Raw genomic sequence first — 112,883 nt, forward strand, 5'->3', positions numbered from 1 at the left:
GATCCTGGACTACGACTTTCCAGGATGACAACCGAAATCATAAACAAAGGCAATAATAATTCAAAACAACATCTATTTAAAATAAGGGGTCATTCTGAACTTGTTTCAGAATCTACCTTATGGGTTGTTTATTTAAAATAGCAATTCCCCATATTATAAAATAATTTCGTCATATAAGTCTCGCCACGTGGGATTGGAACCTGCAATTAAATTTTCCTTCCACGCCCGGTGCCAATTTTTAAGTTGCTTTTCTCGGGTAATCGCCGCTACAATATCGTTAAACTGTTCGTAATACACCAAACGATTTACCGAATAATCGCAAGTAAACCCTTTTAATAATTTATTTTTATGTTCATATATCCGGCGCACCAAATTATTAGTTACCCCAATATATAATACGCTATGGGTGGAATTGGTAAGAATGTAAATGTAAGCATTCATAAAATAGGGAACACAACCTGTATTAAAAACAACACAATCGGTAGATTCTGAAAACCCTGCGGGCCGCCAGTTCAGGATGACCTCTCTTTGTAATAACGACAGATCCCCGACTAAAACACTCGGGGATGACGAAGCAAAAAAACCTAGAATTTTAATTTTCCCCCGCGGGATTATCGCCTTATTTAATCAAACTTTTTTTAGCGCATTTGGGAGCCACGGGCATTATCCGCGCCGTCGCCCGTCTGTGCCACTTGGTCGGCTACTTCGCGATACACCGCAAAACTGCCGCGCCCGTTCTGCTTGACCACATACAGGGCTTTGTCGGCTTTTTCCAAAAGGGCTTCCGACGTTTCCCCGTCAAACGGAAAACAGGAAATGCCTTGGCTGATACTCAAATGGACGGCTTTTCCGTCTGTATAGCGGTCCGGCAGCGTGATAGCGCAAATGCGCTCTTTTAAGCGTTTGGCAATAATTTTGGCCTCTTCGCTATTTGTGCGCGGAAGCATAATAATCATTTCGTCCCCGCCGAAGCGGCAAGGCACGTCCGTTTGGCGCAGGCTGGTGCGAATCACGCGGCTGACCTCTTTTAAGGCCCAATCGCCGATTTGGTGTCCGTAGCCGTCGTTAATTTGCTTGAACCAGTCAATATCCATAATAATCAGGCACATCGTCAAATCAAAGCGTTTGGAGCGGTAAATTTCCTCGGCAAATTTTTCATTAAAATAACGGCGGACCGGCAGTTTGGTCAGTTCGTCGTAATTGGACAGTTCCTGCACGCGCTCAAACAAGCGGGCGTTGTCAATCGTCAACGCCATTTGGGTTGCAAACTGCTGTAAAGAAATAAAGTCCAAATACCCTACTTTGCGGCGCGATAAAATATTGTCAAACGCCAAAAAGCCCACCTTGGTACGCTGGACTTTAAGCGGAATATAAATAATACTGCGGGTGGAGCGGTAAGTGGCGGCAGAGTCAAAAACCTCTTTGAGCAAGTTTTGCTCGGCCGCCGGGAGAGAATCCCCCGCCTGTTGGGTTACCTGGCCGGAAATATCCACCCCCAAAACAGACTTTATTTTGTTACCTTCGCCGTCCGTTAAATACAACCGGACGCGGTCAAAACGAAAGTATTTTTGTACTCCCTTTAAAATCAGTTCCAAGCCGTCATTTAACCGCAGGGAGGACGCAAAAATGGTTGATAAATCGTTGAGCGCGGTGGAAACATTTAAACGCTGGTTTTTGGCTTGGTCAATTTCCGTATTGCGCAAATTGTGGGAAATTTCCTGCCCCAATGCTTTAATTAATTCCTTTTCCTCGGGTGTAAAACCGCGGTTCTTGCGGAAACGTTCCAAGCGCAACACCCCCACCTTTTCCTGCATAAAACTGTGCACTTCGCCCGATTTTAATTCCACGCTGGGGCGTTGCCATTTTACCAATACATAAATAGCGGGATAACTTAAATCGGTTGTTTCGGCCTCGCCATTTTGCAAAAGTTGCTTTAAAAAAACAGGCTCGTTCAAAACGGAAATATCCTCCTGCATATCCATACAGTATTCCTTTTTGCACATCATACGCAAGGATAACAGCGCGCGCTCTTGCTGCCAATCAAAAAAGTACACGCGGTCCAATTTAAACAAGTTGCGCAAAGCGGGCAAGGCACACTCCAACAGTTCCCGCTTGTTTTGGAAAGACTGGTTCAACTGTTTGTGAAATTTATAGAGCGTATAAGATTTTTTATCAAACATAGCGCTATGCCTCGTAAATGGACAACAAATATTCTATTTCTTTGGCGGTCAAGTCCAAGTCCCTATCCAAGGCGGCCTGGCTGAAACGGCCCTCTACAATCTGCGTGGCGCACACGGCCAGCACGCGCTTTAAAATTTCCATAACCGTACCCGTAATGGTGATATTGGGCAAGGTACGCGCAGAGGACAAAATATTGCTGTATGTGCTTAACCGCTGGGTGGAAGAAAAAATAAACTGCTCAAAGGCATCTTCAAACGCAGGGAAGGCATCTATCTTAGAAGCATATTGCAGTTGGACATCCGGCCGGGCGCAGAATTTAATAAATTTTAAGGCGTTCTTTTTTTCCTGCGATTGGGTGTTGATAAATAAGTTCATCCCGGATAAATAGGAAAAATACATATCGCCCGTCGTAGGCACCGGGAGCGTGCGCACGCGGATACCGCGCCGGGCATTAAAGGTGCTGACACCCTGTTTGCGGGAAATCATCATACTGGCCTTGCCGGAAACAACCGTACCTAAGGAGCCGCGCTCTCGCAAAATGGGCATATAGTTTTTAAGGGCTAAATTGATATAATCACGGATACCCTCTTTAAATGCTTTGGTACCTACTAATGTAGTGCCGCGGTCGGCGGATAGTATATCCGAACCGCGCCCCCACACGCACGGCAAGGCATTACGCATAGAAAGAGAACCGCGCCAATCGCTGTTTTGCATCGGGTAATAGCCGGGAACGTCTTTAAACTGCTCGCGCAAGGCTTCGCAGGTACGCAAAAGTCCGTCCCAAGTGGCCAGGTCTTGCTCCGGTTTAGAAGTTACCAATTTTAAATGGTCTGCCCGGTAGTGAAGTGCGCTCAAATCAAACCACCACGGATACGAATAAATATCCTTGGTGCCCGGTTGGTAACAATGCGCTTTGAGCGGAACCAGACAGTTAGCCAACGAAAGGCCGGGGTCCAATTCCGACAAGTTTTCCGCTACCCCTTCGCGCACCAAAAGGGCGGTCCAGTAATGCGGGATTTGAATCAAATCCGGGACTTCTTCCTCGTGGGTGGGATGCTTGATAGTAAACATACGCCGCCAAAGCACGTTGCGCGTGAATACGCGCATCGTAACATCTACGGACGGATTTTCTTTTTTAAAAAGAGAAATAAACGAAGCGTAAACGTCTTTGCTTTTATCGCCCGCATCGGGCATTACCCACAAAATCATTTGGACTCCTTACACTAATCCCAACTGCGCACCTTCATATTGGGATTAATGTCTATATTCTTTTTAACCGGTCTGCCGGTATTCTCGGCGTGTTCCAATTTTTTATAAGCGGCCAAGGCAATCATTGCGGCATTGTCCGAAGATAATTTGCGCTCCACAAAGTGAACCTCTATACCGGCCTTTTGCGCCTGCTCTTGCATCTTTTCGCGCAGGAGCGAGTTCGCCGCCACCCCGCCGCCGACAGCAATATGTTTTACCTTATATTTTTTGGCGGCTAAAAGTGTTTTGGTTACCAAAGTTTCCACCATTGCCTCTTCAAAACTGGCACACACATCGGGTATAGAAAAATCTTTATGGTCGCGCAGATAATAACTGACGGCCGTTTTGATACCGCTGAACGAAAACTCCCACGTTCCCGGCAACAGCGGCCGCGGGAAATGAATAGCATCCCGCTTGCCCGAAAGTGCCTGTTTGGATACTTGCGGGCCGCCCGGATAAGCAAGCCCTAACAACTTGGCTACTTTATCAAAGGCTTCGCCTGCGGCATCGTCGCGCGTTTTACCGAGCACTTTATAATCGCCGTAATTTTTAACGTACCATAATTCCGTATGCCCGCCGGAAACCACCAAGGCAATTAACGGAAATTGCAATTTATTTTTGGCTTCGCTTCCTTCAAAATCGCAAGCAAAAATATGCCCTTCCAGGTGGTTTACTCCTATTATAGGCACTTTTTTAAATTTTGCAAGCGTTTCCGCCGCCACGCGCCCCACCATTAAGCCGCCGGGCAGACCGGGGCCGCTGGCAAAGGCTACATAATCAATCGGGTGGTTTTGCAAGGCTTCACCGATAACGGTGGCAATTTTGGCGGCGTGGGCACGGCTGGCAAGTTCCGGCACGACCCCGTGGTATTTTTTATGCTCATCAATCTGGGAATAAATAACATTGGATAAAATCTCTTTCCCCCCTTTTAAAAGGGCGGCGGAGGTTTCATCACAAGTGGATTCAATACCTAAAATTGTAAAATCTTTCTTCATTTGGAGGCTTCCTTTTTCCCGGCTTTTTTATCGTCCGTTTTGGGGGACGCTTTTTTATCCGTTTTTTTGGCTTTACGTTCTTCGGCTGCCTTTTTAGAAGTTTCTTTGGCCTCTTCCAGGCTTACTTTGCCCGTCAAAATTTCCACCGCCTTATCCAGTACAGGGTCGGCTTCGGTAAATTTCATATCGGGCGTTTTTTGGCCGGGCGTATGCACAATATTATTATACTGCATAAATACCTTGGCTTCTTTATCCGCAGGAAAGACAACTTCCACATCCGGCACAATGCCGCCCTCGTCAGCCTTTGTTTTATCCCGGTAATCGCGCTGGATTAAGCGGCCCGAAGGAGTGTAATAATGCGCAATCGTTAAACGCAAACCCGCCCCGCCGGAAAGAGGCATCACCTGCTGGACACTAGCCTTACCGAAGGTGCGCTGCCCTACGATAAATGCCCGTCCGTTATCTTGCAATGCGCCCGAAACAATTTCGCTCGCGCTGGCAGAGCCTTGGTTTACCAACACCGCCAACGGGATATCCGGATAATCCGGGCGGGCAGAAGTTTTAAATTCCTGGTAATAATCAGGTTTGCGCCCTTGGGTATAAACAATCATTTCATCCTGTGCCAAAAAGAGTTTAGCAATATCCACCGCACCTGTTAATAAACCTCCGGGATTAAAACGCAGGTCCAATACCAAAGAGGTCATCCCCTGTTTTTGCAATTCTTTTAATGCTTTTTTAATAGCCTCGGTGCTGTGGCCCGAAAAATCTACCAAATACACATATCCCACCTTGCCCGGAAGCATACGGGAATACACCACTTCGGGCACGATTTTTTCACGCTTAAATTTAAAGTCCGGCAAATTTGTATATTCGCCCTTATCGTTTTTACGGCTAATGGTGATTTTTACTTTGCTGCCCACTGGCCCGCGCATCAATTCCACGGCTTCGTCCAAGGGCATATTTTTTACATCTTTATCATCCACCGCCACAATGCGGTCTCCCGGCATTACCCCGGCCTTAAAGGCGGGCGTGCCCGGCATAGGCGTCATTATCGTAATAAAGCCGTCCACTTTTTGCAAGCGGATACCCAAACCGCCGAAATCTCCGCGGGTATCATTTTTGAGTTCCTTATAATCTTTCGGGTCCAGATATTGCGAAAAATCGTCCAATTCTCCCACCACTCCCTTAATCGCGCCGGAGACCAGTTTGTCCGTATCGGTAACTTCTACATAGTTTTCCTTCACATATTCCAACACATCCACCAAGGTACGCAGTTGCTTTAAACTGTTATCCGCCGCAGCATATGCGTACGGAAACAGCGTTCCCATAAAAAACAACACGCCCCCCAAAACAGCGTAACGATTTAATTTTTTTGATTTCATATTTTCCTCTAAATAGTTATTTTAGCCACTCCTGCGGATTTACCGCGGTAGTGCCTTGGCGGATTTCAAAATACACCGCACTCTTGCCCGTGCCGGAGGAGGACTGAGTGTCCTGCCCCGCCGTGCCGATTACGCCCTGCACCGGGAGTTTATCCCCCACAGAGGCGCTGATTTCCTTCAAAAATCCGTAAATAGTAAAGAACCCTTTGTTGTGGTCCACAATAACCACATTGCCGTACGAGCGGAACGGCCCGGCATAAATTACGCTCCCCTCGGCGGCTGTGCGGACGGGTTCGCCCGCTTGGGCAGAAATTTTGATGCCGTCGCGGAAAATCCAAGTATTCAAATCGGCACGGTATTCTTTACCGAATTTGCTGATAACCGTACCTGCCACCGGCCAGGGCAAAGAGTGGCGCGAAGCATCTATGCGCGGCCTGGTTGACGATTTTTTAACCGGTGTTTTGGAAGCGGCGGCCTTTTTGGCGTCTGCCGCTTTACGCTTACGCTCAAACGAGGCAAGTAAATTATTGAGTTCCGCCGCGGATTTATTCAGTTCGTTTATTTCTTTGCGCACGGCATCAGCCTTGCGCCGGGTAACATCCAAATCCTTTTTCTTTTTATTAAACGATTGTGAAATAACGGCCTGTTCCTGCTTGATTTGGGAACTTTGCGCCATTAATTTTTTATTGCGCTCCTCAAACGAGTGCAACCGTTCCTTGGCTTCTTTATTTTCTTTTTTCAGTTCGGCGGCAAAGGCGGCCTTGTGCGTAACCATACGATCCACAAAAATATCCTGCTCCAAACTGTACCCGCCCGGGCAAGCCGCGCAAAGGGGTGTAAAATAATATTGGGTCAATTCCTCTTGCACCACGCCCTGCCACATAGGCATACTGCGCTCTAACGCGGCGCGCTTGTCCTCAATAGACAGCAAATTTTGCTCCACATAGGTAATATCGGACTCCACTTTATTTTTACGCTGTTCGGCGCGCGCTTTTTGGTTCTCCAAAGCAGAAATTTCCTGTGAAATTTGTTGGGCCTGCTTGCGGTACTTTTGCAATTCCCGTTCTTTCTCAGCCGCCGCATTTTTCAATTTTTCCAACTCCTGCTTACGCCGGGCAGCCTCGTCGCAATAAAGCGGCGAAGCAAACACCACAAGAGCCAATAAAACGCTTAAAATCTTTGCCATTTAGATAACGTCCACCCGAAAAGCCCGCAAAAGGCAAGTAGCAACAACTGCCGTCCAACCGAGGTAAACTGGCTGGCGGCTTCGTACAAAAAGCCCGTAGGATATACGAGCACCGCAAAAAACAGACAGGAAGCCAGCCCGGCCAAAACGCCGGAAACGGCTCCGCCCAAAAAGTGCGCACGCGGCCCGGCCGACGGATAGGCCTCCACCAAAAACATAAAGGCCAAAAATAATAAGAGCGCAAAAACCACAGCCAAATTTAACAATTTGGCGCACAAGCCCACATAAAAGAGCAACTGCGCGTGCTGTGAATTATAATGCGGTGTTAAAAACGGATATTCCGCCGATAAATTATCCGCAAACGGACGGATATTGTTAATAGCCTTGTAACTTAAACGCAATTCGTAATAAGCGGGCATTTTGTTTTTGCCCATTAAAAGCATCGCATCAGCCAGTTGCGGGTTTTGGCGGCGGACCTCCGCCAAGGCATCCTGCGGGGAAAACAATCGTACATCCGTGATATCCTCTTTTTGGTTTAAGGAGTCTCCCGTCTCCGCCAGTTTTGCATTATCCGGCGCGCCGTTGACGGTTAAAATCATTTTAAACGAGCGGTTTAATGCTTGGTAATAAGTATCCAACCGCATATTTATAAACACCGCCGTTTGCAACAAAACAGCCACCGCAAACACCAGCAAAAATAGTCTGCGGTGCAAGTGAAAAAGGTGCTTGGGAACTTTAACCGTTTTCGGCTCTTCCAAAAATTCTTCCATATTTTACCACCCCAAGGCCGCCTTCATACGCGGCAAAATTTCCGTATTGTGGTACAGGCCGGAAAACTCATCGGCATCCTCGCCATAGGCTACGCTTAACAACGGCAAAGACGAGTGGGACGGGGTGGCCCAAACAATGCCGCGCTCCTCGTCCAACTGTTTAAAAAGGCCGTCCAAATCCGTCGGATTTTTAAAGCCGGAAATATCCACCGGATAACCCAAAGCGGCAGTTAATTGCCCCTGCAAAAAGGCCGGGGTTAATGTGGCGGCTGGCAGTTTTTTCAACTCCTCTTTCAAATTATATAAACTGCGTTTTTGGAGCAGAAACTGATGATACGTTTTAAAGGAAGCATAGTCCACATCTCCGTCGTAAAGCACCTCGCCTTGGGCAGTCTTTTCCATCACCTTTTGTTGGCCCAAATGGCGGTAAGTAAAGGCCCCCACGCCAGTATCGTGATCGGCATTTAAGTACACCAAAGTATCGGGTGTTTTATCCGCATAGCCCAACACATAGCCTAGCAAAGTATCTAAATTTTGCATTTCCTTAAACCACGCGCCCGCATCGTTTCCGTGGGCGGCCCAGTCAATTTTTCCGGCTTCTACCATTAAAATAAAACCGTTGGGATTTTGGCTTAAAATTTCCACCGCCTTTTGGGTTTGCTCCGTAAGCGTGGGGATTTGCGGCTGCATATACATTTCTACCGTCATTGGCAACGCTTGCTCGGCAAACAACCCAAGGACCTTGCCTGATTTGATTTTGGCCAGTTCCTTTTTGTCCGTGGCAATATGGTAGCCTTTCTTTTTGGCCTGCTTTAAAAGTTTTTTATTTTCCCCTGTGGAAAAATATTTAAGTCCGCCGCCCATAATCACTTCCGGGCCGAACGCAATCATTTGGCGGGCAATATCCATTTTCTGGCGGCGGTTTTGCGTATGCGCCGTAAAGGCCGCGGGAGTAGCATCGGTAACATATGCATCCGTAACCACGCCGACGGACATTCCTTTTTCGCGCGCCATTTCCAACAAAGTTTTGGCGGTAGCACCGTTGTAATCCTCGCCAATGACGCCCGGGCGGGAGAATTTTCCCGTTGCCATTTGCGTAGCCGCGGCGGCGGAATCGGTTACCAAAGTATCATAGGTGTTATTAAAGAACATACCCCAGGTACCGCCGTTTAACATACGCTCCAAATGGGAGGTTTTTTCGGGGTAGTCCGGCAAGTTAGCATAGCGGACGCCTTGGGTAAAAAAACCGATGGCCTCCGGCCCCATACCGTCCCCAATCACCCAAATAAGGTTCTTTACGTCCCCGGCCCATGCAGGGCCCGCAAGTAAAACGAAAGCCAAAAGTACAAATAAAATACGGCGAATATTTTTCATTTTATCTCCTAAATCAATGTTTTGCGGTACAAATCCAAATAGGCTTGCGCCGATTTATCCCACGATAAATCCTGGCGCATCGCGTTGCGGACGAGTTTCGTCCACACCGGGCGGTTATGCTGGTAAAGGGCCAAAGCCTCTTCCAATGTAGCATAGATGCCATTTTCGGTAAAGTTGTTAATAAAAAAGCCCGTAGCCGTATCCTCTTTGCCAGGCTCGTACCCTTTCACGGTATCCACCAACCCGCCTACTTTTGACACAACAGGCAAGGTACCGTACTGCATTGAAATCAACTGCGAAAGGCCGCACGGCTCAAAGCGAGACGGCATTAAAAATATATCCGCGCCCGCATAAATGCGGTGAGCCAAATCTTCATCCAAGCGGCCGTTGTAACTAACGGACGTAGGATTATTACGCGCCAAACCCTGGTAAGCCTTCTCTAACATCGGGTCGCCCATACCAAGCACTACAAACTGCGCGCGGCCTTTTAAGCGTTCAATCAAATTGACGACCACATCCAAGCCCTTTTGATAGTCCAGGCGCGACACTATGCCAATAAGCGGCTTTTCTGCCTCTTGGGGCAGTTTGCATTGTTGCTGCAAAGCCAATTTAGCGGCTAATTTACCTTTTACCACTTCGCTTACGTCGTAGCCAATCGGCAAAACGGGGTCCAATTCCGGGTCCCACACGTCGGTATCAATTCCGTTTACAATGCCGCAGAAATTTTTACTGCGGTAGCGCAAAAGCCCCTCCAAGCCAAAGCCCATAGCGGGGTCCGTTTGAACTTCGCGCGCGTAGTTGGGGCTGACGGTATTTACGTTATCGGCAAACACGATGCCGCTTTTCAAGAAACTGATACCGCCGTAATATTCAAATTTATCAGGTGTGTAATCCACCGGGTGAAAACCCGCCTTGCGGAACGAGGAATACGAATAATGCCCCTGGTAGGCAATATTATGAATAGTGTATAAACTGCGGGTGCGGGTATAGAAGGCATCCAACTTATAGACCGTTTTTAAATAGGCGGGAATTAAGCCCGTCTGCCAATCGTGGCAATGGATAATATCCGGACGGAAACCGATAAATTTGCACCCTTCCAGCACCGCGCGGCTAAACAAAATAAAACGCTCGTCGTTATCGGGATATTCGCCCATTTTGGTACGGTAGAGTTCGGGGCGGTCAAAATATTTACGGTTGCCCACAAAAAATACAAGCACATTACCCCAATTAATATACGAAAGCGAAACCTGTTCAATTCTATCCCCAATCGGGATTAAATACACTCCGGGAACCACCTTTAAAGAGGACACCCGCACAATGTTGCGGTAGTGCGGCAGGAACAAAAGCACCTTGTTGCCTTTGCGCATAGAAAACTGCTGACAGAGTGCCCCCACCACATCGGCAAGTCCTCCGGTTTTACAAAACGGAAACGCCTCGCTGGCGGCCAAAACAATGTTCATAGTTATTTATCCTCCTGTTTTTCTTGCGCGGGCTGTGCCGCATCTGCGTCCTCACGATGAGCCTGCAAAGAGGCCAATGCGTTATCGGGCGCAGTTACCTGCTCGTTCATTTTTAAAGCAGGGTCCGTATCCTGCGCGGGTTCGTTTGACACCACGCTTACAGCCTCCACCGGGGCTTTTTCCTCGGCGGACAAGGCGGCTTGCTTTAAGAGTTCCGGGGCGGCGTCATTGGTAAAAATATCCCCGCGGTTGTAACTGTTGCGCGTAAAGAACGGGTCCGCAGAGGACGCATCCAAAGCCTGCAATTTTTCCTCGCCTTCCAATTCTTCCAACGGAATAATGGCCGGCTCTTTCAAGGGAGGCAACGGCTCGCCGAACGGCAATTCTTCTTGCTTTTCGCGCAAGGTTTTAGAAGCAAATTCCTGCAAATCGGGCAATTCGGAAATCTTGTTAAGCCCGAAAATTCGTAAAAATTCATCTGTTGTACCATAAACCATCGGGCGGCCGATAGTATCTTTTTTGCCCACCACCCGCACCAGCCCGCGCTCCAACAAGCGTTCCAACGGCCCGGCCACATCTACCCCGCGTATGGCTTCCATTTCCGCGCGGGTAAGCGGCTGCTTGTAGGCGATAATCGCCAATGTTTCCAAAGCGGCATTGGAAAGTTTGGTTGTCATTTTTTCGTTATACAAACGGCGCACCCAGCGGCCAAACTCCGGCTTGGTGGACATTTGAAATCCGCCGCCGATTTCCACCACGCGGATAGCGCTTTGGCGTTGGACGTAATCCTCTTGAATTTCCAAAATCATTTCGCGCACGCGCCGCGCATCCACGCCGTCAATTACGTCGGCAATGCGGGAGGGTTTTATCGGGCGGTCGGTAATAAACAATAAAGTTTCCACAATCTGCTTAAATTCACTCGTCGGCACCAGTTCAAAGGGCCGCTCGTCCGCAGGGTTGACGGTTTTGTCGGCTTGCACAGGCGTTGCTTGCGCCGTGGCTTGAACAGGGGTTATATTTTCTTCGGTTGGCATAAATCCTCCGGGCGGCTAATTAGCCTCGCCGTGCATAAGGGTTTTAAAATCTTTATCTTTATTTTCTGGATTTAAATAAATACGGATTTGCCCCTGCTGTGCATCTTGCCGGGCAATAATTTTTTTAATCTTCATCAGTTCCAATAAGGCCATAAAACAGGTAATCACGCCGCGTTTTTTGGTTTCCCCCACAAAGATATCGTCTAAAAGTACCCACTCGTGCTTTTTAAACATATCCACCACCTTTTGCATCTTCATTTCAATAGGGAATTCTTCCACATTTAAAAGTTCAATGCGTTTGCGCTCGTCTAACCGTTCAAAGGCACGCTTGACGGCGGATAATAAATCAAACAGTTGCAGGTTAATGATTTTTTCCCCGTCGTCAAAAATAGGGGCAGAGCGGTAAAAATTGTCTTTATTTTCCTCAAACTTTTGTTCCAAAAATTTGCTGGCTTCTTTGTATTTTTGGTACTCTACCAACTTGGCGATAAGTTCCTTTACAGGGTTGGGGCCTTCGTCCTCGGTCGTCGGGGCTTGCGAAGGCAAAAGCGTTTTGGCTTTGATTTGCATTAATGTACTGGCCATTACCAAAAATTCTCCCGCCACCTCCAAGTTCAGTTCCTTCATTACGTTTAAATAATCTAAATACTGCTTGGTGATTTCGGCAATGTTGATATCGCAAATATCCAAGTTGTCTTTTTTAATTAAGTGCAACAACAGGTCCATAGGACCCTCAAATACGTTGATATGCACATTAATCGGCGCAGGATTAATCATTTAAACGCTCCGCAATATTATTACAAAGTTAAAATTTTACTCAATAAACCGACAATTATCCGGGTAGGCGGCAATAAAAGAAACTGCACCGCACCCGTTAAAATAAGGGCAAAAACCACCCACATTCCAAAGCGGCTGAAAAATAATTCGTATTTAAAGGCGGTCCGCATTGGCAATAAAGCCGCCACCACGCGCCCGCCGTCCAAGGGCGGGATAGGAATTAAATTAAATACGGCTAAAAACACGTTAATAAACATACCATATTGCAGAAATACAAAAACCTGCTCCAACGTCTGCACGGTAAAATGGTTCTGCGTTAAGAGAAAAATCTTCATAACAAGCACGCAGATAAGTGCCAACAGCAAGTTGCACGCCGGACCCGCCGCCGCCACTTTGCCCATATCTTGGCGCGGGCGCGGAAAGCGCATGGGGTTTACAGGCACGGGCTTGGCCCAACCAAACAACGGAAAATGCAGAAAATAGCACACCGCCGGTACTACCAGCGTGCCTACCGGGTCAATGTGTTTAAGCGGGTTTAAGGTCAGGCGGCCAGCATAATAGGCGGTATCGTCGCCCATACGGTATGCCACCCAGCCGTGTGCAAATTCGTGCAGGATAATAGACAAAAATAAAATAGGTATAAAGATAATTACTTCCATATGTTGTATTTTACTAATTTATATCCCTTCCTGCACACCGCCAAGGCTAAAAATGCCCTGTAAAAAGCGTGGTAAAAAATATTATTTGCTGTTTTAGTTTAAATTAGTTATAATAAATTAACCTTAATTAATCATTAAGGCTTCAACTAAAACAAAGCAACCGAGGGCTGGACCTGTGCACAAAAGCAGCACACGGCAGAGCCGTAGGAACGCAAAACCCCCGGACTAAACCGGGGGTTTTAAATTTGTACATCTTTACTTTGAGCCAAATTTTACTTATTCAGCAACACAAGTTAAAATTTGCCCAGTTCCGCCCAAAAGGGGTTCATATTCCAAATTCCAGTGTTCACAAATATTACCGCAACTTTCTCCGGGAACATCAGGACAACCTAATACATTATAATGTCTCATTTGGCAGGCATAAGCCCCCTTCGTGGTAGGACAAGGGCAATAGCACTCCCTTTGTTCCAATTCAAGGCCACACCCTGTTAATTTGGCGGCTGTTTTTACACAAGCAAAAGAACAGGTGGAGGAAGCAGAATCGCAGTTATCCGCACAAATTTGGTCATTAGAAGAGGCAGTCGGGCACGCTTCCACCCCATTATACGGATTCGTATAAGAGGTTTTGGTCTTGCTTATGTCTCCGGACCACGGTTTAATTTTTATCATCCAACCACACTGACCGTACTCATTGCCACACCCTTGGCGTTGCACATTGGGTTCTTGCTTGATACTATCCGCGTAAACATAATGGGCACGTGATTCGCGATAATCCACATCCTTTTTCCCATAGCATTGGATCGCTGATATGCTACGGGTTCCACAGAGTTTGGCCGCTTGTACATTTTTAATTACCGCTTTAAACTTATAAGAATCGGGCGTAGTAGCCGTTTTACTCTTTAACAAAAACGAGGTATAAGTTTTGCCATTGGCCTTTTTGTTTCCGGAAGCGTCGTAATCACCTGCGTATTGGTTGTCCCACCACAGTTCTTCGCCCAAGTTTGCAGAATTTTGCGCACCCTTGGTAATTTTGGCGGTGGAGGCAATTTCCATATTGTCCGTTTTTCCACCCATTACGGCTACATCATTGGTGTAAATCGTGTTTGTTACGTTACTCTTATGGAAATTCGTATCTTTAAAAGTAACATCATTCGCCATAATGCGCCCTGCCGTTACCGTTCCGCCGTTTTCAATGCTCATATTTTCACCCAAACGGTATTCGGGCGTATTGGTGCTACCCAATGTTGTTCCGTTTTGGATATTTACTTGGTTTAAATACGCACCCGCACCTTTGATGATAATATCCCCCACGCTAGAACGCGTATTACAAAAGTTAAGTATTGGCGCAGTAGTTACGTGAGTAGAGTCTGCCGCATCCAAGTGGGCAAAGTTACCCACCGGGGCAGACATTGTGGTTACAAACTGCATTTGTTCTGCGTTGGCGGCTGTAAATAACAGCAAAGCGGCAGAAAAAAATATAAATTTCTTCATCTTTCCTCCTTTTTGGACACCTTTATATTTTAGTAAAAAAGCCTTTTATATTCCAAACTCATCCAATATACAGAGTTCTCATTAATAGAATTATAACAAAAAAGAAAAATAAAACAACCCCTTTATGAATAACTACTAAACAACAACGACAAAAACCCAAAAAGTAGATCCTGAAACAAGTTCAGGATGACCTCTTTTTTCGTAAAGTCGTCATTTCCGAGTGTCAGCCGGCGCGGAGCGTTCGGGAATCCATTGTTCGTCGTGTTTGTTCTCTTACAAAACAACAGATCCTGGACTACGACTTTCCAGGATGACGGCAACAACAATACAAAAACACTCCACAAAGAAACCCCCGGACTAAACCGGGGGCTTTTATATCCACCAAATAAAACCAATTTTTAATGCGCTTTGAGAAAGGCCTGCGCTTCCTCGCGAGTTTTAACCTCACCCGCCCATTGTGCCTGGCGTACGCGGTCTAGCGCGCCCGATATGCGCCGCCCGGCCAAGCCCAAATCTTTCAGTTCCCGCCCCCGCACAAAACACGGCTCCAAGGCCATTGGAGGAAGCCCGGGAACAACCGCCTTTAAAATTTCCTTTTGCAAAGGAGAAAGCGACCCCAACGGGCTCATTTTTTCGCGCGTTACCTTCCACGCGCCCAAAATTTCTTGCGTAAATTCCTTCGGCAAATGCAACGAACGCAAAAAATCTTCTCCGCTGGCTCCCAGCATACAAACCAATATGCCCACCCGCTCTTGCACATCTTGCGAGTTCAGCAAAGCATCGTGCCATTGAAGGCCCGGCCAGGCAAATTTGAGCATATCGTATTTTTCCATTAACAGAAAAATTTTTTTGATTTTTTCTTCTTTGAGCACTTTTAAAAATTCGCGGCTGAACCGCTCGCGCGTCAAGAGCAGAGGATATTCCCCTTTTACGGCCTCACGCAATAAGCGTTCCGTTTTAGGCGCCAACGTCCACCCAAAACGGCCCGCAAAGCGTGTCGCCCGCAACATACGCGTAGGGTCATCTAAAAAACTTTTATCGTGCAAAATGCGTATAATGCCGCCATCAATATCCTTTTGCGAACCAAACGCATCATAGGTTTGACCAAAGGTATCGGGCAAAATAGAAAAACACCAGGAATTTACGGTAAAATCGCGCCGGAAAAGGTCGTCCTTAATTTTGGGTGAAAATTCCACCTGCGGCAAGGAACCGGGATACGGATATTTTTCCTTGCGCATGCGGACCATATCAAATTTTAGCCCGTCCGCCATATTCACGCGGAACGTACCAAACTGCGAAAACTTCCTTTTTCCTCCCCCCCATTGTTTCACGCAAAACCCGGCAACAGATTCCTGGTTGCCGCTAAAAGCCAAGTCAATATCCAATGTAGGACGCTTTAAGTAAAAATCACGCACCGCACCGCCCGCCACCCAGGCCGACAGGCCCAGTTTTTTGGCATAGGCACCTACGGAATATAATTGTTCCCGGTATTTTTTAGGTATATCAGAGGAGAGGTTTATGTTCATAGCACTCTTGGCGGCTGTGCGCCGTCCTCGCTCATCCGGTCGGCGAAGTTGCGAAGCAGAGTGCTGTTAAGACCGCTCTTTAACACCTTGGCGGCGGCCACAGCATATTCGTTGGCCGAGTGATTCTTAGTCGGCGTGGGAACATAAAACGGAAAATGATGTTCCCGCGCATAAGACGGCTTCAACCGCGTTACCGCGAACCCTTGCGCGGCGGACGCAGCCGCCACGGCTTCGGATTCATAGGACGCTTTTTCGTCCGTCTGCAAAAGCAGTTTCAGTTCTTCCAACCCGAAAACGGATACGGGCGGATAGTCCATATTCATCTGCTTTAATAAAACGTGTTTAATAGTTTCGTAATCGTCCCGCATACGCTTGGCCAATTCCGGCTCGCGCTGGCGGTCTTTTTCGGAAAACACAAACACCAAAATCTCACTGGGAGCGTCAAAATAAATCAAATCGCCGTCGTGGTGAAAAAACTCGCCGCACTCCGGGCAGCGTACCAAATTTAATTCTCCGCCCATAGCAGCGGTTTTCAAATCGGGGTCCTGGTCGGCCCGAATGAGCGACCAGTATTCTACATCAAAAGGTTCACACTTGTGGGGACAATGCGCAGTCCCTTCGTTTTTAATAGATTTCATATGTATAATTTAGCATAAATTGGCGCAAGCGGTCATTTTTGCAGGGCAAAAAATTTAATTAGTTTTGTAATTTGCTAAAATATAAAAAATAAGCCCCGTTAGCTCAACTGGATAGAGTACCGGTCTTCGGAACCGGTGATACGAGTTCAAATCTCGTGCGGGGCAGTTTTCTTTCTAAAATGGTTTGCTTCGGTGTTGCTCGTTCGGTCGGACACCTCCGCGCTTCCGCGCGGCCCTGCACAGTGTACCTTCCTCCTCGCGCCTAGAATCAAAACCATTTTATTTTGAAAACACTTCTCAGTTGCCGCGGTATTTTTTCTTGGCTAGGGCGGGGCAGTTTTCCGCATAATCTGTTTTTCGGTTTTTCACTCAAAGATAGCCGCCCCAATTTTCCCCTTTGCGCCTAACGGCATATTTTTTATTTTCCACCTGTTATATCCCTATATATAAAAATTTGCTAAAATAGAAGTATCTAAATTTGCAGTAAGGAGCGCACCTATGGGTGGACATTCGCATTGGGCCGGCATTAAACATAAAAAGGCCCTCGTTGATGCCAAAAAAGGCAAAGTATTTACTAAAATTTTAAGAGAAATCACCATCGCCGCAAAAATGAGCGGCGGTAACCCGGACCAAAACCCCCGCTTGCGTAAAGCCGTGGACGACGCCCGCGCCGCCAATATGCCGTTTGATAACGTCAAACGCGCTATTATGAAAGGTACAGGCCAGTTGCCCGGTGTTTCATATGAAGAAATCACTTACGAAGGCTACGGTCCCGGTTCCGTGGCCGTCATTGTGGAATGCACCACGGACAATAAAAACCGCACTTTCTCGGAAATCCGCAAAATCTTTACCAGCCACGGCGGCAATACCGGCACCGCGGGGTGCGTATCCTATATGTTCAAAAGCAAAGGGATGATTGTCGTTAAAAAGGAAGATATTTCCGAAGATGATTTGATGAATTTGGCCTTGGAAGCCGGCGCGGAAGACGTCCGCACGGCAGGTGATGTGTATGAAGTTATCACCAACCCGGATATGAACGAGTTGGAAGCCGTCAAAAAGGCCATTGAAGCCAAGGGTATTACGCCTGAATCGGCTGATTTGACAATGATTCCCGATACGGAAGTTTCCATTACTGACGAACATACGGCTGAGACCTTGATGAATATGCTGGAAGCGTTGGACGATCACGACGACACCAAAAACGTCTATGATAACTCCAACATTGACGAAGCCGTTATGGCTAAGTTGGAAGCCAAATAAGAGGCCTCTTGCAAGAGCATACAACCACAGTTTTAGGTATAGACCCTGGTTTAGACAGAACGGGATGGGCAATCCTCACACGGAACGCCCGTTCCGTTTTGTCTTTACGCGCCTGCGGGCTTATCCACACCGGGGCCGACCAAGAACTGCCCAAACGCCTTTCCTATATTTTTGACGAACTGACTAAAATTTTGCGAACCTACGCCCCTGACCAAGTGGCTATGGAACAAAACTTTTTTTTAAAGCGTGCTACCACAATGGCTAATACGGTTATGACGCGCGGCGTGATTATCCTCGCGTGTGAACAAGCCAAAAAACCGATTACCTTTTATCCGCCAAAACGCGTAAAACTAATGATTTGCGGTACCGGCACCGCAGACAAGAAACAAGTCCAGCGTATGGTACAACTGACACTTAATTTGGATAAAGCCCCCTCGCCCGATGACACCGCTGATGCGGTGGCGATTGGAATATGCCACTTAAAAACAGCACCGCTCAACAATATGATTAACGTTAAGGCCGCCTTTTTAGCCAAATTAAAAGCCGCCAAAGAAGCCCAAATCACTAAGAAGCGCTAGTTTATGGAAAACGTCATTTTGGCGGGTGTAACCCTCAAAACCACCCCATACGACACTTCTTCGTTGGAAGAATTAAAACGTCTTGCCCACACGGCAGGCGGTACGGTTGTGCATACCTTTCAAATCCGCGTACAGGCCTTTAACTCGGCCACGCTTATCGGCAGCGGCAAAATGGAAGAAATCGCCGAAACAGTGCGACTGACAAATGCCCAAACGGTTATTTTTGATGACGAAATTTCCCCCGCCCAACAAAAAAATTTGGAAGAAATTATCCCCGCAAAAGTCATTGACCGGACCCGGTTAATTTTAGATATTTTCGCCCAACGCGCACGCACGCAAGAGGGTAAGTTGCAGGTAGAACTGGCGCAATTAAAATATTTGCTTCCGCGCTTAGGCGGGCAAGGCACCGCACTGATGCAACAAAAAGGCGGTATCGGCCTGCGCGGACCGGGGGAAACTAAACTGGAATATGACAAACGCCGGCTGCGCCTGCGTATCAGCAAATTGGAAAAGGAAATTGAACAAGTAAAAAAAGAGCGCGGCTTACGGCGGGAACGCCGCACGCAAATTCCTTTGCCGCAAATTGCCATTGTGGGTTATACCAATGCAGGAAAAAGCACCCTTTTAAATGTGCTGACGCGTCAAAACGCGGTTTATGCGGATGACAAACTTTTTGCCACATTGGACCCGACCACCCGCCGCGTGCATATGCCGGCCGGCGGAGAAATGCTGTTTACGGATACCGTGGGATTTATTCAAAAATTACCGCACAGTTTAGTAAGTTCCTTCCGCGCGACTTTGGAAGAAACCTCATTTGCAGACGTGATTTTACACGTCCACGATGCGTCGTCCCCCCACCGCAACGCCCAGGCAGAAACCGTGCGCCAAATTATTACCGATTTGGGCGCGCAGACGATTCCGGTTATTGATGTTTTTAATAAAATTGACTTGCTTTCCCCTGCACGGCTGGCCCTGTTGCAAGCGCAGAACCCGCAAGGTTCGTTTATCAGCGCAGGAAACAAACTGGGCCTTACGGAACTATTGGAACAAGTAGAAGAAAATGTGGCGCGCCGCTGGAAACTGCGCCGCCTTACCTTGGAGCCAAAGGCGCGCGGGCTTATCGGTTTTATCTACGGCAAAGCCCTGGTCAACGGGCAAAAAGAATTGCCGTCCGGTGCTTTGGAATTAACCCTTATGGCCACAGACGGCAACTACCACAGTATTCTAAAAAAACTCACTTCTTTTTAGCGTTTTTGGGGGCTGTCTTTTTGACGACTTCTTTTATCTGCCCGTAACTTTCCAACGGTTGCACATTGGGGGTGTCGCGGTATTCGGTTAGTACCCGCCGGATAAAGCCCAAAGTAGTGTTTTCGCTAAATCCGTTGAATAAAAATATTTCACTCCCGTACAAGGCATAGCGTTTGCGGGCCGCTTCGGGCAGTTGGTTTAACGATTTGGCAGACACAATTCCCACCAAGCCGGAGGCGCGCTTTTTCCCGCCGTTATACACGGGCAAAAATACCCCGCCGCCGGAATTGCCTTTTTCCACTCCAAACCCCGCCGAAAGCCACGGGGCGGCATTATCACCAAAGTATAAGATTTGTCTGGGAGAAGAAAGCATTTCAAATGCACCGCGTGTCCAGCGCGGCACTAAAATATTACTTAACAAAAATTTTTCGTCCTTATCGCTGTATGTAAGCAACGGCGCCAAACGCGGAGCCATTGCTCCGTTCCATTGTCTTTTGAGTAAAGGCGCGGCTTCGGCGGCGGCGCGGTATTCGTCCGCATCCTGCTCCAACGCCTGCGCTTGCTCGGTCAGTTGGCGGGCAATTTGCGCTTGTCCGTCTGCCGCATATTGGCGGCTCTGCTCATACAGCCGGGCTGACTCTTTTAAAGCCTCATCCGTCTTTTTTTCCCAAAAGCCCCTATCCAATGTGAGAAGGAAATCCTTTTCCTTAACCTTTCCGTAAGCATCGTAATATTCATAGCGCGCTTGGCGGGCATTAAAATAAATAAGCGCCATATCCCACGCAGGCAGTTCCCCGCGCCTAGGCTGCACACCGGGCGGAAGCGTGTATTCGTCTTGGTATTCCTCGGGGAGGAAAACATTTTTTTGCGAAAGCACCGCCGCCGCACGCGCCGGGCCGACAGCCAGCCACATCCGCATTTGGCACGAGTAATTTTTACACGGGCTTACACAATGCGCCGCCGTCAAAAACCAATTTTTATGAAACCGTACCGCCTGGCAAGACACGGTTTGCGTTTTGCCCCGCACGGTAAAAGTCAGTTCATATTCCTTTTGGGCATAGTCAAAGGCATCCTGCGCACACGCATAACCGGCCCCCAAAAGAAAGAGTGATAAAAGATAAAAACGGAGTTGTTTCATATTGTTAGTATATATAAAAAACCTTTAAAATACCAATGAAACCACAAATAAATGCCCTAAATTTAATATAATGAGATATATGATTACTACAATTACTATCCTCGTTTTGTTTAGTTACTTACTCGGGTCCGTCCCGACCGGCTATATGATTGCCAAACACGTTATGGGTATTGATATCCGTCAACACGGCTCCGGCAACCCCGGCGCGGCAAATGTGTACCGTACGGTGGGCAAATGGGCCGGCATCAGCACCTTTTTAATTGACGGCTTAAAAGGCTTTATCCCGGTGTGTCTGGCGCGCCATTTCTGCCCGGACAATTACTGGGTGGCTATTGCTTGCGGGGTAATTGCCATTTTGGGCCATATGTGGACGATTTATTTAAAATTCCGCGGAGGAAAAGGGGTAGCCACCTCTGCGGGTGTATTTGCCGCACTACTGCCTATTCCTACCGCAATTGCGTTTGCCTCGTTTGTGGTGTGCGTAGCGTTATGGGGCCGCATTTCCATTGGTTCTATTTGCGCCTGCGTGGTTTTGCCTGTATGCAGTTTTCTTATCGGCAATCATCCGCTGTCCGTTAATTTAATGGTAACTGCCGTCAGTGCGTTGGTTATTTATAAGCACGTTCCCAACATCAAACGGCTGCTCCAACAAAAGGAATTAAAATTTGAAGACGGCGCCAAAAAGAGAAAAGAAAATGAACATAAATAAAATTACCGTTTTCGGCGCAGGTATTTGGGGCAGTGTAATTGCCCAACACCTCGCGCGCAAAGGATACAATGTCAGCCTGTGGGAATACAACGAACAGTTGTTAAATGTTCTTAAAACGATGGGCAGACATCCCAATATCCCGAACTTTAAAATTCACGACAATATCCGCTTAACCGGCAACGTGGCCGAAGCGGTCAAAGATACGGATTTAATCATTTTTGTCATTTCGTCCAAGGCTATCCGCGCTTTCTGCCGCGAACAGTTAAAGCCTCTTTTAAATGGGCGTGTCGTACCTGTGGTAAGCGCGTCCAAGGGGATTGAGGACAAATCTTTTAAAACAATTTGCGAACTGATTGAAGAAGAATTACCGCAATTAAAGGATAAAGCATTAGCCTTTTCCGGCCCGAGTTTTGCGCTGGAAGTGGCGCAAGACGTGCCGACCAAAATTATGCTTGCTGGCAAGGACCCTGCATTGGTGGACGAAATCCGAGACATAATGAGCGGGGACCCGATTATTGTAGTGCCGTCCTCGGACAGGCGCGGAGTAGAATACGGCGGCGGTATTAAAAATGTATTGGCTATCGGCTGCGGTGTCATTGACGGCATTGGCGACGGAGCCAACGCAAAGGCCGCCCTCATCACGCAAGCCTTGCAGGAAATGAACGATATTATTGTCAGTCAAGGCGGGCAGTCCAATACCGTGTACAGTTTGGCAGGCTTTGGAGATGCCATTTTGACAGGTATGTCTGCTATTTCCCGCAACCGCCGTTTGGGCGAAAAACTAGGCTCCGGTCTCTCTTTGGAAGAAGCCAAAAAGGAAGTGGGAACCATTGCCGAAGGTGTAAATTCCGTGCAAAGCGTTTACGACATTGCACGCAAAAACAATTTAAAAACCCCTATCGTAGATGCTATTTGGAAAATTGTCTGCGAGGGTAAAAAACCGTGGGTGCTGTTGCACGCTATGGGCTTTACCAACCGGGGAAACAAATAATTTTACCGCTTGGGCTGTTAAAAAGCCCGGCACAAGACAGGATTGCAATATGAATAAGGACGACGTAATAAGACATCTCACCCGGCACGTTTTGGATAAAAAGCAAGCCAAAATGTCCGTAGATAAAGTATTTGAAATTATCAAGCACGGCTTAAAGCGCGACGGCAAAGTGGTTATCAGCAATTTTGGCTCCTTCCACTTAAAAACAGCCCGCCCTGTTACACGCCGCAACCCCAAAACAGGCGACAAAGTGCAAGTGCCCGCCAAGGAAAAAGTGCGCTTTAAACCCTCCGAAAACATTTTAAAGAAATAGTTTTCCTGATATAAAAAGTCCCCCGGTTTTATAGCCGGGGGTTATTTTTATACTACAAAGAAATTACTTAAAGCACTTGTTTGAGTTCTACGGGCAAGTTCCGTTTGGCTACGCGCACTACGCTGTGCGTATTGGTCTTTTTATCCATACCAAAAATGTTCACACGGTACAGCACTACCATTTTGCCGTTTTGCTCAACAACGTCTTGAATTTCAAACACCTTATCCGGCCAGTTCCCCGTAGATTCCAACGTAATAATATTATCCTTAGCAAAGTTGGCCTGCGGGTATTTGCCACGCGCCACGCGTTTAAAGGCTTTGTAGTCGTCCGCCGTTTTGATGACACGCACCTGCACGGGCACGCTAATCATAGAGATTTTACTTTCTTCCTCCGGCAGTTGCCGGGGCATTGTAGCATTGGGGACGATATGGTCCGCCGAGCCTAAATGAACGGGCGTTTTGGATGTTTTGGGGGCGGGTTCTTCCTCTTCCTGTTGGGTTGCTGATGGCAGAAAGGTAATCTTTTCCACCCCTTGCATTTTGATATTGGGCAAATGGCTGGGCACGGCAGAAGCGTCCTTGTAATCTTGCGGGGGCTCGTCCTCACCCGGCAGGTCAGCAGGCCCCGTGGGGTCAGCAAGATTAACCAGGAGCAGAGAACTGCTGCCCGGCACCTCGGCTACCACAGGCTCCGGCATACGGAAGCAATCCCACACGCGCATACACGCCACCCCGGCTAAAAACACCAGTACAAACGCGCACGCCAACCGGATATTGCGCTTATTTTTCATTTGTTTTCTCGTAATGGGCCGTAATTACAGAGCGCAAGCCGCCGCGGGGCGTAAACACGCCGGTAACAGTGGCTTTTTTGGGGTGGCAGGCTTTTACTACATCATCCAAAATTTTATTGGCGGTGTTTTCCATAAAAATACCCATATCGCGGTATTCCAACAAATAGTATTTCAGCGATTTGAGTTCCAGGCAAAGTTCATCGGGGATATACTCAATCGTAATGATGCCAAAGTCCGGCAAACCCGTCTTGGGGCAGACAGACGTAAATTCCGGCAATTCAATTTTAATATTATAATCGCGTTTGTACTGGTTGGGCCAGCATTGGATTTCCGGCAAAACAACATCCGCATTTTTGCGGGCGTGTGCAGTAGTATAACCAAAGTCAATATCGTTTGTATGTGTCATTTTATGTTAAGCATCCTTGTTGAATTTAAAAAGACAAGCCCGGCTACCGCCAATGCGCCGCCGACAATCCACGTCCACCCGGCCTGGGGCATAAACCATATCAGCCCCGCACAGCCAACAAACGTAACCAAAACTGCCAGCAACACATTAACCGTGATAATCCGGTGCAACTTCTTATTTATTTTAAATAAATCTGCCACCGGGTACAAGTCCCGGCTTTTAATTAGTACGTCCACCCAGTTATTATATACGTTCCGGCCGGAGGAATAAACCACCCCGGCATCAGCCCGCAACAAAGCAATAATATCGTTAAAACCGTCCCCCACCATTAATACGCGTTTGCCCAAAGCACGCAAGTTGGAAATAATTTCCGCCTTGGTTTTGGGCAGTACATTGGCATTTATTTTTGCAATGCCCGCCTCTTTGGCAATTGCCGACACGGAAGATTCGTTATCCCCGGAAATCAAAATAACTTCTTTTCCCAGTGATTTTAAGAAAGAAATCACTTCCTTTGCTCCCGGACGCAATTCGTCCGCCAGCGTTAAATAACCCAGATATTTCCCATTTTTGGCTACGCAAATGACGGCTTCGTCCGCGTGGACAATTTTGGCCGCCGTTTTAATGTTTTGCTCCTCTAACCATTGGGTCCGGCCCGCCAAAATTTTATCCTCGCCGCTGGTGGCTGATACTCCCAAACCGGGGAGCACATCAAAGCACAAAAGCGGTTTAGGCGATATTTTATGCTCCTTGGCGCACGCGGTTACGGCATCGGCAAACGGACCGTCCACCAGTTGTTCAGCGGTGGCAACCGTTTCCAATAATTGGCGTTGGGAAACTTTTTTGGCTGGATAAATGCCAGATACCCGCAATTCGCCATAAGTGAGCGTACCTGTTTTATCAAAAAACACCGTATCGGCGCGGACAATTTCGTCCAAGGCGTAAATATTTTGCAATTTAATTTTTTTTGTGTGCGCGCCACGGCGGGCAAAAAATGACGGGGATACCGCTGCAAACACCAAGGCCGCCGGGCAGGACACCGCCAACATAAATAAAAAAACCCCGGAATATAAAAACCACTCTTTACTGCCCGTTGCGTAAAGCAGTCCTGCATAAGCCCCCGCCGCAAACAAAACAGCCAGAGGCAGCACCCAACAGGCAAAACCGTCTAATGCACTTTTAAAACCACTGCGCGCCAATTCGCTTTTTTTTATGGCAGAAACCACACTCATCAAAGCGGATGCGGATAAAACCTCGGTAACTTCCACATACATCTCCGCCGATTTATTGAGCGTCCCCGCAAACACCCGGCTGCCGACATTTTTAGAGGTAGGCAACATATTGCCTGTAATTAACTGCTCATCAACAGAGGTTTTACCTTGCTTAACGGTCCCGTCTGCGGGCAAGCGTTCTCCGGGTTTTACAAAAATAAGGTCGCCTTTTTTTAATTCTCCGGCAAAGACTTTTCTAAAACTGCGCCCCACGCACAAACGGCCCGATTTAGGCAGAAAATCATCTAATTTTTTAACAAACACACGAGACCGCTCCTTTTCTTTTACCAAGCGGCGCTCCGCCCATAAAGAAAGCGTAATAAAAAGCGAGGTGTACAAATACAAATCCGGCACCGGGCCAAAAAGCGGCACCGTTAAAAACACATTTAAGGCCGAATATAACAACCCGGCCGTAGTAACCGATGCCGTCAACACCGCCCAAGAAATATTCCCGCTCCAAACATCTTTTAGCGCCGTGCGCAAAAACACGTCTGCACAAAACAAATAATTCATCAAACACAAAATAAAAATGCCCACGTCCGCGTGGCGGAACGTGAGCGAAAACAAAATAAGCACCAGAAAGCAAAAGGACAAGAAAAAACGGTATGTATAAGCCTTGGACGGCACCGAAAGCGCCGCCGAAACCGGGCGGAAAGACTTACGCAAGATTACCCCCATACTTTACCGCGGAAAAAACCGCGCCGCCAAGACCTTTTCGCGCCCTTGTTCAGTACGCATCATTTGAATCTTGGCATCATATTTAGCCGCGTGAGCCGGGTCCAACTTTTTAGCAACCATATAGTTGGCCGTTGCCGCCACGGGGTCCTCTACCGCCAACATATCGCCCATTAAATCATATGTCGGCACATACTGGCTGGCCAATTCCTTAGATTTGACAAGCAACCCGAGCGCATAATCTTTTTCCCCTTTGCGGTACATCAAATCACCCATATAATAATAGGCTAACGCATAGGTCGGCTTAATGGTTACGGCTTCTTCCAAATCGGCATACGCATTGGCAGGGTAACCCATTTTAATAAAGGCGCGGGCGCGCTCCAAATACGGGCGGGCATTATCAGGGTCCAAAGACATCATATAAGTATAATCATCAACCGCAGATTCGTACTGCCCCAAAGCAAAGTAAGTAAGCCCTCGGTTTAAGAACAAAAGGGGTTCGTCTTGGCGGAGTTTAAACGCACTGTTAAAATCAGCCAAGGCAGAAGATGTGCGGCCCAAGCGGTAATATGCCAAGGCGCGGTTCATATAAGCCGTAAAATAGCGCGGGTTGCGGGCCAAGGCTTCGGTTAAGTAGAAGGCTGCATCCATATTGCGCCCCGTATCTACATAAAGGGCACCCAAGTTGTTATACGTTTCGGGCAAATTGGGATTAGCCTCAATAGATTTTAAATAATCCTGCTCAGCATACGAGCGGTTCTTGGCACGCTCCTGCGCGTTTTTAACGGGCAAGCGTTCCCACAAAAGGCCTCTGTTCGCCAAAGCGGCGGCATTTTGGGGCTGTTGTTTCAGCAAGCGGGTATAGAGTTGGATAGCCTGCGTAAAATTTCCCTTAGAAGTTGCCATTTGGGCTTCTTTAAATAACCGAGTGTCGCTGCTGCAAGCCGCGGCCAATAACAAGGCCGCCAAAACGATACATACTTTCTTCATTTAGCCTCCCGTTTAGTAGCGTGAAAAAATAAAGACAATACAAATAAACACGCACCAATGGTAATGAACGAGTCCGCCACGTTAAACACGGGCCAAACCCGAAAATCTAAAAAGTCCACTACAAAGCCTAACGTTATTCTATCATAAAGATTGCCCAATGCACCCGCCAAAATGAAAACAGCCCCCCATTTGACGAGTTTCCCGTGCGACGTTAGGTCCTTCCAACTAAACACCATATATGCAATTACGGCAAGCATTACAAAAACAAGTGCAAAATTGCCGTTTTGCATCATACCAAAAGCCGCGCCCGTATTTTCCACATACCGCAGGTGGAAAAACGGGCACAGTTCCAAAGGATTTTCCGGCAACAGATACAAAGCCAATACTTTGGTTATGCGGTCCAAAAATAAAATTCCGGCAACGCCCCACAGCACCGCTTTGTTCTGCCCGCACCAAGCAAGGGCGGTTTTCAGCCCTTTAAGCATCGGCTTTTTCCTCGCCGTCCACTTGGATATGCTCTTTTTCAAGCACCTCGGCACAGCGGGCGCACAAGTCGGCATATTGCGTATTGGAACCGACATCTTCCTTCCATTGCCAACAGCGGGCGCATTTATGTCCGGCGGCGTGCTCGCAAGATACGGACAGTTCATCTGCTCCGTCCGCAATTTCCACCGCAGAGACAATGGCAATTTCCGGCCACAGGTCTTTGGTTTCCTGCAAAAATTCCTTCATTTCCGGTTTAGATGTTTTGAAAATGACCTTGGCTTCCAACGACGAGCCAATCACTCCTTTTTGACGGGCATCTTCCAACACTTTTTGTACGGTTTCACGCACGCGGCGGATTTTGTTCCATTTTTCTTCCAACTTCACATCCGGAATCAGCGAAGCATTTGCCGGCATATTGGAAAGGAAAATACTCTGCGGCAATTCACGCCCCAAGGCAGTTTTGCGCAGTTCCTGCCAGGCTTCTTCGGCCGTAAAGGAAAGCACCGGCGCCATTAATTGAAGCAAGGTTACCGCTATTTCCGCCAACACGGTTTGCGCACTGCGGCGCGCCGGAGACGAAGCACCGAGCGTATATAAGCGGTCTTTGGAAGCATCCAGCATAAAGGAGGATAAATCCAAAATACAGAAATCAGTAATAGCACGCATAGCACGGCGGAAATTAAATTCCTCATAGCCGGCGTGGACTTCTTGGATTAACGCATCCAAGCGGCCCAACATATAGCGGTCCATTTCGGCTAATTCTTTACCGGGGACCTGGTGCAAGGCCGGGTCGTAATCGGACAAGTTACCAAGCGCGTAGCGCACCGTGTTGCGGATTTTGCGGTAGGTATCAATCGGCCCGCCCAAAATCTCGTCCGAAATGCGCACGTCGCCTTGGTAGTCGGCAAAGGACACCCACAAGCGCAAAATATCCGCACCGTATTTATTAATTACATCTTCGGGATCAACGCTGTTGCCCAACGATTTGTGCATCGGGCGGCCTTGCTGGTCCAACACCATACCGTGCGTTAAAATGGTTTTAAACGGAGCGGTTCCCTCCAAGGTAAAAGACGGGATATACGAACTTTGGAACCAACCGCGGTGCTGGTCGGAGCCTTCGGAATATACATCCGCCGGAAAGTCCAAGCCGCGATCCTTCAACACCGCCGCCCAGGACACACCGGAATCCAACCAAACGTCTAAAATATCCGTTTCCTTTCTAAATTCGTGGCAACCGCAATCACAATGGTATCCTTCCGGCATTAATTTTTCCACCGGGTCGGTAAACCAGAAATCGGAGCCTTCGTCCATAGCACGCGTTTTAATGAAATCAAACAACTCGTGGTTGACCTGGGCTTTGCCGCATTTTTTGCAATACAAAATCGTTACGGGAGTACCCCAGAAGCGTTGGCGGGACAAGCACCAATCCGGGCGCAAACCAATCATAGAGCGCATACGTTCCGCGCCGCCGGCAGGATAGAATTTGACGTTGGAGAGGTTGTCCATTAATTTCTGGCGCAAGCCGTCTTTATCAATACTCATAAACCATTGTTCCGTCGCGCGGAAAATAATTGGGTTATGACAGCGCCAGCAATGCGGATAACTGTGCGTAATTTCCTGCTCTTTAATAAGGGCACCGGTTTCATCTAATTTTTTGACCATTAACGGGTTTGCTTCAAAAACGTGCATTCCCTCAAAAATACCGGCATCTTTGGTATAGCAACCCTTTTCGTCCACGGGACAGAATGTTTCCAAGCCCCATTGTTTGCCGGCGCGGAAATCGTCCTCGCCGTGGCCGGGAGCAATATGAACAATACCCGTACCCGTATCCATAGTTACAAAATCGGTCCAAATAATCGGGTTTTCCTTGTGGGTAAGCGGGTGAAAATACTTCATCCCCACCAAATTGGCGCCGGGCACTTTGCCCGCTTGGGTGCAATCCAAGCCGGATACTTTCAAAAATTCTTCCGCCAATTTTTCAGCCAAAATGTAATATTCCTGCGTGTTGGAATCTTGTAAAACAACGTAATCCTCGGTATTGGAAACGGCTGCCGCCATATTGGACGGAATCGTCCACGGCGTGGTAGTCCAAATAACAAGACTGATGGGTTTTGCGTAATCCAAATTTCCCAATACTTCTTTATTGGGATTAGCCAATTTAAAGCGCAAATAAATAGACGAAGATTTTACATCTTTATATTCGGTTTCCGCATCGGCAAGGGCCGTTTCGCAATGGGAACACCAGGTAATTGTTTTTTGGCCCTTATAAACGTATCCTTTTTCAATTAAATCTAAAAATACACCAATGGTAATGCCTTCGTAGCGCGGGGACATCGTCAAATACGGGTTATCCCAATCGCCCTGCACGCCCAAGCGCTTGAAACCTTGGCGTTGGATATCAATAAACTTTGCCGCAAAGGCGCGTGCTTTTTTGCGGAAAGCGGGCACATCCGTAATGTGCTTTTTATCTTGTTTTAATTCTTTTAAAAGCGCCTGCTCAATCGGCAGACCGTGGCAATCCCACCCCGGCACATACGGCGTATAACAGCCGGACATCGCGCGGCTTTTTAAAATAATATCTTTAATGGTTTTATCAAGTGCGTGTCCAATATGAATTTTTCCGTTGGCATAGGGCGGGCCGTCGTGCAAGACAAAGTGTCTGCCGGCCTCGTTCTTTTTGAGCATTGCTTCGTACAAATGGATAGATTTCCAAAAGTCTAAAATTTTAGGCTCTTTTTGCGCCAAACCGGCACGCATCGGGAAGTCCGTCTTGGGTAACAAAACGGTATGGGAATACTTATTTTTTGCCATTGAAAAATTCACTCCAAATATAAGGATAATTATATTATAGAAAATTTAAAGAAAATAAAACGCACCTAAACGCTAAAAACTCCACCCCTCCGATTCTTCCTGTCGCGCACCCATTGCTTTACAAAACCGGGCACCTTCTTTGGCTGCTTGGGCATCCACCTCCGCGGTAGTAAAAGAACATTCCCGGACAAAAAAACCTTTTCCATCCAAAAGCCACGGAATAAACGCAATACGAAAAGCGGCCGGAAGCGTATCATCAACTCCTAAAACAGTAAGGAAAGGCTCCTTTATAATGATAAGTGCTGTTTTATTTTTTCTATATGTAGAAATAATTTCCGGGTTTGGGGAAAAATTGTGAAATTCGCCATTTGAGCCGGACACTCCATTTTGAAAACCACTAAATGAAATATCCAAATCTTCCCAGTTTTGGGTAAATGTACCATTTGCCAAATAATACATCCGCTCCGCCTTGTAAATTTGCTCCACATAGGAACGCAAATTTCCATACTTTACCCGGGCAACAGCCTTTTGGTATTGGGGCACGGAAACCGACACCAAAATACCTAAAATCAAAACAACCACCAACATTTCTACAAGCGTAAAACCTTTCATATTATTTTTCCTCGCCCGTTTGCTTGTGCAAATAATCGTGCAGTTTTTCAAGTGTTTCGCGGCTAATGGTATGCTCCATTTTACAAGCATCAATATCAGCCGTTCTTGGCGTTACGCCCAACACTTGTATTAAAAAACGGCTCAAAATAGCGTGGCGCTTTTTAACATCCTCTGCGGCGCGGCGGCCTTTGGCAGTCAGTTCAATGCCCTTATAGGGTTGGTGAACCATATATCCGGCTTCCGTCAGCGCCTTTACCGCACCCGTAACGCTGGGGGTCTTTACGCCCAACATATCGCGGATATCGCTCACGCGGGCAATGCCTGCCTCGTTGGCACAAAGCGAAACGGCCTCTAAATAATCTTCCATATTAGACGTTAATTTCATACTTTTCCCCCGTAAGACATTTGTGTATATCTTAACATATTTTTATTCTCTTGCTTTTGCCCGGTAGATTTGCTTATATGGGAGTATCCCCCTCCAAGGAGCGTTTATGGACACGAATACTTACATCGCCGGTTTTATGGAAACACAAGTAAAAAAGGACCCCGCCCAAAAGGTTTTTCATCAGGCGGTGTTTGAAGTAGTCAGCACCTTAAAGCCCGTTTTGGAGCAAAAACCCCTGTACATAAAAGAACGCATTTTAGAGCGTATCGTAGAGCCGGAACGCACCATTATTTTCCGCGTGCCGTGGCAGGACGACAAAGGCGAAATTCACGTCAACCGCGGGTTCCGCGTGCAATACAACAGCGCCCTAGGCCCCTATAAAGGCGGGATGCGCTTTCACGCCACAGTTACGCAGGACGTACTTAAATTTTTAGGGTTTGAACAAGTCTTTAAAAACAGTTTAACCACTCTCCCGTTAGGCGGCGGAAAAGGCGGAAGTGATTTTGACACGCGCGGCAAGTCCGACAGCGAAGTAATGCGTTTTTGCCACTCCTTTATCAACGAACTTTACCACCATATTGGCTATCACACCGATATCCCGGCAGGCGACCTGGGCTGCGGGGCGCGCGAAATCGGTTATATGTTCGGGCAATACAAAAAATTAACCAACGATTTTACGGGTGCGTTTACCGGTAAAAAACCCAACTGGGGCGGCAGTCTTTTACGCCCGGAAGCCACCGGCTACGGCGTGGCGTATTTTGCCCAAGAAATGCTGGCAACACGCGGGGACAGTTTAAAAGGAAAAACGTGTATCGTTTCCGGCACAGGCAATGTGGGTATTTACGCCATAGAAAAATTAACGCAGTTGGGCGGAAAAGTTGTCGGGTTTATGGACTACGACGGGAGCATTTACGATAGCCACGGGGTAGAGGAGGAAAAACTGGCCTTCTTAAAAGATTTGGTATTTGTCCGCCGTGGAAGTTTAAAGGAATATGCCCAAAAATTTAAAGAGGCCCAATTCCGTCCGGCCCAAAAGACGTGGGATATCCCGTGTGAGGTGGCCTGCCCCACCGCGTGCGAAAACGAACTGAACGAAACAGATGCCAAAACACTCCTTAAAAATGGTTGCAAATGTGTCTGCGAAGGCTCCAATATGCCTTGTACGCCGGGCGCGATTGCGGCTTTTCAAGCGGCGGGTATTTTGTATTCCCCCGGCAAGGCTTCCAACGCGGGCGGTGTGGCGGTGTCCGGTTTAGAGATGACACAAAACAGTATGCGCGTGTATTGGACACGCGAGGAAGTGGATAAATACTTACAGCGCATTATGTCCAATATTCACGCCAGTTGTCTATCCTCTGCGGCGGAATACGGTTTGGCAGGCAATTATATGGCAGGTGCAAATATTGCGGGCTTTAAAAAAGTAGCCGACGCTATGATAGACCAAGGATTAGTGTAATCACTCTGCTGTCTTTTGATGACAAATAATGTAAAAATCCGGGTTCCCGCCTACAAGGAACCCGGATTAATCATTTTTACATCTTTCTTGCTAATTGGCAGGCGCACCCGGCGCAGGCTGTTGCGGGGCGCGGCGGGAATAAATCTTATTCACTATGACCGCAATAGACCCGTCCCCGGTTACGTTGCACGCCGTACCGAAAGAGTCCATCGCAATATAAAGCGCAATCATTAGGCCGAGTTCCGCTTCGCCAAAGCCAAGCATACTTTGCAAAATACCCAATGCCGCCATAATGGCCCCACCCGGCACACCGGGAGCCGCCACCATTGTTACCCCCAGCATACAAATAAACCCGGCAAACTGTTCAAAAGGCATATTCATCCCACTCATAAATACGATTGCCAAGGCACAGGCCACAATCTTCATTGTACTGCCGGAAAGGTGAATCGTAGCGCACAAGGGCACCACAAAGCCGGCCACCTCTTCGCGCACGCCTATTTTGACCGTTTGTTTAAGCGTTACGGGAATTGTAGCCGCAGAGGACTGCGTTCCCAAAGCCGTCATATAGGCAACCAACATTGTTTTGAGCATACTAAACGGATTCTTCCGCGCAATTACCCCCGCCAACACAAATTGCAACACAAGCATTACGGCCGTTATCGCAAAAATAAGTACGATAATTTTGGCAAATACGCCAAGTACAGAAACAACCTGCCCGGCGACCGTCATATTTAAAAAAATGCCAAAAATGTAATACGGAAGCAGCGGGATAATCACGCGCGCAATCACGCGGTCAATAATATCGCGCAAATCCAGCATTACCCCCTTTAAACGGCTCCCCTGGATAACCGCCATACCAAGCCCCAATGTAAAAGCCAGCACCAGGGCTGTCATTACGTCCATTAAAGGCGGCATTGCCACCGTAAAATAGGGCTTTAATTCCGCCCCTGCGGCAAACTGCGTCGTTTTAGCGGTGGTATCCAGCAAATAAGGGAAAGTTAATTCGGAAATGCCATAACTAAAAAACCCTGATGCCAGCGTAAACCCATATGCAAGCACAGCCGTAATAAAAAGGAGCCTGCCCGCACTGCGCCCCAATTCGGCAATTCCCGGGGCCACCAAGCCCACAATCAGCAACGGAATAATAAAACCCAAAAAGTTGCCAAACAAACCGTTAAAGGTTAACGACACGCGCACCAGCCACTCCGGAAAGAATAGGCCGCACACAATACCCGCCGCAATAGCGCAAATCACGCCCGGCAGTAAACCCCATTTTAATTTAAGGTGTAATTTTCTTTTTTTGAATTTAATCATATATACTCTTTTGGCACAACATTTCTATTATACGAATTTGAACTAAACAGCGGTACTATTTTATCTGCGTGCGCCCATTTGCTAAAATGTGGATATGCAAGTAAAAATTAATATTGACGGCGGCAGCCGCGGAAATCCCGGGCCGGGGGCCTCGGCCTATGTGATTTGCGCTATGGACGGAAAAATTTTAGCGCAAGAGGGGCATTTTATGCCCCATTGTACCAACAACCAGGCGGAATACACCGCGTTGAAACTCGCGCTTATCAAGGCTGCGGAACTGGGGGCTACGGAACTTTTTATTATTTCGGATTCTTTACTTTTAGTAAAACAATATTTGGGTGAATATAAGATTAAAAACCCCGATTTAGCCGCCCGTATGCTGGTTATCCGCCGTTTGGCCGCGCGGTTTACTGTGCATATCAAACACGTTTTGCGCCATTTGAATAAGGCGCCTGATGCGTTAGCCAATAAGGCAATGGACGCCAAACAATCGGTCGGGTATAACCCGATTAAACACTTGCCGGAAGATGACGAGATTTTTGATGCGCCGGCGGATAAAACGAATGTCGTAAACGGTGTAGAGATAGCCCCGGTCGTGCGGGAAGAAAAAAAGCCTGCCGCTAAAAAGGGAAAAAAGCAAGCCCCCGGGCAAATGGATTTGTTCGGCGGGTTTTAATTAATTTTGCTACAATATTTTGGGCAACCCAGATAACCGCTCCCGGCCAATTTCGGTTTGGGGGAGGAACTTCCGGACTCCACAGGGCAAGTGCGCCGCTTGAAAAGGCGGGACGGCGGGGCCATATCACCCCGCTGGACGGAAAGTACAACAGAAAACAAACCGCCCGCAAGGGTAAGGGTGAAATGGTGCGGTAAGAGCGCACCGCGCGTTTAGCAATAAACGCGGCACGGCAAACCCCGCACGGAGCAAGGCCAAACCGGTCCACACGCGGCCCGCGTTCGCGACCAAGTAGGCCGCCAAGAGTAATGGTTATCACAGCCTGAAAGGGCTGACAGAATCCGGGGTATCGGTTGCTTATCCGCGCTTTCAACCAGGGAGCGCGGATTTTTATATATAGGTCCCATATCAAATTTAGGTCTTTTGGCTCTGTTTTTTTGCTCAAAAAACTATTATACTGATAATATAAACGGAGAACTTATGCTAAATACCAAACAACTTCTTTCTTTTGTACTCATTGCAGCAGCCGCTTGGCCCGCGCAAAATGCCGTTGCGCAAGCAGTAAAGCCCGGGTCCGTAGTAAAAGCAAATTCCGCACTTGCCAAAGGGCTTGATAAGGCGGCAAACCAAGCGTTAAAAGCAACAGCAAAAGTAACTATTCCCGCCGTTGCCCCAAAGGTAGCGCACTCGGTTTATCCGTCCCAAGCGCTTAGTTTTATTCCTTCTAATAAAGCACCCAAAAACACGGTACTGAACCCCAAAATTCCAGTTACACCCAGGCTGGAAACGGTGTTAATTTACGGAACTGAGCGGGAGCGTTATGCGGCAGTACGCGAAGAATTACAAAATCTTTCTATCCAAATGCCCAAGGAACAATCGGCCAATATCGCTAATTATCTGCGCCATTCGGTTCCACCGGAAACTATGCGCTATATGCAAGAGCGTTACCAACAGGTTCTCAACCTTATTAATGACCACAAACAAGGAGTTACCGCTTTCTTTACCTATGCTTCTCTGCCTGGGGAAGGACGTGTACCGAATATGCAAGAAAAGAACTCTTTAAGTAGCGCAATGTATAATACGTTAATGGCTATCCGCAACTTAAAGGCAGACTTACCGGATGATCCGTTCCTCGCGATGCAGGATGAGTATTGGGCCACCGCATACGAAGGATTTAACCCGTTATTGTCCGGCTATATCCGCACGCAGGCCGTAATGCCCCGGGGAGATTTACGCAAATTTGACCATAAGGAATTTGACTTAATGAACCCGGACGGTACAGATTATGTATTGCCGCAGGCCGATACCTTGATTTTGGACCCGGATGATTTGGATGAGTTGGACTCTTATGCCTATGTGCGTATGCGCCAGAAAAATCCGCCCATTACGCCCGAAAATGCCGCTATTGAACGGACAGAACTGCTGAAACATATTCCGGCAGGTATGCACATTGCCGTTATCAACGATGATGCCCTGCCTCTTATTAACTTTAAAGCCTGGGGCGATAAGGGATATTTGGGCGAAGGCGCCGTCGTGGATACCTTTAAGGATGGCTTGCAATTCTTAAAGTCTATGAAATATGTCAAATATGATTTAATTCTCACCGATTTACTGGTACCAGACGGCGGCAAGAAAATGATGAAGGAATTACGCGCAAAAGACGGACGTGTCCCCGTAATTGCTATGAGCAAATATGACCGCGGGGAGGCCGGCGAGCAAGGTTTGTTTGACGTCGGTATGGATGGCTATTTGTGGTACAATAACAACGTAAATGAAGGAGCGTATGGATATATTGAGGTGCTGCGCGCTCTTAAAAACTACTATCACTACAAAGGTTTACATAATTGGATAAGATAATTTAATTCTTCCGCAAATAAAAAGGCTCCGCATAGGCGGGGCCTTTTTATTTAAAGGGGAAATAACCTTTTGCTATTTGGAGACCGAGGGCTGCTTATTATCCGCAGTTCGGGGAGATATTCCTTGCTTATGAGCCTCAGCCAAAGTTTGCGGAATGGTAAACCAAAAGACCGACCCTTGCCCCAAGCCCGCACTTTCCACGCCGATATCTCCACCGTGCGCGTTTATAATTTCCTGCGCAATGGAAAGCCCCAAGCCCCAACCTTGTTTTTTTAGCGTCCGGTCATTTTCGGACTGGTGGAACTTTTGAAAAACTTTGCTCTTTTCGCTATGCAAAACCCCAGGGCCGTTATCAATTACTTTAAAGGTCAGCCATCCGTTTGACACATAATACCGCGCTTCCACACGTCCGCCTTGGGGCGAAAATTTAAGCGCGTTGCCAATCAAGTTGTTAATCACTTGTGAAATACGGAAACGGTCTGCTTCTACGGTTACTTCGGCGGGATATTCACACTTTTGCAGAAAAATACCGCGCTTTTGGGCATTGACCAACTGCAAAGTGATGACGTCGTTTAAAAGTGCATTAAAATTAAACGGACGCATATCCATTTTAAACCGCCCGGACTCAATCATAGAAATATCCATTAAGTCCGCCATCAGCATATTCATATTGTCCGTGGCTTTTAAAATATTGTTTAAGGCGATTTGCTCGTTTGTGCCGCCTGTGCCCTGAGGATTATCCATCATCAATACGGAAGTAAATCCCTGAATAGAAGAAAGCGGTTGGCGCAAATCGTGCGCAACGATAGACATAAATTTGGCGCGGATTTCGTTTAACCGGTTGAGTTCCTGGTTGGACAGACGCAACTTTTCAACCATATGTTCCAGCACATTTACCTTGCCGGATAGTTGCATTTGCAAGGTAGCGATTTGCTGCTGGTAGTTGTGCTCGGCCTTCATAATGGTACGTTTCATTTTTTTAAGCACAAATTTGCGTGTCAGCCAATAAGTAAGTAACGACAGCAACGACGCCACCAACAACGAATAAGAAGCGATAATTTGCCAAAAGGTCATTTCGTTCTCCTATTTTACGGTTAAGGCTTGCCCTAACGTCTTTTCCAAATCAGCACGGGGAACGCCCCCCTCGCGCAAGAGCCGGGGTTCTTCCGTCAAATCCACCACGCTGGAAGCCGTGGGCGATAACTGCCCGCCCAAGAAAATATAATCCACTTTTCCGTCAAATGTCTTTAAAATGGTTTCTTCGTCCGTCAGTACGGGCTGTCCGTGCAGGTTGGCACTGGTGCAAGCCATCGGGTGCGACATTTGGGATAATAACTTCACCAAAAACGGATTGCCGGGCACACGCAACCCCAGCCCTTTAAAGCCGCGCGTTAAATTTTCCCCTTGGGGTGTAGGCGGCAAAATAATGGTAATCGCCCCGGGCCAATAGGTTTGCGCCAAGCGTTCTGCCCCGGCAGAAAATTGCGCCACAGCCTCGGCCTGCGCCACAGAACCCGTCAAAATTTGAAGCGGACTGGTGGCAGGACGCGCCTTGATTTGATAAATGCGCAAAACAGACTCTTCGCAAAAGGCTCCCGTGCCGATACCATACACCGTATCGGTGGGGACAACGGATACGGCCCCTTCGTCCAACGCGCGAGCGGCAGACAAAATATCGGTTTCCGTCATTTCGCTAACTTTAAAAATACGAGTCCGGCTCATCGGTCGCCTCCTCTGTCTGTGCCGGTCGGTCCAAAATCATTACAAACTCGCCCTGCACTTTGCTCTTTTTGGATAATTCCTCCGCCAAAGAAACCGCCGTTCCCCTAATCCACTCTTCATATACCTTGGAAAGTTCCCGAGCCAAAATAACCGGGGTTTCTCCCCCCAGCGTTTTAGCCACCAATTCCAGCATTTTTACCACACGATAGGGAGATTCATACAATACCACCGGGTGATTTTGGCTATATGCCGCCGAAAGTAATTTAGCGGCCTTACCCGGTTTGCGCGGCAAAAAGCCCAAAAAGGTAAACGCTCCGCCCGTAATCCCCGCACCGGCCAAGGCACACGCCACCGCACTAGGCCCCGGCAAAGACGAAACCTTAATGCCGTTTGCCACAGCCTCTTTGACGAGTTTCCACCCCGGGTCCGAAATACACGGTGTGCCGCAATCGGACACCAACGCACACTGTTTTCCGCTTTTCAACGCTTCCAAACAACGCAAAACGGAACGGTCGTCGTTTTCATTATAGCGGTAGAGCGGCTTGGAAATACCAAAATGGGAAAGTAAAATCTGGGTGCGGCGCGTATCCTCGCACAAAACGGCATCGGCGGTTTTGAGCGTTTCCAAAGCGCGCAGGGTAATATCTTGTAAATTGCCAATAGGCGTAGGAACAATATAAAGCATATAGTAAAAGTATATAAAAAAGAAAGGATAAACGGAAAATTACAAAAATAAATGTGCCATATACCAAGCGTATTTAGTAAAATATAACTTTGTTATTTAATTCACTTCAACAGAGGAAAAACAGAAGGAAATGTCTAAAATTCTGTCCAAAATCAAACTCAACACCTTCGCTATTATTTTATCTATCGTAGCGGTGGTAGCCGCACTGACTTGGATTGTGCCCAGCGGTGCTTATGACAAAATGGACGTGGACGGCCGCCAGGTCGTCGTAGCCGGAACGTATCACGCGGTGCCGGCCAACCCGCAAGGTTTATTTGATGTGTTAAAAGCCCCCATTAAAGGGTTTTCCAACACGGCCGAGGTAATTGTATTTCTGCTTGTTATCGGCGGAGTGCTTGCCGTGGTGGAAAAAACAGGCGCAATCGCCGCCGGTATTCAGGCCGCCAGCGGATTCTTCCAACGCAAACCGAAACTCCGATTTCTGTTTATCCCGCTTGGAATTATTGTATTTTCCCTGTGCGGCGCCACGTTTGGTATGTGCGAAGAAGCCCTTATCTTCATCCCTATTTTTATTCCCTTAGCACTCTCGCTGGGTTACGACTCCGCCCTCGGTACGGCTATTCCGTTTATCGGCGCGGGGGTGGGTTTTGCGGCTGCATTTACCAACCCTTTTACCGTCGGTATCGCGCAGGGTATCGCCCAGGTGCCGCTTTATTCCGGCATCGGCTACCGCTTTATCATTTGGATTATCTGCACCACTGTTGTTATCAGTTGGTTAAGCGTTTATGCGCGCAAAATCCGCAAAGACCCGACCAAAAGTTTAACCTATGAGTTTGATATTGAAAAACGCAAAGAATTAAAACTCAATAAAGAAGAAACCAAAATGACCCGCCGCCAAAAATGGGTGCTCCTGGCTTTCGGCCTGGGGATGGTGGGTTTGGTTATCGGTGTTTTAAAACCCCAAATTTGCGAAATGATTAAAGGGATGTGGGGCGTGGATTTAATGGAAATTCTGCACTTGGAAGCCGAAGGCTGGTACATTACCGAAATTGCCGCCTTGTTTCTGGGTGTAGGCTTTTTGTGCGGTTTCTTGGGCAAAATGAATATGCAGAAATTTACCGATGCGTTCTTTGACGGCGTGCGCGGTATGGCGGAAATTGCAATGCTTTTATGCTTTGCGCAGGCGATTGTGATTATCGCCAACAACGGGCATATTTTGGACACAATGCTTGACTGGATGTCTGCCGTTATCAAACACTTGCATCCGGTGTGTGCCTCGTGGGCGGCTATGATGCTGCAAACGGTAATTGACTTTTTTATCCCCTCGGGCAGCGGCAAGGCCGTACTGACAATGCCGATTTTGGCCCCGTTAGCCGACCTTATCGGTATTACGCGCCAAACAATGGTGCTCGCCTTCCAGTTGGGAGGCAGTTGGATGAATATGGTTATTCCGACCGACCCCGTAACCATTGCGGCTATCGGTTTTGCGCGTATTGCTTACCCGAAATGGCTGAAATGGATGCTGCCTTTATTAATTGTAATGTATTTGTTGTCGTTCTTGCTGTTAGTGCCGCCGTATTTTATGAAGTGGCAATAGTTTTTTACGTCCCGCCGCAATTTTTGGATTTTTATATTAAAATCCTTGTTTGAGCCGGCGGGGCGTTTTTTATTAAAAAAATGCCGTACCTAAAAAGAGGAAAACAAAAGTAAATGAAAAAAATGTTGTGCAACACCTATTTTTTGGTGTTCTCCATTATGCTGTTCGTGGCCGCGCTGACTTGGATTGTCCCCTCCGGCCAATATGACCGCTTGGAACAGGATGGCCGCACCTATGCGGTGGCCGGCTCCTACCACCAAGTGGACCGCAACCCCCAAAGCGTCGGCGACATATTAGCCGCCCCGGTGGAAGGGTTTACCCAATGCGCGGAAATCATCGCATTTATTTTAGTGGTGGGTGCGTTATTTACGATTATTGAACGCACGGGCGCTATCAATACGATGATTAAAAAGGTTAGTCTGTTCTTTTCCAACAAGCCCCGTTATAAAAAACTGTTCATACCTGTATGTATGTTTCTGTTTTCGCTATGCGGAGCCTTGTTTGGTATGGAAGAAGAAACGCTTATTTTTATCCCCATCTTTATTCCGCTTGCACTCTCTTTGGGGTATGACACCGTAGTCGGTATGTCTATCCCGTTTATCGGTGCGTTTACAGGGTTTTCGTCCGCATTTGTAAACCCGTTTACCGTCGGTATCGCGCAAACGATTGCCCAACTGCCGATGTATTCCGGCTGGCAATACCGTCTGCTGATTTGGTTTATCTTCACGTCCGTAGTGGCAGGTTTTTTTACCTGGTACGGCGAACGGGTGCGTAAAAACCCCACCAAGAGTTTAACCTATAAAATGGACTTGGAAAAACGCGCCGAACTGAAAATCATTAACGATATAGTCGTAGATGACTCCTTCCGCTTAACACGCGCGCACAAACTGGTAATTGCTTCTTTTATTATCGGTATGGGCATTTTGTTCTACGGGGTTATCCGCTACCAATGGTATATGATTGAAATCGCCGCAGTGTTTTTGGGTGTGTCTATTGCCAGCGCGTATTTTGGGAAACTAACATTAGACCAAGCAACCGATGCTATTATTGACGGTGCAAAATCAATGATGGGCGTATGTATTTTAATGGCCCTTGCGCGTTCTATTGTTATTGTTGCCACCAACGGACATATTTTAGATACATTTCTGCACGCAATGACCCAAAGCATCGGCAGTCTGCACCCGATTATAGCCTCCCAGGCAATGTTCGTTATCCAAACGGTGCTGAACTTCTTTATCGCTTCCGGCTCCGGCCAAGCGGTATTGACGATGCCGATTATGGTGCCGTTGGGTGACCTGGTAAATGTTTCGCGCCAAACGGTCATTTTGGCCTACCAGTTCGGGGAAGGCTGGGGCAACCCGATTATTCCCACCGCTCCCGTTACAATGGGAGCACTGGCCTTGGCCGGTATTTCTTATCCGGCGTGGGTAAAGTGGTTCTTAAAATTAGAGATTATTTTAGTGGTACTCTCTATGTTATTGCTGATACCCGCCTATTATATTTGGTAAAATGACAATAAGCCCCTTGGCCTGCCAAGGGGCTTTTTAAAATATGGTAAACGAATTAAAAACAATTTCTTATTTTCATTGGCTGGACTGGACGGTATTTTTTGCCGTACTGTCCGCCACGGTGGCTGCCGCTGTTTATGGGATGCGCCGGATAAACAAAAAGCGAGAAAACAAACCAGCCAAAGCATTGGACTATTTGTTAATGGGGCGCCAACTCACCCTCCCGCTGTTTGTGGCTACGCTGGTAGCCACTTGGTACGGAGGAATCTTCGGCGTGAACGAAATTACGTTTAACTACGGTATTTACAATTTTGTTACGCAAGGAGCCTTTTGGTATATTTCCTACTTAATTTTCGCCTTTTTTATTACCGATAAAATTGCCCGCTTTAAATCTGTTACCCTGCCCGACTTAACAGGCCAAATGTTCGGTCCGAAATCAGCCAAGGTGGCCGCCATATTTACCTTCTTTTATATTACCCCGGTGGCTTATGTACTCAGTTTGGGAATGTTTTTGCATATGGTATTTGGGGTTGGTGTCCTGCCCGGTATGGTATTAGGCACACTCTTTACAGGCTTATACAGCGCGTGGGGCGGATTCCGCTCGGTGGTATTTTCCGACTTGGTACAATTTTTTGTAATGTGCAGCGCGGTGCTTTTAGTAGTATTGTTTTCCGTAGGAACCTTTGGCGGGTTATCGTTTTTAAAGGCTAACCTGCCGGCCTCCCATTTTACCCTGACCGGAGGGAACTCGTGGCTCAATACGCTTATTTGGGGCTTTATCGCGCTATCCACACTTATTGACCCCAGTTTTTACCAACGCTGTTTTGCCGCAAAAAATCCCCGCATTGTCAAAAAAGGTATTTTAATTTCCACCTTTATTTGGTTCTGCTTTGATTTATGCACCACGGCAGGCTCGTTGTATGCGCGGGCGGTTTTACCGCAAGCCGAGCCGGGACAGGCGTATTTCTTTTACGCTATCCAATTACTTCCGGCGGGTTTAAAGGGATTTTTTGTTGCCGGAATTTTGTCTATTATTCTTTCCACCCTAAACTCTTTTCTGTTTATCGCATCCAATACATTAAGTTTTGACTTATTGCGCTTCCGTATTAAAAATATTGTACTTTCTAACCGCGTGTCTATTTTTCTGGTAGGAGCCTTGGCTATTTGTATGGCACATATGTTCCACGGCAGTTTTAAGGAAATTTGGCTCGTACTCGGCTCCTATTTTTCTGCCTGTTTATTGATGCCGATTTTAATGGGATACTTGTATCCGGGCCGGATAAGCGACCGCCTGTTTGTGGTTTCTTCGCTTACCAGTGCGGCGGCAATGACGGCTTGGCGCCTTGTTCCCAAAAATGAACTATTAGAAGCCTTAGACCCATTTTATGTTGGAATTTTGACAGGACTTGTTATCCTGCTGATTTTCCGCCAAAGAGGAGGAACCCCTGTTGCACGCATTACTTATCGGTAATGGGGAAACCCAAGAAGCCGCCTTTCTACAACATCTTGCCCGCCAGGCCGATTTGATTTTGGCCGCAGACGGCGGGGCTGACCGCGCTTTATCCGCCGGGGTCCGCCCGGACGTGATTATTGGGGATTTAGATTCCGTATCTCCCCAAGCCAAAAAAATATTGCCGGCAGAAAAATTTATTTTCGTCAATAACCAAAACAATACCGATTTAGAAAAGGCTCTTGACTATCTTATCGCGCACCAATGCACTCAATGCACCTTGACGGGCTTTGTCGGCGGACGGTGGGATTTTACGTTTGGGAATTTTTTATCTGTTTACCCCTATTTGGACAAAATGGATATTTGCGTGGCGGGAAAAGGGTGGAAGATTTGGCCGCTGACACACTCCGTAACAAAGAACGTCCGCCCCGGCGCCCGGGTAAGCCTTATTCCGGCGGCTGATTGCCAAAATGTTACCTTGCAGGGGCTTGTTTATCCGCTGGAACACGCAAATTTGTCCTTGGGACGCACAGGCCAAACATTAAGCAACGTGGCTAAACTTTCCGAGATAACCATATCATTTGATAAGGGCTTTTTATTACTTTACATAGAGGACTAAAAACGCGCCTGAAAGCGCGCGTTTTTTACTTTATTTTTTTGTATAACTTTTCTGCGGCTTTTATTTCACGGCGGGCCAGTTCCAAATATTTTTTTGCTTCGGTCTGTTGACCCAGAGCCACCAAAACGGCTCCGTAATGGTACGCAATTTCTGCGTTGGCAGAGAAAGTTTCTGTATCAAGAGAAGTAAATAAATCGCGCGCCAAATCGGGTTTATTTTGTTTAAAATAAATCCAAGCCATTGTGTCTATAAAAGAAGCATCTTGCGGACTTATGGCCAATGCTCGGGCCGCATACCCGGAGGCCTCGTTTAGACGCACACCGCGCTCCGCCAACGAATACGCATACAAATTTAAAGCCGCCGCATTTTGCGGATTTTCGCCTATCAACATTTCCAACTGTTCTTCTAGTGCCTTATACTTTTTAAGTCCGTCTAACGCATAAGCATACTGCATCCGGGCTTCGGTGTAAGAAGAATTTGTATCCAACACCTGCTCCAACACGCGCGCGGCTTTCTTATATTGTGCATTATCATTTAAAGCCACCCCATAAAAATACGCGACCTCTACATTACCCGGGAATTTTTGGTAAGCCTGCGCCAAAGTTTTTAAACTTTCTTGCGGCTGATTCAACCGCTGTAAATAAAAACTGACTTGCACCCATTTGGAAGCATTTTCGTTGTAGTCTGCCGCATCCCTTACATAGCCGGCAGCGCGGGCATAATCACCTTTTTGCTCCGCAATCAAAGCCAAAAAGTACGAGGTGGGAATATCGCCGTTATCGTCGGCCTTAGCCTTTAAAAAGTAGGTTTCGGCCTTGGGCAAATCTTTTACCAGCAAAAAGACAGAACCCATACGCGAATATGTAGCCGCCGAACCGTAGCCGATTTTTTCCAATTCTTCCAGTTCGTGCAGCATTAAAAAATATTGGGAAGTTTTTTCATATACTTCGGCGCGGCCCAACATCGCCGCCGGCTCTTTGGGGGACACGGCAAGAGCCTTGTCGTAATAGGCCAAAGCCTGTTGGTACTGCTTACTGCGCCCGTAAATATTTCCGGCCGCCGTGTAAATATCCGCCGCCAGAGCCGGGTATTTTTCTGCCAGTTCCAGCAGTTTAGCCGCCGCCTGCATACTCCCCAAAGAAGATAAAAGCGACGCATACTGATACAAAACCTGCGAATTTTCCGGCGCAAGAGTCAGGGCTTTTTCGTAGGCTTTTTCAGCCGCCTCCACCTGTCCCAATTTCCATTGGTACGCGCCGTAAACGGTCCAATCTTCGGGGTCCGTGGAGTCTGTGGGCACAAAATCAGCATACGGCTGAGCCAATTCAGGCTTGCCCTCAGCCAATGCCTGCGCCACTAAAAGCCGTTTGATATAGGCAGAATCCGGGGAAAGTTTTAAGGCTTGCTGTAATAAAGCAAAGGAAGCATTATCGTTAGCGCGTTGTGCATAGACCGCCTTTAAAAAAGCATTTATTTGGCGCGCTTCCCGCCGGCTTTCAGGCGTCAGCGGCAAGGCAAACGCAGGGGAACACACCGCACACAAGGCCCATATTAAAATTTTTTTCATAACTCTGCCCCCATAATCAGCGCATCGTCGGTATCGTTATAAAACTTTTCCCGGCGGCCCGTTTCTTTTAGTCCTGCTTTTTGGTAGAGAGAAATCGCCGGTATATTGCGCACATTTACTTCCAGCGTAACCGTCTGCCCTCCTCGGGCGCGGACTTCGGCAAAGGCCCTGGATAGCAGTAAAAACCCTATTCCCCGTCGGCAAGCCTGCGGGCATACGGCCAAGTTTAATATTTCACAAAATCCAGCCGCCAAACGCAAGGCCAAAAAGCCCAATATTTCGCCGTTTTCCTCTGCGCACCACACCTGCGCAAACGGATGGATAATTTCGCCCGCCAAGCCTTTTTCGCCCCAATGCGCACTCATCGGCTGGGCCGCTTCTATCTGCGCCAACCGGGGGGCATCTAACGCAACGGCCGGGCGCAACTTCATTTGGGTTGCACCAATTCAAAACGGGCAGGCTTTAAATAAAGCGGTTCCAACGAATTTTGGCTCCAAGAGTCCTCCTGCGCCATTTCAAGTAAAGTGGCCGGGCGGACAAAGCAATCCTTTTCACTAGCAAAGGCATACGAATGGCCCACCAATCCGGAAAGGGGATGAGCGTCTTTATCGCTACCCGCCAAGAAAAGCGGCTTGCCGTAGGCAGACAAGCGACTTAATAACTCCTCGCGGGACAGCCAAGCCGGGCCTTTCTTTTCCTCATCAAAAATTTGCAAAAAGTATTCTTCTCTAAACGCGTGCAAAACCACCGCCAATGCGCCCTGTGGATTTTGCTTTTTCCAGGCGGCAAAAGCACGGGAGGATTCGGCCTGACGGCAAAGGACCTCAAACATAGTCGCCCCGCGAACCTGTGTTTTATTCAAAAATTGCATCATAGAAGCAAACGTGAGCGAAATACGAATCCCGGTAAAACGCCCCGGGCCGCGGATGATAAAAATTTGTCCAATATCTTCCATTTGCGCCCCGGCTTTCGCAAGCAAGGATTCCAAGGCGGGAAAGAGTAGTTTTTCCTGTTTGACGCCTTTGCGGCGCACGGAAAAGATTTTGTCTCCCTTTTTTACAGTCAAAAGCAAAGGAGAGCCAGACGTATCCATCCCCAAAGTTAATTTTTCGCGGCTTTGCATAATGCCTCCAACAACGCATCCGACACGCGCCCAAAAGATTGCAATTTAATCTCGCGTTCGTCGCCTTCTTTTAAAATAAAATCCATTTCCAACCGGTCCGCCGGCAACATCTGGCGAATCGGGTCCGGCCACTCGGCCAAAATAATGGCATTGTCATCTTCCAACATTTCTTCAAAGCCGAGGTTAAACACTTCGCCTTCCTCCAAGCGGAACAAGTCAATATGAAACAGGCGATGCTTTTTATTTTTGTATTCCTTCATCAAACTGAAACTGGCACTGGTGGGCGAACTTTTCAGTCCCAAAGCCGCCGCTATGCCCTTTACAAACACTGTTTTGCCGGCACCGATAGGTCCGCGCAGGAAAACAATTTCCCCGCCTTTAAGCGCAGAAGAAAACCGCTCGGCAAGCGCCAAGGTTTGCGCGCGGGAGTGTGTTCTGATTTCCGCTGTTTTCATTATTTCACCGTTTTAATGCAAATTTCGCGGCCGTCCACTTCGCGGCGGTCCAGGTTTACGGGGTCCAACACATCACGCCCGTCCACCGAAAATACATACTTATATTCTCCCCCCGTCAGCGCGACAGAGGTTTCAAAATACCCCTTGCGGTACGGTTTTAGCACGATAGGGTCTTTTCCCCAACGGTTAAAATCCGCCAATAATTCCACCTTTTGCGCCCCGGGGGCCGTCAAATAAAATTTGCGGTATTTGACCTCTGTATCATACGGCTGGCGCACCGGTTTAGCACTTGCCAACAGGCTTTCTTTATTAAGCGGCGCCACGGAGGCGGAACTTTCAATCGTATCGGCGGCATAATCATAATAATCCTCCGACACGGCAAAAAACCAAGTCAGCACGAGTGCTATTAAAATCAAAAACAGCACAAAAAGGGCACCGGGCCTTTTAATCTTGGGCATCTAAAAAACTCCTTAAATAAAAGACAGCCCCGTCGGCCTCGGCCACTTTTTTGACGGCCTCGGCATCCGCACCCGTTTTGTCCACGCAACTGGCTACCAGACAGTCAAAATGCGCCGCAGCACACAGACGGATAAATTCGCGCACGGCCTCGTAGCCGTTCTCAAAGCCGGATACCGGACGGACGATTTTTCGCCAAACAGATTCGTTTTCGGCATTCAAACTGACATTTACAACATCTACCACGCGGCGCAAGTCAGGCACGATATTTTTATGGTTAATTAAATTGCCTAACCCGTTTGTATTCAGACGGATTTTAAAGGGTGGAAATTTGGCTTGGGCCATCCAGCCTTTGAGTGTTTGCGCCACAAACAAAAGTACGTCCAGGCGCATTGTCGGTTCACCATAACCGCAGAAAACCACCTCTTTAAATGGGGCGGCTTTGAGTTCCTGTTCCAAGGCACAGAGAACCTCATTAGACGACGGTTCGCCCGCTGATAAATTTAAATTGTTCCCGTGAAAATCCATATGCCACTTGGTTTTTATGCAAAAGGCACACAAGTTGGGGCAGCGGTTTGTTAAGTTGATATACACCCCGTTTCCAAAGCGGTAAACGATTTTAGGCGCAGATTGTTGTTCCATATAATACCTCTTGTATGTATTATACCAATTTGTCCGGAGCCCCGCCGGGCAGAAAACAGACTAGGCAAGGAACCGCGAAAATTAATAAAATAAAAGAATATGGAGAGGTGGCCGAGTGGTTTAAGGCACTAGTCTTGAAAACTGGCGTGGGGCAACCCACCGAGGGTTCGAATCCCTCCCTCTCCGTAGAAATTGAAAACCCTGCGCGAGCAGGATTTTTGATTTCTATGAAAATATGAGGTGCGGCATAAATGGCTTTATGCCGCAGGGATTTGAAGCCCGCAATGTGGTGTGAGTTTGAGGCCATTGGCCGAAAGGCGAACACAATGAGGGCGGGCCCGGGCAAAATTTCCGTCAGGAAATTTATGCAGGGCGAATCTCTCCCTCTCCGTTGTAAATTAAATCCCTCGCATATGCGAGGATTTTAATTTACAGGAGATTTGGAGCAACACCAACTGCTTGGTGTTGCGTAGGGATTCGAAAGGCGGAGCGATGTTTTTGTTTGTGCGCTTACGGTTCCGCGGCGCACAAGGCAAAAACCGCGAGCCCAGGCTGCATGATGACCGGAAACCGAAGCCCCCTTCGCGCCTAGAACAAACTAGTTTTAGTTTGAAAAAGGACCGTTATTTTGGAATTGGAAAACTAAAAAAATCAAATAAGTCTTTCATTTAAATAAAGGAGATTCTATGCTTGGAATTTTTTTATCAGCAATGATGTTATTCCCACAAACAGAAGCCTTTTCTATACAACCAATGGAGGCCAATGAAAATAAATGTACATATCAGTATATTCTGCCCACACCAGAGAAAAACTCACCAAAGGTTTTTTCCAAAATAATTACCGTCTATGAATCTCCTGCCAAGCAAGCCGTCCATGAATTAAAACAACGCATTAACAAAGAGGGACAATTCTTAAATTGGGCTTCTTTGCCTGAAATGCAGTTAAAAAGCAACAATGAAAAAACTCATTTGGACCGCGTTTATGCCCAAGCAAATGAACTTGCCAAACGCGCAGAAACACCAAACCGCCCGCTAGTTGTGCTAGGCATTGGGGGTTCTAAACATCCGTCCGAGTTTTTGTTGAATATGGCTGGCTACAAACGTAGCCGGCAAGTCTTTTTTTACTCAGATATTGACCCGGTAAGTTTTTCCAATTTTTTATTAGAAACGGGTAACAAAATTGAAAACTTAAATTTTTTAGTAGTTTCCAAATCAGGAACGACTTTTGAAACATTAGATGCCTTTAAAAAGTTTGAACAAGCCCTTTTTACTTTTTACAAATCTCAAAACTTATCCAATGAAGAAGCGTTAAAAAAGGCGCAGGCCCATTTCGCCATTTGTACTGATGTTAAAGCCACTTCTAAAAATTTAAGGGGGAAAATCGGTTTTACCAATGGAAAAGATAACCCTTATATTAAAGAGTTGTATATTCACGATGATGTAGGCGGACGTTTTAGTATGTTTGATGATGCTACACTATTTGTGGCAGCATACGCAGGAATAGAAAGAAACTTTATGCACCGAGTTTTACAAGGGGCTATCAACGCTAATGATTTAAACTTAAATGCTAAAAACATCCACAAGAACCCAGCAATCTTAGCTGCGATTTTTCAAATCTATGCCAAAGAAAAAGGGTATCACCTTACATACCAGCAATATTTCGGAAAACTGTTTGAAGGGGCGGGTGAAAATTGGGCAAAACAACTCTATCTTGAATCATTAAAAGATTTAAATTTTGAAGTTAGCAAAGCACCCGATAGCATGCATTATGCTGCCGAAGGCTTATTTAGTGCAGATAATCGTAAAAATTACAATGCTGTGCTTACTATAATGGACCCAACCATATCAGAAAATTACAAAAAATATACGGCAGCTATTGCACAAACCTACGCCGAGATATCCCCTGTAAAAATTGAAATTTTGCCTATCCAAGATTCTGCTATCCAGCCGGAAGCCATTGGGGAATATATTCAAACAAAATATTACGAAACTTTATATACGGGCATTTTGCGTAGATTAGTTCATAACAAAAAAATATTTTTAAAACAATTACCAGAAGTATTACAACCGGCAGTGGAAACATACAAAAACAAATTTAAACAGGGAAGCCCCTTTGAATTAAATCCAGGTAAGTAATTTATGAATACTAAAATTACTTTTTTAGGAACGGGTAACGCGCTCGTTACCAAATGTTATAATACTTGCTTTGCCCTACAATACGCAGGCGACACTTTCCTCACCGATGCAGGCGGCGGAAACACCATTTTGGCCCAGTTGGAAAAAGCCGATATTTCCGTTTCATCTATCCGCCATTTATTTTTAACTCACGGACACACCGACCATATTTTAGGTGTAATTTGGATTATCCGCTTGGCTGCATCACTCTACACCCGCGGCAAACACCCGGGGCTAACGATTTTCTGCCACGACGAGTGCGAACAAAAACTGCGCACCTTCTGCCAAATGACCTTAACTGCCAAGTTACAAGCGGTGCTGGATAACGGCATAAAATTTGTGCGGCTAACAAACGGCGAGGCCTTTCAGGCAGGCCCTTTTCACGCAACAGCCTTTGATATTTTATCCACCAAAACCAAACAATTTGGCTACCGGCTGATACTTCCTGACGGGAAAATTTTGGTTTGTTTGGGCGACGAGCCATATAACCCGGCTTGTTTGGCCTATGCCAAAGAGGCTGATTATTTACTGTCAGAAGCGTTCTGCCTGTATGGGGAGCGGGAAAAGTTTAAACCGTATGAAAAGCACCACTCTACCGCCTTGGATGCGGCGCGTGTAGCGCGGGAACTGTCCGCCAAGAACTTAATTTTGTACCACACGCAGGACAATAATCTTTCCGCACGCAAAGCCCTTTACACAGCCGAAGCCAAAAAGGAATTTTCCGGCGCCATTTATGTACCGGACGATTTAGAAAGTTTGGAAATTTAATTGCTTTTAAATGACAACGCCCCGTAAAAACGGGGCGTTCTTATATCTGATTTACCGGAAAACTAACTGCGATACGGGTCCTCTTGTTCGTCCTCCTCGTCAAAATCTTCTTCCTCGGCGCGGATGTCTTGCGCAAATTGTGCCCACGCCTTTCCGTCCGCTTCAAAGGTTATCGTCAGCCCCGTATTGGAGTAAGGCCCAAACACTTTGTTCTCGCCCGCAAAAATGTTTTGCTCCAATGTTACCTGCAAAATAAACGGGTCCGGGCGGTTAAAGGCCGAACAGCATCCCGCAGTCTGCCCCGGGTGCATATACAAGGACACCTTAGGCTCCAACATCGTCCAGTTGTTTTCTTTGCGTTCGGTGAGCGTTTCGGCAATAAAATCGGATAAATAAATATTTTCCTCGTCCTTTAATGCCACTAATTTATCGGTCCATTTTTCGCTGAAAATACTTTCTCCCCCGCAATACAACCCGATTTGATATTCCATAAATTCCCCTTCGCTGCCGGGGTTAGACCAAATAGTTAAAGGGGAAATTTCCAACTCCAAATGTCCTTGCTTGCCAAATTTAATTCTCGCCATAAAACGCTCCCTTAAAAAATATCTTTGTATTTTTATTATAGTAATATTTCGCCATTTTGATAAAATATATATAGGGATTTTTTATGCGCTATATTTTATATCTTTTTACAATGGCCCTTTTGTTCGTGGGCGGAATGCTGGTAGGAAATATGTTCCTGCCGGAGCGTGCAGCCACGCTGTCGGCCACGGTTTCCGTCCCTCCGCTAACGCAAGATAATCCCGCCTTACAAACCTCCACGCGCGAGGCGGCCACCCGCAATTTACTTATTTTAAATGATGCCCTAAAAGCCTGCCCAGCGGTGGTAAATGAAGAAAAGAACCGCTTGGTTAACCAAATCCGCCTGCGCCTGGCAGTAGAAGATTTTGAATTAAAAAAAGCGCGGCTTGAACTGGAAATCGCTAAAAACACGGACACCAACCGGCCGTCGGACCAATTTATAAAAGCCACAGAGGAATACAATGCCGCACGTCTGTATGCCGAGCAACTGGCTGATGAACTTTTCCCCAAACCTGCGGAAGAAAAGACGGACGAAGAAAACACCCCAACCACCAGCGAACAAACAACCGAAAAGAAAATATCCTCTGACAAAACAGCCAATAAAAAAGCCGCTCCCGAAAAGAAAGCGGCTGATACAAAAAAATAAACTTCTTTGTCCTTATCAAAAACCGCATAAAAGCGGTTTTTTTATTGTACTACACTAGCAAGCAAAGGTCGGGCCAGCGTTTAGTTGCGGCCCGTTTCCTTTAACAATTCCTTATACATAGCCAGTTGCACGCTATATGTTTCGGCGGCTTGATAGGGTGTATATTCACTGCGGTAAGTCCAATTTTGCTCGCCCACCGTTCCGGGGGTATTCACGCGGTCTGTTGTACCGATGATATCTTGCCACGAAAAAAGCGTAATGGCGGAATTGGAATCCAACACACGGCGCAAAATAGCGCGCTGGGTGTCCAAATTAAAGGGCACATTTCCGTCTGTTTTCTGGGCAGAAATCATTTCCCAAATATTCGCGCGCTCGCGTTGGTCCATTGTTTCCCACCAACCGCGCACCGTTTCCGTATCGTGCGTAGAGGTGGTGGCCAAGGACACAGCGGGATAATTGCGCGGTTCACGGTAGTATCCGTTGTCCTCGCGCTCCCAGCGCAACACCTTGTAGCCGGGGATACGCAAATCCACCAACATCCGGCGGACATAATTGGGGATTACGCCCAAATCCTCGCCTACGGGCAACTTTCCCTTGGCTTCATCTAACACCATACGCAAGAAATTATACCCGCGGTCAATTTGGTTTTGCTCGCCCTGAATATCAAAGCCCCCTTGCTCGTCGCCCGGTGCAAAAACATAGGTGCGGAAAAACCCCACCAGGTGGTCCAGCCGGAAGATATCATACAGTTCCGTTACCCGGCGGATTTTGCGCCGCCACAAGGTTAAATGATGGCTGTGCTGATATTGCCAATCATAGGCCGGCAGTCCCCAGCGTTGGCCGCCCTTGGAAAACTGGTCCGCAGGCGCACCGATTTCATACCCCAAGCGGTAATTTTCCCGCTCGGACCACACTTCGGCACTATCCAAATTGGTACCAAAAGGAATATCGCCGAAAATCAGCACTCCTTTTTCTTGCGCAGCCGTTTTGGCCTTACGCAATTGCAAGTCCAAAATCCATTGTACATACGCAAAAAAATTGACATATTCGCGGTATTTGGCTTCAAAAGCATTTACCGCACCAGGCTCAAAATTTTTAAGGCCGTCGGGCCAAGCAGTCCACGTTTGCCATTTGTAAAATTCCTTTACCGCGCGAAACAGCGCATAACCGCGCAACCAGCCGGACTGTGCGGCCTGATATGCTTCAAAGGCTTGAAAACGCGCGGAATTAATGGCGGCTTCTGCTTGTAAAAAATGCTTATATCCCAGCCACAACGCCTTTAACTTCGCTTGCTTCACCGCATTAAACGGCGCACGTTTGGCTTGGTGCCACGCGGCAATATTGTCCGCCAAAGATGATACATATGCCGAGGCCTCTTGGCTCGCACAAATATCCTCTACCGACGAAATATCTGCATACACCGGGTCGGTGGCAAACGCGCTCAATGCCGAATAGGGACACGTTTCGCCGGGGGCCGTTTCCTGTAACGGCAAAATTTGCACGATTTTTGTCCCCAACGAAGCAAAAAATTCCGTCCACTCTATTAAGGAAGCAAAATCGCCCACACCCCAATCACGCTCCGTCTTCATAGCAGAAAGCGGCAACAAAATACCGTTTAAGCGCCCGGAAAGCACTTGGTCCTGTATGGTCATATTATTTTTTGGCGATGGCTTCAATTTCCACCGCACTGCCTTTCGGCAAGGCCACTACCTGAATTGTGCTGCGGGCGGGAGGATTTTCTTTAAAGAAAGACGCATAAGTCGCGTTCATTTCCGCAAACTTGGTTAAATCGGTCATATACACGGTGGTTTTGACAACGTGTTTTAACGAGCATCCGGCTTCTTTTAAAATATTTTCCAAATTATTTAAAATAAGTTCGGTTTGAACCTGAACATCACCGTTGTAAATTTCACCTGTAACCGGGTCCACCGGCAGCACACCGGACGTAAAAATAAAACCGCCGTCCTCTACGGCTTGGGAATAAGGCCCAATGGCTTTGGGCGCATTGTTGGAATTGATAACTTTTTTCATATACCCCTCACAAATAATTTCGGGCATAAAACCCGTTTGTTATATGGTAGCAAGAGGGGCGGGGGTTGTCAAACTTTTTAGCGCAAAAATATGTTTGACGCAAAACCGGAAAAAGTGTTATAATAAATTATCAAGAAAAGAGCCGCTGGTAAGAAGTTAAAAAGAAAAAACAAATTTCTTGCACAACGGAAAAACTTTTAGTATAATATTTATGTTGGGTTTAACCCAAGAATGATTAAACCCAGATAGTTTTTTTGACTGCTTTTATGCGCTCGTAGCTCAGTGGTAGAGCATCCGCCTTTTAAGCGGGGGGCCGTGAGTTCAAGTCTCACCGGGCGCACATTTAAATGCCCTCTTCGTCTATCGGTTAGGACGTCGGATTTTCAATCCGAAAAGGGGAGTTCGATTCTCCCAGAGGGCGTTTTTATTTTGTATTCGCAGTTAGGCGTTTTACAAGGAAGAGGCCGAGATCCCTCTTCCTTTTTTGTTACTCTTTTCCCTAATCTCCCGACGGTAAAAAACCCCTGCCGCGCCAGAAAAGTTATAATATAGGTATGAAGAGATTACTTTCCCTTTTACTGGCTTGCCTGCTGACGGCTTGCAGTTCAATGATTCCGTATAAGGACCAAAACCTGGACTATTTAAACGGCATTGAACAAAACCCCGATGCCTACCGCGGGCAAGTGGTCTCTTTTGGCGGTGTGGTGCAGGGCGTTACCGAAGACACCTTGCGCTTGCGCCTTGTATTAAAGATAGACGCACCGCTTTACTATTATGCCACCGGGAAAGGAGATTCCCTTTCATACGAATTGCTTTTGGTCAGTTTTAACAAAAAGGGTATGCCCCAAATGACAGGCCTGCAAAAGGGCCGCCATATTAAGGTTTTAGCGCGCGTGAGCAGTTACGAAAAGCGCAAAAACTTTACGGGTAAAGACATCGCGGTTCTGCATTTGTTAGCCTTTGCCATAGCCGACCGCACCGCAAACAAAGATTTTTTCCGTCCTGAATCTCCGGATAAACAACTGTATGAATCTTGGAAAAAGGGCCGCTTATTTTTTGAGGACTCGGCACAGGATATCATTAAGAAATATCCCGCCCCCGCACCTGTAAAATTTGCCACCGCGCCCGTTCTCCCCCCAAAAGAGGCGGCTCCCGAGGAAAAACAGCCCGAAAAAGGCATTGTTTTTGACCCGGAGGACCCGCCCTTCGTCCTGCCGCCTGACCCGCAGCCGGAGGAAAAAGAAACACCGCAAAATGCCGAAGCCGTCCCAGAACAAACTCCTGAGGAAAATGCGGAAACCGCCCCGGCAAAAACGCCCCAAACCTCCGCTTCCGAACAGGAAAATTCCGCGCCAAAAGCCGAAACAGCACCCGCCGAACCGGAAGAAAATTCTGCCGATTTGCAAAAAAATGACCTTTTGACCGAACAAAAAATGGCCGAAACCGAAAAAAATTCCCAACCGGTTTCCGCACCTGTTTTAGCCAATTCTTCCGACGATAAAAAAGCCGAAGACATCCCCGCTTCCGACGAAGATTTACCTCTCTCCGACGGGGAAAATACTCCTTTAAACTAAATTCCCAAAAATAATAAAAATTTTGCTTGCAAAATTCTAAAAATTTGTTATAATGGGGGAAAGAAGGAAAGGAGCGAGTGTATGAAAAAACTGTTAGTTCTTCTCTTCGCGTTATTATTAAGTAACACCGCCGTCTTCTCTCAAAATGCGTATAAGGTGTTGCGCTCTGCCCCTAACCGTGTGGGCAAAATAGCAACCCTTTCCACCCCGCGCATTACACGCCATTTGACAGCCCCTAGATCCAGTGCCAAATTAGCCCAACAAGTAGTTGCGTTGAACGCTCCGAAATATACCAATGTGTATTTCCGAAATACTACTTTTAAAAACAAGTACTGGCCGGCTACCACCGTTCCGCAGGTTATTATTTCTACGGAGTTTAAAGTACCTCTTTTACGTGAACCCAGCACTTTATGGGGCAGTTACCGCTATTTAAAGGAACTGGTGCGCTTGTCGCAAGAACCGGGTGCGGTAGCCAAAGGTTACGAAAGAAAATGGCGCAAAATCCGCGATGTAGCCACCTATCGTGGCGTACACCATATTGTAAACAAAAGCACCTTGAAAGAAATCTACACACGCAAGAAAATTAAGTCCCAAAATAATCACAAGCCTTACCCTGTTCATTTAGGCGAAATGCAAAATGACGCGCCCGGCATTATCCACCCGTTCCACGGGAACCCGGAATTTGCCCCGATGTTCCATAACATCAACCATCAACTGGCCCTGTATGATGAGGGGGGCGTAAGAGCGATTATTCTTGACTATTTTGACCATATGCAAGAATTGCATAAACTCTATCCAAACGAAGCCCCTGCTATTTATCAGGAAATGGTGGACAACACCTTAAAGGAAGCGCAGTTGTGGGCAGAGACTTACCGCTTACGTTGGAAATAGAAAACATTTCAGATAAAAAACCCCCGCTAATGTAGCGGGGTTTTTTATGGAACAGGAACACATTGATAACGACGGATTTCCGAACGCTCCGCGCCGGACCCTAGCGGACCGCTACTTCGCGGAAATGACGGTGAGGATTCCACCTTTGGTTGTCATCCCCGAGAGTTTTTGTCGGGGATCTGTTTTTACGAATAAAGCAACGACGGATTCCCGAACGCTCCGCGCCGGCTACATTCGGAAATGACGGCCCATATGGCTTTTATAAAACAAAGGTATTACTGATGGCAAGTTTTGTCCAGTATCTGTTCACTTTTTACGTAACCATATTTCCCGGATAATGGCTAAAATTTACCCCGGCACAAAAAGGCCGGGGTATTTCTCAAAAAGGGTTTTAATGGGCAGAGGTTTCATAGCCCGTAACAGGCGGCGGGCAGGTACTTTCGCCATTATTACAGCAAGTTTCCACAGGCTCGCTAATGCCGCAGTAATCTGCGCATAATTCCCGTCCGCGCTCATTGTCGCCATAGCATTGGGTCAAATCGCTTGCGTAAAAGCGGGTTAAATGGTAATGGTAATGTAAATTATCGCTAGTAGCATCCCCGTCAGCGGTGCGGGTGGCGGTGGCGAAACCGTCGCCATAAGTTACCACGTCCGAAAGGGCCACCGTAAAGCCATTGCCTTGTGGGCCTTTGGTGTAAAAGGTGTTTCCGTCCCCTGCGTTTGTGCCCGTGGCGGCATTAACGTCCAACCCTTGCGCCCGAGAGGTATAGCGGCTAATTTGCATATATTTGCGCGTCTGCGCCTGGGAAATGGAATCCAACAGCGTTACGGCTTCCATCATACGGGCGCGCTCTACCGCCTTAAAATAAAGCGGCACAGCGGCCGAAGCCAAAATGCCCATAATGAGTACCACAACTAGCAGTTCTATTAAAGTAAACCCGTTTTTCATATTACTCCTTAAAACTTAAACTACATATAGTTTAGCAGTAAAAAAAGGCTTAATGCAAGTGGGTTGTTTTAGATAAAATCACAGAAAAAACGGCAACGACATTAACAACAGATTCCCGAACGCTCCGCGCCGGCGGCACTCGGAAATGACGATAACGACCCAAGAGGTAGATTCTGAAACAAGTTCAGAATGACCTCTATTTTTATAACGGACTTCTTCCTCATCTCTGCGAACCGCAACACTCGAGAAGGACGACAATAGGCAGTTTCCCAATGCAGGCAGCGACTTTCGGAAATAACGGATATTCCTCTTGCAAAAACGGACAGAAAAAACCCCGCACTAGGCGGGGTTTTTACAATGGAATTAATTACGAATTAGTTGCCGTCTACCGGCGCGGTACACGTCGCTTTACCATCGCTGCAGCAAGTGGCAGCAGGGGTATCAATACCGCAGAAATCAGCACAAAGCGCTTGTCCGTTGGCTTTTTCTGCATTGCATTGGGTCAAGTCGCTCGCATAGTAGCGAACCAACTCATACTGATAGTTTAAACCGGCATCTGCAGGAGCACCATTGGCTTCGCGTGTGGCAGTCGCATGCCCTGTCGTATAGGTTGTACCAGCCAAGGTTACCCCGAAACCATTACCACCCGCACCGGTAGTAACGATGCCTTTGGTATAGTAAACAGAACCCGTAGCCCCAGCAGGAGCAACGTCCAAACCACGATAATCCGTCGCATATTTATTAATCTGCAAGTATTTGCGCTGTTGTGCAGAAGCAATGTTAGAAAGCAGCGTTACGGCTTCCGTCATACGGGAGCGTTCAACCGCTTTAAAATACTGCGGCATAGCCATAGCAGCCAAAATGCCGAGGATCAATACGACCACCAGCAATTCAATCAGGGTAAAACCCTTCTTATTATTCATAAAACCTCCTACAGTTTTATATATAAGTTTAGTTTTATAGCCCCCAGGGGCTACCTTTTCATTTTAATAAGGATTAAAACGGTTGTCAAGCCCTAAATTTTAAAATAGGACCTTAATTATTTTTTCGTTTTTCCACTTCGGGGGTGGCGGGGCTTTCCTGTTGCGGGGTGCGGAGTTTTTCCAGTTCCACCGTCAATTTATTGCACAGGCGCTTGGCAATTTTTCCCTCGGCTTGGCAAGCAAAAACGCCCTCGGGCAACGACATTTCCAAGGTGTAATCAAACAGCCCGCCCTTGCGTACAGCCGTGGCGGTACCTTCGGTTTTTTCTTTATTTAGTTGCAAATCAAGTGCAAAGCCGTCCTGGCCCGTGGCGGCATCTTTGACGGTAAACGCAAAAAAACGTGCATATCCCGCCTTGGGCGCAGCCCCTAAAAAGCCTTGCTTTTTAGGTATCCGGGGTAAGTGTTTGTCCAAGGCCGACCAATCGTAAGTATAGGTTTTGTGTTTAATAAAATACTGGTTTTCCGCCGTAGCCACATTTAAAAGAACGCTGACTGCCGCCGCGGCCTTGCTACCCTCCACGGTGCGTTCGTAAAACGGAAACAACCCCGCGAGCAACAACAGACCGATAAATAAAATAAGGCTAAAACTTTTAAGTTCAAATTTTTTCTTTTTCATTGAATTTCCCCTTTTTTATAACAACAACAGATTCCCGACTACGACACTCGGGAATGACTCAGATGATACTGCTTTTATTAAAAAGTCATACTGGAAGGTTTCTGTCCAGTATCTATTCCTTGTTTTAACAACAACAGTTCCTAGACCGCTCCGCGCCGTGCCAGCCCTTTACATCATACAGGCGGCCTAAAACAAAAGCCGCCCGTTCGGTTAAAAATTATCCGCCAAACTTATTTTGGGTACCATTGGGTCGCCTGTAAGGTCCGTCTGATTGTCCACACCCATATAATCACAGCAGACGCTTACGTCGTTTTCGTTTTCCCACACCGGCACGCACACCGTCTGCGTACTGCCAAAGGGCCGCACCAAGTGATAAGTGTATTTATCAGATTTGCCTACACGTCGCGCCACAACAAACCATTTGTCGGTAGCGTCCTGCTCAAACGAAATTGCAAAACCCTCATTTAAAACACCGCTCTCCACACCGCCGCGCGTGTAATAAATAGTATTTTCCGCACCGTTGGCAAAATCGTTATGTTCTTTGGGAGTGCGGACGGCCACCGGGGCCGCATCCAATTGGTGCCAATAGGGCGTATATTGTTGGCGGCGCAGGAAAAATCGCTCCTGAGCGGAAAGCATTGTTCCCATTAAACTTTCTGCTTCGCCAATGCGCACGCGCTCCACGGCTTTGCCGTAATACGTTACCGCCACGGTGGCTAACACCGCAATAATCAGCACCACTACCACTAATTCCAACAGCGTAAAACCTTTTTTCACGAGAACCCCCGTTTAGAGCCACACTTACTGCACCAACGCCCACCACACAAGCCGCGCGAACTCTTTATTTATAAACTCATAAATGTAGAAATGCCGCCCATCACCATATCTACGGACATCAAAATAAGAATCATACCCGTCAAGCGTTCAATGGCAATCAAGCCGCGTTTACCCAACAAATTGCTAATGGGAAAAGAAGCCATCAAAATAATGGAGTTGATGATAGAGGCCACAATTACCGCACCCAACGTAATAAATTTATTGGACTGCTGTGCCGCCGTAATCATCACCATAGACAAGGCCGCCGGCCCCGCCACCAAAGGAATAGCCAACGGAACCACAAAGGGTTCATCTTCCTTGGGGTCGTTTTTGGGTTCCTCATCCCCGCCAAAAACCAACTTAACCGAGATGATAAACAAAATAATACCACCCGCAATGCTTAACGAATATTCGTGGATACCAAATGCGCGCAAGAACCATTTGCCCAAGAACAAAAAGGCCACCATAATAATCAGGGCGATAGCCAACTCGCGGATGAGTACGGTTTTGCGGCGTTCCGGCGCCACCTTTTTTAGTGCGGCAATAAACAGAGGAATATTGCCGAAGCCGTCCATTACCAACGCAAGCGTAATGACGGAAGAAATAAACGAATCCATAAAAACTCCTTGCAAATTGTTCAATTTTCCGGGAAAATGTTTTTAGCCCGGGCTTCATCCTATATAGTATAGCAAAAAACACTCCCCCCGGAGCAGTGCACAGATAACCTTTTTTTACTCTGCAAGAGGAAAGGGCAATTTAGTAAGATATTAATTATGTTAGACGAACACCGTACAAATTTTATTAATATTGTTAAATGGTTTTTATTGGCTACCGTCATTGGTGCGCTGGTGGGCGTGTTGGACGCGGCCTTTTTAAAGATATTGGACGCCTCTATTGAGTGGAGAAACGGGATTCCGCTGTTTTATTTGGGGCTGCCCGTTTTCTTATATATCGTGGCACTGCTGGGCCGGAAAACCGCCAAGCGCGATAAAGACTTTTCCACAGATGCGGTCATCAATAAAATCAATGCCCAAAGGCCTATTTCTTTTATTTCTATTTTAAAAGGGTTTACCTTGCCTATTGTAACAATGGTTTCCGGCGGTTCGGCGGGTAAAGAAGCCCCGTGCGCGGACGTGGGGGCCGGAGTATCCTCTATACTGGCGCGCCTTTTGCGTATGGACCCGGAAAACCAGCGCAAAATGATGATTTGCGGCGTAAGTGCGGGCTTTGCGGGTGTATTCGGCGTGCCGATATCGGGCGCACTGTTCGGGTTGGAAGTATTATGGGTAGGACATATTTTTTATGAAGTGATGTTCCCTGCTTTGGTTGCCGGAATAACCGCCTTTCAAGTTACCTCTTTTTTAGGGGTAGATTACATTTATCATCCATTGCATTTTGTGCCCGTGTTTTCGGAGCAGTTTTTCCTCAAAATGATTGTGGCCGGGATGTTCTTCGGACTGGTGTCTATCCTGTTTATTGAAATCAGCAAATTTGCCCGCGTGGTATTCCGCTATATTGCTCTGCGTACGCGTCTGTTTTGGGCGTGTATGATTGGAGGGCTTGTTTTAGTGGCGATAGGATATTTTGCTTCGCCCATTTACCTGGGCTTAGGTATGCCCGGTATTGATATGGCCCTAAACGGAGAGCCGCTCTTGTCCCCCTTTGGCTTTTTGTATAAGATTATTACTACCTCTGTTACCTTTGCCGCCGGAGGAATTGGCGGTGTGGTTACGCCGATTTTCTTTGTGGGCGCACAAGCCGGAGCAATGCTGGCCGATTTTATGCGTGTGGATAGTGCTACATTAGCCGCCCTCGGTTTGGTGGCTGTTTTGGCGGGTACGGCCAATACGCCTTTGGCGGCCAGTATTATGGCCATAGAACTTTTTGGACCGGCGATTGCACCCTATGCCACAGTAGTATGCGTGATTAGTTTCTTAATTACCGGGCGGCAAAGCATTTACCCAAGCCAGCGGATTTCTATGGATAGCGGCAAAACATTAGAGGAAGAACCCGACCTCCACCATAAGCATTACGGCCGCCGCGCAAGCGACCGAAAACAACGGATTCACCCGCGCAAGACCTTACTTAAAAAAGCAGTACGGGAAATGGTCCGCCACTTAATACCCAACCCCAAAGGCTTTGACGAGCAAAAATAAAGGCACAAAAAGCCCCGGCGAAAACCGGGGCTTTTCTATCGGTAATAAGTTAGTACAATGGAATATTATACTCGCGGGCCAGAGCATTGTAGCGGTCAATTACTTTGCGTACAAAGCGGCGCTTTTCCACATAACTGCCCGGGAAGAATCCGCTCTTAAAGCCTGCAATTACAATGTTTTTCAGTTCCTTGGGGGCCAGTTCCACATTGCGGACCAACAGTTCCATTTCCTTGGTAACAGTGGTATTGGACACCAAGCGGTTATCCGTATTAATGCTGACGGGAAGCCCGCGCTTAATCATTTCTTTAATCGGGTGGTCCTTTACCGATTTGATTTCCGGCAAGGTCTGCAAATTGCTCGTCAAACAAACCTCAATACCGATGCGTTCGCTGGCAATATAATCAGCCAATGAATTGACGTAATCTTCTTTATCCTGTACCCGTTTGTCTTTAATCATAGAGGCGGCAAACAAGTGCGTGCCGTGGCCCAGGCGGTTGGCATAACAATCGGTAATGGCCTGAAAAATAGATTCCGGACCGTAGGCTTCGCCGGAGTGAACCGTCTTGCGGATAAAATGTTTATGCACATAACGGTAGGCCGCCAAATGGTCAGCCGCCGGATAACCGGCCTCCTCACCCGCCAGGTCAAACCCGACAACAGGCAAATGCTCGTCCTTGGCCAGTTTTACGACCATTTTCGCCAATTCCAACGAAGCAATGCCGAAAATTTCGCTCTTGCTGGATTGGGAAAGGGCTTTAATCAAATTGGCATAATAAGGAGACATAAACTGGTTAAAATTACGCATCGCACACGCAATTATGCCAAAATAAAATTCCAAATCTTCCTCTTTTTTAACAGCGTCCGAAGCGTTATGTTCTTCCTGTGCGCGTTTCAACCCACGCACCACGGCGCGAACGGCATCCTGCGCCGATAAAGTGTCGCTCACGTGCAACTGGGGTGCAAAACGCACCTCTAAATAACGCACACCCTCAGCAATTGCATCTAATCCCAGTTCATAGGCCACCCGCTCAATATTGGCGGCATTTCTCATAACGGCCCCGGTGTAGGAAAAGCCCTTTAAATATTCTACGAGCGAAGCATACTTATCTTTAAAAACCTTTTCGCGCAATCCTTCCTCGGTATAGGCGGGAAGTTCAACTCCCTCTTTTTGGGCCAGTTCAATTAACGTGGAAAGACGCAGAGAGCCGTCCAAATGGACGTGCAAGTCCGCCTTGGGAATTCGCTGTAAAAACTCACTGGGAATCTTCATCATATTATTTTTTCTCCGCTTGTTGGCCCTGGGGTGTATCTTTTACAACATACCCCAACCGGGCAATGGCGTCGCGAAGTTCATCGGACTTTTTCCAATCCTTCGCACCGCGGGCTTCGGCACGCGCTTTTAAAAGGCCGGCTACTTCTGCCGGTAATTCGCAAGCGGCGGCCTCCTGTTTTTTAAATAAATCAAGCGACAAAATCGTATCGGCAAATTCCAAAAATGCCAATTTTTCCCCAGCCGCCAAATCGCAGGAGCGGACGGCTTCCCAAGTAACAGCCAAGGCCTTGGGGGCATTTAAATCGTCCTCCATAGCGGCGGTAAATTTATCCTTCCAGGCTTGGACTTTTTCATTTTGAACGGGAGTGCCTTTGGCTTCGTCTTGGGCTTGGCAAGCCAAGGTGCGAAGATTTTTAAGGCTTTTCGTTGCGCTGTCCATACTTTCGTAAGAAAATTCCAACTGTGTGCGGTAATGCGCGCCCAAGCACAAATAGCGGTAGGCCAAAGGTTCATAACCTTTTTCTTTCAGCACATCCAGCGTAACAAAAGTGCCTCCGGACTTGGACATTTTTCCCGAGCGCAAAATTAAAAATTCGCCGTGGACCCAATAATTCACATATTTTTCGCCGGTTGCGGCTTCACTCTGGGCGATTTCGTTGGTATGGTGAATCGTAACGTGGTCAATCCCGCCGCAATGGATATCCAGCGTATGGCCCAAATATTTCATCGCCATAGCGGAACACTCAATATGCCACCCCGGGAAACCGACTCCCCACGGGCTATCCCACTCCATTTGGCGTTTTTTATCTTTGGGGGAGAATTTCCACAAGGCAAAATCGGTCGGGTTGCGCTTTTCGTCGCTCATTTCCACACGGGCACCGCCCTGTAAACCGCGTATGCGGGCGTGGCCGACAAGCGCGTCATAACGGTCAAACTTGGAAGTGTCGTAATAAATACCGTCCGAAGTACGGTAGGTATAGCCCTTTTCTTCCAAGGTTTTAACAAGGGCAATCATTTCCTGAATATGTGCAGTTGCGCGGCTGATAACCGTCGGGCGGGTACAATGCAAGGCGTCGTAATCCTGCCAGAATTTTTGTTCATAAAACTTGGCAATATCCCACGCGCTTTTTCCCTCGCGAGCGGCACCGACTTCCATTTTATCCTCACCGGAGTCCGCATCTGACACCAAGTGCCCCACGTCGGTAATGTTCATAACGTGTTTAAGCGGATAGTGCAAGCGGATGGTGCGGGAAAGCAAATCCTCAAAAATATAAGTGCGCAAGTTACCAATATGCGCAAAGTTATATACAGTCGGCCCACAGCAGTACATTGTTACCTGCTTTTCGTTCTGCGGTTTAAACTCGTCTTTATGGTGCGTGGCGGTATTATATAAGTACATCATTGGTTAGCCTCTTCTTTCAGTTGCAAATAAGTGGATTTAATCGTATTAAAAAACAGCGTGCAGGTGGACTGGCCCACCTCGTTGGCGGAAGTTTCGCTGAGTTTACAGTTTACAGTAATGTCGGAAAGCGAATTGACCGCGCCTACGCTGGACATAGAATAAGTAAAGCCCACCGGGCGGTATTTTTTAAGTGCTACCGCGTAGGCCTTATCAAGAGCCTTTTGAAACAAGTTCATATCCTTGCGCGTAGCGGAAGCCCCCAACTGAAATTTACGCGTAGCCACGCTGACTACCACGTCGCCATAGTTACCATAGGTACTGGCTAAATTTTCGGAGGTAAAATCTTCATCTTCCCCCAGTTGCGCTTCCTCGGCGGACGGAGCCGTGGTTTCCGTACCGGCAGGAATGCCTTCGGGCGGGAAAGGCGAGGTAAATTCGTAATACGCCTGGTTGCCCGGATAGCGGGAATAATCAATACCTTGGGTTACTTTTTTATGGGAACGGTAATCGGTACTGCTGCACGCGGCCACCAAACCCGCCAAAACCAAGGTTAAAATAAAACGAATTTTCATAGGTACAACTCCTTACTTTTGAATTTTTAACGTAGCCACCGCGTGGCACATAGCCGCTTCCCCGCGGCCAATTTCTCCCACGTGTTCGTGGCTTTTTGATTTAAAACTGACATTTTCCAAGGGCATTTCAAACACTTCCGCCAAAGACTTGCGGACCGTTTCATAATGCGGCTTTATTTTGGGCTCTTGGGTGATAATAGTTGCATCAATGTGTTCAATCTGAGCGTGGTGGGAGCGGACAATTTCCAATACTTTTTTAACAATTTTTACGCTGGAAATCCCTTTAATAGATTCGTCCGTAGGCGGGAACAAAATGCCGATTTCCCCTGCACATAACGCACCTAAAACAGCGTCGCACAAGGCGTGCAGAACTAAATCTCCGTCGCTATGTCCTAAAAAGCCCTTTGTATGCGGGATTTCCGCCCCGCCAATAAACAATTTGCGTCCCGGTTCCAAGCGGTGTAAGTCAAACCCGAAACCGGTGCGGTAAATAACAGAATTTTCCAAGAGAGCCTCCGCAAATATTAAATCTTCCGGCGTGGTGATTTTATTGTTTTTGTAGGAAGAGGGTACCACGCGCACCTTTATCCCCAGTTTTTCAACCAGTTGGGATTCATCCGTTGCCCCTTCCTCTTGCCCGAATTTTTCCAAGGCTTCCGCCAATACCGGGCGGCGGTAGCATTGGGGCGTTTGTGCGGCCCACAAAACCGCTCGGTCCAGCGTGTTTTGCACAAAACCGCCCTCACAAACTTTAACCGTATCTTTAACAGGCACAGCCAATACCGCTGCACCGTATTGCCGTGCGGCCTGCAAGCACGCGCTGATATGAGCGGGCTCCACCAAGGGGCGTGCCCCGTCGTGTACGGCCACTAATTGGGATGCGGCGGAAGTTTTTAAAAAACCGTTTTTTACCGACAAAAGCCTTGTTTTTCCGGGATCTGCAAAGACAATTCCAGGAAACCGCTTTTGCAATTCAGCGCGGTTCTCGGTCGGTGTAACCACCACAATTTCTTTAATTTCCGGCGTCTGTAAAAACGCTTCCACCGTGCGGACAAGTACGGGCTTTGCGCCAAGCGGCAACATTTGCTTGGGGCGGCCCATACGGCTGCCGCTTCCCCCCGCTACAATTACCGCTGACGAAAAGCCCGTCTGTTTAGACATAAAAACCTTATTTAACTTTGGCAAAAATCATCCGGCCGGAAGATGTTTGCAAAATCGAATATACAGCCACTTCCGTGCGTTTACCGATATGTTTGCGGCCATCCTCTACCACGACCATTGTGCCATCATCCAGATAGCCGATACCCTGCTCTTTTTCTTTACCGTCTTTCATAATAAAGAGGGACATACTTTCCCCGGGCAAGACCACTGGTTTTAAGGCGGTAGCCAAATCCGCCACATTAAGAGCAATTACATTGTAAAGCGCGGCAATTTTATTGACATTAAAATCAAGCGTTACCACTTCGGCATCCAAACTTTTAGCCAACTTTACAATACGCTCCTCCAAGGTGTCGGCCTTTGGAGTTTTGCTTGTAATGCGCACGGAAATTTCCGAAAGTTCCTGCAAGCGGGAAGCCACATCCAACCCACGGCGGCCTTTGGCGCGTTCCAACGGGTCCTTGGAGGAGACCATTTTGTTTAATGCGTCTAAGACAAACACCGGCAGCACAATCACGCCGGAGAGGAAATTAATTTCGCACAAATCTACAATGCGCCCGTCCATCAGCGCGGTAACGTCAGCCACCTTTAAGTGGTGCCCCTTGTAAGAAAGCCCCTCCAAATCGCGCGACTTAAACAAACTGGCCAACACCCCAAAAACCAGCAGACCGATTTCAAAAGAACGCTGATGCTGGTTCCAAAAAGCCATTACGTCGCCATTGGCAAAGTTGTTCATCCCATAATCAAACAGAACAAACAACATATAGCCCAACAAAAAGCCGGAGCAGGCTATCATAATTTTAATAAGGCGCAAGCGTTTGAACAACACTTCGCCCGCCACGACGAGCGCGCCGCACAAAAGACCCGACAGCAGGCTCATCCACTCTTTATCAATAAAGTTATACGTTAGAAACGGAAATGCTACCAACGTGGAAATACGAAAAATCCAAATAGGCATATGCCCTCCAAAAATAGGGGAACCTGTCCCCGGATAAGACTAGTTATATTCTAGCACTTTGCAGGCTATTTTTACAGCGTTTCTTTGACGGCGCACCCGCCGGATTAACGCAATTTAAGCGCCAAAGCGTTCAAATCGGCCAATTCCACAAGGCTCATTGCACTCAATTTTTGCTTTTCGCCCTTGGTTACCGAGGCTGAAAAGCCTTTCTTAAAACCTAACCGCTGGGCTTCTTCCAGTCTTCGGTCAATAAGCGGCACCTTGGCAACCTGCCCCAAAATGCCCACCTCAGCCATAAACACACAATCCGGCGCAACCGGAATTTCCTTGCACGAACTGATTACTGCCGCGCAAACGGCTAAATCCAGGGCCGGGTCCTTCAATTTTACGCCACCCGCTAAACTGACAAAGATATCTTTGTTGTCCAAAGACAGCCCGATATGCTTTTCCAACGCGGCGAACAACATTAAGCAACGGTTTAAATCTACTCCCGTAGCCACTCTGCGCGGGAACGGATAGCGTGTGGGTGATACCAATGCTTGGACTTCGGTCAAAATTGGTCTGGAACCCTCCAACGCCAAGGAATATGCCCGGCCCTTCATAGCACTATCACGCGAAGTTTGGGCGAAATATTCGCTGGCATTTTCCACCGATTCAAGTCCGTGGCCCGTCATTTTAAACAAACCGATTTCGCCGGTAGAACCAAAGCGGTTTTTATGCGGGCGCAACAGGCGCAGGACGTTATCCTTTTCCGTGTCAAAATAGAGCACACAATCAACCATATGCTCCAAAATCTTCGGTCCGGCCAGTTCGCCGTCCTTAGTAACGTGGCCCAACACAAAAGTAATAATGCCCTTGGGTTTACACAAGCGCACCAATTCGCCGGTACACTCGCGCACCTGCGCCACCGTACCGGCGGAGGAGGTAAATTCCGGGTGGTAAACCGTTTGAATAGAATCCAAAATCAGCACTTCTGGATTGACCTGTTCCACGGATTCCACAATTTTTTGGATATCCGTTTCACACAACAGGAAAATATTGTCGCCATTTACTTTTAGCCGTTGGGCACGGCCCGAAATCTGGCCGATGCTCTCTTCGCCCGAAATATACAGCACCTTTAACGTCTTGGAAAGTTCCGCCGCCACCTGCAACATTAGCGTAGATTTACCAATGCCGGGGGCCCCGGCCAAAAGGCTCAACTGCCCTTTAACCAGACCTCCGCCCAACAGACGGTCAAACTCGCTGATGTGCGTTTGTATGCGCGGCTCTTTAACGGCCCTGCTGTCTGCCAGTTTTACAATCTCGGAAGAAAAATCCGTAAAACTGCGCGTACGCTGTGCCGCCTTTTTGCTTTCCTGCTGTTTGACTTCTTCTACCAAGGTGTTCCACTCCCCGCACTCCGGGCATTTACCCGCCCATTTGGGGGATTCGTAACCACACTTTTGGCAGACGAAAACTGTTTTAAATTTCATACCTTATCTGGCTCCGGCCGCAGCCGCCATACCAAAGAAAGAAGAAATATCCTGGTCATTAAACGACAGGTTGGCCTTTACCGCAAATTCGTTGGTTTCCATCGCGTCGCGCATCCACGCGCCCACGGAGAAATAACGGTTCACGCGGAAATCTAATCCGTACGTCAAATTGGGCTTATTGAAGCGCCGCCCGTTAATCACGCGGTCGCGGCCCCAATCGTAGAATTCTCCACCCACAGTAAAGCGGCTTAAAAATTCGTCGTCATAGAACGGCTTTAATTCCAAGGCCACCCCACCGCCGCCGCGGATTAAACCGGCGGAAACGGTCGCCCATTTGTTGTAGAGACCAAAGCGGACGTCAAACTTGTTCTTTTCCAAATAGTCGCCGTCTTTGAGTTTATCGTCCTCATTACCGATATTGGCCATACCTACGCGGTAAAATGTATAACCGCTGGACGGGAAGATTTCAAGTGCCAGATCGCTGGTGGCCTGACCCGGGCCGGGCATATAGAAGAAGTCGTAATCCCAATACACGCGGAATCGGCTCATCTTACCCACAAAGGTTTTTACCTCGCCCATTGTTTCCTTCAAATCTTTTACGCTGTCTTTTACGTCCTTCTTCATTTCGGGGTCCTTAATCAAACTGCCGATTACACCTTCCCCATTTTCCAAACTGTTCATCAAAGAGTCCGCCTTAGCCAGCACCTCTTTCAATCGTTCGGAGGCCACGTCTAAATTTTCCACAGAATTTGTCAAATACGGACGCATTTGGGCCACTAATTGGTTCAAATTAGCCGATAACTGGCGCACATCATTCATCGTTTGGTTGAGTTTTTCCCCAAATTCGCCTTGGTTATTTACGCTATCCACAAATTCTTTAATACTGGACATTGTTTGCGAAATCATCACATCCATCGGCTGTTCGTTAAGCCCCGGCACATACTCGCCCGGCTGGATGAGGGGGGCCGAAAGAGGGCCTTGCTCGGCTTTTAAATATTTGGAGCCGATAATACCCGTCATCGCCACGCTAAACTGTGCCCCGCGGTGCAGTTCCACCCCGTCATTAATAGAGGCCACTACAACCACCTGACCATTTTCAATTTTGATTTTTTTAACCTTCCCCACTTCTACCCCCGATAGTTTAACGGGAGCCTGCACGGCCAGGCCGGACACGTCCGCAAACGTGATGTTAATATCGTGTGTTTTGGTTACGGACAGCCCGCCCAAAAAGTAGAGCGAAAAACCAAAGATAAAAAGACCTAATACGGTAAATATCCCCAATTTTGTTTCCGGTTTCATTGTTTATCCTTTTCCTTAAAATAAAATTATGCTTTTAACAACTGCATTTGGATAGGCCCTTGGCTGCTGCCCTCCACAAATTGTTTTACATACGGGTTATCCGTTTTTTTAAATTCTTCCGGCGTACCGTACATCAAAATATGTCCCTCGTACAAGAACGCAATATAATCGGCAATTTTAAAGGCCGAACGCATATCGTGCGTAATCACGACCGAGGTTACCCCCAGTTTGGCCTTTAACCCGATAATCAAATCGCTGATAATATCGGACATTATAGGGTCCAACCCGGTGGTTGGCTCGTCATATAAAATTACTTTCGGCTCCACCGCCAGCACGCGCGCCAACGAAACGCGCTTTTTCATACCGCCGGACAGTTCGCTGGGGTTTAATTTGGCTACGTCCTCTTTTAGCCCCACCAAGGCCAATTTTTCTTTAATTACCTTGGGATATTCGCTTTCCGGCACTTCGGTTAAATATTTAAGACCAAAAGTAACATTTTCGCCCACGCTCATAGAGTCAAACAAGGCTCCCTCTTGGAACAAATAGCCGAACTTGCGGCGGATAGCGGCCAGTTTAATTTCGCTGTGGATTTTTGTAATATCCTTTCCGTCCACCCATATATGTCCGCCCGTGGCCTCTTCCAACCCGATAAGGCATTTGATTAAGGTGCTTTTGCCCGAGCCGGAACCGCCCAAAATGCAAGTGGTTTTGCCCTCTTCTATTTTGAGGTTTATATCCTTTAACACCTGTTTGGGGCCAAAACTTTTTTTCAAATCTTTAATTTCAATCATATTAAACCCCGAACGCCGTTAAAATGGCGGTTAAAAAGTAATCCAATACCAAAATAAGCACAATCGTCGTAACTACGGCCCCGGTGGTAGATTTCCCCACTCCTTCGGCACCGCCGCGCGTGCTGACCCCTTTGTAGCAGCAAACCGTCGCCACCATAAACGCAAACACAAACGATTTAATAAAGCCGTGCATAAAGTCCTTCACACCCATAAACGAGGTAATATCCGTAATATATACCTCTCCGGCAACTCCCAGCGCATAAACCGCCACCAAATAGCCGCCCAAGACTCCAAACAAGTTGGAAAAAAGTGTTAAAACCGGCATTGTAAACACAAAGCCAAACATCCGCGGGATAACTAAATAGCGGATAGGGTTCGTGCCTAATGTATAAAGCGCATCAATCTGCTCGGTAACCGCCATTGTGCCGATTTGTGCCGTTACCGCCGCCCCCGCCCGGCCGGAAACGACCACCGCCGTCAGTACCGGCCCTAATTCGCGGATAAGCGAAAAAGTAACAATCGTTCCCACGAAAATAGGTTCTCCGAAGATATTGCCAATCGTGTTTCCTGCCTGCAACGCCAGCACCATACCCGTAAACAAACTGGTAAGCGCCGTTACGCCCAAAGATTCTACGCCAATCGTTACGCTCTGCTCCACCGCCTGACCAAATTCAAAGCGGGAGTGCGTCAGCCAGAACAAAGACGAGCGGACCATTTGGGCGGCTCCGCCCACTTGGCCGAACAGGTTGGACATATATTTACCAATAAGTGTAAACATTATTCTTTGTAAATCCTCGGTACGCGCATCATCAAAAGAGTGCACAATTCATAATCAATCGTGCCCGCCTTTTCAGCCAGTTCCGCGTAAGTAATTTCTTCGTTGCCTTGGCGGCCTACGGCTACCGCTTCGTCGCCCACTTTTACGGACCCTGCATTGGTAATATCCACCATCATCATATCCATTGTGATATTACCTAACACCCGGCAACGCTTGCCGTTAATAAGCACCTCTGCTTTATTGGAAAGCGCGCGCAAATAGCCGTCCCCATACCCCAAGGGCAAAGTGGCTACCTTCATTGGGGCCGGAGCAATAAAACTGCGGTTATAACTAATACTCGCCCCGGCGGGAACGTCCTTCACATATACCACACGGGTTTTTAAGGACAAAATCGGCTCAAACCCGGCTTCTAATCCAAGCGCGCTGTGGCCCGTGCGGACCATATCATAATGCACATCGGGCCGCGCGGTAATAGCCGAAGAAGCCGCCACGTGGCAATAATTGATATGGATACCCTTTAAATGGACATTGGTTAAAGTATCTCGGTAGTAACCGATTTGTTCCTCGGTATAGGCCGGATCGGTCTCCACGCTGGAAAGGTGCGTAAAAAGGCCATCTAAAATAACGTGCGGGTTTTTATCCAAATATTCAATCACATTAAAAACTCCGCCGCGACGCGTGCCGATACGCCCCATACCGGTATCTTGCTTAACGTGGCAAAGGGCTTTTTTACCTATTTTTTCCGCAATTTCGCATACGGCCTTGGCTGCATCTAAACTGGCAATAGTGATGGCGATATTGTTTTTAATGGCATACTCAAACGCTTCAAACGGGTAAATACTGCCCAAAACCAAAATAGGCAATGATATCCCCGCCTGGCGCAACTGCAAGGCTTCTTCCACCGAGGCCGCACCAAAAAAATCGCTTAGTTTGTTTTTTTCTAAAAACAGACCCAAAGGCACCGCTCCGTGGCCGTAGGCGTTCGCCTTCAAAACAGTCAAAACGCGCACGCCCTCTCCGGCCTGCTCGTGCACCTTACGCATATTGCGGGCCAGTTTTTTTAAATCCACTTCGGCAACCGTCGGTCTTAAAATAGGCATCATATACATTACTCCGGAATCGCCATTGTGGTATTTCCGCCCACATTCTGCGCTGATTCCAAAGATTCAGGTGCGGGATTTGTGAACAAGGCATATTCGCCAAAGAAAGCCAAGTCAATATCTCCCACCGGGCCGTTACGCTGTTTGGCAATAATCAGCGTGGCTTTATTTTTTAGCGTTTCGTCGTCGCGTTTATAATACGCTTCGCGGTGGATTAAAGCCACCACGTCGGCGTCCTGTTCAATAGAGCCGGATTCGCGCAAGTCGGAAAGTTGCGGCTTATTGTCTTGGCGGCTCTTATCCTCGTTTTTGCGGCTCAACTGCGAAAGAGCCAAGACAGGCACATTTAAGGTGCGGGCTAAATCTTTAAGCATACGGGAAATTTCCGATACTTCCTGCTGTCTGCTTTCGGTACGGCGTTCACCGCCGCGGATTAACTGCAAGTAGTCAATCACAATAAGCCCCAACTCTTTGCCTTGTTTTTTTAGATCGGTGGCCAAACGGCGCGCGCGCATACGCAGTTCGGTAATGGAAATACCGGACGTATCGTCAATATACATCGGCGCAGAAGCCAAGCGGCCCAATTCGCGCGTTAAATCGGACCATTTGCTCTGCTCGTAATATCCGGTACGCAACTTATAAATTTCCACCATAGAGGCCGCGCCGAGCATACGTTCAAAAATAATGTGCCGCCCCATTTCCAGCGAGAAAAATGCCACCGGGAACCCGCACTCCACGCAAGCGTGGTGCGCAATATTTAAGGCCAAAGCGGTTTTACCTTGGCTGGGACGCGCCCCTAAAATAATAAGGTCAGATTTTCTAAGCCCGCCCGTTTTGCGGTCAAACTCATCTAATCCAGTCGGCACCCCTTGAATAGCGTTTTTATTGCGTACGGCTTTTTCCAAAATTTCAATCACTTCGGGGGCCAAATCTTTTGAAGAAACAAAGCCCGTAAGTTTCTGCTTTTGACTTAACTTATAAATTTGGTCGGCGGCAGAGTCAATCAGCACCTGAGGATCGTCGTCCTCTTCCTTATAGCAGCGTTGGACAAGTGATGTGGCCGTGCGAATTAAATCGCGTACGACGTACTTTTTATAGACGATTTCCGCATAGTGCTTAATATGGGCGGCGGTGGAAACCTTATCCACCAGTTGTGTTAAATAAACTTCCCCCCCCAACTGGGCCAAAAGGTTATTTTTTTTCAGTTCCTCACTAAGCGTAATGATATCAATCGCTTGGCCCCGGTCCGCCAGGTTCTTCATTGCGGCAAAAATCTTTTGGTGGGATTCTTTATAAAAATGTTCGGGCTTTAAAATTTCCAACGCATCGGTTACAGCCTCCGCATCCAAAAGCATTGAGCCTAAAACAGCCATTTCCGCATCTATTGCCTGCGGAGGGATTTTTTCTTCCAATAAATTGCTTGCCATAAGTCCTCTACAACTAAAAAATGGGTCCACACGCTTACTCCCCGGTAAGGCGTGCTTTTTATTATTGTAGCAATTTAGGCACTTTTAATGCCACCCGAACAAGGGTTAATTGGGCAATTTATAACAAGGAGTTTGAGAAGAACCGTATTGGCAAATCTGGTACTCTGCACCCCCGATTTTGGCACATTTGTCTTGTCCCATACAAAAACCGTGCGACCGCACTAAACAATGCTGTTGGCATCATCCCCGAGAGTTTTGGCGGCCCGCAGGGTGCGGGTATCTGTCATTCTGTAAGAGAACAACCACGGCAAAAATAAATTCCCGATTACGACACTCGGAAACGACAACAATAACAACGAAATCCCAGACAAAAAAAACTCCGGGATGACTTCCTAATTTAACACCAACAAAAAACCCCCGCACGGGGCGGGGGTCATTACAAAACGCAATTAGGTTGGGAGTTATTTGGCTTCTGCCGCCGCTTCTTTGGCTTCCGGCTTAGCATCGGCTACTTTTTCTTCCACCGTGGTCAAGGGGTTAATTTGTACCTTGATAACCGCGGTAACGGTGGGTTTCAAATAAATACCCACTTCGGTTTCACCCAAAGCCTTAATCGGCATATTGAGTTCAATGGCGTCCTTGGCAATGTTGTGGCCCAAGGCGTTCAAGGCTTTAAAGATATCGGCTTTGTTTACGGAACCGAACACCACGCCGTCGCTGTTGACGGTTTTGGTGAACGGAAGCACGACACCGGCCAATTTTTCGGCGATGGCGCGGGCTTCGGCGAGTTCCGCTTCAATGCGTTTGGCGCGTCTTTCGGCACCCAACTGCCAATTCTTAATAGCGCCTTCCGTGGCGATTTCGGCCAAGCGGTGCGGCACCAAGAAATTGCGGGCATAGCCGGGCTTTACATCAACGATGGAGCCCATCATACCCAAATTTTTTACGTTCTGTTTCAAAATAACTTTCATTTCTTACGTCCTCCGGCTTATTTCTTGGGCAAAGAATACGGCAAGATAGCCAAGTTGCGATCGCGTTTGATAGCCTTGGTAATCTGGCGCTGGTGTTTAGCGCAGGTGCCGGTAATTCTTCTGGAAAGGATTTTGCCGCTTTCCATAGTAAAGGACTTTACGAACTGAAAGTTCTTGTAATCCACATTGTCAATTTTTTCAGCGCAGACTTTGCAGACTTTTCTTCTGCTTTCAAAGCGCTTTTTGCCCATAAACGGACGCGCCGGTCTTTCGGAGCGGACGGCCGGAGCAGCGGCATTGGCCGCAGCGGGGGCTTGCGTGTTTTTAATTTCTTCGGACATTTGTTATCTCTCTTTGGTTCCTGTTAAAAAGGCACGTCGTCTTCCATTACGTCAGTAGTGGGAACGTCGTCCTTAGCGGCCGGAGCGGCATCAGCGGTGTGATAACCGCCGGCGGCGTTATTTTCCAGTATTTGGATTCTACGGGCTGTTACCTGCAAACTTCTGCGGGTTTGACCAGTAGTTTTATCGGTGTATTCGCTGCTGGTGAGGCGACCCTCCACGGAAATGGGGGTCCCTTTTTTCACCCGGTCTTTACACCGTTCGGCGGCAGCACCCCAAACCACTACGGGAACGAATACGGTGTCATCTTTCCACTCGTTTGTGGCAGTATCCAAATATCTGCGGTTGACCGCAATGTCACAACGGCACACTGCCTGACCTTTCTGCGTAAAAGAAACGTTAGGGTCACGTGTTAACCGTCCGACTAGAAATACAACGTTTTGTTCCGGTAATTTGATTTGTGCTGGCATAGCGACCTTATTTTGCAACGGCAGGAGCCGGTTTTACCTTCACTTCTACGGCGCACATCGTCATAGAGCGGAGGACTTTTTCGTTAAGTTTCAAAGCATCTTCAAAAACTTTTACAAATTTCGGTTCGGCTTTGAACTTTAAATAGAGGTAGAAGCCATCGCGAACGTGATTTACTTCGTGGGTGAATTTTCTTCTGCCCAATCTTTCTTCGCTGACAACTTCGCCACCGTTTTTCGTGATAAGGTCTTTGGCCTTAACCACAAATTCGCCCACTTCTCCGTCGGAGAGTTGGGGTTTCACAATAATTACGCTTTCGTAAGTTTTCATATACCAATTATTCTTTTTTGCGTTTTGCAGAGTCAAAAAACACCAAGGGCTTACGCCCCGTATAATTTGCTCTATGGATATTATAACAAAATTAGAGGAATTTATATAGCCAAATTAGGCGCGTTTTAGGAAAATTTTAGCCGGAGAGGTGGCCCCTTTGATAAGAGAGAGTTTGTTTTCGGGCAAATTGAGGTGTTGTGCCAGCAACGCGCGGACTGCCTCGTTGGCACGGCCCTGTTCGGCGGGGGCTTTTACCCACAGTTCAAAGGTATCCGGGGCTTTTTGAACAAGTTTGTTCTTCTTTTCCCCCGCGTGGACTTTTACCTTAATATAACTTTCCATATTTCTATTTTACTTTTTTGCGCAAAAGCCCGCTTATTCTTTTGCTCCGTTTACAAAAAAATCACTCTTGCGGAGGCCCCTTTGGGAGAGAACAAGCGCAAAAGTGATTTTTATAATCGGAGTTTTACTTATTATTTGCTGACAATTAAACTCTTGGCCGTCATATCGGCAGGCTTTTTAAGCCCCATCACGTCCAATACCGTTACCGCAATATCGCCCAGGTTGCCTGTGGCGGCCATTTTGGCGTTTTTGTGGTTGTTGCTGACATACACAAAATCCACCAAGTTGGTCGTATGGGCGGTTTTGGGCATATTGATTTTATCGTCCCACATTTCTTCGGCATTGCCGTGGTCGGCGGTAATAAACACAGTGTAACCGTGCTTCAAGGCATCCTCTGTTACCAGGCCCGTGCACTCGTCCACCACTTCTACGGCTTTTACCACGGATTCAAATTTGCCCGTATGACCCACCATATCGCAGTTAGCAAAGTTAATAACAATAAAGTCATACTTGCCCGTGGCGATTTGTTTGAGGGCTTCGTCCTTAACGATATAGGCTTCCATTTCCGGATGTTCGGCAAAGGTAGCCGGGTCAAAGCGGCCTTTAATTTCAATGCGGTCCTCTCCGGCATACGGTTTAATTTGTTTGCCGTTAAAGAAGGACGTAACGTGTTTGAATTTTTGCGTTTCAGCCAAGCGCAACTGCTTTAAGCCGGCATCTGAGATTACCTGCCCGAGCAAGTGGTCCATACCGCCGCCGTCTGTCATAGAGGGCAAGGCATTAAACGGGAAAGCATCATAGTATTTAGTCAATCCGCAATACACGCACGGCACGCGTTCGCCGCGGTGGCCCGGATAGTTATCATCAATAAATGCACGGGTCAGTTGGATAGCGCGGTCTTGGCGGAAGTTAAAGAAAATCACGCTGGAACCGGCTTCCATACCTTTATAATCGCCCAATACGGTCGGCGGGATATATTCGTCCACCATCGGCGTATTGGTGGGGGTCTTCATTGTTTTGTAATCGGTTTCCACCACTTCTTCGGCGGTATTCCCGTGTAAGCCTTGTGCGTGCACAATTAAATTATAGGCTTTATCGGTCAGACTCCAATCCTCGCCGCGGTCCATAGCATAGTAGCGGCCCTGAATAGTGGCAATTTTTCCGACACCGTATTCTTTAATTTTTTCTTCCAAGGTGCGGATAAACCCGATAGAACTCTGCGGCGGCGTATCGCGTCCGTCGGCAAAGAAATGTATATATACATCCTTAATGCCCTTTTCCGCGGCATATTTCATAATGGCGTGCAAATGGTCCTGGTGGGCGTGTACCCCTTCATCTTGCACAAGGCCCATAACGTGCAGCGGTTTATGGTTTTTCAGGCAGTTATCAATGCAGGCGGCAAACGGGGCGGATTTAAATAAAGAACCGTCCTCAATGGTGTCTTTCAAGCGTTTGAGTTCCTGTACCACAATGCGCCCCGCACCCATATTGAGGTGGCCGACTTCGGAGGATCCCATATACCCGGCGGGCAAACCTACTTGTTCGCCGGAGGCTTCAATTTGCGTATGAGGATATTCGGCCAAATATTTCGTCATATTCGGCGTTTTGGCATTGGTTACGGCATTGTGCGGACCGGCTTTGGCATCGCCCCAACCGTCGCGAATAATTAAAACTACTTTTTCCATAATTAATTCTCCTTAATTAAATCTTTCCAACGTTTTTGTTGGAACGAACTTAACTGTTCCAGTGTGGAAACACCGTGCTTGTTAAGTTCGGTTAAAAAGTAATAAAAAATCTGTTCGGCCATTTTTGTATCAGCCATTGCCCGGTGCCACCCCGTACAGTTAATTCCTAAATCAGCGGCAATACAGCCCAGGTTGTTTTTGGCAAATTTACCGCTCTTGCGCGCCAGTTTGAGCGTATCAATCACGGGATAGGGCGGAAAGCGCATTCCGCATTGTGCAAATTCGCTACGTAAAAAGTTTACGTCAAAATCAGCATTGTGCGCCACTATAACACAATCATCCAACAAACCCAAAAGTTTGGGCAATATATCGGCAAATTTGGGGGCACTTGCCACCATTTCGTTTGTAATACCGTGAATAGCAATTACCTCCGAGTGCATTGGCATACCGGGGTTTAACAAAGTGGAAAATTCCTCCACCGGGCGGCCGCCCTGGGATACAGACACTGCCAGTTCGCAAATTCGTCCGCCGTCATCCGGCGACAAACCCGTCGTTTCCGTATCCAAGCAAGCAAATTTAATTTTAGAAAGTTCCATATCTCACCACACCAAATAAAATCTCAGGCGTACCAAAAAACCTACCAAAACAGCCCCAAATACCCCTATATAAAAAGCCGCGTGGGACACATCCATTAAGCGTATTTTGCGTGCATACACACAAGCCCCGTACCACACCAGCAGCCACACCATCCACCGCCAACCGGGCAAGAGCATTATTAAAAAGAAAATAGCACGCACCATCATCAGCAGCCACCGTTCGTCAAAGGTGGGATAATCCCGCCCGTAGCGGTCCTGCTCAATGGAAAAGATAAACCAACCTATCACGCGGGTAGCGGTTACAAGCCCCACCAAAAAGATAACCCACGATTCGGCAAAGAAATTACCCGTTTCGTACAGCACTCTAAACGGTACGCACAGAAACAAAAAGAGGAGGTTGGCAAATATTTTCGTAAAAAATGTTAAGACATACCCGTGGCGCATTTTGCCGCCAAACTGAAAAAATCTGTCCGAAAAGACGTGGAACGCACAGCACAGCAAAATGCACATCCAACCGGGCAGGTGGAAAAGTTCCAAAAACGGCCAAGGCATTGTTAAATAGCCGTAGCACAGCAAATAGGCCCAGAACAAAAACACTGCACTATGCAAAGCCGAGGCTTTGAGCCAGTTTTCTTTTTCCAACTGGTTAATCGTTTTGTGAAAGAAAACGAAATCCGTCAAAAAGAAGGTTAAAAACAACCGCCAAAAAACAATCATTTCTGCTCCTTGGGGATAGAAAGCGTAAACACGCTGCCTTCGCCCTGTTTAGAAGTTACGCCCAACATCCCGCCGTGCGCCTGCATAATTTGGCGGCTGATAAACAGCCCCAAGCCGTAGCCTGAACGGTCCGTGTGGACTTGATGATATTTTTGAAAAAGTCCTTTTGCGTCTTGTTCACTAATACCTATCCCGCTGTCAGCCACCGACAGATAATATCCTTTTTCGTCTTGCCACGCACGCACGCGGACAAAACCCTTGTCGGTAAATTTAATGGCATTGGAAATCAAGTTCATTATAACCCGCTGCAAGAGTTTCGGGTCGGCCGGCAAACGCTCCACCGCGATATCTGCGGAAAGGGCCAAGCCCTTTTCTTGCGCGGCGGGGGCTAATGTATCAGTAACGTTTTTAACAAGTTCCGGCAATGATACACTTTCTTTTTTGGGTAACATCATTCCGGCCTGAACGCGGGAAACATCTAACACATCTTCCAACAAAGCAGATAGATTTTTAGCCGCTTTGCTCATTAAGTCCAAATATTGCTTTTCTTCGTCCTTAGACACTTTGCCGCTTTGCAAAATGTATAAATACCCCTGCAACCCCAAAAGGGGCGCGCGCAAGTCGTGCGCAACCGCGCGGAATACTTGCTCCTTCATTTCGCTTACTTGGGCTTGGAGTTGCAACACTTGGTAATCTTTCAAATCAGCGGTCATTTTATTAAAGGAAGAAATCAACTGTTTAAATTCCCCCCAGCCGATTTCCTCGTCTATTTTTTCGTCAAAATTACCCGCGCTGACCTCTTTGGCCGCCCGCGAAAGCGCGCCTATCGGCTCGCCTAACCGCTCTGCAAAAGTAAGCGCGCCGAAATAGGCCAAAGTGGCAATAGACAACAAAAACAGGGCAATAATAATGTTCGTGTAATAAATACTGCGGTAGGCCTCGCTCTTTAATTGGAGCACGGTGGCATAGGCTCCTAAAATGGGAGTAGGCGCAAAAGCCCCCACATAAGTTTCCTGCGGGGTGTTCAATTTTTTAATCAGGCGGCTTTTGGACGAAAAGGCGTTCTTTAACGCTTCCGCATCAAACGCAGGTTTGTATTGGTAATCGTTGGCATAGACGGAGCCGTTTTGGTCCACAATGTAAATGCGGCCCGTCTGGCCGATACGCTGTTCCTGCACGCGCGACAACAGCCCAAAGAAACTCATTATTCCGTATAAGAAATCCCCATTGGAAAGCGGATAAATAAATTCGCTAATCGGGCGTCCGTCCATTACATCAAAACTGCTGACAGACAAGCGTCCTTCTTTGGCAAGAGCAGGCAAGGAGTCGTCGCCCGACAAATTAAGCGGCGGCAGTTGCTTTAAAATCTGTTTATCTCCGGCGCGGTATAATTCTTTTCCGGAGGAATCCAATACGGCCAAAATCAAAAAGTCAGGGTTTGCCCCCAAAGCATCTTGTAACTGGCGGGTGGGGTTTTTATGTGAGGCAAGGGCAGACGTAATATTTTGCGCGAAAGACAAGCGCCAAGTAAGGTCCTCTATGTGTTGGTTCATAGACGAGGATACGATTTGCGCTAAATTTGCGTGCGTTTCCAAAATATTATTTTTCAAATGAACCTGGTAGTAGGCCAGCAGCAGCACCATAGGGATAAGCGGCATAAGCACCACAGCCAAGAACAATTTGAAAAGTTTAGAAAATAAAGACATAATCCACCTTATTTAGATTATATCAATTCGGAGGGCGCAAACGGGAATTTTTGTTACGCGGTGAAAATTGACGCCCCGGGTTTTAAACCCGGGGCGATGTTTTGTGTAGGACCAATTTTACCAACCGTTTTTAGTATAAGTCGTTTTGCAACTCTGCCATTGGGAGATCGTACACGATTTTTTGTTGATACCACCCATTCCTAAACTACCCGAGGAGACATACCAATTCTTAATACAATGGCAAGGATCTGCTTTTGCTCCGAAACCACACATTTTCTCCTCAATAGACGGATCCGATGGGTAAGCCATCATAGCGCAAGGAGTACACGAACATGGGTTAATTTTTTCAAGCACATACTCCTTTTTACTCGTCCAGCACACCGTATCGGTTTTGGCGGCGGACGGGCAGCACTCGCTCTTGTGAGCGGCCTTATAAGTAGCGTTAGAGCAATCGCCCGTGGACGGAGGAGTAGTTCCTCCGCAATTTGCCAAGGCCAAGAGTTTTACCTTTTGGTTGTTGCTTGTTACGCGCTCTTCCCATTTTAAGGTGCAGTTGCTAAGGCCCGCGCCTGTATTGACGTGCGAACTCGTCGGCTGCGGAATATCGTTTCCGGATAATGTAAATCCGTCCGTTGTGGTTTCATCATAAAGGCTTGCATCCTCTGAGCCGCTGACAGATAACTTATTCGCGCGCAACGTAGCCGCCTTTTGTTTTAAGCGGTTTACCGCATCCAAGGTGGCAATATAAGAATCGTTTTTAACCGTGGTCGTTCCGCCGTTTACATACACTTTATTTAAAAGTGCCGTAGGCGTACCCGTATTGACTGCCTGATAATTATCATAAGTATTGGCCGCCGACCCGTGGATAGCCGTGTTCGGCATATCAAGCGCAGAGCCGGACTCCCCCACCACAGCGGGAACATTATAATTTAAATTAGGTGAACTGGCACTCACAGTACCGCCGGAGCGGACCGTCATAGTATTGGCTTCAATACCGCCTTTTAAATTGGCCTTATCGGCTACCTTTAAATAAACATAATCGCCCATACGCGACGGATTATACGACACCGCGGAAATGATTTCCGCCGGGGCATTTACCGCCGCAAATAGAGTAATCAGAAACAAAACAACCAACCGTTTGACAAAGGCTCTTGCCGTGCGGCCACTTGTTGTTAAACCGTCATTCCCAAGAGTGGAGCGGCCCGCTGAGTTCGGGAATGACACCATAGAAGTAACTCCTTTCATTTTTCTCCTTTTTAAGGTCTTTATATTTAGGCAAAAAGGCCTTTTATACGCGTTTTTATACACCGGATACATCCGGGTATATCCACCGAGATTCGTCAAAATTTTAGCAAAAAAAAAAAACGGATACAACATTTTTATAATAAGTCCTGCGGACGGCTTACTTTTTTCCCTCTTTTGACTAATGGAGCCACACTGTTTTGGCAAGGTCGCAACCAACAAAACAACACCCATAAATAAACCAAAGGCCATTATAAAAATTGGGGTCATGCTGAACTGGCTGCCCGCAGGGTTTTCAGAATCTACCTTATGGGTTGTTATCTAAAAGGTCATACTGGAAGATTTGCCGGCGCGGAGCGTTCCTGTATCTATTGTTGTCCTCTTTTAGAGTAACAACAGATCCTGGACTACAACTTTCCAGGATGACGACCACTACAATACAAAAGGCAAACTACACAATCGGTAGATTCTGAAACCTATCAATAGACCCCGTACAGCAACACTACGGGGTGCCGCCTAGTGGTAAGGGCGGCAGTTCAGGATGCCCAATTTTTATAATGTCGTCATCCCCGAGGGGGCCAAAAGGCCCAACAAGGGCTAGGCCCTTTTTATCCCCTACGGCGGGCCATTTGACCCTGGCAGGGAAATATTAAAAAACCTATTCTATAATATATGACAAAAAAACTATTATCTTGGGCCGCTTTTATGAAGAAGGAACTTACCCGCCCGTTAGAAATATCCGCCCCGGTAAGCGTACAGGAAAGTATTGTCTATTTGAACGCAGAAGAAGCCGCCTATGTGGATATGCAGATACGCATACTCCTCCAAGAACAACGCAAAGAAACCCAGCGCAAACGCAAATTAGGGATTCCCCCTCCGCCCACTCCGGGCAGTATTTCCTACGCGGTCTATTATTAAATTTTCCTATATATGAAAAACCCCCGGTTCCACATAGAACCGGGGGTTTTATATTCCTAAAAAACCGTTATTTGGTTTTTTTGAGTCCTTCTACAATGCGCGGCAAGATTTGGTGCGCATCACCGACGAACCCGTATTTGCAAACATTGAAAATCGGCGCGTTCGCATCTTTATTGATACCGATAATCACGTCGCTGTGTTCCATACCCACAATATGCTGTACCGCGCCGGAAATACCGCACGCTACATATAATTTGGCAGAAACCGTTACACCGCTTTGACCGATTTGCTGGTCTTTGGGTTTAAGCCCCAAGTCAATCGCCGCGCGGGAAGCGCCGACCGTACCACCCAGTTCGCTGGCCAAGGTTTCCAAAAGGTCAAAACCTTCTTGGTTTTTCATACCGCGGCCACCGGCGATAACCACTTCGGCTTCGTCCAATTTCATACCTGCGGCGGGCGGGTCCATATGCGTATTGATAATGCGCACTTTGGCAGCCTCGGCAGGCAGGGCAATGGCTTCGCTGACCACTTGGGCCATTTTGCCGGGGGTGGTAACAACTTTTTTGAACACGTTGGGGCGGACGGTGGACATTTGCGGACGATAGTCCGGGCATTTAATGTCGGCCATAATATTTCCGCCGAAAGCAGGGCGGGTTTGAATCAAGTTTCCGTCCTTAATGGAAAGCCCCGTGCAATCCGCCGTCAAACCGACAAACAGTTCTGACGAAATACGCGGAGATAAATCACGCCCGATATAAGTGGACGGATAGAGCACCACGCTGGGGTTATACTTTTTAATCAGCGTAACCATTGCGTTGGCATAAGCCGCGGTATTATAGTTATGATAGGCCGGGCTGCTGACCGTATAAATTTTATCCGTACCGTATTGGGAAAGTTCGGCAAAGTATTTTTCCACACCCTCGCCAATGACTACGGCGCAAAGTTCCTCGCCCAACTGATTTGCCAATTCGCGGCCCTTGGATAAAAGTTCAAAACCCACCGGGCGGACTTTTTGGTTGTGTCCGTCATCGGCAATTTCAATAAACACCCATACGCCTTTGTAGGCGGAAAGGTCTTTCTTGTCCGCACCCGTTGCCGGCAAGGATAAGGCTTTCACCGGGCAGGCGCTTACGCACGCACCGCACATCGTACAGGCATTGTTGGCAACCGCCTTGCGGTTCACCAAGGAGAGCGCTCCAAAAGGACAGGTGGCTACACATTTGCCGCAGCCTACGCATTTTTCCGAAATTTGAATCATTTGATTACACTCTCCTTTTTCAAAATCTCTACAAACTTATCGGCAAGTTCCACAGCAGAGCCGGAGAACATTTCGCCTTTCTGTCTGGCCGGCGGCGGGAAGATGCGGTCCACACGGGTAGGAGAGCCTTCCAACCCCAATTTGTGCGGGTCGGCATTTACATCTTTTTCCGTCCAAACGTGAATCACTTTATCCTGCGCTTTGTGCGCGGCCATAAAGGAAGGATATTTCGCCACATAGTCGTGCGGCATAGTCATCGTAACCAAAGCAGGCAGGTCGGCTTCCAAAATCTGGTGGCCGCCTTCAATAAGTTTTTTGACGACAATTTGGTTACCGCTTGCGTCAATGCTTTCGCAGAACGTAATTTGCGGGATACCCAAATGGAAGGCGATACCGGGGCCGGTTTGGGCCGTATCACCGTCAATGGCCATCTGCCCGCAGAGAATCAAATCATACTGGCCGATATGGCGCACCGCCATAGCAAGCGCATAAGACGTCGCCCAAGTATCAGAACCGGCAAAGGCGCGGCTGGACAACAAAACACCTTCGTCCGCACCCAAAGCAAGTGCCAAGCGAAGCACTGCCGTAGCCTGCTGGGGGCCCATAGAAAGCACGGTTACTTTGGCACCTGTTTTGGCTTTAATCGCCAAGGCTTTTTCCAAAGCGTAGTGGTCGTACGGATTTAAAATACTGGGAACGCCCGCACGGATAAGCGTACCGGTTTTCGGGTCCACCTTTACTTGGGTGGAATCGGGAACTTGTTTAATGCAAACAATGATATTCATAAGTATCCTATTTTTTGAAAACTTCTCTGAGTTTAGCGGACACTACGTCCATATCGTCAATCAGCCCAAGCATTTTTTCTTCAATGCCGACCAAGTTGACGGCTTGGCTGAGTTCAGCCGCATTAAGCGCCGGGCAAGTGCCCAAGATGAGGCGCATACCATCCGTAGCAGTTTTGAATGCGCTCTGACGGGCATTTACGCGGGCCATCGTGCTAAGCGTATTGATATCAAAGCGGCTGCCTTCGGTTACTACCTTGTTGGCGCATTGGCGCGTAAACACGGCGGCTACTTCCATTTCGCTAATCAGGTCGCCAAGCATAAAGGTTACATACTGGTGGCGCGTAAGTTTATTCATACGGCAATCGTCCAGCACGCGGGCCAACGCTCTAAAACCCAAGGCCACGCTGTCGGCGCCCACATTGGGGTTCTGCGCGTGGATAGCATCAAACTCTGCGGCTTGGTTCAAATAATATTGTCCGCGGCTCTTTAAATGTTCCTGCCAGCGTCCGCGGAAAATCGTCATTTCCAACACTTCGCTGGTGCCTTCGTAAATACAGGTAATTTTTACGTCGCGTTTAATTTTTTCTACCGCAAATTCTTTGGTATAACCGAAACCGCCCATCGCTTGGATAGAGTCTTCGGCTGCCTTATTGCCCGATTCGGTGGCATACAATTTGGCGATAGCGCCCTCGGTGGCTAAACCGTGGTTGTTTACTTCCAACTGTTTGGCCGTCCAGTCAATATAAGCACGCGCGGCTTCAAAACGGACATAGTGCGGGGTAATGAGTTTTAACATAAAACCCTGCTTTTGGGCCAACGGGCCGCCCGCCTGAATGCGCTGTTGGGCATATTGCAAAGCAGTTTCCACCGCTTCTTCGCCGCCGCCCAAACCGAAAGCCGCTACCATTAAGCGCGTATAGCCGAACACGGCCTGCGCTTGCAGGAAGCCTTGGCCTTCCTTCAAACCGATTAGATTTTCGGCCGGGACATAAACATCATCAAATGCTAAGCCCGCCGTATTGGACAGGCGGATACCGTGCTTATCTTCGTGTACGTCCTGGGTAAAGCCCGGGGTGCCCTTTTCTACAATAAACCAACTCGGGCCGCCCGGAGCCAAGGCGAGTACCGTGTAAATATCGGCCACACCGCCGTTAGAAATCCACATCTTGCTGCCGGTAATTTTGTAACCCACGACCTTACCGTCTTTGATGACGTGTTCGGCACGGGTACGCAAGGAAACAAGGTCAGAGCCTGCATCGGCTTCCGTGGCGCCATAGGCCACAAGTTTATTTTCCTGTGCGATTTTTTTGAACCATTTGGCTTTTTGTTCCGGGGTACCGCCGACGTTAATCGGGTCGCTGCCCAGGAAGGTGGCGAAAACACCGGTGGCGATGCCCAAGTCAATGCGGGCTAATTGTTCGCACACGCGGTAAATCTCGGTGGTTTGTCCGCCGAGTCCGCCATATTCTTCGGGAATAAGCAAAAGATGCACACCCAGCACATCGTGGTCGTACATCTCTTTCAAAATGTCTAACGGAATTTCGTTTTTGGCGTCATGCTCCCGGATGAGATTAAAGGAAATCCGGTTTTTAGCATATTGCTTCAAACTGTCTAACATCAGGTTTCTGGTTGTCAGGTCGTTTTTTGCCATGTTTGGGGTCTCCAAAATACAATATAGATATATGATACCAATTTTTGAGTTGATGCGCATTTTTCGCCCAACAGCAAAAACCCCGGCACGGGGCCGGGGCGGAAAAAAGTTTTACTTAACACCTAAAAATAATATGGGGCTTCGGTCTTGCCTGTAAAAATCTGACACCATTTTTCGCCCTCCGCATTATCATAATAGCAGGCTAATTGTTCATCGTTGCGGGCATAATAAATGGCATAGGGCTTGCCGTTGCGGCGGCAAACACCAATACCGAAAGCGTTATCCGCCGTGGCGCCTGCGTTTACTGCGCGGCAGGAAAAATCCTTTGTGTTAAGCGACGGGGTTCCGCTCGCATTAGTAGGAGTGCCCGAAAAAGATAAATCCAAATCCGCCAGGTCCGTGGCATAACTGCCGTTAGACATTAAATAGGCCTGTTGCGCCGTCCAAATTGCACGCGTGCGGGCAACCGCTTCGGACACGCGGGATTTTTCTACGGCGCGCTCATACTGCGGCACAGCCACCGCCGCCAAAATACCAATAATCAGCACTACAACCAACAATTCAATTAACGTAAACCCTTTTTTCATAAAAAACTCCTCAGCAATTTGATTTAAAGACTGATTAATAGGATAATAATCTTTTGCCAGAAATTCAACCCTTACAGGGTATTGTATCAAAAAAAGAACGAGTCAAGGCCTCCGTATTCCCCCCTAAAATCCGCTTCCTTATTTGATACACATCCTTCGTCCTGCTTATAAAAAGCGTCCGCCGTTGCCGTTTGTGCAGGCCTTAACCCGTTTATAAAATCTGTTCCGTACGGAAAAAGCATTTTATTTGTTTGAGCCACAGGCGAGTTGTAAAATGCGCCGTGCGGAACTGGATTTTATGGGTGCGGTCTGCGAGTTTTTTGTTTACTTTTTGGCGACCCAAAAAGTAAAAAGAAAAAATATGTATAATAACTTTATGAATTGTATTTTTTGCGGCATTGCCGACGGCTCTATTAAAAGCCAACTGATTTACGAAGACGACGACGTGGTGGCATTTAAAGATTTAAACCCCCAAGCGCCGACACATCTTTTGATTATTCCCCGAAAGCACATTGCGCGCTTATCGGAAGCGGACGAAAAGGACGCCTTGCTGTTGGGCAAAATCTTGCTGGTTGCCAAAAAACTGGCCAAGCAGTTTGATTTAAAGGACTTCCGCCTGGTAACCAATAACGGTAAAGGCGCGGGGCAAAGCGTGGACCATTTACACTTCCACTTAATGGCCGGCAGACGTTTTTTATGGCCCGCTGGCTGAAAAAACGTAAAATTTAAGAAAAATAAGGTATAATATACATAAGGTATAAAATGCCGTTTTTATTTTTGTCTATTAACCGTAGAAGGTGGTGAAAAAGTAATGGTTTTCGTAAAAGTAAGAGATGCCGAACATCTTGAAGAAGCCCTTAAACGCTTTAAAAGAGAATGCGAAAAGAACGGCATTTTGAAAGAAATCAAAAGACGCGAAACGTATATGCCTCCGAGCGTAAAAAGAAAAATCAAATCGCAGGAAGCACAACGCCGCGCCCGCCGCACCAAACGCAGACGTTTTTAATTAAAGTAACACCACAGGCAATAGTCCTTTACGCAAGTATCGGACTATTGCCTTATTTGCCTTTAACTTTAATCTAAAACAGGCGGCACCGTGAATAATAACCTCACAGAACAAATTAAGGACAGGTTGGACATTGTAGAATTTATCCGGCAATACGTTCCGGGCCTTAAACGCTCGGGTAAAACCTACAAAGCCTGCTGTCCGTTTCATAAAGAAAAGACCCCTTCCTTCACTTGCAACAGCGAAAAGGGGTTGTTCTATTGTTTCGGCTGCCAGGCAGGCGGGGATATTTTTGATTTTTTGATGAAGATTGAAAATTTATCCTTTAACGAAGCACTTGAAAAATTGGCCGGGCAAGCCGGCTTGGAATACAAGCCTATGCGCCCCTTAACGGGCGAGGAAATCCGGCGCGCCACGTTGCGCAAGTTGTTGGACTTTGCAAAAGCGTTCTTTCATAAAAATTTAATGTCGGCTAACGGCGACTTCGCGCGCACGTATGTGAAAGAGCGCAATTTAACCAAAGAAACCTGTCAAAAGTTTGAGTTGGGTTTTGCTAAAAACGACCCCACCGCCCTTGCCAAAGAAGCCCGCGCCGCAGGATTTACGGACCAAGATTTAAAAGAGGCGGGGCTTTGTGTTTTAACCGCCTACGGTCCGCGGGATTATTACCGCAGCCGCCTGATGTTCCCCATTATCAACCAGCGGGGCGATACGGTAGGTTTCGGCGGACGCATTTTGGGCGAAGGCGAACCCAAATATTTAAACTCGCCCGAAACGGTTTTATTTACCAAAAGCCAAGTGCTCTACGGGCTAAATTTTGCAGGCCCCGAAATCCGCAAAGCCGGGAAAGCCGTACTTCTGGAAGGATATATGGACGTTATCGCTTGCCACCAGGCGGGTGCGGGTTATACCGTGGCCCCTTTGGGCACCAGTTTGACCGAGGAACACGCCCGGCTGTTAAGGCGTTATACGGACACGGTAATTGTCCTGTTTGACCCGGACTCCGCCGGAATCAAAGCCGCTTTGCGCGGCGGGCTTATTTTGATTGAGCGCGGACTCTTTGTAAAAGTAGCCTCGCTGCCGGACGGATTGGATCCGGACGAATATATAGCCAAGTACGGAAAAGAAAATTTTGAAGAAATTTTAAATAACGCCCAAGATTTAATTGCGTTTCACACCCGGTTATTGCTCTCCCAATGTGAGCAACCTCTCCAAGCACAGGACAAAACACGCTTGGTATCCGAATTAGCGGAAACGATTTCCAAACAGCCGGATGAAATCGTCCGGCGAGAGTGGGCCAAATATGTGGCCGAACATTTGGGCGTAGATGAAGAATTAGTAATGGAGCGGCTGCGGGAAGTGTCTTATGCACCCGCTCCGCGTTTCCGCCGCCAGCAAGCGGTATTGGAAAATGCCATTGCCACTCCGGCAGAAGAAGATTTGTTGTCGTGGATTTTAAAGAGTCCGGCACATTTGGTTTTATGCTCCGAACTCACGCGGGAAGATTTTTCCACACCCGCCGCCTGGAACTTGTTTGAAACATTGGTCCGGGCGCATATGGAACACCCGCAGGAAGCGGATTTAGCCCAGGAAGCGGCTAAATTGGTCCCTGCGCAAAAGGGTGAATTTGTAAAGTTGGCCCTTTTACAAACACCGGAAGATTTTGATCCGGCGCGCGACATTGCCGCCTGTGCGGCTAAATTGCAGCAAAGCGGCCTGCATAAACAATTACAAGCGGTCCGCCGCCAGATGAAGCAACTGGGCGCAGGAAATGTACCGCCGGAAGTTTTTAAAAAATATATAGAATTGCAAAACAAATTAAAAAAATATCGCAGTTGAGGAAATTATGGCATCGGGAAATAAAGCGCTGAAAGATTTAGTAGAAGAAGGCAAAGAAAGCGGGTTCTTATCGTTGGAAGATTTGAACCGCTCTATCGCCGCGTCGGATATGAGCGCGGAAGACATTGACGGCGTGATGGGCACGCTAGACGATTTGGGCATTCAGGTCGTGGACCAAAAGAAATTCAAGTCCGTCTCCGCCGCCGATAAAGAAGCATTAAGCGAAGATTGGTCCTCGGCCAGCCCGGACATTTCCAACTCTATCCGGATGTATTTGTCCGAAATGGGTAAAGTACCGCTTTTGTCTCGCGACGAAGAAATCACACTCGCACGCAATATCCGCGAACGCGAAAAGGAACTGCGAAAATTGGTGTTGGAATCGCCTATCACGATGCGCGAAATTTGCAACTGGGAAGAATTGGTGGACCAAGAAGAAATGACCACCAAGGAATTGATGCCCCGCGGCAAACGCACGACGCGCGAACTAAACAATATGCGCAAAAAACTTAAAGATGCGGCGCAATTTATCGGCAAGCGCGAACAGGAAATCACCAAATTAATGAAGGAATTGCGCGAGGGCAACCTGACCGACAAAAAACGCAATAATGCCATTGAAAAATTGGAAGCCAAGCAAAAAGAAGTCGTGCAGACCATTACCAAATTAAATTTGAACCAAAATAAAATCAAACGTCTGACCAACAAAATCAAAAACTTGGCCGACCGTTTGACCGAAACCCGCAACGATATGCAACGCTTTGACGATTACTTCGGCAAATACGAGGACGTCAAAAAACTGGTTACTAAATTTAAAGCGGGCAAAATGACGGAAAAGGAATTTAAAAAAGCCACCAAATTTACGTTACCGGAGTTAGAACGCGCCTTATCAAACATTGAAGACGTCCAGCGCCGCCACGCGCAAATGGTGGATATGCTCCCGATGACGGAAAAGGAGTTTTTGTCCTTTAACGACCGTATCGTGTTTTTTGAGGATATGATTTTGCAGGACAAATTAAAATTAATCAAAGCCAACCTGCGTTTGGTGGTTTCTATTGCCAAAAAGCACGTCAATTCTAACCTGGAACTCTCCGACCTAATTCAAGAGGGTGGCTTGGGCTTAATGAAAGCCGTGGAAAAATTTGAATACAAACGCGGTTTTAAATTCTCCACCTATGCTACCTGGTGGATTCGCCAGAGTATCAACCGCGCCATTGCCGACCAAGCCAATACAATCCGTATTCCCGTGCATATGAAGGAATTAGTTTCCAAACTGACTAAGGTTACAAACAAATTCCGCCAGGAACACGGCCGTGAGCCAACCTTGGAAGATTATTCCAAAACACTCCGCCTGTCTGTGGAAAAGGTAAAAAGCGTGCTGAAAATTATGCAGGACCCGATTTCCCTTTCTACCCCAATTGGCGAAGATGAGGATTCCAACTTGGAAGACTTTATTGAAGATAAGAACGGGCCAAACCCCACCAGCGCGGCAGTGGACTTTTTGCGCAAGCAGGAAGTGGCGGATGTATTGGCGACGCTTTCGGAACGAGAGGCCAAAATTATCAGCCTGCGTTTTGGAATTGACTCCGGCTATCCGCGCACCTTGGAAGAAGTGGGTAAAATGTTTAATGTTACGCGCGAACGCGTGCGCCAGATTGAAGCCAAGGCTATCCGCAAACTGCGCCACCCCAGCCGTACCAAAATGTTAAAGGATTACCAAGAATAATCTTTTGCACTAAATCGCACAGCCCCGCGTTTTTGATTTACGCGGGGCTGTTTTTTACTATTAAATCAAGGAGCGGGCAACCTGCTATTCTCCGGCAACAGGCATATTGCCTTCTACATATCTATCATAAAAGGTTAATAATAACTTTTCCACACGCTCCTGCTGCGCTCGTTCGGCGGCTTGCTGCGCTTTGCGTTGCAACAACGCCTCTTGCGGAGAGGCAGGCTCTTTTTCCGGCTCAGATTTTTTTCCAAACACCTGACGCCCTTTTATTACAAACATCCCCGAGGAAAAACCAAATTCAAAAATTCCATCCGGCCCTTTATAAACCAAAATTTTTTCGTCCTTGCCTTCAAAATAATTTAACCAAATACTTTTTCCCTTGGGAGAGGAATAGGCCAAGGTTACAATATGCACCTTCTTATGCGGGAAGTAATCTTCCCACAAGGCCACATTGGCCGCCTCTTTTGTGGCCACACACCGCTTGCGCTCATACATATAAGAGCAATACATTTCTTCGCCCTTATCACTTTTCCCATAAAGGAACCGGCCCGATTTATCCGTTTCCTCCGGTGTAAAAACAGTTTGTATATCAAACGAATAATCCTTGGCATCGGGGAAATACTGTGTATTTTGCAACATCCCTTCTTTGCCAAAGGTCATCACCACCACATTGGGAGGTATTACCTCTACGGCATATTTATCGTTGCTGGTGGGGCGACCCTGTACATATCTGTATGTGCGTTTAGGACAAAAACTGCGCCATCCGTCCTTACCGCCGCGCGCCTTGCCATATACCCCAACATCTAACAAGTTGATAAACCCGTCCGCTTCATCACACGAAAATTTTATCCCCGCCTTGGCAACAGACATTATCCCTTTGCTACTGTCCGGCGTGTGATATGCCATAGAGGAGTTAATACGCCCATAGGGATACTGGTCCGCAAAGCCAAGGGTATGCCCTAACTCGTGCGACAATAATTTATCGTTCCCCCCTTGGGCCCAGTTTGCAAGACCTTTTTTAGGTGAAAAATACATTTTGTAGGGTCTGGATGCTACATCCACACACGCCAGGGCCGAAGAAGCCTTACATACCGTTTTCATTTGATTAGCGGGAATAACAAAAAAATTAATATCCGGCTGGGGGCAATCCTTGCGCACAACTACTTGGGTTTGCAAAGCGGGAAGCAAATCTTTAAATTCGTCCTCTCGTCCGGCTTGCCGTACGGTTTTTAGCGTAAAATCAAACCACTCCTGATAACTTTGGCGCAACATTTCCAAGTATTCTTCCTCAGTGCGCGTTTCGTTAGAACGGAAACTTTGCACCGCCACGCAAACAGGCTCGCCCAACACTATCTTACGCAGCAAGGCAGACGGGGCGCTCGGATTATCTATATTTTCCGCACCCGGCAAAAAGCCAAAAGGGGTACTCCACCCCAAAGGGGTTACAAATAAAGCAAAAAGCAAGATAAAAAAGGTTTTCATATATTTTATACTATAATCTTTTTGCTAGAATTTTCAAGAAAATTTACGGCAAACGGTACCGGCGCAAGCCGGGGTCTTCAAACACTTTTGTACCGCCAAAAATTTGTACGCAATAACTGCCTGCTTCTTTTTCATACGAAATACCGATACTCTTCCGCTCGCCACAAAACAAAACTCCATTATCCTGTCCGTTATTACCCGATAATCCTATTGTAAAACCTGCGCCTTTATATTCGCCTGAAATACGCCCTAAATAAATAGCCGCATCTTCACCGGATTTATATATTTGTAAAGACCATTTGTCATTGGAGAGCGTGTCTGTTGAAGCAGATGAATTAAGCCATTTGGTTGTCCCCGTCCACGGAACGCTGAGGTCCAACTCGTCAAATGAGGTAGCATACGAGCCATTTGCCATATAATAGGCTTCCTGTGCAGCGTATAAAGATTTTAAAATTGCCAAAGCCTGTGTGGCGCGGCTTTTTTCCACAGCCTTATTATATTGCGGCATCGCTACCGACGCTAAAATGCCGATAATCAGAACAACAACCAATAATTCTATTAATGTAAAGCCGGCCATACCTTTTCGCAAGGACCCTTTTTCCACTTTCCATAATAAGCGGCCTAATCGCCCCGTATTCGCTTTTTTCATCACTACCTCTCTTTTTGGTAAATTTTGAGCATACTCAAAATTTACCAAAAAAAAAAAACGATTCAAGCCCTTCTACACTTAGCAAGCCACCAATCAACAATTTTTACTGTTTCCCACCCTTCAACACATAGTCTTTTTTCCCAAGCAGATAAGACAACGGCCTAATTGCTATAATTTAAATATGCCCGCACAAGATGCTAACATTATTTTAACCGACGAATTTAAGGACGCTTTATCCTTGCTGGAAGCCCGGCCGCCCGTTATGCCGCTTATCTTTATCACGGGCCGTGCGGGCACGGGTAAAACCACCCTGTTGCGCTATTTTGCCAGGCACACCGCACAAAACGCAGTGGTTCTGGCTACCACCGGCCTTGCGGCTATTAATGTGCACGGACAGACAGTACACTCTTTTTTTCATTTAAAACCCGGCAACCTGTTAGACAAAAGCAACCTCAAACGATTGCCGCGCAAAACCGTAGATGCCGTAGATACCATTATTATTGACGAAGCCTCTATGCTCCGGGCTGATTTATTAGATGCGATAGACTATATTTTGCAAATTTCCACGCATACAGAAGAACCTTTCGGCGGTAAAAAAATTGTTTTATTCGGGGATTTATTCCAGTTGCCGCCCGTAGAAGAATCCAGCTCGGGCGGGCTGTTTGATTATTTCCGCCAGATTTACAAAAGTCCGTACTTTTTTGAAGCACAAGTATTACGCCGTTTGCCTACGGAAGTATTTGAATTGCGCCGCATTTTCCGCCAAAAGGCCGACCCGGATTATGCCAATTTACTCAATTTAATCCGCGAGGGCAACGTAACCCAACCGCAGTTAGACAGCCTGCTCAACACGCGCAAAACCTTTGAACTACCGGAAAATTTTGAAAACAGCATTATTTTAGCCCCCACAAACCGCGATGCCGCTTGGCGTAACGTGCATTATTTATCCTTACTCCCCGGCAAGGAATTTGCCTACGAAGCCACCGCTGATGACTCTTTCGGCAAGGCTACGCCCGCGGATAAAACGCTCCACCTAAAAAAAGGCGCTAAAATTATGATGCTCGTTAATGATGATAACTGGGTAAACGGAGATATCGGCACCGTATATGATTTAGGGCCGGACTTTATACAGGTGGAATTAAAAGGGTGTGTGTATCAAGTGGAACCGCACGTCTGGGAAGATGTACGCTACGAATTTAACGCACTTACACAAAAGTTGCAACCCAAAGTAAAAGGATTTTTTAAGCAATATCCGCTAAAACTGGCCTGGGCCATTACCATACACAAATCACAAGGGCTGACGTTTGACAGTATTTATTTAGATATCGGGAGAGGGGCTTTTGCTCCCGGGCAAACTTATGTGGCATTAAGCCGGTGCCGAACCTTGGCGGGGGTACATTTAAAAAAGGATATCGCGGTAAAAGACGTATTGTGCGACAGCCGCGTAAAACAATTTTTTGATTATATGCGCGGCAACAAAGTTTTGCGGTAGAATTACATCAAAAAGCCCCCGGTTTTCCGGGGGCTTTTTTGCCAAGTAAAACTTATTTGTGGCAGGGTTTAAGCGATTCGGTATAAATCGCGCGGACGGCTTCCTTCGTCGCTTCGGTAGGAGCCAGGCCCAACAAACCGTCCAAAGACGGTGTATTGAACGCCAATTCCACGAGTTTATCCACATCCTCCGCTTTAAAACCTTCGTCCAGCAGTTTGTGCGTAGAGCCGACGGAGAAGAGCCATTTTTCCACCCCTTCGGCCACTTTTTCGGCTTCGCACCCGCAACCTTTTAAGCCGGGCACGATAGGCGCAAGCACATCAGCCAAAGTAGCCGGGCGGGCCGGGTAAATGTTTTTGAGTACCGCCGGCAATAACATCGCCAAGCCCAAGCCGTGCGTCAAGTTCGGGTTCACGCCGGAAAGCGGGTGCTCCAACGCGTGCGTATAGTGCAACATACCGTTATCAAACGCAATACCCGCCGCCAAGGCCGCATAGGCCAAGAAATAACGCGCTTCCAAGTTTTTGGGGTCTTTTAAGGCCACCGGCAAGTATTCAGCCACCAATTTGACTACGGAAATAGCCAAATCAATCGCATACGGAGAGGCTACTTTCGTGGTGGCGGCTTCTACAACGTGGTTTACCGCATCAATAGACACATAGCGTGTCTGGTTTTCGGCAAGGCCCGTCATCAAGGCCGGGTCGTCAATAGAATAGAGCGGATAAATGCAATCATACGCAATGGCCGGTTTGAAGTTCTTTTCTTCAATACTGACTACTGCAAAGCGGTTGGCTTCGGAGCCGGTACCGTGCGTAAGGTTAATTGCAATAATCGGGGCGGCTTCTGACGGCATAAATTGGAAGGTATATAAATCTTCGGCAGTTTTGCCCGGATATTTAAGCAAAATGGCCGCACTTTTGCCCGCATCAATAGCAGAACCGCCGCCAATGGCAATAACCGCCTGTGCGCCAAAATCGTGCGCCATTTTTACGGCATCATTTACGTGGTGGGTATTCGGGTTCGGCGTTACCTGGTCGTAATGCACATACTGCATACCCGTAGTTTCAAAAGCCTTTGTCACGTGGTCCCACGCACCTGTTTTTTTGTAAGCACCGCGCCCGGTCATCACGAGCACCTTATTAATTCCGCGCGCTTTTAAATCTTTGCAGATATCGGCAATTTTGGCAATAGCACCTACGCCAAAATAAACCAGCGTGCGGCCGCGAATTTCGCGAACTTCATTAATATTAATGTCTTTTTCCCACATTGTATTCCCCTCCTGAATATGGTACTTCTTCCCCCATAATATAGCATAATTCGGGGCGAAGCGAAAGCGTACAAAAGGATTATTGTTGCAAGGTATGCCACAGGCGGGCAATCCCCGTTTGAAGCATTATTCGGGGCTTAAAACCTAACCGGGAAATTTTAGAAATATCGGCAGACGAAGTACGCACATCCCCCGCGCGGCTAGGGGCAAAAGTGCGGGCCAATTTTTGGTGTGTGGTTTGTTCAATCAGGCGCAACAAGGCCAGCAAGGAATAACTTTTCCCACACGCTACATTATATGTTTCGCCGGGCACACCTTTTTGAGCGGCCAAAATATTGGCGCGTGCTACGTCCTCTACGGCGATAAAGTCGCGGCTTTGGCGGCCTGTGCCGTCTATGCGCACCGGTTGTCCTTTTAGCGCACACTGCAAAAACTGTGCAATCACCGCCGCATAAGCCCCATTTGGGTTTTGCCCGGCTCCATAGACGTTAAAATAACATAAGCACACCGTTTCTAACCCATATGTTTGTGTGTAAAAACGGCATAATTCTTCGCCGATTTGTTTGGAAAGGGCATAAGGCGAACCGGGATGCTTGGGCGCACTTTCCCTACACGGTTTAGAGGAACTGCCATACACGCAACAAGACGAGGCAAACACCACACGTTTTACACCTGCCTGGCGGGCGGCTTCCAACACGTTAAGCGTGCCGGACACATTTATCTGCCAAGTCAGTTGCGGATCTTCCACCGAGTGGGGCACGGAAACAAGTGCTGCGTGGTGCAGCACATAATCGGCCCCCTGAAAGGCTTTTAAAAGGGCAGAAAAATCACCGATATCAGCCGAAATAACTTTAATTTTATTTTGAACAGAAGATAAATGGGAAAGAGAGCCTGTTGAAAAATTATCCACCGCTACCGCTTCTTGTCCGCGGGAAACCAGTTCTTTGATAATATGCGAACCGATAAACCCCGCTCCCCCGGTAACGACCCATTTTTTGGCTTGTGCACGCACAGGCGGCTCCTTGCTTAGAAATTATGCTTTATTATACTTTTTTCAACTTACGGCTGCACGGCCGTATAGGACGGGATATAATAAGTGGAGAGTTTTTGCACCGCCGGCTGGTCCTTGGCGGAGTGCATATCAAAAATCCCCGCAGTGGGAAAGCCCGCGTTATGTGCAGTCGTCAAGGCATAGAGCGCATCTTCCGCCACCAAGGTACGCTTTTTTTGCGTGCCTAATTTTTTGAGGGCGGCTTCGTAAATGACGGGAGTTCTTTTTCCCGCCCCTACCTCATCACACGTTAAGATAAAATCAAAATAAGGCAATAGCCCCGTGCGTTTTAAAGCCGCTACGGTTAATTCTTTATCCGAGGCCGTAGCCACGCACATCTTCACCCCCTGCTCTTTCAAACGGCGCAAGAGTTCCGGCACACCCGGCTTGGGCATAATGGTATGGAAATACCGCTCGCGGATAGGGGCCAATGTCAGGCGCAAAATTTCCTCAGGCGATTGGGGCAGGTTATATTTTTCTTTAACCAGTTTGGCTCCGTCCATAAGCGACAGTTGGGCTAACTGGTCGTTAAACCCTTCGGGCGGATTAATCCCCTGTGTGCGCAAAAAGTTCACCCCGGAATTTTCCCACGCCCACAAGGAATCTAACAATGTACCGTCTAAGTCAAAAATAACGGCATCAATATCTTTTTTACCCGGGAAAACCACCGGGCGCCACGGCGTTTGCACCGTAAAAGACGGCACAGCCGGGGCAGCCAACAAGGCCGAAATCTGCGGCCCGACCGGCATCCGCACCGCGGGAACTTTTACCAATGGAACACGAAACAGTTTCGGTAAAATTTCCGTGCCCACTTTGCGCGGCACGCGCACGGACGGCAAGCGTTTCTGCGCCGCCGCAAAGGGGGCACAGTACGATAGCAAAGCAAAAATTAACAGCCATTGGCAGGTACGCTTCATATATATATTGTACCTATTTCTGCTTTTCCCCGGGAAAATATTTAAGGCACCGCCAATAAAAACCCGCATTATTTTACCCCCGGCGGGCGGAAAACTATAACCCCTGCCCCAGCAGAAAACGGTGCAAAAAGCCGGAGAACCGGCTCTGTTTTTGCTCCAAAAAAGTTACAATATAAATATGAAACACAACAAAACCTGGCAGGGAAACTCCACAAAAAGGCGCAATACGGCCTTTTTTTTATTTGTCTTTCTGGGTATGCTGACGGCCTTTGGCCCGTTCGTAACCGATATGTACTTACCCAGCCTTCCGGCAATGACGTCGTTCTTTAACACCAATGCTTCTATGGTGCAGTTAGGGTTGACGTTTTCTATGCTGGGGTTAGCCGCGGGGCAAATTGTTTTTGGCCCATTAAGCGATAAATACGGCCGCCGGAAACCGTTACTCGTATCTATGGTTCTGTTCCTGTTATCCACGGTGGCCTGTATTTTTGCGCCGACCATAGAAGTCTTTGTATCCCTGCGCTTGATACAAGGTTTAGCCGCCGCGGGCGGAATTGTCATCTCCCGCTCTATTGCTACGGACAAGTTCAAGTCCGCTAACTTAGCAAAAGCCCTGGCTATTATCGGCGCGATTAACGGTATTGCGCCCGTTGCCGCTCCTGTTATCGGCGGAGCCATTTTAAAAGTAACCGGCTGGCAAAGTGTGTTTATAGTATTGTTTGTCATCGGCCTTTTGCTGACAGGAGCGTGTGTCCATTTTAACGAATCGTTATCCCGCGCCAAACGCTCTAAGGAAAAACTTTCCAAAACCTTTGGGGTATTTAAAACGGTCTTTCAAAACCGCAAATATATTTTTTGCGTGTTGGAACAGGCCTTTGCCTTGGGTATTTTGTTTGCGTATATTGCAGCCTCGCCCTTTATCATACAGGAACATTACGGATTTAGCCCGTTGGCGTTCAGTCTGTTTTTTGCAGTTAATGCCGTAGCGATTGGTATCGGCGCAGGGTTGTCGGTCAAATTCAAACGCCAGGAAAATTGCATTTTAACCAGTTGCTTGGGGATGCTGGTTTGCAGTATTTTATTAAGCGCGGCCTTGTTTGCGGATAGTTCTATTATAGTGTTTGAGGGCCTGCTCTTTGTACTGCTGTTTATGGCGGGACTTTCCTTTACGGCGGCAACTACACTTGCAATGGACGCCGTACGCGGGCAGGCGGGTACAGGGTCGGCTGTTTTGGGGGCGGCAGGATTTTTATTCGGCAGCATTGTTTCCCCCTTGGTAGGACTTGGCAATATGATGCACTCCGCCGGAATTACCTTTGTTACCTGCGCTTTGGGTGCCTTAATCTGCGGATTGTTGGGCACCAAAAAGGTCCGCTCCCCACAAACGGCCGCTGCAAATCCGGCCTAAAATAACTGCTTTTGAAAAAGGCTCCCCAACGGGAGCCTTTTTTATTTTCAAATTACTTCTTGACTTGGAGCCAACTCCAAGAATTACAATATATATACAGGCTTAAAAGGAGAAGAATATGACCATTTCGGAAGTGAGTGAAAAATACGGTCTGCCCGCAGACACCTTGCGCTATTACGAAAAAGCCGGGCTTATCCCCCCGGTAAACCGCAAGGAAAGCGGAGTGCGCGATTACACCGAAACGGATTGCGGTTGGGTGGAATTTATTAAATGTATGCGCGGGGCGGGGCTATCCATAGAAACGCTTACGCACTATGTAACACTCTACCGCAAGGGAAACCGCACCTTGCAAAAGCGCAAACATCTGCTAATTGCCGAGCGGGACCGCTTAAAACAACGCATTGAAGAAATGCAACAAACGCTGGAACGTTTAAACTATAAAATTTCTGTTTACGAGGACAAAATTGTCACTTGTGAGAAAAAACTTTTAAAGTGAGGAAGTTATGTCTAAAAAGGTATTAATTATTTCTGCCAGTCCCAGAAAGGACGGCAATTCCGACCTGTTATGTAACCAATTTTTAAAAGGAGCCTTATCCGCCGGGCATCACGCTGAAAAAATTGCCCTGCGCGAACACCAAATTAACTATTGTTTGGGTTGCGGCGTATGCAACACGTCGCACAAATGCGTGCAAAAAGACGATATGGGTGAACTTTTAAACAAAATGGTAGAAGCAGACGTAATCGTTTTAGCTACGCCAGTTTATTTTTACAGTATGGACGGACAGTTAAAAACATTTATTGACCGCACCGTTCCGCGCTACAACGAGATTTCCAATAAAGATTTTTATTTTATCATTACCGCCGCCGACACCAGCCATAAAAATATGCAGCGCACCTTGGAAGCCCTGCGCGGATTTACCGCGGACTGCCTGGACGGCGCACGGGAAAAAGGAATTATTTACGGTACGGGAGCCTGGCAGAAAGGTGAAGTAAAAAATCTTCCCGTATTTCAAGAAGCCTACGAAGCCGGAAAAAATTGTTAGGAGCATAAAATGAACGTATTAAACAAAATTAACGACCCGAAAGATTTAAAAAATCTCTCTTTGGCGGAATTAACCGCCTTAGCGGATGAAATCCGCCAGACCTTAATCGTAAAGGTAAACGCCACAGGCGGCCACTTCGGCCCGAACCTGGGCTTTATTGAACCCACGATTGCAATGCACTATGTGTTCAACTCGCCCGAAGATAAGTTTGTGTTTGACGTATCTCACCAATGTTACACGCATAAAATGCTGACTGGGCGCAAACAATATTTTACAGACCCGTCCAACTACGGCAAAATCTCCGGCTACACCAACCCGCAGGAAAGCGTCCACGACCACTTTGTAGTGGGCCACACCTCTACCGCCCCCAGTTTGGCAGTAGGCCTGGCAATGGCGCGTGATTTGAAAGGCGAAAAGAACAACATTGTGGCCGTCATTGGCGACGGTTCTTTGAGCGGCGGCGAAGCCTTTGAAGGGTTAGACAACGCAGGTGCTTTAAAAAGCAACATTATTATTGTGGTAAACGATAACGAAATGTCTATCGCCCCCAACCACGGCGGTTTATATGGCAACCTGGCACTCCTGCGCCAAACCAAAGGCAAAGCCGAGTGCAACTATTTTAAAGCCTTGGGCTTTGATTATGTGTATGTGGACGACGGAAACGATTTATCTTCTCTCATCACCGCTTTTAAACAAGTAAAAGACACTCCGCGCCCCACCGTGCTACACTTGCATACATTAAAAGGTAAAGGTTGTGCGGAGGCCATCGCCAATAAAGAAGCCTTCCACTGGATTCTGCCCGGCGCATTAGACCCCAAACCCGCTCCGGCCCCGCAGGAAACGTACGATTCCGTAACCGTGGACTATATGCTTAAAAAGCACGCGGAGGATTCTTCCTTTATCGTGCTGAACCCGGCCACGCCCGGCGCAGTCGCCTTAACGCCAGATGTGCGCGCAAAACTGGGCAAGGGCTTTGCCGATTTGGGCATTGCCGAGGAACACGCTGTGGCCGCCGCCTCTGCCCTGGCCGCGGGCGGAGCCAAACCCGTATTGGCGGTTTTGAGTTCCTTTATTCAGCGCACATATGACCAACTGTCGCAAGATTTGGCACTTAACAAAAATCCGGCCACCCTTTTGGTTTATTGGGGCGGTATTTCCGCCGGAGATGCCACCCACTTGGGCACCTTTGATATTCCCTTAATTTCCAATATTCCCAATATGGTTTATTTGGCTCCCACGTCAAAAGAGGAATATTTGGCAATGCTGGATTGGTCCGTCAACCAAACCCATTATCCTGTGGCTATCCGCGTGCCGTTCGCCCCGCTTACGCACGCCCACCGCCCCGTGGAAAAAGACTACTCCGTCTTGAACCGCTACGAAGTGGTGGAAAAAGGTTCCCGCGTGGCTGTTATTGCGGCAGGGTCTTTCTTCCAACTGGGCGAAAGGGTCTGTGCCGCACTCAAAGCCAAACTGGGCATTAACGCTACGCTTATTAACCCGCGCTATTTAACCGGGGTGGACGAAAATGTACTCAACGGCCTTACAAAAGGGCACGAACTCGTACTCACGCTGGAAGACGGCGAAATAAATGGCGGTTTTGGCGAGAAAATTGCCTCGTTCTACGGCAACAGCGAAATGAAAGTGCTCAACTTTGGCTCCCAAAAGGAATTTACCGACAGAGTGCCTTTGCCGGAACTCTATGCGCGTTACCACTTAACGCCGGAGTTAATCGTAAAAGATGCAGCCGCTTGCTTAAAAAAATAAAAAAATACCTATTCCCGGTCTTTTTAAAAAGGCCGGGAGTTTTTTCTCCTCATAAAAGATAAAATAATTAGTGTGATACTTTTTGCAGCCGGGCATATTCTATATAGATGACGTCATTTGAAGACCTTTACAATACTTATTTTAAGCGGGTGTACGCGTATATTTTTTCGCGCGTACGCAATCACGCCACCGCCGAAGATTTATGCGCAGCGGCGTGGAAGAACGCATATGAGCATTGGGCTTCGTTTGACGAACAAAAAGGTGAATTTACCCAATGGATTTTTACGATTGCGCGCAACCAGACCAATATGTATTGGCGGTTATATTGGGTAAAAAACGTATTTTCGCTAACGGAGGAAGCCGCCCCTGAATATGCGGGCGACTCCCCTTTAAAGAATCTGGAACAGGATACCTTCCGGCGCGACCTGACAAATGCCCTCGGCAAGTTATCCGCACGGGAACGGGATATTTTAGCGCTGAAATTTTATTCCGGCCTAAACAACCGGCAAATCGCGCAAGTATCCCAATTAAGCGAATCTAATGTCGGCACAATTATAAACCGTGCCGTAACCAAAATGCGCAAAGGGATGAAAAACTATGACTAAACAGCCTTGGCAGAAACGCGCCGCACAAACCGATTTTGACCCGCAGGGCCGTGCCCAAGCCCGCGTATGGACCCGTTTGCAAGAACGGCCGTCCCACGCGTGGAAACGCTCCGTAACGTGGGGTATGTGCGCCGCCGTATTACTTGTGTTGGGGGCCGTAGCGGGTGCGCGTTGGAGTGCAAAGGAATATACTGCACCGCGCGCCGCAAACGGAGCGCAAATGCTCCAATGCAAAAAAACAGGCTCGCAATTTTTATTATCAGCCGAAATTCAATGCGACGGTAAAAACTGTTCCTGCACAAAAAAATGGACCGACTGCACTTGCACCGATTCCCCTTGTGTACACAGCAAAACCTGCCGCTTAAAATTACCCGATTTCTATCCGCAAGATACCGAAACCTTGCAGGACGAAAATTCAAAAATTCAATCAGCCGGGCTGGCCGCTTGCCAGACCCAATGTTAGGAGTGTTAAATGATTAGCCGTACAATTAAGCCGTTATTACTCACGCTCGCGTTTTTTACCGTTTCGTTCGGCGCGTGGGCCAAGCCGGTGGATGCCGTGTTATTCACCTCGCCTTACTGTCCGCATTGCCGCCATTTAAAACAAGACGGTTTCCCGCAAGCGTTTAAAGAAAAACACCAAGACAAGGTCCGCTTGACCGAATATGACTTGACGCAAGATGCCAACAATGTTATTTTTTCGCAAACCTTGGAAGCCTATCACTTGGATAATGCCGGAATTCCAATGTTAATTGTAGGGGAAACAGTATTGCAAGGATACCCCACGCAAATCGGCCCCGGAGCCGATGCCGCCGTTCAAAAAGCAATAGACAATAATGAAGAAACCCGCGTACCCGGTTTGCAAAAAGAGGAAGCGCCTTCGTTGCAAACACACGAAACGCTGTTCAGCCAAATCACGCTGTGGGCCATCATTGGTGCGGGGCTGGCCGACGGTGTCAATCCGTGTGCTTTTGCGGTAATCGTATTTTTTGTGTCTTTTTTGGCGGCCTATAAATACACCAAAAAAGAAATTGTAATCGTGGGGTCAGCCTACTGTGCAGCCGTCTTTTTGGCCTATGTGCTAATGGGGCTGGGCGCATTCCACGTTTTGTACGCTATGAAGGCATTTCGCTATGTAACCTTGGCCGTCCAATGGGGTATGGTGGGGCTGTGCGGGGTGTTTTTGCTCCTCAGTATTTACGACTTTGTAGTCTATCAGCGCACTAAAAAATCCGAAAAAATGCTCTTACAACTGCCTACCAATTACAAAGTGTATATCCACAAGGTAATGCGCTTCTTTTTAAAAGATAAACACAGTTCTATGTGGCGGCTCTTGTTGGCGGCATTTATTGTGGGCTTTGTGGTCTCCGGGGTGGAGGCCGTATGCACAGGGCAAGTGTATTTGCCTACAATTGTGGTCATTTTAAAGGAAGTAAACCAACATTTTTGGCGGGCCACGGAGTTCCTGTTATTGTACAACTTGATGTTTATTTTGCCTCTTGTGCTGGTCTTTGTGCTTACGTTGTGCGGAAAGGAATCAGCCACCTTTAACGATTGGCTTAAAAAGCATTTGGGCCTTACCAAGTTTATCCTGTGCTGTGTGTTCTTGGGATTACTTATCTTGCTATTAGCCACTATGTTTTAAACAAACATACGAAAAAAATCCCGGAGCGAGAAAACGCTCCGGGATTTTTTATCTTACAAACTATTTGTCTTCCTTTTTAAAGAGGTCGCGCAAAAATTCGGCTACCAATTCCTTGGAGCCTAATCCTACCCCGATACCAAAGGCCAACCCCAAAGAGGCTAGCAAAATAATTACCACGTTGTTTACCAACTGGTTGGCAAAACCCAGGTTTTCCACCGCCACTAATGCACAGAAAAATACAATAAACGCATTAACCGCGCGGGAAATAAAAAACCCGCCTTTTAAATTATTGGCCTTGGCGGAATTTTCAATAATATTCCCCATTAATTTGCCGAACAGCAGGCCCGCAAACAAAACCAAAACGGACACAAAAAGCGTCGGGATAAATTCTAAAAATTGAGTAAATAAGTTGCGGATAATCGCCAAATGAAGCACATCCGCCGCCAGCACAATGGCGTAAAAAATTACAGCCCAGGCCAGGACAAATGAAATAATATACGTTGGAGATTTACCTAAACCAAACCGCACGCACAACTCGTTAATACCCAGTTTAGAGGTTTTGTCATCAAAGGATATTTTGTTTAAAATCTTCTTGGCATAAGACCCCACAAAACGGGAAATATAAAGCCCCACCACCAAAATTAAAATAGCGCCTACCAGCGCACCTAATATTTTCAAACTGCTCTGTCCCACCCGTAATAAATGTTCGCTAACTTGCGCGGAAATCAATTCCAAATCCATAAAATGTCCTCCTTTTTTTAAATTGTAGCATATATTATTTGTAAAATAAGTATATAGGTATGACGACAAGCACGCAAATCCAATATTTAAAGGGCATCGGCCCGGCCAAAGCAAAACTGTTTGAACGGTTAGAAATTCAAACCGTAGAGGACTTGCTCCATTATTATCCGCGGACATATCAGGACCGCCGCTTAAATTCCACACCTAATGAATATAATTCCGAGTCGCTCGTGGTTTTTAAAGGGCGAGTTTTGCGTACCCAGCAAATCCCGGCCCGAAGCGTGCTGATTTTTAAAGCATTTTTAGAAGATGAAAAGGGACAGCAAATGGAGTGCACCTGGTTTAAAAAACGTACGTTCCGCGCTTTCCGCTTTGACCCGTTCGGCACACTTAAAAAAGATTTTCATATCAATAACGAAGTGTGGATTATCGGTAAACGCGAAGATAAAAATAATTTCTTCGGCAATAAAGTTACAGTAGATGAGCATTACCCCGCCGCAGACGTTTTAACCAAGTTACACGCGGGCCGCTTAACGCCTATTTACGGTTTGACCGAGGGGCTGACAAATAAACAATTCCGGCAATTTGTCTATGAAGCCCTGCAAACCCCGTCCCTGGCGGCCGAACCGGAAACTTTACCGTCTGTTTTGCTGTCCAAACGCCAATTATTAAGCGCACCGCAGGCCTTAAAAGCCATACACTTTCCAAATTCATTAGCCGAACTGGAAAGCGCACGTGCGCGCCTGGCGTATGAGGAATTTTTGCTCCTGGCTACGGCGTGGGGCATTAAACGCACACAAACTAAAATTTTAGCCAAAGATTATTCATACGAAATCAAAAAAAACCTTTTAACCCCGTTCCGCGAGCAACTGGGTTTTAACTTTACGAACAGCCAAAAAAAAGTTATCAACGAAATTTTTAAAGACCTCTGCTCCCCCCGCCCGATGAACCGGCTGTTGCAGGGAGATGTCGGCTCCGGCAAAACCGTAGTGGCTCTGTGCGCGATGTTGCTGGCGGTGGAAAACGGGTACCAGGCCGCGCTAATGGCCCCGACAGAAATATTAGCAGAACAGCATTTTTTAACTTTCAAGCGCATTTTAAAGGGTTTAAAAGTGAATTTGGCCGTCCTGTCATCCAGCACCAAGGCCGCGGCTAAAAAGAAAATTTTAAAAGAACTCGCTGATGGGAAAATTGATATTTTAGTGGGCACGCACGCTGTTATCCAAGATGATGTGAAATTTCACAATTTGCGTCTGGCAGTCATTGACGAGCAGCACCGCTTTGGCGTAAAACAGCGCAGCAAACTAAAAGAGAAAACCGCCAAATTAGACCTTTTGACTATGACCGCTACGCCTATTCCGCGAACATTGGCCCTTGCGTTCTACGGCGATTTAGACGTTTCCACATTAAACGAACTCCCCCCCGGACGCCAACCGATTCAAACGGAATCGGCCACTTCTAAACTGGCCTACGACCGCGTGCGCGAGGAAGTAAAAAAAGGGCGGCAGGCATATATTGTTTTCCCGCTGATTGAGGAAAGTGAAAAGGTTTCAGCCAAAGCCGTAACGGAAGAATTTGAAAAATTAAAAAAGGTGTTCCCGGATTTCCGCTTGGCTGTTTTGCACGGGCAAATGTCCCAAGCGGAAAAGGAAAGCGTAATGGCCGATTTTGCCGCCCATAAAACAGATATTTTGGTAGCCACCCCGGTAATTGAGGTAGGCATTGATGTAAAAAACGCTACTGTAATGGTAATTGAAAACGCAGAACGCTTTGGGTTGGCCAGTTTGCACCAGTTGCGCGGGCGTGTGGGCCGCGGAGAACACGAAAGTTTCTGTATTTTAGTACCCCAACACGCGGGGAATATAGCCAAAGAACGCGTGGACATTATCTGCGCCACGCGGGACGGCTTTAAAATCGGCGAACGTGATATGCAACTGCGCGGACCGGGCGAAATTTTAGGCACGCGGCAAAGCGGCGAACTGGAATTTAAAGCCGGGGATATTTTTAAGGACCGGGATATTTTATATCAGGCCATTGAGGACCGTGACGAACTTTTATCCCAAGACCCTGCCCTCACCAAGCCGGAACATTTTTTGTTTCGCCAAAAACTGACGGAACTCTACCAAAAAAATTGGCACCTGATTGATTTAAGTTGAGGACAATCGGGTCTCTTTGTCAGCACTATTTTTGTGTTTTAGGTTGCAACACAGTAACTTCTGATACTGGGGAAGAGGTTTCAGGCGTTTGCTTGCAGGAAGTAACCAAGTACCTTGGCGTTTGCCGGCGGCGGTTTAATATTTTTTCGTTTGCGCCGTGCGCGGCCAAAAAACCGTAAATAGCCCGGTTGCAATTTAACGCCGCCAAATGAAGCGGGGTGTTGCGGTCGCTGGCGGGTGAGATACGGTTCCCGTGCGGTTCATTGGCCAAAGATTCAAATAATTCCGGCTCCACCTCATCCATAAAGGCAAAAAGCATACGCAACATTTCTTCGTCATTATTGGATACGGCCAAGTGTAGGGCATTTCCCCCGTTGGTGCGGACGTCCAAACGGGAAAAACTATCAGCCAAAAGTCTGGCCATTTTGACGTCTTTATTTTTTACCGCCGCCAAGAAGGCCGTCGTTCCGTCCGGCTCTTCTACAAAAACCAAGGTTTTATCGGCGCGCAACATTTCTTCCGCCTTGTCCGTGTCGCCCGAGCGTACCACGGCAAAAAAGGCCGCGCCCGACACCCCGGCACGCGCAATCAGCGCACTCATCCCCAACAAGGCAAGCAGAAGAAATTTTCTCATAAAGTTAGTGTAATCTATTTTATCCCGATTAGCAAGGGCGGTAATATGTTATAACCGAATAATCTATTCTATCCAAAATACACGGTTATCTTTGCGAGGAGCGGCCGTGGGCATATCGCCGTCCATGTATCCCACTGCACAATGACCTACGCCTTCCCAGTCGCCCTGTACGCCCAACTCTGCAAGCAGTTTCTTCCATTCTGCCTGTTCAAACTCTTCTTTGGCACGGTGTATCCAAATGCTACCCAAACCCAAGGCATGTGCGGCTAACATCATATTACCCATTACCAAACTGCCATCGTAAATGTGTGTAAATTGTGCTTTATTGGCAAGCACCACAAGTACCACAGGGGCACCATAGAAAGGGTCAAATCCTTCGTTCCACCCACCGATTTTGCAGTTTGCCTGTGCAAGTTTGTCACGCATTTCTTTATTCGTAATAGCAAGGACCATAGCGGCTTGTTGGTTTTTCCCGCTGGCGGCATAGAGCCCGGCTTGTACAATCTGCTCTAAATCTTCTTTTTTAGGCATTTGCGCTTTAAACTTGCGGATACTGCGACGCTCTTGCATAGCTTTAATAATCTCGTTCATATTACTCCTCTTCATTTATTCGTTCTATTTTGAAAATTACAGGTCTTGTCCCATCAGAACAACAAGCAATCATGGTGTTTTCCTCTTTCATCCAACCTTTCATGATAGAACCCCCTTGTAGACCTGCGTAAATATAACGTGAAATAGCATCCCATAGTTCGGAACAATGCGGCATTTTGGGGCCACCTGCCACTGTATTAGGGTCGGCCTTCGTTTCCACTAATGTATTAAGTCCACCATGCCAGAAATCATCTTTCTTGGCATTTCTCTCAAAAATAAATACATCGCCTACATTATAGCAAGGGCAAGGACCTGCTTTCGGGTCCGCACAGTAGGCTTGTTGTAATTCCGGATACAATTTTTTATCAATAACTGTTAATTTTACTTTATATTTCATCAACTCATCTCCGACGTAAATATAGCGTATTCCACCTTTCTACAGGCATTGTACCACATTACAGGACTATCTGCCCAAAAAAAGCGGCACGCCCGTTTATAAGCGTGCCGCTACCAAAAGGCTCTATTCTATTTATCCAAACGCGGGAAAAGAGGAGCATACTTTTCAATCTTGCCGGGCAAGAGCCTCCGCTGCATTTCTTTGGCAATCGTCGGCATAAACGGCTCCAACCACACCGCCACTTTACGCAGGCAGGCCACCAGTTCCAACAAGACGGCCTTAGCGGCTTCCACATCGTGTTTGGCCAATTCCCACGGTTTTTTCTCGTCCACCAGTTTATTTAATTCGCTGGCGAAGCCGTAGATATTTTCAAGCACTTTATCAAAGGCCAGTTCGTCATACGACTTATCAATGGCTTGGTCCACTTCGTTGGAGTGCGCGAGCAATTTATAGTCGCCTTCAATTTTTTCCGGCAATTCGCCTATATTTTTTGCCGCCATATTGAGCGTACGGGAAAGCAAGTTACCAATGTTATTTGCTAAATCGGAATTATAACGGTTTTTAAAACTTGCCATAGAAAAATCTCCGTCCTGCCCAAAGGGAACTTCGCGGAACAGAAACGCACGCAGCGGGTCCACCCCGTATTCGGCGGCTACTTTGGCCGGGTCCACAATATTGCCCAAGGACTTGGACATCTTTTCCCCCTCCACAGTCCACCAACCGTGAGCAAATACTTTTTTGGGAAGAGGCAATCCAAGCGCCATCAAAACCGCGGGCCAAATAACCGTATGGAAACGGAAAATTTCCTTACCCACCATATGTAAATCAGCGGGCCATAAATCTTCAAACTTTTCGGCTTTGATTTGTTTTAATTGTTCCTCGTGCAGCGTTTTATCTGCGCAAATATGTGTGCCGTAACCTGCGGCGGAAATATAGTTAATAAGCGCATCAAACCAAACATAAATGGTATGTTTCGGGTTGCTCGGCACCGGGATACCCCACGCCACTTTGGTACGGGTAACGGATAAATCTTGCAAGCCGCCTTTTACAAAGTTGATAATTTCGTTTGCGCGGTATTTGGGGCTTAAAAAGTCGGGGTGTTCCTCATAATATTTTAAGAGAGGTTTTTCGTAGCGGGAAAGTTTAAAGAAGTAGGTTTCCTCGTGTACTTCGGTCAGCGGTTTTTTGTGTACCGGGCAGAGGTTGCCTTCCAAAATTTCGCTTTCGTTATAATATTGTTCGCAGGACAAGCAATATTTACCCGAATAGGAACCCAAGTAAATATCCCCGCTCTTTAATAATTTTTCAAAAATGGCCTGCACCACTTGTTCGTGTTTTTTGTCGGTAGTGCGGATAAAATCGTCATAAGAAATATTTAATAATTTCCACAATTCTTTGTATTTACCCGAAACCCGGTCCGTCCACTCTTTGGGCGTTACGCCTGCGGCGGCGGCGGATTTTTCAATATTGGCACCGTGTTCATCGGTCCCCGTCAAAAAGCGCACATCAAAACCTTTCAAGCGTTTGTAGCGCGCCAATACATCTTGTGCAATCGTCGTATAAGCGTGCCCGATATGCGGAACTGAGTTCACATAATAAATAGGGGTAGTAATATAGCATTTCTTGGTCATAATTTCTCCGTATTAAAAAATCTGCAAATTTAAACCGTCTAAACTCATTAAAGCCGTTTCCAACACCAGCGCAGGCGATACGTTCCGCCCGATACTGCGCTTGTAATTTTCAAATCGTTTCAGCATTGTTTGATAAACACACTGCTTGTTTTCATCGGCCTCGTCTATCCAGGCGCGGTGCAAAGCCATTATCAGTACATCCAGCACCGCCTGGGCCTCTTGCCTAGACGTTACCAACGTGCGGGAAAGCCCCGCCGCCACACCGCTTGGCCCTTGCGGGGAGCCAAAGCCGCCGGCTTCCAACAAATCTAACGCTCC

The 112,883-nt window shown here is 47.4% G+C and carries 111 protein-coding genes, 4 tRNA genes and 1 other RNA gene (1 of these 116 only partly in view); 38 read left to right on the plus strand and 78 right to left on the minus strand.

Features of this window, described 5'->3' with window-relative positions:
* Window positions 1–153: 153 nt before the first annotated feature.
* The 15 genes from ACQY2K_RS00220 to ACQY2K_RS00290 form a co-directional block, all read right to left on the minus strand.
* Window positions 154–441 (minus strand): GIY-YIG nuclease family protein, encoded by a 288-nt coding sequence (locus ACQY2K_RS00220; RefSeq protein WP_177748250.1) that lies wholly within the window; start codon window positions 439–441, stop codon window positions 154–156.
* Between the two features lie 197 nt (window positions 442–638).
* Complete coding sequence (locus ACQY2K_RS00225; protein ID WP_428040301.1) at window positions 639–2,180, minus strand: GGDEF domain-containing protein; 1,542 nt, start codon at window positions 2,178–2,180, stop codon at window positions 639–641.
* A 4-nt stretch (window positions 2,181–2,184) separates the two neighbouring features.
* A complete protein-coding gene (locus tag ACQY2K_RS00230; RefSeq protein WP_177748255.1) occupies window positions 2,185–3,390 on the minus strand; it encodes an extracellular solute-binding protein in 1,206 nt (401 codons plus the stop codon).
* A 14-nt stretch (window positions 3,391–3,404) separates the two neighbouring features.
* Window positions 3,405–4,424: a tRNA (adenosine(37)-N6)-threonylcarbamoyltransferase complex transferase subunit TsaD gene (gene tsaD, locus ACQY2K_RS00235; protein WP_428040302.1), complete on the minus strand. Its 1,020-nt coding sequence runs from the start codon at window positions 4,422–4,424 to the stop codon at window positions 3,405–3,407.
* Entirely contained in the window at window positions 4,421–5,806 is a 1,386-nt protein-coding gene (locus ACQY2K_RS00240; protein WP_428039485.1) for a S41 family peptidase, read from the minus strand. The genes tsaD and ACQY2K_RS00240 overlap by 4 nt, the downstream gene beginning before the upstream one ends.
* Window positions 5,807–5,822: 16 nt before the next feature.
* Complete coding sequence (locus ACQY2K_RS00245; RefSeq protein WP_428040303.1) at window positions 5,823–6,992, minus strand: murein hydrolase activator EnvC family protein; 1,170 nt, start codon at window positions 6,990–6,992, stop codon at window positions 5,823–5,825.
* Window positions 6,977–7,762 carry a hypothetical protein gene (locus ACQY2K_RS00250; protein WP_428040304.1) on the minus strand — a complete coding sequence of 262 codons (786 nt, stop codon included), beginning with the start codon at window positions 7,760–7,762 and terminating at the stop codon, window positions 6,977–6,979. Before ACQY2K_RS00250 ends, ACQY2K_RS00245 begins: the two co-directional genes overlap by 16 nt.
* 3 nt (window positions 7,763–7,765) lie before the next feature.
* Window positions 7,766–9,136, minus strand: coding sequence for an alkaline phosphatase (locus tag ACQY2K_RS00255; RefSeq protein WP_428040305.1), 1,371 nt, complete (start codon window positions 9,134–9,136; stop codon window positions 7,766–7,768).
* A gap of 8 nt (window positions 9,137–9,144) precedes the next feature.
* Window positions 9,145–10,596: a glycogen synthase gene (locus ACQY2K_RS00260; protein WP_428040306.1), complete on the minus strand. Its 1,452-nt coding sequence runs from the start codon at window positions 10,594–10,596 to the stop codon at window positions 9,145–9,147.
* 2 nt (window positions 10,597–10,598) lie between these two features.
* On the minus strand, window positions 10,599–11,630 hold the full coding sequence (gene scpB / locus ACQY2K_RS00265) for an SMC-Scp complex subunit ScpB (protein ID WP_428040307.1): 1,032 nt from the start codon (window positions 11,628–11,630) through the stop codon (window positions 10,599–10,601).
* Between the two features lie 15 nt (window positions 11,631–11,645).
* Entirely contained in the window at window positions 11,646–12,407 is a 762-nt protein-coding gene (locus ACQY2K_RS00270) for a segregation and condensation protein A (protein ID WP_428040308.1), read from the minus strand.
* A 20-nt stretch (window positions 12,408–12,427) separates the two neighbouring features.
* Window positions 12,428–13,066, minus strand: coding sequence for a site-2 protease family protein (locus ACQY2K_RS00275; RefSeq protein WP_428040309.1), 639 nt, complete (start codon window positions 13,064–13,066; stop codon window positions 12,428–12,430).
* Between the two features lie 276 nt (window positions 13,067–13,342).
* Complete coding sequence (locus tag ACQY2K_RS00280) at window positions 13,343–14,557, minus strand: hypothetical protein (protein ID WP_428040310.1); 1,215 nt, start codon at window positions 14,555–14,557, stop codon at window positions 13,343–13,345.
* Between the two features lie 398 nt (window positions 14,558–14,955).
* On the minus strand, window positions 14,956–16,083 hold the full coding sequence (locus tag ACQY2K_RS00285) for a CCA tRNA nucleotidyltransferase (RefSeq protein WP_177748285.1): 1,128 nt from the start codon (window positions 16,081–16,083) through the stop codon (window positions 14,956–14,958).
* A complete protein-coding gene (locus tag ACQY2K_RS00290; RefSeq protein WP_177748288.1) occupies window positions 16,080–16,721 on the minus strand; it encodes a CpXC domain-containing protein in 642 nt (213 codons plus the stop codon). Before ACQY2K_RS00290 ends, ACQY2K_RS00285 begins: the two co-directional genes overlap by 4 nt.
* Before the next feature lie 92 nt (window positions 16,722–16,813).
* Between ACQY2K_RS00290 and ACQY2K_RS00295 the strand changes: the two genes are divergently transcribed.
* The 4 genes from ACQY2K_RS00295 (at window position 16,814) to hflX (ending at window position 19,807) form a co-directional block, all read left to right on the plus strand.
* Window positions 16,814–16,886 (plus strand) — tRNA-Arg (locus ACQY2K_RS00295).
* Between the two features lie 333 nt (window positions 16,887–17,219).
* On the plus strand, window positions 17,220–17,981 hold the full coding sequence (locus tag ACQY2K_RS00300) for a YebC/PmpR family DNA-binding transcriptional regulator (protein WP_177748291.1): 762 nt from the start codon (window positions 17,220–17,222) through the stop codon (window positions 17,979–17,981).
* 8 nt (window positions 17,982–17,989) lie between these two features.
* Complete coding sequence (ruvC, locus tag ACQY2K_RS00305) at window positions 17,990–18,559, plus strand: crossover junction endodeoxyribonuclease RuvC (RefSeq protein WP_428040311.1); 570 nt, start codon at window positions 17,990–17,992, stop codon at window positions 18,557–18,559.
* A 3-nt stretch (window positions 18,560–18,562) separates the two neighbouring features.
* On the plus strand, window positions 18,563–19,807 hold the full coding sequence (gene hflX / locus ACQY2K_RS00310) for a GTPase HflX (protein WP_428040312.1): 1,245 nt from the start codon (window positions 18,563–18,565) through the stop codon (window positions 19,805–19,807).
* Here the strand turns inward: hflX and ACQY2K_RS00315 are convergent.
* Window positions 19,794–20,945, minus strand: coding sequence for a hypothetical protein (locus tag ACQY2K_RS00315; protein ID WP_428040313.1), 1,152 nt, complete (start codon window positions 20,943–20,945; stop codon window positions 19,794–19,796). The two genes, hflX and ACQY2K_RS00315, sit on opposite strands and share 14 nt — an antisense overlap.
* A 79-nt stretch (window positions 20,946–21,024) precedes the next feature.
* Between ACQY2K_RS00315 and plsY the strand changes: the two genes are divergently transcribed.
* The 3 genes from plsY to ACQY2K_RS00330 are packed head-to-tail and all read left to right on the plus strand — an operon-like array spanning window position 21,025 to window position 22,958.
* Window positions 21,025–21,654 (plus strand): glycerol-3-phosphate 1-O-acyltransferase PlsY, encoded by a 630-nt coding sequence (gene plsY / locus ACQY2K_RS00320; protein WP_177748303.1) that lies wholly within the window; start codon window positions 21,025–21,027, stop codon window positions 21,652–21,654.
* Window positions 21,641–22,645: an NAD(P)H-dependent glycerol-3-phosphate dehydrogenase gene (locus ACQY2K_RS00325; RefSeq protein ID WP_177748307.1), complete on the plus strand. Its 1,005-nt coding sequence runs from the start codon at window positions 21,641–21,643 to the stop codon at window positions 22,643–22,645. Before plsY ends, ACQY2K_RS00325 begins: the two co-directional genes overlap by 14 nt.
* A 49-nt stretch (window positions 22,646–22,694) precedes the next feature.
* Window positions 22,695–22,958, plus strand: a complete 264-nt coding sequence (locus ACQY2K_RS00330; RefSeq protein WP_177748310.1) for an HU family DNA-binding protein — start codon at window positions 22,695–22,697, stop codon at window positions 22,956–22,958.
* Between the two features lie 67 nt (window positions 22,959–23,025).
* Here the strand turns inward: ACQY2K_RS00330 and ACQY2K_RS00335 are convergent, their stop codons facing one another.
* From ACQY2K_RS00335 to ACQY2K_RS00370, 8 genes are all read right to left on the minus strand, one after another.
* Window positions 23,026–23,748, minus strand: a complete 723-nt coding sequence (locus ACQY2K_RS00335) for a hypothetical protein (protein ID WP_428040314.1) — start codon at window positions 23,746–23,748, stop codon at window positions 23,026–23,028.
* Window positions 23,738–24,154, minus strand: a complete 417-nt coding sequence (queF, locus tag ACQY2K_RS00340) for a preQ(1) synthase (protein ID WP_177748316.1) — start codon at window positions 24,152–24,154, stop codon at window positions 23,738–23,740. The genes ACQY2K_RS00335 and queF overlap by 11 nt, the downstream gene beginning before the upstream one ends.
* Window positions 24,151–26,100, minus strand: coding sequence for a heavy metal translocating P-type ATPase (locus tag ACQY2K_RS00345; RefSeq protein ID WP_428040315.1), 1,950 nt, complete (start codon window positions 26,098–26,100; stop codon window positions 24,151–24,153). The genes queF and ACQY2K_RS00345 overlap by 4 nt, the downstream gene beginning before the upstream one ends.
* A 3-nt stretch (window positions 26,101–26,103) precedes the next feature.
* The gene (locus ACQY2K_RS00350) at window positions 26,104–27,087 is read right to left on the minus strand and encodes a tetratricopeptide repeat protein (RefSeq protein WP_428040316.1); all 984 of its coding nucleotides are present in this window, start codon (window positions 27,085–27,087) and stop codon (window positions 26,104–26,106) included.
* The gene (gene lspA / locus ACQY2K_RS00355; RefSeq protein WP_428040317.1) at window positions 27,084–27,572 is read right to left on the minus strand and encodes a signal peptidase II; all 489 of its coding nucleotides are present in this window, start codon (window positions 27,570–27,572) and stop codon (window positions 27,084–27,086) included. The genes ACQY2K_RS00350 and lspA overlap by 4 nt, the downstream gene beginning before the upstream one ends.
* Complete coding sequence (gene ileS / locus ACQY2K_RS00360) at window positions 27,565–30,384, minus strand: isoleucine--tRNA ligase (protein ID WP_428040318.1); 2,820 nt, start codon at window positions 30,382–30,384, stop codon at window positions 27,565–27,567. Before ileS ends, lspA begins: the two co-directional genes overlap by 8 nt.
* Window positions 30,385–30,456: 72 nt before the next feature.
* Window positions 30,457–30,996 carry a type IV pilin protein gene (locus ACQY2K_RS00365; protein ID WP_428040319.1) on the minus strand — a complete coding sequence of 180 codons (540 nt, stop codon included), beginning with the start codon at window positions 30,994–30,996 and terminating at the stop codon, window positions 30,457–30,459.
* 1 nt (window position 30,997) lies between these two features.
* Window positions 30,998–31,381, minus strand: coding sequence for a metal-dependent transcriptional regulator (locus tag ACQY2K_RS00370; protein WP_428040320.1), 384 nt, complete (start codon window positions 31,379–31,381; stop codon window positions 30,998–31,000).
* A 106-nt stretch (window positions 31,382–31,487) separates the two neighbouring features.
* Here ACQY2K_RS00370 and gdhA point away from each other — a divergent pair, with 106 nt between their 5' ends.
* A complete protein-coding gene (gene gdhA / locus ACQY2K_RS00375) occupies window positions 31,488–32,837 on the plus strand; it encodes an NADP-specific glutamate dehydrogenase (RefSeq protein ID WP_428040321.1) in 1,350 nt (449 codons plus the stop codon).
* Between the two features lie 90 nt (window positions 32,838–32,927).
* On the opposite strand, the gene ACQY2K_RS00380 is transcribed toward gdhA, so the two are convergent.
* Window positions 32,928–34,151, minus strand: coding sequence for a dicarboxylate/amino acid:cation symporter (locus tag ACQY2K_RS00380; protein ID WP_428040322.1), 1,224 nt, complete (start codon window positions 34,149–34,151; stop codon window positions 32,928–32,930).
* Between the two features lie 94 nt (window positions 34,152–34,245).
* Between ACQY2K_RS00380 and ACQY2K_RS00385 the strand changes: the two genes are divergently transcribed.
* The 3 genes from ACQY2K_RS00385 (at window position 34,246) to ACQY2K_RS00395 (ending at window position 36,684) form a co-directional block, all read left to right on the plus strand.
* Window positions 34,246–34,827: a ribonuclease HI family protein gene (locus ACQY2K_RS00385; protein ID WP_428040323.1), complete on the plus strand. Its 582-nt coding sequence runs from the start codon at window positions 34,246–34,248 to the stop codon at window positions 34,825–34,827.
* 20 nt (window positions 34,828–34,847) lie between these two features.
* Window positions 34,848–35,191: RNase P RNA component class A (gene rnpB / locus ACQY2K_RS00390), an RNA gene on the plus strand.
* A gap of 116 nt (window positions 35,192–35,307) precedes the next feature.
* Window positions 35,308–36,684 carry a response regulator gene (locus ACQY2K_RS00395; RefSeq protein WP_428040324.1) on the plus strand — a complete coding sequence of 459 codons (1,377 nt, stop codon included), beginning with the start codon at window positions 35,308–35,310 and terminating at the stop codon, window positions 36,682–36,684.
* Window positions 36,685–36,756: 72 nt separating this feature from the next.
* On the opposite strand, the gene ACQY2K_RS00400 is transcribed toward ACQY2K_RS00395, so the two are convergent.
* From ACQY2K_RS00400 to rsmI, 3 genes are read right to left on the minus strand one after another with little or no spacing between them, the layout of a single operon-like run.
* Window positions 36,757–37,758 carry a sensor histidine kinase gene (locus ACQY2K_RS00400; protein ID WP_428040325.1) on the minus strand — a complete coding sequence of 334 codons (1,002 nt, stop codon included), beginning with the start codon at window positions 37,756–37,758 and terminating at the stop codon, window positions 36,757–36,759.
* A 9-nt stretch (window positions 37,759–37,767) separates the two neighbouring features.
* The gene (locus tag ACQY2K_RS00405) at window positions 37,768–38,406 is read right to left on the minus strand and encodes an L-threonylcarbamoyladenylate synthase (RefSeq protein WP_428040326.1); all 639 of its coding nucleotides are present in this window, start codon (window positions 38,404–38,406) and stop codon (window positions 37,768–37,770) included.
* The gene (gene rsmI, locus ACQY2K_RS00410) at window positions 38,384–39,091 is read right to left on the minus strand and encodes a 16S rRNA (cytidine(1402)-2'-O)-methyltransferase (protein WP_428040327.1); all 708 of its coding nucleotides are present in this window, start codon (window positions 39,089–39,091) and stop codon (window positions 38,384–38,386) included. The genes ACQY2K_RS00405 and rsmI overlap by 23 nt, the downstream gene beginning before the upstream one ends.
* 130 nt (window positions 39,092–39,221) lie before the next feature.
* On the opposite strand from rsmI, the gene ACQY2K_RS00415 reads away from it, so the two are divergent.
* From ACQY2K_RS00415 to ACQY2K_RS00430, 4 genes are all read left to right on the plus strand, one after another.
* Entirely contained in the window at window positions 39,222–40,688 is a 1,467-nt protein-coding gene (locus ACQY2K_RS00415) for an AbgT family transporter (protein ID WP_177748344.1), read from the plus strand.
* A 113-nt stretch (window positions 40,689–40,801) separates the two neighbouring features.
* Window positions 40,802–42,196 (plus strand): YfcC family protein, encoded by a 1,395-nt coding sequence (locus tag ACQY2K_RS00420; RefSeq protein ID WP_428040328.1) that lies wholly within the window; start codon window positions 40,802–40,804, stop codon window positions 42,194–42,196.
* A gap of 43 nt (window positions 42,197–42,239) precedes the next feature.
* Complete coding sequence (locus ACQY2K_RS00425) at window positions 42,240–43,667, plus strand: sodium:solute symporter family protein (RefSeq protein WP_428040329.1); 1,428 nt, start codon at window positions 42,240–42,242, stop codon at window positions 43,665–43,667.
* Window positions 43,645–44,265, plus strand: a complete 621-nt coding sequence (locus ACQY2K_RS00430) for a thiamine diphosphokinase (RefSeq protein WP_428040330.1) — start codon at window positions 43,645–43,647, stop codon at window positions 44,263–44,265. Before ACQY2K_RS00425 ends, ACQY2K_RS00430 begins: the two co-directional genes overlap by 23 nt.
* Window positions 44,266–44,290: 25 nt before the next feature.
* Here the strand turns inward: ACQY2K_RS00430 and ACQY2K_RS00435 are convergent, their stop codons facing one another.
* From ACQY2K_RS00435 to ACQY2K_RS00460, 6 genes are read right to left on the minus strand one after another with little or no spacing between them, the layout of a single operon-like run.
* On the minus strand, window positions 44,291–45,832 hold the full coding sequence (locus ACQY2K_RS00435) for a tetratricopeptide repeat protein (RefSeq protein ID WP_428040331.1): 1,542 nt from the start codon (window positions 45,830–45,832) through the stop codon (window positions 44,291–44,293).
* On the minus strand, window positions 45,829–46,263 hold the full coding sequence (locus ACQY2K_RS00440; RefSeq protein ID WP_428040332.1) for a GNAT family N-acetyltransferase: 435 nt from the start codon (window positions 46,261–46,263) through the stop codon (window positions 45,829–45,831). Before ACQY2K_RS00440 ends, ACQY2K_RS00435 begins: the two co-directional genes overlap by 4 nt.
* Window positions 46,260–46,955: a tRNA (adenosine(37)-N6)-threonylcarbamoyltransferase complex dimerization subunit type 1 TsaB gene (tsaB, locus tag ACQY2K_RS00445; protein ID WP_428040333.1), complete on the minus strand. Its 696-nt coding sequence runs from the start codon at window positions 46,953–46,955 to the stop codon at window positions 46,260–46,262. The genes ACQY2K_RS00440 and tsaB overlap by 4 nt, the downstream gene beginning before the upstream one ends.
* Window positions 46,934–47,410 (minus strand): tRNA (adenosine(37)-N6)-threonylcarbamoyltransferase complex ATPase subunit type 1 TsaE, encoded by a 477-nt coding sequence (gene tsaE / locus ACQY2K_RS00450; protein WP_177748358.1) that lies wholly within the window; start codon window positions 47,408–47,410, stop codon window positions 46,934–46,936. Before tsaE ends, tsaB begins: the two co-directional genes overlap by 22 nt.
* Window positions 47,410–47,868 carry a hypothetical protein gene (locus tag ACQY2K_RS00455; protein ID WP_177748360.1) on the minus strand — a complete coding sequence of 153 codons (459 nt, stop codon included), beginning with the start codon at window positions 47,866–47,868 and terminating at the stop codon, window positions 47,410–47,412. The genes tsaE and ACQY2K_RS00455 overlap by 1 nt, the downstream gene beginning before the upstream one ends.
* The gene (locus tag ACQY2K_RS00460; protein ID WP_428040334.1) at window positions 47,855–48,508 is read right to left on the minus strand and encodes a TatD family nuclease-associated radical SAM protein; all 654 of its coding nucleotides are present in this window, start codon (window positions 48,506–48,508) and stop codon (window positions 47,855–47,857) included. Before ACQY2K_RS00460 ends, ACQY2K_RS00455 begins: the two co-directional genes overlap by 14 nt.
* A gap of 101 nt (window positions 48,509–48,609) precedes the next feature.
* Between ACQY2K_RS00460 and ACQY2K_RS00465 the strand changes: the two genes are divergently transcribed.
* The 3 genes from ACQY2K_RS00465 to ACQY2K_RS00475 all read left to right on the plus strand — a co-directional run bounded on the left by ACQY2K_RS00465 (window position 48,610) and on the right by ACQY2K_RS00475 (window position 51,450).
* Window positions 48,610–48,694: transfer RNA gene (locus ACQY2K_RS00465), tRNA-Ser, on the plus strand.
* Between the two features lie 500 nt (window positions 48,695–49,194).
* A complete protein-coding gene (locus ACQY2K_RS00470) occupies window positions 49,195–50,643 on the plus strand; it encodes a hypothetical protein (RefSeq protein WP_428040335.1) in 1,449 nt (482 codons plus the stop codon).
* 3 nt (window positions 50,644–50,646) lie between these two features.
* On the plus strand, window positions 50,647–51,450 hold the full coding sequence (locus ACQY2K_RS00475) for an MBL fold metallo-hydrolase (RefSeq protein ID WP_428040336.1): 804 nt from the start codon (window positions 50,647–50,649) through the stop codon (window positions 51,448–51,450).
* Window positions 51,451–51,512: 62 nt separating this feature from the next.
* On the opposite strand, the gene ACQY2K_RS00480 is transcribed toward ACQY2K_RS00475, so the two are convergent.
* The gene (locus ACQY2K_RS00480; protein WP_177748365.1) at window positions 51,513–52,034 is read right to left on the minus strand and encodes a hypothetical protein; all 522 of its coding nucleotides are present in this window, start codon (window positions 52,032–52,034) and stop codon (window positions 51,513–51,515) included.
* 83 nt (window positions 52,035–52,117) lie between these two features.
* Here ACQY2K_RS00480 and ACQY2K_RS00485 point away from each other — a divergent pair, with 83 nt between their 5' ends.
* Window positions 52,118–52,678 carry a hypothetical protein gene (locus ACQY2K_RS00485; RefSeq protein ID WP_428040337.1) on the plus strand — a complete coding sequence of 187 codons (561 nt, stop codon included), beginning with the start codon at window positions 52,118–52,120 and terminating at the stop codon, window positions 52,676–52,678.
* 80 nt (window positions 52,679–52,758) lie between these two features.
* Here the strand turns inward: ACQY2K_RS00485 and malQ are convergent, their stop codons facing one another.
* Window positions 52,759–54,330, minus strand: a complete 1,572-nt coding sequence (malQ, locus tag ACQY2K_RS00490; protein WP_428040338.1) for a 4-alpha-glucanotransferase — start codon at window positions 54,328–54,330, stop codon at window positions 52,759–52,761.
* Window position 54,331: 1 nt separating this feature from the next.
* The gene (locus ACQY2K_RS00495; RefSeq protein WP_177748372.1) at window positions 54,332–54,709 is read right to left on the minus strand and encodes a Rid family detoxifying hydrolase; all 378 of its coding nucleotides are present in this window, start codon (window positions 54,707–54,709) and stop codon (window positions 54,332–54,334) included.
* 268 nt (window positions 54,710–54,977) lie between these two features.
* On the opposite strand from ACQY2K_RS00495, the gene ACQY2K_RS00500 reads away from it, so the two are divergent.
* From ACQY2K_RS00500 to ACQY2K_RS00515, 4 genes are all read left to right on the plus strand, one after another.
* Window positions 54,978–55,049 (plus strand) — tRNA-Lys (locus ACQY2K_RS00500).
* Window positions 55,050–55,058: 9 nt separating this feature from the next.
* A tRNA-Glu gene (locus ACQY2K_RS00505) sits at window positions 55,059–55,130 on the plus strand.
* Window positions 55,131–55,263: 133 nt separating this feature from the next.
* Window positions 55,264–56,283, plus strand: coding sequence for a hypothetical protein (locus ACQY2K_RS00510; RefSeq protein ID WP_428040339.1), 1,020 nt, complete (start codon window positions 55,264–55,266; stop codon window positions 56,281–56,283).
* 81 nt (window positions 56,284–56,364) lie between these two features.
* Complete coding sequence (locus ACQY2K_RS00515; RefSeq protein ID WP_428040340.1) at window positions 56,365–57,174, plus strand: hypothetical protein; 810 nt, start codon at window positions 56,365–56,367, stop codon at window positions 57,172–57,174.
* A 391-nt stretch (window positions 57,175–57,565) separates the two neighbouring features.
* Here the strand turns inward: ACQY2K_RS00515 and ACQY2K_RS00520 are convergent, their stop codons facing one another.
* The 5 genes from ACQY2K_RS00520 to ACQY2K_RS00540 form a co-directional block, all read right to left on the minus strand.
* Window positions 57,566–58,123: a type IV pilin protein gene (locus ACQY2K_RS00520; protein WP_428040341.1), complete on the minus strand. Its 558-nt coding sequence runs from the start codon at window positions 58,121–58,123 to the stop codon at window positions 57,566–57,568.
* 374 nt (window positions 58,124–58,497) lie between these two features.
* Window positions 58,498–59,046 (minus strand): type IV pilin protein, encoded by a 549-nt coding sequence (locus ACQY2K_RS00525; RefSeq protein ID WP_428040342.1) that lies wholly within the window; start codon window positions 59,044–59,046, stop codon window positions 58,498–58,500.
* Between the two features lie 112 nt (window positions 59,047–59,158).
* Window positions 59,159–59,725 (minus strand): hypothetical protein, encoded by a 567-nt coding sequence (locus ACQY2K_RS00530; protein ID WP_428040343.1) that lies wholly within the window; start codon window positions 59,723–59,725, stop codon window positions 59,159–59,161.
* 210 nt (window positions 59,726–59,935) lie between these two features.
* Window positions 59,936–60,502, minus strand: coding sequence for a prepilin-type N-terminal cleavage/methylation domain-containing protein (locus tag ACQY2K_RS00535; RefSeq protein ID WP_428040344.1), 567 nt, complete (start codon window positions 60,500–60,502; stop codon window positions 59,936–59,938).
* Between the two features lie 68 nt (window positions 60,503–60,570).
* Entirely contained in the window at window positions 60,571–61,158 is a 588-nt protein-coding gene (locus tag ACQY2K_RS00540) for a MarC family protein (protein ID WP_177748385.1), read from the minus strand.
* A 156-nt stretch (window positions 61,159–61,314) separates the two neighbouring features.
* Between ACQY2K_RS00540 and ACQY2K_RS00545 the strand changes: the two genes are divergently transcribed.
* Complete coding sequence (locus ACQY2K_RS00545) at window positions 61,315–62,697, plus strand: chloride channel protein (RefSeq protein ID WP_177748387.1); 1,383 nt, start codon at window positions 61,315–61,317, stop codon at window positions 62,695–62,697.
* 49 nt (window positions 62,698–62,746) lie between these two features.
* Here the strand turns inward: ACQY2K_RS00545 and ACQY2K_RS00550 are convergent, their stop codons facing one another.
* The 21 genes from ACQY2K_RS00550 to ACQY2K_RS00650 form a co-directional block, all read right to left on the minus strand.
* Complete coding sequence (locus tag ACQY2K_RS00550; RefSeq protein ID WP_428040345.1) at window positions 62,747–63,970, minus strand: adenosine deaminase family protein; 1,224 nt, start codon at window positions 63,968–63,970, stop codon at window positions 62,747–62,749.
* Window position 63,971: 1 nt separating this feature from the next.
* Window positions 63,972–65,372, minus strand: coding sequence for a cysteine--tRNA ligase (cysS, locus tag ACQY2K_RS00555; protein WP_428040346.1), 1,401 nt, complete (start codon window positions 65,370–65,372; stop codon window positions 63,972–63,974).
* Window positions 65,369–65,944 (minus strand): hypothetical protein, encoded by a 576-nt coding sequence (locus ACQY2K_RS00560; RefSeq protein WP_428040347.1) that lies wholly within the window; start codon window positions 65,942–65,944, stop codon window positions 65,369–65,371. Before ACQY2K_RS00560 ends, cysS begins: the two co-directional genes overlap by 4 nt.
* A 12-nt stretch (window positions 65,945–65,956) precedes the next feature.
* The gene (ispD, locus tag ACQY2K_RS00565) at window positions 65,957–67,105 is read right to left on the minus strand and encodes a 2-C-methyl-D-erythritol 4-phosphate cytidylyltransferase (protein WP_428040348.1); all 1,149 of its coding nucleotides are present in this window, start codon (window positions 67,103–67,105) and stop codon (window positions 65,957–65,959) included.
* Between the two features lie 7 nt (window positions 67,106–67,112).
* A complete protein-coding gene (locus ACQY2K_RS00570; protein ID WP_428040349.1) occupies window positions 67,113–68,060 on the minus strand; it encodes a PIN/TRAM domain-containing protein in 948 nt (315 codons plus the stop codon).
* Between the two features lie 104 nt (window positions 68,061–68,164).
* Window positions 68,165–69,532: a DNA repair protein RadA gene (radA, locus tag ACQY2K_RS00575; protein WP_428040350.1), complete on the minus strand. Its 1,368-nt coding sequence runs from the start codon at window positions 69,530–69,532 to the stop codon at window positions 68,165–68,167.
* A 3-nt stretch (window positions 69,533–69,535) separates the two neighbouring features.
* Complete coding sequence (locus ACQY2K_RS00580; protein ID WP_428040351.1) at window positions 69,536–70,831, minus strand: MlaD family protein; 1,296 nt, start codon at window positions 70,829–70,831, stop codon at window positions 69,536–69,538.
* 26 nt (window positions 70,832–70,857) lie between these two features.
* Window positions 70,858–71,622: an ABC transporter ATP-binding protein gene (locus ACQY2K_RS00585; RefSeq protein ID WP_428039438.1), complete on the minus strand. Its 765-nt coding sequence runs from the start codon at window positions 71,620–71,622 to the stop codon at window positions 70,858–70,860.
* A gap of 1 nt (window position 71,623) precedes the next feature.
* Window positions 71,624–72,400: an MlaE family lipid ABC transporter permease subunit gene (locus tag ACQY2K_RS00590; protein ID WP_177748404.1), complete on the minus strand. Its 777-nt coding sequence runs from the start codon at window positions 72,398–72,400 to the stop codon at window positions 71,624–71,626.
* The gene (alr, locus tag ACQY2K_RS00595; protein WP_428040352.1) at window positions 72,400–73,503 is read right to left on the minus strand and encodes an alanine racemase; all 1,104 of its coding nucleotides are present in this window, start codon (window positions 73,501–73,503) and stop codon (window positions 72,400–72,402) included. Before alr ends, ACQY2K_RS00590 begins: the two co-directional genes overlap by 1 nt.
* A gap of 5 nt (window positions 73,504–73,508) precedes the next feature.
* Window positions 73,509–74,927, minus strand: coding sequence for a replicative DNA helicase (dnaB, locus tag ACQY2K_RS00600; RefSeq protein ID WP_177748408.1), 1,419 nt, complete (start codon window positions 74,925–74,927; stop codon window positions 73,509–73,511).
* Between the two features lie 461 nt (window positions 74,928–75,388).
* A complete protein-coding gene (gene rplI, locus ACQY2K_RS00605) occupies window positions 75,389–75,898 on the minus strand; it encodes a 50S ribosomal protein L9 (protein WP_177748410.1) in 510 nt (169 codons plus the stop codon).
* Window positions 75,899–75,915: 17 nt separating this feature from the next.
* Window positions 75,916–76,239 carry a 30S ribosomal protein S18 gene (gene rpsR / locus ACQY2K_RS00610; RefSeq protein WP_177748412.1) on the minus strand — a complete coding sequence of 108 codons (324 nt, stop codon included), beginning with the start codon at window positions 76,237–76,239 and terminating at the stop codon, window positions 75,916–75,918.
* Window positions 76,240–76,262: 23 nt separating this feature from the next.
* Window positions 76,263–76,709: a single-stranded DNA-binding protein gene (locus ACQY2K_RS00615; protein WP_177748414.1), complete on the minus strand. Its 447-nt coding sequence runs from the start codon at window positions 76,707–76,709 to the stop codon at window positions 76,263–76,265.
* A gap of 7 nt (window positions 76,710–76,716) precedes the next feature.
* Window positions 76,717–77,037 carry a 30S ribosomal protein S6 gene (rpsF, locus tag ACQY2K_RS00620; RefSeq protein ID WP_177748416.1) on the minus strand — a complete coding sequence of 107 codons (321 nt, stop codon included), beginning with the start codon at window positions 77,035–77,037 and terminating at the stop codon, window positions 76,717–76,719.
* A gap of 114 nt (window positions 77,038–77,151) precedes the next feature.
* The gene (locus ACQY2K_RS00625; RefSeq protein WP_177748417.1) at window positions 77,152–77,379 is read right to left on the minus strand and encodes a DUF167 family protein; all 228 of its coding nucleotides are present in this window, start codon (window positions 77,377–77,379) and stop codon (window positions 77,152–77,154) included.
* A 131-nt stretch (window positions 77,380–77,510) separates the two neighbouring features.
* The gene (gene gpmI, locus ACQY2K_RS00630; RefSeq protein ID WP_428040353.1) at window positions 77,511–79,064 is read right to left on the minus strand and encodes a 2,3-bisphosphoglycerate-independent phosphoglycerate mutase; all 1,554 of its coding nucleotides are present in this window, start codon (window positions 79,062–79,064) and stop codon (window positions 77,511–77,513) included.
* Between the two features lie 2 nt (window positions 79,065–79,066).
* Window positions 79,067–79,660: a 3'-5' exonuclease gene (locus ACQY2K_RS00635; protein ID WP_428040354.1), complete on the minus strand. Its 594-nt coding sequence runs from the start codon at window positions 79,658–79,660 to the stop codon at window positions 79,067–79,069.
* Between the two features lie 3 nt (window positions 79,661–79,663).
* Window positions 79,664–80,377: a hypothetical protein gene (locus ACQY2K_RS00640; RefSeq protein WP_177748419.1), complete on the minus strand. Its 714-nt coding sequence runs from the start codon at window positions 80,375–80,377 to the stop codon at window positions 79,664–79,666.
* Window positions 80,374–82,083, minus strand: coding sequence for a sensor histidine kinase (locus ACQY2K_RS00645; RefSeq protein WP_428040355.1), 1,710 nt, complete (start codon window positions 82,081–82,083; stop codon window positions 80,374–80,376). The genes ACQY2K_RS00640 and ACQY2K_RS00645 overlap by 4 nt, the downstream gene beginning before the upstream one ends.
* 117 nt (window positions 82,084–82,200) lie before the next feature.
* Entirely contained in the window at window positions 82,201–83,328 is a 1,128-nt protein-coding gene (locus ACQY2K_RS00650; protein ID WP_428040356.1) for a hypothetical protein, read from the minus strand.
* Between the two features lie 669 nt (window positions 83,329–83,997).
* Between ACQY2K_RS00650 and ACQY2K_RS00655 the strand changes: the two genes are divergently transcribed.
* Window positions 83,998–84,243: a hypothetical protein gene (locus ACQY2K_RS00655; RefSeq protein WP_177747942.1), complete on the plus strand. Its 246-nt coding sequence runs from the start codon at window positions 83,998–84,000 to the stop codon at window positions 84,241–84,243.
* A 67-nt stretch (window positions 84,244–84,310) separates the two neighbouring features.
* On the opposite strand, the gene ACQY2K_RS00660 is transcribed toward ACQY2K_RS00655, so the two are convergent.
* The 4 genes from ACQY2K_RS00660 to ACQY2K_RS00675 form a co-directional block, all read right to left on the minus strand.
* Entirely contained in the window at window positions 84,311–85,501 is a 1,191-nt protein-coding gene (locus ACQY2K_RS00660) for an FAD-binding protein (RefSeq protein WP_428040357.1), read from the minus strand.
* Entirely contained in the window at window positions 85,498–86,286 is a 789-nt protein-coding gene (locus ACQY2K_RS00665; protein WP_177747937.1) for an electron transfer flavoprotein subunit beta/FixA family protein, read from the minus strand. Before ACQY2K_RS00665 ends, ACQY2K_RS00660 begins: the two co-directional genes overlap by 4 nt.
* Before the next feature lie 7 nt (window positions 86,287–86,293).
* A complete protein-coding gene (locus ACQY2K_RS00670; protein WP_177747934.1) occupies window positions 86,294–87,937 on the minus strand; it encodes an acyl-CoA dehydrogenase family protein in 1,644 nt (547 codons plus the stop codon).
* A 122-nt stretch (window positions 87,938–88,059) separates the two neighbouring features.
* Window positions 88,060–88,524, minus strand: a complete 465-nt coding sequence (locus ACQY2K_RS00675) for a type IV pilin protein (protein WP_428040358.1) — start codon at window positions 88,522–88,524, stop codon at window positions 88,060–88,062.
* Window positions 88,525–88,900: 376 nt separating this feature from the next.
* Between ACQY2K_RS00675 and ACQY2K_RS00680 the strand changes: the two genes are divergently transcribed.
* From ACQY2K_RS00680 to ACQY2K_RS00695, 4 genes are all read left to right on the plus strand, one after another.
* Window positions 88,901–89,236 (plus strand): histidine triad nucleotide-binding protein, encoded by a 336-nt coding sequence (locus ACQY2K_RS00680; RefSeq protein ID WP_428037778.1) that lies wholly within the window; start codon window positions 88,901–88,903, stop codon window positions 89,234–89,236.
* 45 nt (window positions 89,237–89,281) lie between these two features.
* Window positions 89,282–89,530: a 30S ribosomal protein S21 gene (rpsU, locus tag ACQY2K_RS00685; protein ID WP_428040446.1), complete on the plus strand. Its 249-nt coding sequence runs from the start codon at window positions 89,282–89,284 to the stop codon at window positions 89,528–89,530.
* A 90-nt stretch (window positions 89,531–89,620) separates the two neighbouring features.
* Window positions 89,621–91,369 carry a DNA primase gene (gene dnaG / locus ACQY2K_RS00690; protein ID WP_428040359.1) on the plus strand — a complete coding sequence of 583 codons (1,749 nt, stop codon included), beginning with the start codon at window positions 89,621–89,623 and terminating at the stop codon, window positions 91,367–91,369.
* 7 nt (window positions 91,370–91,376) lie between these two features.
* Complete coding sequence (locus ACQY2K_RS00695) at window positions 91,377–93,089, plus strand: sigma-70 family RNA polymerase sigma factor (protein ID WP_177747925.1); 1,713 nt, start codon at window positions 91,377–91,379, stop codon at window positions 93,087–93,089.
* A gap of 84 nt (window positions 93,090–93,173) precedes the next feature.
* Here ACQY2K_RS00695 and ACQY2K_RS00700 read toward each other — a convergent pair whose 3' ends face one another.
* Together ACQY2K_RS00700 and ACQY2K_RS00705 are read right to left on the minus strand one after the other, a co-directional pair.
* Complete coding sequence (locus ACQY2K_RS00700; RefSeq protein WP_428040360.1) at window positions 93,174–94,574, minus strand: hypothetical protein; 1,401 nt, start codon at window positions 94,572–94,574, stop codon at window positions 93,174–93,176.
* A 43-nt stretch (window positions 94,575–94,617) separates the two neighbouring features.
* On the minus strand, window positions 94,618–95,223 hold the full coding sequence (locus ACQY2K_RS00705; RefSeq protein WP_428040361.1) for a type IV pilin protein: 606 nt from the start codon (window positions 95,221–95,223) through the stop codon (window positions 94,618–94,620).
* A gap of 181 nt (window positions 95,224–95,404) precedes the next feature.
* Here ACQY2K_RS00705 and ACQY2K_RS00710 point away from each other — a divergent pair, with 181 nt between their 5' ends.
* Entirely contained in the window at window positions 95,405–96,715 is a 1,311-nt protein-coding gene (locus tag ACQY2K_RS00710) for an ATP-dependent DNA helicase (RefSeq protein ID WP_428040362.1), read from the plus strand.
* Window positions 96,716–96,767: 52 nt separating this feature from the next.
* Here the strand turns inward: ACQY2K_RS00710 and ACQY2K_RS00715 are convergent, their stop codons facing one another.
* The 3 genes from ACQY2K_RS00715 to ACQY2K_RS00725 form a co-directional block, all read right to left on the minus strand.
* On the minus strand, window positions 96,768–97,982 hold the full coding sequence (locus ACQY2K_RS00715; protein ID WP_428040363.1) for an iron-containing alcohol dehydrogenase: 1,215 nt from the start codon (window positions 97,980–97,982) through the stop codon (window positions 96,768–96,770).
* 79 nt (window positions 97,983–98,061) lie between these two features.
* Window positions 98,062–98,994: an NAD-dependent epimerase/dehydratase family protein gene (locus ACQY2K_RS00720; RefSeq protein ID WP_428040364.1), complete on the minus strand. Its 933-nt coding sequence runs from the start codon at window positions 98,992–98,994 to the stop codon at window positions 98,062–98,064.
* Window positions 98,995–99,041: 47 nt separating this feature from the next.
* Entirely contained in the window at window positions 99,042–99,950 is a 909-nt protein-coding gene (locus ACQY2K_RS00725) for an HAD family hydrolase (protein ID WP_428040365.1), read from the minus strand.
* A 178-nt stretch (window positions 99,951–100,128) separates the two neighbouring features.
* Here ACQY2K_RS00725 and ACQY2K_RS00730 point away from each other — a divergent pair, with 178 nt between their 5' ends.
* From ACQY2K_RS00730 to ACQY2K_RS00760, 7 genes are all read left to right on the plus strand, one after another.
* The gene (locus tag ACQY2K_RS00730; RefSeq protein ID WP_177747905.1) at window positions 100,129–101,358 is read left to right on the plus strand and encodes a Bcr/CflA family efflux MFS transporter; all 1,230 of its coding nucleotides are present in this window, start codon (window positions 100,129–100,131) and stop codon (window positions 101,356–101,358) included.
* 118 nt (window positions 101,359–101,476) lie between these two features.
* On the plus strand, window positions 101,477–101,854 hold the full coding sequence (locus tag ACQY2K_RS00735; protein WP_177747902.1) for a MerR family transcriptional regulator: 378 nt from the start codon (window positions 101,477–101,479) through the stop codon (window positions 101,852–101,854).
* A gap of 7 nt (window positions 101,855–101,861) precedes the next feature.
* Complete coding sequence (locus ACQY2K_RS00740) at window positions 101,862–102,401, plus strand: flavodoxin family protein (RefSeq protein WP_428040366.1); 540 nt, start codon at window positions 101,862–101,864, stop codon at window positions 102,399–102,401.
* Between the two features lie 9 nt (window positions 102,402–102,410).
* Window positions 102,411–104,165, plus strand: a complete 1,755-nt coding sequence (locus tag ACQY2K_RS00745; RefSeq protein WP_428040367.1) for a 1-deoxy-D-xylulose-5-phosphate synthase — start codon at window positions 102,411–102,413, stop codon at window positions 104,163–104,165.
* A gap of 107 nt (window positions 104,166–104,272) precedes the next feature.
* Window positions 104,273–104,770, plus strand: a complete 498-nt coding sequence (locus tag ACQY2K_RS00750) for an RNA polymerase sigma factor (RefSeq protein WP_428040368.1) — start codon at window positions 104,273–104,275, stop codon at window positions 104,768–104,770.
* The gene (locus tag ACQY2K_RS00755) at window positions 104,763–105,233 is read left to right on the plus strand and encodes a hypothetical protein (RefSeq protein ID WP_428040369.1); all 471 of its coding nucleotides are present in this window, start codon (window positions 104,763–104,765) and stop codon (window positions 105,231–105,233) included. The genes ACQY2K_RS00750 and ACQY2K_RS00755 overlap by 8 nt, the downstream gene beginning before the upstream one ends.
* A gap of 9 nt (window positions 105,234–105,242) precedes the next feature.
* A complete protein-coding gene (locus ACQY2K_RS00760; protein WP_428040370.1) occupies window positions 105,243–106,415 on the plus strand; it encodes a hypothetical protein in 1,173 nt (390 codons plus the stop codon).
* Window positions 106,416–106,475: 60 nt separating this feature from the next.
* Here ACQY2K_RS00760 and ACQY2K_RS00765 read toward each other — a convergent pair whose 3' ends face one another.
* The gene (locus tag ACQY2K_RS00765) at window positions 106,476–107,156 is read right to left on the minus strand and encodes a mechanosensitive ion channel family protein (RefSeq protein WP_177747886.1); all 681 of its coding nucleotides are present in this window, start codon (window positions 107,154–107,156) and stop codon (window positions 106,476–106,478) included.
* Between the two features lie 59 nt (window positions 107,157–107,215).
* Between ACQY2K_RS00765 and recG the strand changes: the two genes are divergently transcribed.
* Window positions 107,216–109,312 carry an ATP-dependent DNA helicase RecG gene (gene recG, locus ACQY2K_RS00770; protein WP_428040371.1) on the plus strand — a complete coding sequence of 699 codons (2,097 nt, stop codon included), beginning with the start codon at window positions 107,216–107,218 and terminating at the stop codon, window positions 109,310–109,312.
* A 25-nt stretch (window positions 109,313–109,337) separates the two neighbouring features.
* Here the strand turns inward: recG and ACQY2K_RS00775 are convergent, their stop codons facing one another.
* From ACQY2K_RS00775 to holB, 5 genes are all read right to left on the minus strand, one after another.
* On the minus strand, window positions 109,338–109,946 hold the full coding sequence (locus ACQY2K_RS00775) for an ankyrin repeat domain-containing protein (RefSeq protein WP_428040372.1): 609 nt from the start codon (window positions 109,944–109,946) through the stop codon (window positions 109,338–109,340).
* 63 nt (window positions 109,947–110,009) lie between these two features.
* Window positions 110,010–110,537, minus strand: a complete 528-nt coding sequence (locus tag ACQY2K_RS00780) for a nitroreductase (RefSeq protein ID WP_428040373.1) — start codon at window positions 110,535–110,537, stop codon at window positions 110,010–110,012.
* Between the two features lies 1 nt (window position 110,538).
* Window positions 110,539–110,934 carry a TIGR04076 family protein gene (locus ACQY2K_RS00785; protein WP_428040374.1) on the minus strand — a complete coding sequence of 132 codons (396 nt, stop codon included), beginning with the start codon at window positions 110,932–110,934 and terminating at the stop codon, window positions 110,539–110,541.
* A 128-nt stretch (window positions 110,935–111,062) separates the two neighbouring features.
* Window positions 111,063–112,565: a methionine--tRNA ligase gene (gene metG / locus ACQY2K_RS00790; protein WP_428040375.1), complete on the minus strand. Its 1,503-nt coding sequence runs from the start codon at window positions 112,563–112,565 to the stop codon at window positions 111,063–111,065.
* A 12-nt stretch (window positions 112,566–112,577) separates the two neighbouring features.
* Window positions 112,578–112,883 carry the end of a DNA polymerase III subunit delta' gene (gene holB, locus ACQY2K_RS00795; RefSeq protein WP_428040376.1) on the minus strand. It continues 699 nt past the right edge of the window, so only the last 306 of its 1,005 coding nucleotides appear in the window; the start codon falls outside the window, past its right edge; the stop codon is at window positions 112,578–112,580.

The organism is Candidatus Avelusimicrobium fimicolum (assembly GCF_021632165.1).
In the GTDB taxonomy this organism is placed as follows: domain Bacteria; phylum Elusimicrobiota; class Elusimicrobia; order Elusimicrobiales; family Elusimicrobiaceae; genus Avelusimicrobium; species Avelusimicrobium fimicola.

What these genes read in the sequence shown, in the direction of transcription:
- ACQY2K_RS00220 (WP_177748250.1), bottom strand. Translation starts at nt 441, where the DNA reads ATGAATGCTTACATTTACATTCTTACCAATTCCACCCATAGCGTATTA.
- ACQY2K_RS00225 (WP_428040301.1), bottom strand. Translation starts at nt 2,180, where the DNA reads ATGTTTGATAAAAAATCTTATACGCTCTATAAATTTCACAAACAGTTG.
- ACQY2K_RS00230 (WP_177748255.1), bottom strand. Translation starts at nt 3,390, where the DNA reads ATGATTTTGTGGGTAATGCCCGATGCGGGCGATAAAAGCAAAGACGTT.
- tsaD (WP_428040302.1), bottom strand. Translation starts at nt 4,424, where the DNA reads ATGAAGAAAGATTTTACAATTTTAGGTATTGAATCCACTTGTGATGAA.
- ACQY2K_RS00240 (WP_428039485.1), bottom strand. Translation starts at nt 5,806, where the DNA reads ATGAAATCAAAAAAATTAAATCGTTACGCTGTTTTGGGGGGCGTGTTG.
- ACQY2K_RS00245 (WP_428040303.1), bottom strand. Translation starts at nt 6,992, where the DNA reads ATGGCAAAGATTTTAAGCGTTTTATTGGCTCTTGTGGTGTTTGCTTCG.
- ACQY2K_RS00250 (WP_428040304.1), bottom strand. Translation starts at nt 7,762, where the DNA reads ATGGAAGAATTTTTGGAAGAGCCGAAAACGGTTAAAGTTCCCAAGCAC.
- ACQY2K_RS00255 (WP_428040305.1), bottom strand. Translation starts at nt 9,136, where the DNA reads ATGAAAAATATTCGCCGTATTTTATTTGTACTTTTGGCTTTCGTTTTA.
- ACQY2K_RS00260 (WP_428040306.1), bottom strand. Translation starts at nt 10,596, where the DNA reads ATGAACATTGTTTTGGCCGCCAGCGAGGCGTTTCCGTTTTGTAAAACC.
- scpB (WP_428040307.1), bottom strand. Translation starts at nt 11,630, where the DNA reads ATGCCAACCGAAGAAAATATAACCCCTGTTCAAGCCACGGCGCAAGCA.
- ACQY2K_RS00270 (WP_428040308.1), bottom strand. Translation starts at nt 12,407, where the DNA reads ATGATTAATCCTGCGCCGATTAATGTGCATATCAACGTATTTGAGGGT.
- ACQY2K_RS00275 (WP_428040309.1), bottom strand. Translation starts at nt 13,066, where the DNA reads ATGGAAGTAATTATCTTTATACCTATTTTATTTTTGTCTATTATCCTG.
- ACQY2K_RS00280 (WP_428040310.1), bottom strand. Translation starts at nt 14,557, where the DNA reads ATGAAGAAATTTATATTTTTTTCTGCCGCTTTGCTGTTATTTACAGCC.
- ACQY2K_RS00285 (WP_177748285.1), bottom strand. Translation starts at nt 16,083, where the DNA reads ATGAACATAAACCTCTCCTCTGATATACCTAAAAAATACCGGGAACAA.
- ACQY2K_RS00290 (WP_177748288.1), bottom strand. Translation starts at nt 16,721, where the DNA reads ATGAAATCTATTAAAAACGAAGGGACTGCGCATTGTCCCCACAAGTGT.
- ACQY2K_RS00300 (WP_177748291.1), top strand. Translation starts at nt 17,220, where the DNA reads ATGGGTGGACATTCGCATTGGGCCGGCATTAAACATAAAAAGGCCCTC.
- hflX (WP_428040312.1), top strand. Translation starts at nt 18,563, where the DNA reads ATGGAAAACGTCATTTTGGCGGGTGTAACCCTCAAAACCACCCCATAC.
- ACQY2K_RS00315 (WP_428040313.1), bottom strand. Translation starts at nt 20,945, where the DNA reads ATGAAACAACTCCGTTTTTATCTTTTATCACTCTTTCTTTTGGGGGCC.
- plsY (WP_177748303.1), top strand. Translation starts at nt 21,025, where the DNA reads ATGATTACTACAATTACTATCCTCGTTTTGTTTAGTTACTTACTCGGG.
- ACQY2K_RS00325 (WP_177748307.1), top strand. Translation starts at nt 21,641, where the DNA reads ATGAACATAAATAAAATTACCGTTTTCGGCGCAGGTATTTGGGGCAGT.
- ACQY2K_RS00330 (WP_177748310.1), top strand. Translation starts at nt 22,695, where the DNA reads ATGAATAAGGACGACGTAATAAGACATCTCACCCGGCACGTTTTGGAT.
- ACQY2K_RS00335 (WP_428040314.1), bottom strand. Translation starts at nt 23,748, where the DNA reads ATGAAAAATAAGCGCAATATCCGGTTGGCGTGCGCGTTTGTACTGGTG.
- queF (WP_177748316.1), bottom strand. Translation starts at nt 24,154, where the DNA reads ATGACACATACAAACGATATTGACTTTGGTTATACTACTGCACACGCC.
- ACQY2K_RS00345 (WP_428040315.1), bottom strand. Translation starts at nt 26,100, where the DNA reads ATGGGGGTAATCTTGCGTAAGTCTTTCCGCCCGGTTTCGGCGGCGCTT.
- ACQY2K_RS00350 (WP_428040316.1), bottom strand. Translation starts at nt 27,087, where the DNA reads ATGAAGAAAGTATGTATCGTTTTGGCGGCCTTGTTATTGGCCGCGGCT.
- lspA (WP_428040317.1), bottom strand. Translation starts at nt 27,572, where the DNA reads ATGCTTAAAGGGCTGAAAACCGCCCTTGCTTGGTGCGGGCAGAACAAA.
- ileS (WP_428040318.1), bottom strand. Translation starts at nt 30,384, where the DNA reads ATGGCAAAAAATAAGTATTCCCATACCGTTTTGTTACCCAAGACGGAC.
- ACQY2K_RS00365 (WP_428040319.1), bottom strand. Translation starts at nt 30,996, where the DNA reads ATGAAAGGTTTTACGCTTGTAGAAATGTTGGTGGTTGTTTTGATTTTA.
- ACQY2K_RS00370 (WP_428040320.1), bottom strand. Translation starts at nt 31,381, where the DNA reads ATGAAATTAACGTCTAATATGGAAGATTATTTAGAGGCCGTTTCGCTT.
- gdhA (WP_428040321.1), top strand. Translation starts at nt 31,488, where the DNA reads ATGGACACGAATACTTACATCGCCGGTTTTATGGAAACACAAGTAAAA.
- ACQY2K_RS00380 (WP_428040322.1), bottom strand. Translation starts at nt 34,151, where the DNA reads ATGATTAAATTCAAAAAAAGAAAATTACACCTTAAATTAAAATGGGGT.
- ACQY2K_RS00385 (WP_428040323.1), top strand. Translation starts at nt 34,246, where the DNA reads ATGCAAGTAAAAATTAATATTGACGGCGGCAGCCGCGGAAATCCCGGG.
- ACQY2K_RS00395 (WP_428040324.1), top strand. Translation starts at nt 35,308, where the DNA reads ATGCTAAATACCAAACAACTTCTTTCTTTTGTACTCATTGCAGCAGCC.
- ACQY2K_RS00400 (WP_428040325.1), bottom strand. Translation starts at nt 37,758, where the DNA reads ATGACCTTTTGGCAAATTATCGCTTCTTATTCGTTGTTGGTGGCGTCG.
- ACQY2K_RS00405 (WP_428040326.1), bottom strand. Translation starts at nt 38,406, where the DNA reads ATGAGCCGGACTCGTATTTTTAAAGTTAGCGAAATGACGGAAACCGAT.
- rsmI (WP_428040327.1), bottom strand. Translation starts at nt 39,091, where the DNA reads ATGCTTTATATTGTTCCTACGCCTATTGGCAATTTACAAGATATTACC.
- ACQY2K_RS00415 (WP_177748344.1), top strand. Translation starts at nt 39,222, where the DNA reads ATGTCTAAAATTCTGTCCAAAATCAAACTCAACACCTTCGCTATTATT.
- ACQY2K_RS00420 (WP_428040328.1), top strand. Translation starts at nt 40,802, where the DNA reads ATGAAAAAAATGTTGTGCAACACCTATTTTTTGGTGTTCTCCATTATG.
- ACQY2K_RS00425 (WP_428040329.1), top strand. Translation starts at nt 42,240, where the DNA reads ATGGTAAACGAATTAAAAACAATTTCTTATTTTCATTGGCTGGACTGG.
- ACQY2K_RS00435 (WP_428040331.1), bottom strand. Translation starts at nt 45,832, where the DNA reads ATGAAAAAAATTTTAATATGGGCCTTGTGTGCGGTGTGTTCCCCTGCG.
- ACQY2K_RS00440 (WP_428040332.1), bottom strand. Translation starts at nt 46,263, where the DNA reads ATGAAGTTGCGCCCGGCCGTTGCGTTAGATGCCCCCCGGTTGGCGCAG.
- tsaB (WP_428040333.1), bottom strand. Translation starts at nt 46,955, where the DNA reads ATGCAAAGCCGCGAAAAATTAACTTTGGGGATGGATACGTCTGGCTCT.
- tsaE (WP_177748358.1), bottom strand. Translation starts at nt 47,410, where the DNA reads ATGAAAACAGCGGAAATCAGAACACACTCCCGCGCGCAAACCTTGGCG.
- ACQY2K_RS00455 (WP_177748360.1), bottom strand. Translation starts at nt 47,868, where the DNA reads ATGCCCAAGATTAAAAGGCCCGGTGCCCTTTTTGTGCTGTTTTTGATT.
- ACQY2K_RS00460 (WP_428040334.1), bottom strand. Translation starts at nt 48,508, where the DNA reads ATGGAACAACAATCTGCGCCTAAAATCGTTTACCGCTTTGGAAACGGG.
- ACQY2K_RS00470 (WP_428040335.1), top strand. Translation starts at nt 49,195, where the DNA reads ATGCTTGGAATTTTTTTATCAGCAATGATGTTATTCCCACAAACAGAA.
- ACQY2K_RS00475 (WP_428040336.1), top strand. Translation starts at nt 50,647, where the DNA reads ATGAATACTAAAATTACTTTTTTAGGAACGGGTAACGCGCTCGTTACC.
- ACQY2K_RS00480 (WP_177748365.1), bottom strand. Translation starts at nt 52,034, where the DNA reads ATGGCGAGAATTAAATTTGGCAAGCAAGGACATTTGGAGTTGGAAATT.
- ACQY2K_RS00485 (WP_428040337.1), top strand. Translation starts at nt 52,118, where the DNA reads ATGCGCTATATTTTATATCTTTTTACAATGGCCCTTTTGTTCGTGGGC.
- malQ (WP_428040338.1), bottom strand. Translation starts at nt 54,330, where the DNA reads ATGACCATACAGGACCAAGTGCTTTCCGGGCGCTTAAACGGTATTTTG.
- ACQY2K_RS00495 (WP_177748372.1), bottom strand. Translation starts at nt 54,709, where the DNA reads ATGAAAAAAGTTATCAATTCCAACAATGCGCCCAAAGCCATTGGGCCT.
- ACQY2K_RS00510 (WP_428040339.1), top strand. Translation starts at nt 55,264, where the DNA reads ATGAAGAGATTACTTTCCCTTTTACTGGCTTGCCTGCTGACGGCTTGC.
- ACQY2K_RS00515 (WP_428040340.1), top strand. Translation starts at nt 56,365, where the DNA reads ATGAAAAAACTGTTAGTTCTTCTCTTCGCGTTATTATTAAGTAACACC.
- ACQY2K_RS00520 (WP_428040341.1), bottom strand. Translation starts at nt 58,123, where the DNA reads ATGAAAAACGGGTTTACTTTAATAGAACTGCTAGTTGTGGTACTCATT.
- ACQY2K_RS00525 (WP_428040342.1), bottom strand. Translation starts at nt 59,046, where the DNA reads ATGAATAATAAGAAGGGTTTTACCCTGATTGAATTGCTGGTGGTCGTA.
- ACQY2K_RS00530 (WP_428040343.1), bottom strand. Translation starts at nt 59,725, where the DNA reads ATGAAAAAGAAAAAATTTGAACTTAAAAGTTTTAGCCTTATTTTATTT.
- ACQY2K_RS00540 (WP_177748385.1), bottom strand. Translation starts at nt 61,158, where the DNA reads ATGGATTCGTTTATTTCTTCCGTCATTACGCTTGCGTTGGTAATGGAC.
- ACQY2K_RS00545 (WP_177748387.1), top strand. Translation starts at nt 61,315, where the DNA reads ATGTTAGACGAACACCGTACAAATTTTATTAATATTGTTAAATGGTTT.
- ACQY2K_RS00550 (WP_428040345.1), bottom strand. Translation starts at nt 63,970, where the DNA reads ATGATGAAGATTCCCAGTGAGTTTTTACAGCGAATTCCCAAGGCGGAC.
- cysS (WP_428040346.1), bottom strand. Translation starts at nt 65,372, where the DNA reads ATGATGTACTTATATAATACCGCCACGCACCATAAAGACGAGTTTAAA.
- ACQY2K_RS00560 (WP_428040347.1), bottom strand. Translation starts at nt 65,944, where the DNA reads ATGAAAATTCGTTTTATTTTAACCTTGGTTTTGGCGGGTTTGGTGGCC.
- ispD (WP_428040348.1), bottom strand. Translation starts at nt 67,105, where the DNA reads ATGTCTAAACAGACGGGCTTTTCGTCAGCGGTAATTGTAGCGGGGGGA.
- ACQY2K_RS00570 (WP_428040349.1), bottom strand. Translation starts at nt 68,060, where the DNA reads ATGCCTATTTGGATTTTTCGTATTTCCACGTTGGTAGCATTTCCGTTT.
- radA (WP_428040350.1), bottom strand. Translation starts at nt 69,532, where the DNA reads ATGAAATTTAAAACAGTTTTCGTCTGCCAAAAGTGTGGTTACGAATCC.
- ACQY2K_RS00580 (WP_428040351.1), bottom strand. Translation starts at nt 70,831, where the DNA reads ATGAAACCGGAAACAAAATTGGGGATATTTACCGTATTAGGTCTTTTT.
- ACQY2K_RS00585 (WP_428039438.1), bottom strand. Translation starts at nt 71,622, where the DNA reads ATGATTGAAATTAAAGATTTGAAAAAAAGTTTTGGCCCCAAACAGGTG.
- ACQY2K_RS00590 (WP_177748404.1), bottom strand. Translation starts at nt 72,400, where the DNA reads ATGTTTACACTTATTGGTAAATATATGTCCAACCTGTTCGGCCAAGTG.
- alr (WP_428040352.1), bottom strand. Translation starts at nt 73,503, where the DNA reads ATGATGCCTATTTTAAGACCGACGGTTGCCGAAGTGGATTTAAAAAAA.
- dnaB (WP_177748408.1), bottom strand. Translation starts at nt 74,927, where the DNA reads ATGGCAAGCAATTTATTGGAAGAAAAAATCCCTCCGCAGGCAATAGAT.
- rplI (WP_177748410.1), bottom strand. Translation starts at nt 75,898, where the DNA reads ATGAAAGTTATTTTGAAACAGAACGTAAAAAATTTGGGTATGATGGGC.
- rpsR (WP_177748412.1), bottom strand. Translation starts at nt 76,239, where the DNA reads ATGTCCGAAGAAATTAAAAACACGCAAGCCCCCGCTGCGGCCAATGCC.
- ACQY2K_RS00615 (WP_177748414.1), bottom strand. Translation starts at nt 76,709, where the DNA reads ATGCCAGCACAAATCAAATTACCGGAACAAAACGTTGTATTTCTAGTC.
- rpsF (WP_177748416.1), bottom strand. Translation starts at nt 77,037, where the DNA reads ATGAAAACTTACGAAAGCGTAATTATTGTGAAACCCCAACTCTCCGAC.
- ACQY2K_RS00625 (WP_177748417.1), bottom strand. Translation starts at nt 77,379, where the DNA reads ATGGAAAGTTATATTAAGGTAAAAGTCCACGCGGGGGAAAAGAAGAAC.
- gpmI (WP_428040353.1), bottom strand. Translation starts at nt 79,064, where the DNA reads ATGGAAAAAGTAGTTTTAATTATTCGCGACGGTTGGGGCGATGCCAAA.
- ACQY2K_RS00635 (WP_428040354.1), bottom strand. Translation starts at nt 79,660, where the DNA reads ATGGAACTTTCTAAAATTAAATTTGCTTGCTTGGATACGGAAACGACG.
- ACQY2K_RS00640 (WP_177748419.1), bottom strand. Translation starts at nt 80,377, where the DNA reads ATGATTGTTTTTTGGCGGTTGTTTTTAACCTTCTTTTTGACGGATTTC.
- ACQY2K_RS00645 (WP_428040355.1), bottom strand. Translation starts at nt 82,083, where the DNA reads ATGTCTTTATTTTCTAAACTTTTCAAATTGTTCTTGGCTGTGGTGCTT.
- ACQY2K_RS00650 (WP_428040356.1), bottom strand. Translation starts at nt 83,328, where the DNA reads ATGAAAGGAGTTACTTCTATGGTGTCATTCCCGAACTCAGCGGGCCGC.
- ACQY2K_RS00655 (WP_177747942.1), top strand. Translation starts at nt 83,998, where the DNA reads ATGACAAAAAAACTATTATCTTGGGCCGCTTTTATGAAGAAGGAACTT.
- ACQY2K_RS00660 (WP_428040357.1), bottom strand. Translation starts at nt 85,501, where the DNA reads ATGATTCAAATTTCGGAAAAATGCGTAGGCTGCGGCAAATGTGTAGCC.
- ACQY2K_RS00665 (WP_177747937.1), bottom strand. Translation starts at nt 86,286, where the DNA reads ATGAATATCATTGTTTGCATTAAACAAGTTCCCGATTCCACCCAAGTA.
- ACQY2K_RS00670 (WP_177747934.1), bottom strand. Translation starts at nt 87,937, where the DNA reads ATGGCAAAAAACGACCTGACAACCAGAAACCTGATGTTAGACAGTTTG.
- ACQY2K_RS00675 (WP_428040358.1), bottom strand. Translation starts at nt 88,524, where the DNA reads ATGAAAAAAGGGTTTACGTTAATTGAATTGTTGGTTGTAGTGCTGATT.
- ACQY2K_RS00680 (WP_428037778.1), top strand. Translation starts at nt 88,901, where the DNA reads ATGAATTGTATTTTTTGCGGCATTGCCGACGGCTCTATTAAAAGCCAA.
- ACQY2K_RS00695 (WP_177747925.1), top strand. Translation starts at nt 91,377, where the DNA reads ATGGCATCGGGAAATAAAGCGCTGAAAGATTTAGTAGAAGAAGGCAAA.
- ACQY2K_RS00700 (WP_428040360.1), bottom strand. Translation starts at nt 94,574, where the DNA reads ATGAAAACCTTTTTTATCTTGCTTTTTGCTTTATTTGTAACCCCTTTG.
- ACQY2K_RS00705 (WP_428040361.1), bottom strand. Translation starts at nt 95,223, where the DNA reads ATGAAAAAAGCGAATACGGGGCGATTAGGCCGCTTATTATGGAAAGTG.
- ACQY2K_RS00710 (WP_428040362.1), top strand. Translation starts at nt 95,405, where the DNA reads ATGCCCGCACAAGATGCTAACATTATTTTAACCGACGAATTTAAGGAC.
- ACQY2K_RS00715 (WP_428040363.1), bottom strand. Translation starts at nt 97,982, where the DNA reads ATGTGGGAAAAAGACATTAATATTAATGAAGTTCGCGAAATTCGCGGC.
- ACQY2K_RS00725 (WP_428040365.1), bottom strand. Translation starts at nt 99,950, where the DNA reads ATGAAGCGTACCTGCCAATGGCTGTTAATTTTTGCTTTGCTATCGTAC.
- ACQY2K_RS00730 (WP_177747905.1), top strand. Translation starts at nt 100,129, where the DNA reads ATGAAACACAACAAAACCTGGCAGGGAAACTCCACAAAAAGGCGCAAT.
- ACQY2K_RS00735 (WP_177747902.1), top strand. Translation starts at nt 101,477, where the DNA reads ATGACCATTTCGGAAGTGAGTGAAAAATACGGTCTGCCCGCAGACACC.
- ACQY2K_RS00740 (WP_428040366.1), top strand. Translation starts at nt 101,862, where the DNA reads ATGTCTAAAAAGGTATTAATTATTTCTGCCAGTCCCAGAAAGGACGGC.
- ACQY2K_RS00745 (WP_428040367.1), top strand. Translation starts at nt 102,411, where the DNA reads ATGAACGTATTAAACAAAATTAACGACCCGAAAGATTTAAAAAATCTC.
- ACQY2K_RS00750 (WP_428040368.1), top strand. Translation starts at nt 104,273, where the DNA reads ATGACGTCATTTGAAGACCTTTACAATACTTATTTTAAGCGGGTGTAC.
- ACQY2K_RS00755 (WP_428040369.1), top strand. Translation starts at nt 104,763, where the DNA reads ATGACTAAACAGCCTTGGCAGAAACGCGCCGCACAAACCGATTTTGAC.
- ACQY2K_RS00760 (WP_428040370.1), top strand. Translation starts at nt 105,243, where the DNA reads ATGATTAGCCGTACAATTAAGCCGTTATTACTCACGCTCGCGTTTTTT.
- ACQY2K_RS00765 (WP_177747886.1), bottom strand. Translation starts at nt 107,156, where the DNA reads ATGGATTTGGAATTGATTTCCGCGCAAGTTAGCGAACATTTATTACGG.
- recG (WP_428040371.1), top strand. Translation starts at nt 107,216, where the DNA reads ATGACGACAAGCACGCAAATCCAATATTTAAAGGGCATCGGCCCGGCC.
- ACQY2K_RS00775 (WP_428040372.1), bottom strand. Translation starts at nt 109,946, where the DNA reads ATGAGAAAATTTCTTCTGCTTGCCTTGTTGGGGATGAGTGCGCTGATT.
- ACQY2K_RS00780 (WP_428040373.1), bottom strand. Translation starts at nt 110,537, where the DNA reads ATGAACGAGATTATTAAAGCTATGCAAGAGCGTCGCAGTATCCGCAAG.
- ACQY2K_RS00785 (WP_428040374.1), bottom strand. Translation starts at nt 110,934, where the DNA reads ATGAAATATAAAGTAAAATTAACAGTTATTGATAAAAAATTGTATCCG.
- metG (WP_428040375.1), bottom strand. Translation starts at nt 112,565, where the DNA reads ATGACCAAGAAATGCTATATTACTACCCCTATTTATTATGTGAACTCA.